Source organism: Micromonospora echinospora (genome assembly GCF_900091495.1).
GTDB classification, from domain to species: Bacteria; Actinomycetota; Actinomycetes; order Mycobacteriales; family Micromonosporaceae; genus Micromonospora; species Micromonospora echinospora.
This window is the reverse complement of record NZ_LT607413.1, coordinates 1,996,584-2,109,240: the sequence shown is the minus strand read 5'-3', so window position 1 is coordinate 2,109,240 and position 112,657 is coordinate 1,996,584. Positions and strand designations below refer to the sequence as shown.

The 112,657-nt window shown below is 71.7% G+C and carries 102 protein-coding genes, 2 tRNA genes, 3 pseudogenes and 1 riboswitch (2 of these 108 only partly in view); of the genes and pseudogenes, 65 read left to right on the top strand and 42 right to left on the bottom strand.

All coding sequences use genetic code 11. The features are described 5' to 3' along the window. A protein-coding gene (locus GA0070618_RS09635; protein ID WP_088981340.1) for a hypothetical protein crosses the window boundary here: on the bottom strand, window positions 1-673 show its 5' portion. It extends 272 nt beyond the left edge of the window; the window shows 673 of its 945 coding nt (coding positions 1-673); it begins with the start codon at window positions 671-673; its stop codon lies off the left edge, out of view. Window positions 674-1,614: 941 nt separating this feature from the next. On the opposite strand from GA0070618_RS09635, the gene GA0070618_RS09625 reads away from it, so the two are divergent. From GA0070618_RS09625 to GA0070618_RS09610, 4 genes are all read left to right on the top strand, one after another. Then, complete coding sequence (locus tag GA0070618_RS09625; RefSeq protein ID WP_088981338.1) at window positions 1,615-2,529, top strand: hydroxymethylglutaryl-CoA lyase; 915 nt, start codon at window positions 1,615-1,617, stop codon at window positions 2,527-2,529. A gap of 217 nt (window positions 2,530-2,746) precedes the next feature. Beyond that, window positions 2,747-4,279, top strand: a complete 1,533-nt coding sequence (locus tag GA0070618_RS09620) for an acyl-CoA carboxylase subunit beta (RefSeq protein ID WP_088981337.1) — start codon at window positions 2,747-2,749, stop codon at window positions 4,277-4,279. A 74-nt stretch (window positions 4,280-4,353) separates the two neighbouring features. Beyond that, entirely contained in the window at window positions 4,354-5,508 is a 1,155-nt protein-coding gene (locus GA0070618_RS09615; RefSeq protein ID WP_088981336.1) for an acyl-CoA dehydrogenase family protein, read from the top strand. Between the two features lie 203 nt (window positions 5,509-5,711). Beyond that, window positions 5,712-8,291, top strand: a complete 2,580-nt coding sequence (locus GA0070618_RS09610) for an ATP-binding protein (protein ID WP_088981335.1) — start codon at window positions 5,712-5,714, stop codon at window positions 8,289-8,291. A 289-nt stretch (window positions 8,292-8,580) separates the two neighbouring features. Here GA0070618_RS09610 and GA0070618_RS09605 read toward each other — a convergent pair whose 3' ends face one another. Then, window positions 8,581-9,120, bottom strand: coding sequence for a MarR family winged helix-turn-helix transcriptional regulator (locus GA0070618_RS09605; protein ID WP_088981334.1), 540 nt, complete (start codon window positions 9,118-9,120; stop codon window positions 8,581-8,583). A gap of 524 nt (window positions 9,121-9,644) precedes the next feature. Between GA0070618_RS09605 and GA0070618_RS09600 the strand changes: the two genes are divergently transcribed. Further along, window positions 9,645-11,123, top strand: a complete 1,479-nt coding sequence (locus GA0070618_RS09600; protein ID WP_088981333.1) for a glutamate--cysteine ligase — start codon at window positions 9,645-9,647, stop codon at window positions 11,121-11,123. 10 nt (window positions 11,124-11,133) lie between these two features. On the opposite strand, the gene GA0070618_RS09595 is transcribed toward GA0070618_RS09600, so the two are convergent. Then, complete coding sequence (locus GA0070618_RS09595; protein WP_197701738.1) at window positions 11,134-12,579, bottom strand: hypothetical protein; 1,446 nt, start codon at window positions 12,577-12,579, stop codon at window positions 11,134-11,136. A 422-nt stretch (window positions 12,580-13,001) separates the two neighbouring features. Here GA0070618_RS09595 and GA0070618_RS34600 point away from each other — a divergent pair, with 422 nt between their 5' ends. Further along, on the top strand, window positions 13,002-13,505 hold the full coding sequence (locus tag GA0070618_RS34600; protein WP_231931677.1) for a PASTA domain-containing protein: 504 nt from the start codon (window positions 13,002-13,004) through the stop codon (window positions 13,503-13,505). Here GA0070618_RS34600 and GA0070618_RS09585 read toward each other — a convergent pair. Together GA0070618_RS09585 and GA0070618_RS09580 are read right to left on the bottom strand one after the other, a co-directional pair. Then, window positions 13,474-13,935, bottom strand: a complete 462-nt coding sequence (locus GA0070618_RS09585; protein WP_088981331.1) for a hypothetical protein — start codon at window positions 13,933-13,935, stop codon at window positions 13,474-13,476. The genes GA0070618_RS34600 and GA0070618_RS09585 overlap by 32 nt on opposite strands. Window positions 13,936-14,033: 98 nt before the next feature. Further along, complete coding sequence (locus GA0070618_RS09580; protein ID WP_088981330.1) at window positions 14,034-14,321, bottom strand: hypothetical protein; 288 nt, start codon at window positions 14,319-14,321, stop codon at window positions 14,034-14,036. A gap of 699 nt (window positions 14,322-15,020) precedes the next feature. Here GA0070618_RS09580 and GA0070618_RS09575 point away from each other — a divergent pair. From GA0070618_RS09575 to GA0070618_RS09565, 3 genes are all read left to right on the top strand, one after another. Beyond that, a complete protein-coding gene (locus GA0070618_RS09575) occupies window positions 15,021-15,902 on the top strand; it encodes a helix-turn-helix domain-containing protein (protein WP_088985408.1) in 882 nt (293 codons plus the stop codon). Further along, window positions 15,872-16,093: a DUF397 domain-containing protein gene (locus GA0070618_RS09570; RefSeq protein ID WP_088981329.1), complete on the top strand. Its 222-nt coding sequence runs from the start codon at window positions 15,872-15,874 to the stop codon at window positions 16,091-16,093. The genes GA0070618_RS09575 and GA0070618_RS09570 overlap by 31 nt, the downstream gene beginning before the upstream one ends. A gap of 263 nt (window positions 16,094-16,356) precedes the next feature. Then, window positions 16,357-16,767 carry a hypothetical protein gene (locus GA0070618_RS09565; protein ID WP_088981328.1) on the top strand — a complete coding sequence of 137 codons (411 nt, stop codon included), beginning with the start codon at window positions 16,357-16,359 and terminating at the stop codon, window positions 16,765-16,767. Here the strand turns inward: GA0070618_RS09565 and GA0070618_RS09560 are convergent. After that, entirely contained in the window at window positions 16,732-17,358 is a 627-nt protein-coding gene (locus GA0070618_RS09560) for a hypothetical protein (RefSeq protein ID WP_088981327.1), read from the bottom strand. The genes GA0070618_RS09565 and GA0070618_RS09560 overlap by 36 nt on opposite strands. A 212-nt stretch (window positions 17,359-17,570) precedes the next feature. Between GA0070618_RS09560 and GA0070618_RS09555 the strand changes: the two genes are divergently transcribed. Continuing rightward, window positions 17,571-19,124, top strand: coding sequence for a S8 family peptidase (locus GA0070618_RS09555; protein ID WP_088981326.1), 1,554 nt, complete (start codon window positions 17,571-17,573; stop codon window positions 19,122-19,124). Window positions 19,125-19,179: 55 nt separating this feature from the next. Here the strand turns inward: GA0070618_RS09555 and GA0070618_RS09550 are convergent, their stop codons facing one another. The 3 genes from GA0070618_RS09550 to GA0070618_RS09540 form a co-directional block, all read right to left on the bottom strand. Beyond that, window positions 19,180-19,983, bottom strand: a complete 804-nt coding sequence (locus GA0070618_RS09550) for a WecB/TagA/CpsF family glycosyltransferase (RefSeq protein ID WP_088981325.1) — start codon at window positions 19,981-19,983, stop codon at window positions 19,180-19,182. After that, window positions 19,980-21,053 (bottom strand): NAD-dependent epimerase/dehydratase family protein, encoded by a 1,074-nt coding sequence (locus GA0070618_RS09545; protein ID WP_088981324.1) that lies wholly within the window; start codon window positions 21,051-21,053, stop codon window positions 19,980-19,982. Before GA0070618_RS09545 ends, GA0070618_RS09550 begins: the two co-directional genes overlap by 4 nt. A 115-nt stretch (window positions 21,054-21,168) precedes the next feature. Further along, window positions 21,169-21,251: transfer RNA gene (locus GA0070618_RS09540), tRNA-Leu, on the bottom strand. Between the two features lie 211 nt (window positions 21,252-21,462). Here GA0070618_RS09540 and GA0070618_RS09535 point away from each other — a divergent pair. Genes GA0070618_RS09535 through pknB form a run of 7 tightly spaced genes read left to right on the top strand, consistent with a single transcriptional unit; the run spans window position 21,463 to window position 30,472 of the window. Continuing rightward, the gene (locus tag GA0070618_RS09535) at window positions 21,463-22,251 is read left to right on the top strand and encodes an FhaA domain-containing protein (protein ID WP_088981323.1); all 789 of its coding nucleotides are present in this window, start codon (window positions 21,463-21,465) and stop codon (window positions 22,249-22,251) included. Between the two features lie 6 nt (window positions 22,252-22,257). Further along, window positions 22,258-22,746, top strand: a complete 489-nt coding sequence (locus tag GA0070618_RS09530) for an FHA domain-containing protein FhaB/FipA (RefSeq protein WP_088981322.1) — start codon at window positions 22,258-22,260, stop codon at window positions 22,744-22,746. Next, the gene (locus GA0070618_RS09525) at window positions 22,743-24,173 is read left to right on the top strand and encodes a BofC C-terminal domain-containing protein (protein WP_088981321.1); all 1,431 of its coding nucleotides are present in this window, start codon (window positions 22,743-22,745) and stop codon (window positions 24,171-24,173) included. The genes GA0070618_RS09530 and GA0070618_RS09525 overlap by 4 nt, the downstream gene beginning before the upstream one ends. A 28-nt stretch (window positions 24,174-24,201) precedes the next feature. Beyond that, window positions 24,202-25,692, top strand: coding sequence for an FtsW/RodA/SpoVE family cell cycle protein (locus tag GA0070618_RS09520; RefSeq protein ID WP_088981320.1), 1,491 nt, complete (start codon window positions 24,202-24,204; stop codon window positions 25,690-25,692). Beyond that, a complete protein-coding gene (locus GA0070618_RS09515) occupies window positions 25,689-27,200 on the top strand; it encodes a peptidoglycan D,D-transpeptidase FtsI family protein (RefSeq protein ID WP_088981319.1) in 1,512 nt (503 codons plus the stop codon). Before GA0070618_RS09520 ends, GA0070618_RS09515 begins: the two co-directional genes overlap by 4 nt. Window positions 27,201-27,203: 3 nt before the next feature. Then, window positions 27,204-28,652 (top strand): serine/threonine-protein kinase, encoded by a 1,449-nt coding sequence (locus GA0070618_RS09510; RefSeq protein WP_088981318.1) that lies wholly within the window; start codon window positions 27,204-27,206, stop codon window positions 28,650-28,652. Continuing rightward, window positions 28,649-30,472 (top strand): Stk1 family PASTA domain-containing Ser/Thr kinase, encoded by a 1,824-nt coding sequence (gene pknB / locus GA0070618_RS09505; protein ID WP_088981317.1) that lies wholly within the window; start codon window positions 28,649-28,651, stop codon window positions 30,470-30,472. Before GA0070618_RS09510 ends, pknB begins: the two co-directional genes overlap by 4 nt. A 114-nt stretch (window positions 30,473-30,586) precedes the next feature. Here the strand turns inward: pknB and GA0070618_RS09500 are convergent, their stop codons facing one another. From GA0070618_RS09500 to GA0070618_RS09485, 4 genes are all read right to left on the bottom strand, one after another. Next, window positions 30,587-31,237 carry an aminodeoxychorismate/anthranilate synthase component II gene (locus tag GA0070618_RS09500; RefSeq protein ID WP_088981316.1) on the bottom strand — a complete coding sequence of 217 codons (651 nt, stop codon included), beginning with the start codon at window positions 31,235-31,237 and terminating at the stop codon, window positions 30,587-30,589. A 4-nt stretch (window positions 31,238-31,241) separates the two neighbouring features. After that, on the bottom strand, window positions 31,242-31,532 hold the full coding sequence (locus GA0070618_RS09495; protein WP_088981315.1) for a hypothetical protein: 291 nt from the start codon (window positions 31,530-31,532) through the stop codon (window positions 31,242-31,244). Window positions 31,533-31,536: 4 nt separating this feature from the next. Then, window positions 31,537-32,601, bottom strand: a complete 1,065-nt coding sequence (locus GA0070618_RS09490) for a class E sortase (protein ID WP_414467569.1) — start codon at window positions 32,599-32,601, stop codon at window positions 31,537-31,539. Between the two features lie 299 nt (window positions 32,602-32,900). After that, window positions 32,901-33,701 carry a DUF881 domain-containing protein gene (locus tag GA0070618_RS09485; protein WP_088981314.1) on the bottom strand — a complete coding sequence of 267 codons (801 nt, stop codon included), beginning with the start codon at window positions 33,699-33,701 and terminating at the stop codon, window positions 32,901-32,903. 216 nt (window positions 33,702-33,917) lie between these two features. Here GA0070618_RS09485 and GA0070618_RS09480 point away from each other — a divergent pair, with 216 nt between their 5' ends. The 5 genes from GA0070618_RS09480 (at window position 33,918) to GA0070618_RS09465 (ending at window position 39,647) form a co-directional block, all read left to right on the top strand. After that, the gene (locus GA0070618_RS09480) at window positions 33,918-34,181 is read left to right on the top strand and encodes a cell division protein CrgA (protein ID WP_088985406.1); all 264 of its coding nucleotides are present in this window, start codon (window positions 33,918-33,920) and stop codon (window positions 34,179-34,181) included. A 368-nt stretch (window positions 34,182-34,549) separates the two neighbouring features. After that, window positions 34,550-36,745 (top strand): (Fe-S)-binding protein, encoded by a 2,196-nt coding sequence (locus GA0070618_RS09475; RefSeq protein ID WP_088981313.1) that lies wholly within the window; start codon window positions 34,550-34,552, stop codon window positions 36,743-36,745. A gap of 170 nt (window positions 36,746-36,915) precedes the next feature. After that, window positions 36,916-37,065 carry a hypothetical protein gene (locus tag GA0070618_RS33390; RefSeq protein ID WP_157748925.1) on the top strand — a complete coding sequence of 50 codons (150 nt, stop codon included), beginning with the start codon at window positions 36,916-36,918 and terminating at the stop codon, window positions 37,063-37,065. A 108-nt stretch (window positions 37,066-37,173) separates the two neighbouring features. Beyond that, window positions 37,174-38,190: a C40 family peptidase gene (locus GA0070618_RS09470; protein WP_231931676.1), complete on the top strand. Its 1,017-nt coding sequence runs from the start codon at window positions 37,174-37,176 to the stop codon at window positions 38,188-38,190. Window positions 38,191-38,460: 270 nt separating this feature from the next. After that, window positions 38,461-38,593: riboswitch (cyclic di-AMP (ydaO/yuaA leader) on the top strand. Between the two features lie 142 nt (window positions 38,594-38,735). Then, complete coding sequence (locus GA0070618_RS09465; RefSeq protein WP_231931675.1) at window positions 38,736-39,647, top strand: C40 family peptidase; 912 nt, start codon at window positions 38,736-38,738, stop codon at window positions 39,645-39,647. 118 nt (window positions 39,648-39,765) lie between these two features. Here the strand turns inward: GA0070618_RS09465 and dcd are convergent, their stop codons facing one another. Further along, entirely contained in the window at window positions 39,766-40,344 is a 579-nt protein-coding gene (dcd, locus tag GA0070618_RS09460; protein WP_088981310.1) for a dCTP deaminase, read from the bottom strand. Window positions 40,345-40,439: 95 nt separating this feature from the next. Between dcd and GA0070618_RS09455 the strand changes: the two genes are divergently transcribed. Then, window positions 40,440-40,994: a pyridoxamine 5'-phosphate oxidase family protein gene (locus GA0070618_RS09455; protein ID WP_088981309.1), complete on the top strand. Its 555-nt coding sequence runs from the start codon at window positions 40,440-40,442 to the stop codon at window positions 40,992-40,994. Between the two features lie 63 nt (window positions 40,995-41,057). Here GA0070618_RS09455 and GA0070618_RS09450 read toward each other — a convergent pair whose 3' ends face one another. Then, window positions 41,058-42,041 carry a zinc metalloprotease gene (locus GA0070618_RS09450; RefSeq protein ID WP_088981308.1) on the bottom strand — a complete coding sequence of 328 codons (984 nt, stop codon included), beginning with the start codon at window positions 42,039-42,041 and terminating at the stop codon, window positions 41,058-41,060. A gap of 279 nt (window positions 42,042-42,320) precedes the next feature. On the opposite strand from GA0070618_RS09450, the gene GA0070618_RS09445 reads away from it, so the two are divergent. Continuing rightward, window positions 42,321-42,394: transfer RNA gene (locus GA0070618_RS09445), tRNA-Gly, on the top strand. 64 nt (window positions 42,395-42,458) lie between these two features. Here the strand turns inward: GA0070618_RS09445 and GA0070618_RS09440 are convergent. Then, the gene (locus tag GA0070618_RS09440; RefSeq protein ID WP_231931674.1) at window positions 42,459-42,944 is read right to left on the bottom strand and encodes a site-specific integrase; all 486 of its coding nucleotides are present in this window, start codon (window positions 42,942-42,944) and stop codon (window positions 42,459-42,461) included. Between the two features lie 97 nt (window positions 42,945-43,041). Here GA0070618_RS09440 and GA0070618_RS33385 point away from each other — a divergent pair, with 97 nt between their 5' ends. The 4 genes and pseudogenes from GA0070618_RS33385 to GA0070618_RS09430 all read left to right on the top strand — a co-directional run bounded on the left by GA0070618_RS33385 (window position 43,042) and on the right by GA0070618_RS09430 (window position 45,809). Next, entirely contained in the window at window positions 43,042-43,422 is a 381-nt protein-coding gene (locus GA0070618_RS33385) for a mCpol domain-containing protein (protein ID WP_143740323.1), read from the top strand. Next, on the top strand, window positions 43,419-44,165 hold the full coding sequence (locus GA0070618_RS33380; protein WP_143740324.1) for a hypothetical protein: 747 nt from the start codon (window positions 43,419-43,421) through the stop codon (window positions 44,163-44,165). Before GA0070618_RS33385 ends, GA0070618_RS33380 begins: the two co-directional genes overlap by 4 nt. 144 nt (window positions 44,166-44,309) lie before the next feature. Continuing rightward, a pseudogene (locus GA0070618_RS09435) lies at window positions 44,310-44,563 on the top strand (hypothetical protein); the annotation flags it as partial. Between the two features lie 361 nt (window positions 44,564-44,924). Further along, a complete protein-coding gene (locus GA0070618_RS09430) occupies window positions 44,925-45,809 on the top strand; it encodes an LLM class flavin-dependent oxidoreductase (protein WP_231931672.1) in 885 nt (294 codons plus the stop codon). Between the two features lie 84 nt (window positions 45,810-45,893). On the opposite strand, the gene GA0070618_RS09425 is transcribed toward GA0070618_RS09430, so the two are convergent. Next, entirely contained in the window at window positions 45,894-46,325 is a 432-nt protein-coding gene (locus tag GA0070618_RS09425) for an ASCH domain-containing protein (protein WP_088981306.1), read from the bottom strand. A 97-nt stretch (window positions 46,326-46,422) separates the two neighbouring features. Next, window positions 46,423-46,974, bottom strand: a complete 552-nt coding sequence (locus tag GA0070618_RS09420; protein ID WP_088981305.1) for a phosphoribosyltransferase family protein — start codon at window positions 46,972-46,974, stop codon at window positions 46,423-46,425. 171 nt (window positions 46,975-47,145) lie between these two features. On the opposite strand from GA0070618_RS09420, the gene GA0070618_RS09415 reads away from it, so the two are divergent. The 4 genes from GA0070618_RS09415 (at window position 47,146) to GA0070618_RS09400 (ending at window position 51,499) form a co-directional block, all read left to right on the top strand. Next, window positions 47,146-47,799, top strand: a complete 654-nt coding sequence (locus GA0070618_RS09415) for a septal ring lytic transglycosylase RlpA family protein (protein ID WP_088981304.1) — start codon at window positions 47,146-47,148, stop codon at window positions 47,797-47,799. A 95-nt stretch (window positions 47,800-47,894) separates the two neighbouring features. Continuing rightward, entirely contained in the window at window positions 47,895-49,022 is a 1,128-nt protein-coding gene (locus GA0070618_RS09410) for a PP2C family protein-serine/threonine phosphatase (protein ID WP_088981303.1), read from the top strand. A 115-nt stretch (window positions 49,023-49,137) separates the two neighbouring features. After that, window positions 49,138-50,994: an acyl-CoA dehydrogenase gene (locus GA0070618_RS09405; protein ID WP_088985404.1), complete on the top strand. Its 1,857-nt coding sequence runs from the start codon at window positions 49,138-49,140 to the stop codon at window positions 50,992-50,994. Window positions 50,995-51,229: 235 nt separating this feature from the next. Next, the gene (locus tag GA0070618_RS09400; protein ID WP_088981302.1) at window positions 51,230-51,499 is read left to right on the top strand and encodes a DUF6458 family protein; all 270 of its coding nucleotides are present in this window, start codon (window positions 51,230-51,232) and stop codon (window positions 51,497-51,499) included. Window positions 51,500-52,025: 526 nt separating this feature from the next. Here GA0070618_RS09400 and GA0070618_RS35470 read toward each other — a convergent pair. Next, window positions 52,026-52,289: pseudogene (locus tag GA0070618_RS35470) on the bottom strand (SixA phosphatase family protein); the annotation flags it as partial. Window positions 52,290-52,407: 118 nt separating this feature from the next. Here GA0070618_RS35470 and GA0070618_RS09390 point away from each other — a divergent pair. Further along, window positions 52,408-52,689 (top strand): DUF6458 family protein, encoded by a 282-nt coding sequence (locus tag GA0070618_RS09390; protein WP_088985403.1) that lies wholly within the window; start codon window positions 52,408-52,410, stop codon window positions 52,687-52,689. A gap of 145 nt (window positions 52,690-52,834) precedes the next feature. Here the strand turns inward: GA0070618_RS09390 and trhA are convergent, their stop codons facing one another. Beyond that, window positions 52,835-53,458 carry a PAQR family membrane homeostasis protein TrhA gene (trhA, locus tag GA0070618_RS09385; RefSeq protein WP_088985402.1) on the bottom strand — a complete coding sequence of 208 codons (624 nt, stop codon included), beginning with the start codon at window positions 53,456-53,458 and terminating at the stop codon, window positions 52,835-52,837. A 194-nt stretch (window positions 53,459-53,652) separates the two neighbouring features. Here trhA and GA0070618_RS09380 point away from each other — a divergent pair, with 194 nt between their 5' ends. The 3 genes from GA0070618_RS09380 to GA0070618_RS09370 are packed head-to-tail and all read left to right on the top strand — an operon-like array spanning window position 53,653 to window position 55,977. Continuing rightward, on the top strand, window positions 53,653-54,393 hold the full coding sequence (locus GA0070618_RS09380) for a 5-oxoprolinase subunit B family protein (RefSeq protein ID WP_088981300.1): 741 nt from the start codon (window positions 53,653-53,655) through the stop codon (window positions 54,391-54,393). Next, window positions 54,390-55,238: a 5-oxoprolinase subunit C family protein gene (locus GA0070618_RS09375; protein ID WP_088981299.1), complete on the top strand. Its 849-nt coding sequence runs from the start codon at window positions 54,390-54,392 to the stop codon at window positions 55,236-55,238. The genes GA0070618_RS09380 and GA0070618_RS09375 overlap by 4 nt, the downstream gene beginning before the upstream one ends. Next, window positions 55,222-55,977 carry a LamB/YcsF family protein gene (locus GA0070618_RS09370; protein WP_088981298.1) on the top strand — a complete coding sequence of 252 codons (756 nt, stop codon included), beginning with the start codon at window positions 55,222-55,224 and terminating at the stop codon, window positions 55,975-55,977. The genes GA0070618_RS09375 and GA0070618_RS09370 overlap by 17 nt, the downstream gene beginning before the upstream one ends. Before the next feature lie 59 nt (window positions 55,978-56,036). Here the strand turns inward: GA0070618_RS09370 and GA0070618_RS09365 are convergent, their stop codons facing one another. After that, complete coding sequence (locus GA0070618_RS09365; RefSeq protein WP_088981297.1) at window positions 56,037-56,474, bottom strand: VOC family protein; 438 nt, start codon at window positions 56,472-56,474, stop codon at window positions 56,037-56,039. Between the two features lies 1 nt (window position 56,475). Beyond that, window positions 56,476-57,060 (bottom strand): DinB family protein, encoded by a 585-nt coding sequence (locus tag GA0070618_RS09360; RefSeq protein ID WP_088981296.1) that lies wholly within the window; start codon window positions 57,058-57,060, stop codon window positions 56,476-56,478. Window positions 57,061-57,121: 61 nt separating this feature from the next. On the opposite strand from GA0070618_RS09360, the gene GA0070618_RS09355 reads away from it, so the two are divergent. The 3 genes from GA0070618_RS09355 (at window position 57,122) to GA0070618_RS09345 (ending at window position 61,388) form a co-directional block, all read left to right on the top strand. After that, the gene (locus tag GA0070618_RS09355; RefSeq protein WP_088981295.1) at window positions 57,122-58,081 is read left to right on the top strand and encodes a helix-turn-helix transcriptional regulator; all 960 of its coding nucleotides are present in this window, start codon (window positions 57,122-57,124) and stop codon (window positions 58,079-58,081) included. A 326-nt stretch (window positions 58,082-58,407) separates the two neighbouring features. Then, on the top strand, window positions 58,408-59,865 hold the full coding sequence (locus tag GA0070618_RS09350) for a pectinesterase family protein (protein WP_088981294.1): 1,458 nt from the start codon (window positions 58,408-58,410) through the stop codon (window positions 59,863-59,865). Beyond that, a complete protein-coding gene (locus GA0070618_RS09345; protein WP_231931671.1) occupies window positions 59,862-61,388 on the top strand; it encodes an RICIN domain-containing protein in 1,527 nt (508 codons plus the stop codon). Before GA0070618_RS09350 ends, GA0070618_RS09345 begins: the two co-directional genes overlap by 4 nt. A 168-nt stretch (window positions 61,389-61,556) precedes the next feature. On the opposite strand, the gene GA0070618_RS09340 is transcribed toward GA0070618_RS09345, so the two are convergent. From GA0070618_RS09340 to GA0070618_RS09330, 3 genes are all read right to left on the bottom strand, one after another. Continuing rightward, window positions 61,557-62,819, bottom strand: a complete 1,263-nt coding sequence (locus GA0070618_RS09340) for a DUF6357 family protein (protein WP_088981293.1) — start codon at window positions 62,817-62,819, stop codon at window positions 61,557-61,559. Between the two features lie 96 nt (window positions 62,820-62,915). Continuing rightward, complete coding sequence (locus tag GA0070618_RS09335) at window positions 62,916-63,569, bottom strand: hypothetical protein (RefSeq protein WP_088981292.1); 654 nt, start codon at window positions 63,567-63,569, stop codon at window positions 62,916-62,918. An 82-nt stretch (window positions 63,570-63,651) separates the two neighbouring features. Beyond that, window positions 63,652-65,490: an NHL domain-containing thioredoxin family protein gene (locus GA0070618_RS09330; protein WP_088981291.1), complete on the bottom strand. Its 1,839-nt coding sequence runs from the start codon at window positions 65,488-65,490 to the stop codon at window positions 63,652-63,654. Window positions 65,491-65,739: 249 nt separating this feature from the next. On the opposite strand from GA0070618_RS09330, the gene GA0070618_RS09325 reads away from it, so the two are divergent. Together GA0070618_RS09325 and GA0070618_RS09320 are read left to right on the top strand one after the other, a co-directional pair. Then, window positions 65,740-67,368 (top strand): esterase/lipase family protein, encoded by a 1,629-nt coding sequence (locus GA0070618_RS09325; RefSeq protein ID WP_088985400.1) that lies wholly within the window; start codon window positions 65,740-65,742, stop codon window positions 67,366-67,368. 417 nt (window positions 67,369-67,785) lie between these two features. Next, window positions 67,786-69,402, top strand: a complete 1,617-nt coding sequence (locus GA0070618_RS09320) for an RICIN domain-containing protein (protein WP_088981290.1) — start codon at window positions 67,786-67,788, stop codon at window positions 69,400-69,402. Window positions 69,403-69,492: 90 nt separating this feature from the next. Here the strand turns inward: GA0070618_RS09320 and GA0070618_RS09315 are convergent, their stop codons facing one another. From GA0070618_RS09315 to GA0070618_RS33370, 6 genes are all read right to left on the bottom strand, one after another. After that, window positions 69,493-72,162, bottom strand: a complete 2,670-nt coding sequence (locus GA0070618_RS09315) for an LppU/SCO3897 family protein (protein ID WP_088981289.1) — start codon at window positions 72,160-72,162, stop codon at window positions 69,493-69,495. A gap of 343 nt (window positions 72,163-72,505) precedes the next feature. After that, the gene (locus GA0070618_RS33975; RefSeq protein ID WP_170107854.1) at window positions 72,506-72,649 is read right to left on the bottom strand and encodes a hypothetical protein; all 144 of its coding nucleotides are present in this window, start codon (window positions 72,647-72,649) and stop codon (window positions 72,506-72,508) included. A 217-nt stretch (window positions 72,650-72,866) separates the two neighbouring features. Next, complete coding sequence (locus tag GA0070618_RS09310) at window positions 72,867-74,330, bottom strand: dihydrolipoamide acetyltransferase family protein (protein WP_088981288.1); 1,464 nt, start codon at window positions 74,328-74,330, stop codon at window positions 72,867-72,869. Window positions 74,331-74,335: 5 nt separating this feature from the next. After that, window positions 74,336-75,325 (bottom strand): alpha-ketoacid dehydrogenase subunit beta, encoded by a 990-nt coding sequence (locus tag GA0070618_RS09305; RefSeq protein WP_088981287.1) that lies wholly within the window; start codon window positions 75,323-75,325, stop codon window positions 74,336-74,338. Further along, window positions 75,325-76,506, bottom strand: coding sequence for a pyruvate dehydrogenase (acetyl-transferring) E1 component subunit alpha (gene pdhA, locus GA0070618_RS09300; protein WP_088981286.1), 1,182 nt, complete (start codon window positions 76,504-76,506; stop codon window positions 75,325-75,327). The genes GA0070618_RS09305 and pdhA overlap by 1 nt, the downstream gene beginning before the upstream one ends. Before the next feature lie 598 nt (window positions 76,507-77,104). Further along, on the bottom strand, window positions 77,105-77,320 hold the full coding sequence (locus GA0070618_RS33370; protein WP_143740325.1) for a hypothetical protein: 216 nt from the start codon (window positions 77,318-77,320) through the stop codon (window positions 77,105-77,107). A gap of 416 nt (window positions 77,321-77,736) precedes the next feature. Between GA0070618_RS33370 and GA0070618_RS09290 the strand changes: the two genes are divergently transcribed. After that, complete coding sequence (locus GA0070618_RS09290; RefSeq protein ID WP_231931669.1) at window positions 77,737-78,267, top strand: phosphatase PAP2 family protein; 531 nt, start codon at window positions 77,737-77,739, stop codon at window positions 78,265-78,267. Between the two features lie 15 nt (window positions 78,268-78,282). On the opposite strand, the gene GA0070618_RS09285 is transcribed toward GA0070618_RS09290, so the two are convergent. Continuing rightward, window positions 78,283-78,969 carry an NUDIX hydrolase gene (locus GA0070618_RS09285; protein ID WP_231931668.1) on the bottom strand — a complete coding sequence of 229 codons (687 nt, stop codon included), beginning with the start codon at window positions 78,967-78,969 and terminating at the stop codon, window positions 78,283-78,285. 73 nt (window positions 78,970-79,042) lie between these two features. Between GA0070618_RS09285 and GA0070618_RS09280 the strand changes: the two genes are divergently transcribed. Together GA0070618_RS09280 and GA0070618_RS09275 are read left to right on the top strand one after the other, a co-directional pair. After that, window positions 79,043-80,107: an SPFH domain-containing protein gene (locus tag GA0070618_RS09280; protein WP_088981282.1), complete on the top strand. Its 1,065-nt coding sequence runs from the start codon at window positions 79,043-79,045 to the stop codon at window positions 80,105-80,107. Next, window positions 80,104-81,021: an NAD(+)/NADH kinase gene (locus tag GA0070618_RS09275; protein ID WP_088981281.1), complete on the top strand. Its 918-nt coding sequence runs from the start codon at window positions 80,104-80,106 to the stop codon at window positions 81,019-81,021. The genes GA0070618_RS09280 and GA0070618_RS09275 overlap by 4 nt, the downstream gene beginning before the upstream one ends. 38 nt (window positions 81,022-81,059) lie before the next feature. Here GA0070618_RS09275 and GA0070618_RS09270 read toward each other — a convergent pair whose 3' ends face one another. The 3 genes from GA0070618_RS09270 to GA0070618_RS09260 are packed head-to-tail and all read right to left on the bottom strand — an operon-like array spanning window position 81,060 to window position 85,817. Next, a complete protein-coding gene (locus GA0070618_RS09270) occupies window positions 81,060-82,271 on the bottom strand; it encodes a hypothetical protein (protein ID WP_088981280.1) in 1,212 nt (403 codons plus the stop codon). A 46-nt stretch (window positions 82,272-82,317) separates the two neighbouring features. Continuing rightward, a complete protein-coding gene (locus GA0070618_RS09265; protein ID WP_088985399.1) occupies window positions 82,318-83,994 on the bottom strand; it encodes a GTPase in 1,677 nt (558 codons plus the stop codon). A 17-nt stretch (window positions 83,995-84,011) separates the two neighbouring features. After that, window positions 84,012-85,817 carry a GTPase domain-containing protein gene (locus tag GA0070618_RS09260; protein ID WP_088981279.1) on the bottom strand — a complete coding sequence of 602 codons (1,806 nt, stop codon included), beginning with the start codon at window positions 85,815-85,817 and terminating at the stop codon, window positions 84,012-84,014. Between the two features lie 196 nt (window positions 85,818-86,013). Here GA0070618_RS09260 and dnaK point away from each other — a divergent pair, with 196 nt between their 5' ends. The 5 genes from dnaK to GA0070618_RS09235 all read left to right on the top strand — a co-directional run bounded on the left by dnaK (window position 86,014) and on the right by GA0070618_RS09235 (window position 90,915). Then, window positions 86,014-87,870 carry a molecular chaperone DnaK gene (dnaK, locus tag GA0070618_RS09255; RefSeq protein ID WP_088981278.1) on the top strand — a complete coding sequence of 619 codons (1,857 nt, stop codon included), beginning with the start codon at window positions 86,014-86,016 and terminating at the stop codon, window positions 87,868-87,870. Between the two features lie 47 nt (window positions 87,871-87,917). Beyond that, entirely contained in the window at window positions 87,918-88,589 is a 672-nt protein-coding gene (gene grpE / locus GA0070618_RS09250) for a nucleotide exchange factor GrpE (RefSeq protein WP_088981277.1), read from the top strand. Between the two features lie 85 nt (window positions 88,590-88,674). Further along, window positions 88,675-89,853 (top strand): molecular chaperone DnaJ, encoded by a 1,179-nt coding sequence (dnaJ, locus tag GA0070618_RS09245; RefSeq protein ID WP_088981276.1) that lies wholly within the window; start codon window positions 88,675-88,677, stop codon window positions 89,851-89,853. Between the two features lie 86 nt (window positions 89,854-89,939). Beyond that, window positions 89,940-90,380 carry a heat shock protein transcriptional repressor HspR gene (locus GA0070618_RS09240; RefSeq protein WP_088981275.1) on the top strand — a complete coding sequence of 147 codons (441 nt, stop codon included), beginning with the start codon at window positions 89,940-89,942 and terminating at the stop codon, window positions 90,378-90,380. A gap of 304 nt (window positions 90,381-90,684) precedes the next feature. Then, window positions 90,685-90,915: a hypothetical protein gene (locus GA0070618_RS09235; protein ID WP_088981274.1), complete on the top strand. Its 231-nt coding sequence runs from the start codon at window positions 90,685-90,687 to the stop codon at window positions 90,913-90,915. A 95-nt stretch (window positions 90,916-91,010) separates the two neighbouring features. On the opposite strand, the gene GA0070618_RS09230 is transcribed toward GA0070618_RS09235, so the two are convergent. The 3 genes from GA0070618_RS09230 to GA0070618_RS09220 form a co-directional block, all read right to left on the bottom strand. Next, window positions 91,011-91,436 (bottom strand): hypothetical protein, encoded by a 426-nt coding sequence (locus GA0070618_RS09230; protein WP_088981273.1) that lies wholly within the window; start codon window positions 91,434-91,436, stop codon window positions 91,011-91,013. Window positions 91,437-91,616: 180 nt separating this feature from the next. Beyond that, entirely contained in the window at window positions 91,617-92,822 is a 1,206-nt protein-coding gene (locus GA0070618_RS09225; RefSeq protein ID WP_088981272.1) for a cation:proton antiporter, read from the bottom strand. Between the two features lie 7 nt (window positions 92,823-92,829). Beyond that, window positions 92,830-93,330 carry a cation:proton antiporter regulatory subunit gene (locus GA0070618_RS09220; protein ID WP_088985398.1) on the bottom strand — a complete coding sequence of 167 codons (501 nt, stop codon included), beginning with the start codon at window positions 93,328-93,330 and terminating at the stop codon, window positions 92,830-92,832. 36 nt (window positions 93,331-93,366) lie between these two features. On the opposite strand from GA0070618_RS09220, the gene GA0070618_RS09215 reads away from it, so the two are divergent. The 14 genes from GA0070618_RS09215 to GA0070618_RS09150 all read left to right on the top strand — a co-directional run bounded on the left by GA0070618_RS09215 (window position 93,367) and on the right by GA0070618_RS09150 (window position 106,282). Then, complete coding sequence (locus GA0070618_RS09215; RefSeq protein ID WP_088981271.1) at window positions 93,367-94,473, top strand: beta propeller repeat protein; 1,107 nt, start codon at window positions 93,367-93,369, stop codon at window positions 94,471-94,473. Window positions 94,474-94,572: 99 nt separating this feature from the next. Further along, entirely contained in the window at window positions 94,573-97,167 is a 2,595-nt protein-coding gene (clpB, locus tag GA0070618_RS09210) for an ATP-dependent chaperone ClpB (protein WP_088981270.1), read from the top strand. A 44-nt stretch (window positions 97,168-97,211) separates the two neighbouring features. Beyond that, window positions 97,212-98,087 carry a hypothetical protein gene (locus tag GA0070618_RS09205; RefSeq protein ID WP_088981269.1) on the top strand — a complete coding sequence of 292 codons (876 nt, stop codon included), beginning with the start codon at window positions 97,212-97,214 and terminating at the stop codon, window positions 98,085-98,087. A gap of 85 nt (window positions 98,088-98,172) precedes the next feature. Continuing rightward, window positions 98,173-98,802 carry a DUF4178 domain-containing protein gene (locus tag GA0070618_RS09200; RefSeq protein WP_088981268.1) on the top strand — a complete coding sequence of 210 codons (630 nt, stop codon included), beginning with the start codon at window positions 98,173-98,175 and terminating at the stop codon, window positions 98,800-98,802. A gap of 2 nt (window positions 98,803-98,804) precedes the next feature. Continuing rightward, window positions 98,805-99,329, top strand: a complete 525-nt coding sequence (locus tag GA0070618_RS09195; RefSeq protein ID WP_088981267.1) for a DUF2617 family protein — start codon at window positions 98,805-98,807, stop codon at window positions 99,327-99,329. Then, window positions 99,326-99,751, top strand: a complete 426-nt coding sequence (locus GA0070618_RS09190; RefSeq protein WP_088981266.1) for a DUF4247 domain-containing protein — start codon at window positions 99,326-99,328, stop codon at window positions 99,749-99,751. The genes GA0070618_RS09195 and GA0070618_RS09190 overlap by 4 nt, the downstream gene beginning before the upstream one ends. 132 nt (window positions 99,752-99,883) lie before the next feature. Then, a complete protein-coding gene (locus GA0070618_RS09185) occupies window positions 99,884-100,306 on the top strand; it encodes a DUF350 domain-containing protein (RefSeq protein ID WP_088981265.1) in 423 nt (140 codons plus the stop codon). Next, window positions 100,306-101,070 (top strand): hypothetical protein, encoded by a 765-nt coding sequence (locus GA0070618_RS09180; protein ID WP_088981264.1) that lies wholly within the window; start codon window positions 100,306-100,308, stop codon window positions 101,068-101,070. The genes GA0070618_RS09185 and GA0070618_RS09180 overlap by 1 nt, the downstream gene beginning before the upstream one ends. Continuing rightward, window positions 101,067-102,635: a polyamine aminopropyltransferase gene (locus GA0070618_RS09175; RefSeq protein WP_088981263.1), complete on the top strand. Its 1,569-nt coding sequence runs from the start codon at window positions 101,067-101,069 to the stop codon at window positions 102,633-102,635. The genes GA0070618_RS09180 and GA0070618_RS09175 overlap by 4 nt, the downstream gene beginning before the upstream one ends. A gap of 126 nt (window positions 102,636-102,761) precedes the next feature. Further along, window positions 102,762-103,625, top strand: a complete 864-nt coding sequence (locus GA0070618_RS09170) for a hypothetical protein (RefSeq protein ID WP_088981262.1) — start codon at window positions 102,762-102,764, stop codon at window positions 103,623-103,625. A gap of 74 nt (window positions 103,626-103,699) precedes the next feature. Continuing rightward, a complete protein-coding gene (locus tag GA0070618_RS09165; RefSeq protein WP_088981261.1) occupies window positions 103,700-104,308 on the top strand; it encodes a hypothetical protein in 609 nt (202 codons plus the stop codon). Between the two features lie 10 nt (window positions 104,309-104,318). Next, complete coding sequence (locus tag GA0070618_RS09160; protein WP_088981260.1) at window positions 104,319-105,143, top strand: SDR family NAD(P)-dependent oxidoreductase; 825 nt, start codon at window positions 104,319-104,321, stop codon at window positions 105,141-105,143. A 165-nt stretch (window positions 105,144-105,308) separates the two neighbouring features. After that, a complete protein-coding gene (gene pyrE, locus GA0070618_RS09155; RefSeq protein ID WP_088981259.1) occupies window positions 105,309-105,848 on the top strand; it encodes an orotate phosphoribosyltransferase in 540 nt (179 codons plus the stop codon). A 56-nt stretch (window positions 105,849-105,904) separates the two neighbouring features. Beyond that, window positions 105,905-106,282, top strand: a complete 378-nt coding sequence (locus GA0070618_RS09150; protein WP_076468717.1) for an ArsR/SmtB family transcription factor — start codon at window positions 105,905-105,907, stop codon at window positions 106,280-106,282. Window positions 106,283-107,494: 1,212 nt separating this feature from the next. Here GA0070618_RS09150 and GA0070618_RS09145 read toward each other — a convergent pair. The 3 genes and pseudogenes from GA0070618_RS09145 to GA0070618_RS09135 form a co-directional block, all read right to left on the bottom strand. Beyond that, window positions 107,495-108,196 (bottom strand): annotated as a pseudogene (locus GA0070618_RS09145) (DedA family protein); the annotation flags it as partial. A 197-nt stretch (window positions 108,197-108,393) separates the two neighbouring features. Continuing rightward, window positions 108,394-109,956 (bottom strand): LPXTG cell wall anchor domain-containing protein, encoded by a 1,563-nt coding sequence (locus GA0070618_RS09140; protein WP_088981258.1) that lies wholly within the window; start codon window positions 109,954-109,956, stop codon window positions 108,394-108,396. 166 nt (window positions 109,957-110,122) lie between these two features. Next, the gene (locus tag GA0070618_RS09135; protein ID WP_088981257.1) at window positions 110,123-110,335 is read right to left on the bottom strand and encodes a hypothetical protein; all 213 of its coding nucleotides are present in this window, start codon (window positions 110,333-110,335) and stop codon (window positions 110,123-110,125) included. Window positions 110,336-110,512: 177 nt separating this feature from the next. Between GA0070618_RS09135 and GA0070618_RS09130 the strand changes: the two genes are divergently transcribed. Then, window positions 110,513-110,884, top strand: coding sequence for a phage holin family protein (locus GA0070618_RS09130; RefSeq protein ID WP_088981256.1), 372 nt, complete (start codon window positions 110,513-110,515; stop codon window positions 110,882-110,884). 189 nt (window positions 110,885-111,073) lie between these two features. Next, window positions 111,074-112,099: a class II fructose-bisphosphate aldolase gene (fbaA, locus tag GA0070618_RS09125; RefSeq protein WP_088981255.1), complete on the top strand. Its 1,026-nt coding sequence runs from the start codon at window positions 111,074-111,076 to the stop codon at window positions 112,097-112,099. 84 nt (window positions 112,100-112,183) lie between these two features. On the opposite strand, the gene GA0070618_RS09120 is transcribed toward fbaA, so the two are convergent. Further along, window positions 112,184-112,657 carry the 3' portion of an LOG family protein gene (locus GA0070618_RS09120; RefSeq protein ID WP_088981254.1) on the bottom strand. 744 nt of this gene lie beyond the right edge of the window, so only the last 474 of its 1,218 coding nucleotides appear in the window; its start codon lies beyond the right edge, outside the window; its stop codon occupies window positions 112,184-112,186.

Here is a 112,657-nt window from a genome sequence, read left to right as displayed (position 1 = left end):
GGCTGCTCCGCAACGACGGCGGCGAGCTGCGGCCCACCTCGTCCGACGGCGGCTCGACCTGCCACAGGCGGTCGGTCAGGTGCGCGAGATCGGCCCGGAGCCGCAGGTTCTCCGCCTGACTGGCGTCCAGCCGATCCCTGAGTTCGGCCTTCTGCCGTTCGAGCAGTTCGACCAGGACGGCCTCGCCGGATTCTGCGGCCGGCACCTCGACCGGGCCGAGGACGTCCGGGCGGAAACCCTTCGGGTAACGGCCCCGGGCCGCCCGGTGCAGGTCGGCCAGCCGGATCCGGGTCTCCCGCTGCTCCTCGGCCGGAACCAGGTGCCGGACCAGCAGTTCCACCAGGGGCCAGCGTGGACCCCGGCTGCGTACGCCGAAGTTCCACGACAGCTTCTTGCGCAGCCGTCGTAGGTTGCTCTCGTCCTTTCCGGCTCGCTGGACCGCCTGCTCGCCGTGTGGCCGGGCCTGGGCGCAGGCGAGTTCGACGGCGGCCCGCCGCCAGGTGTCGACCGGCCCGATCCGGACGTGCTGTTCCACCAGGTCCCGTACCGCCAGCGCGTAGGCCGCCACCTCGCTGTCGCCCCAGTGCCGGGTGAGCTGCTCGGCGAGCCGGTCACGGTCGGTCAGCCGGTGCCGTCGCCGGCGCCCGGGCGGCACGCCGTTGTCGTTCGTCATGTCGGTCCTTCCAAGAGCACATGACTCGGACCGTATTTGTACCTCCTCGCAGCAATGACTGCGGCCGATGGTGCCCGTCGTCGGGAAATGGCCGCCGAGAAGCCGTCCGGATAGGACACGTGGCGTTCCCCCGGTAGGCGGATCAGCTTTGCCGGCAACGGATCCGGCCAGAAAAGCCGGCCAGAAAAGTCCTCGTCATCCGGCTATCCGACGGGCACCGGCCGGCCCGTTGATCGTTGGAGAAGCGGGCAGGGGACGGCGCGGCCGAGTGGTTCTCCGGGCCGCCGGAAATGCGCCCGCCTACCGGCCCGGCAACGAAGGACCAACGAAAGGACGGTGGATGGACGACGACGCGGGACGTCGCCCGACGACCCGGGACCGAACGGTCCGGAGGTTGCGGGTGGCCTCCCTGTGGGCGGACGCCGCAGTGGTGGTCGCCACGGTGTCGGGCCGAGAGGACATCAGCGCCAGCGCCGGTGCCCTCTCGACCACATTCCGGTGCGCTGCTGAGCTCTTGGAAGGACCGTCGCAGCGCTGATCCCGGAGGCGTACGGATGGTCGGTGCCGGACTCCGGCGCCGGCCATCACGCCGTGACCCAACCTATCGACCATCACCGAGACGATCCATCACGCCGACTCGGCTTGGCCGTTGCGGTGGACCGATCCGGCGCAGCAGCGGAGAAGACGCGACGGACGGGCTAACCCGATCGGGTGAGGGACGCACGTGTGGTGCGAGCCGGCTCCGACGACCTCGGCTATGCGTGCGGCCGGGGCGGCTGGCACCGGCCGCCCGGCTCTGCTTCCCTGGGAGGGACGTCGTCCCGGTGCCGGGCGGAGTCTCGTCCCGCGAGGGACGGTGACCGGCGCCCGGCGGTGTCGCCACCACCCGGTCGGTGCGGGCACCGGACGGACCAGAGACCCACGTCACAGTGAGGTGACCGATGAGCCAACTGCCAGACTCCGTGTCGATCCGCGAGGTCGGGCCGCGCGACGGGCTCCAGAACGAGGAACCGATCCCGACCGACGCCAAGGTACGGCTGCTCGACGCACTCTCCGGCACCGGCGTACGGCGGATCGAGGCGGTGTCCTTCGTGCACCCGAAGGCGATCCCGCAGATGGCGGACGCCGACGAGGTGTGGCAGCGGGCGTCGCGGGCGCCGGGGGTGCGTTACTCGGCGCTGGTGCCGAACACCCGGGGCGCGCAGCGTGCCCTCGCCGCCGGTTTCGACGAGATCGAGGTGGTGGTCTCGGCGAGCGACACGCACAACCGGCGCAACGTGAACCGCTCCACGGACGAGTCGCTGGACGACATCGCCGAGCTGATCGACCTGCTGCACGGCGCGGGCGCGCAGGCCGAGGTGATCGTGGCGACGAGCTTCGGCTGCCCGTACGAGGGGGACACCGACCCCCGCCGGGTGGCCGGCATCGTCGACCGGGTGGTCCGCGACGGCGCGGACCGGGTGGCCTTCGGTGACACCACCGGCATGGCGACCCCGCGCCGGGTCCGGGAACTGCTGACCGAGGTGCGCGACCGCAACGCGCACATCCCGGTGCTGCTGCACTTCCACAACACCCGGGGCACCGCGTTGGCGAACATGCTGACCGCGCTGGAACTCGGGGTGACCGAGTTCGACGCCAGCGTCGGCGGTCTCGGTGGCTGCCCGTACGCGCCGGGGGCGAGCGGCAACCTGGCCACCGAGGAGGCCGTGCACATGCTGCACGACATGGGTGTGGACACGGGCATCGACCTGGACGCCCTGATCGAGGTGGCGGAGCTGGCCGAGCGACTCGTCGGACGACAGCTCCCCTCCGGTGTCCTCCGCGCCGGCCCCCGGTCCCGCCTGACCACTCCCTGAACGACCCCCTGGATGATCCACTCCATTTCGCCGATGATGCGCCATCCCGTACCACCGGAGGCCACCGGTTCGACGGAATGGAGTGGATCGTGGCGACCGGTCGCTGGACTCGCCCGTGTCGCCGTAGCAGATTCGCCGGAAGGGGCGAGGATCGGATAGCCTAACGATCGTTCAGGTCGGTGGGGCCAGGGGCCCGCAACGCGGCGAGGGAGTCGGCGTGACGCTCGACGGTGAGGCACTGGAGCAGCTCCGCAAGCGGGCCCGGGCCGGCGGCGCGGACAAGTACCATGCGGCCAACGCGGCCAAGGGCAAGCTCTTCGCCCGGGAGCGGGTCGCGCTCCTGGTGGACGAGGGGTCCTTCGTCGAGGACGGCCTCTACGCCAACGCGATGGCCGAGGGCCTGCCGGCGGACGGCGTGGTCACCGGCACCGCCACCATCGACGGGCGGCAGGTCTGCCTGATGGCGAACGACTCCACGGTCAAGGCCGGGAGTTGGGGCGCGCGGACCGTCGAGAAGATCATCCGAATCATCGAGCGGGCGTACGACACCGGTGTGCCCATGGTGTACCTGGTCGACTCGGCCGGCGCGCGCATCACCGACCAGGTCGAACTTTTCCCCGGCCGGCGGGGCGCCGGCAAGATCTTCTGGAACCAGGTCCGCGCCTCCGGCTCGATCCCGCAGGTCTGCGCGCTGTTCGGGCCGAGCGCCGCCGGTGGCGCGTACATCCCGGCGTTCTGCGACGTGGTCGCGATGGTCGAGGGCAACGCCAGCATGTACCTCGGCTCCGACCGCATGGTCGAGATGGTCACCGGGGAGAAGACCACGCTGGAGGCGATGGGCGGGGCCAAGGTGCACTGCGCCGAGTCCGGCGTCGGCCACTTCCTCTGCAAGAGCGAGGCCGAGGCGCTCGACGTGGTCAAGCGCTACCTGTCGTACCTGCCGGCGAACTGGACGCAGGCGCCGCCGGCCGCGCCGGCCGTCGAGGCACCGGCCAAGGCCGACCTGGCCGCGCTGGTGCCGGCGAGCGAGCGGCAGGCGTTCGACATGCGCCGGTACGTCAAGGGACTGCTCGACGACGGCTCCTTCTTCGAGATCCAGGCGCTCTGGGCCAGGGAACTGACCATCGGCTTCGGCCGGCTGAACGGCGAGGTCGTCGGGGTCGTCGGCAACAACTCGATGTTCAAGGGTGGCGTGCTCTTCGTCGACTCGGCCGACAAGGCGACCCGGTTCGTGCAGCTCTGCGACGCGTTCAACGTGCCGCTGCTCTTCCTCTCCGACGTGCCCGGGTTCATGGTCGGCAGCGCGGTGGAGAAGCAGGGCATCATCCGGCACGGGGCCAAGATGATCACGGCGATCTCCGAGGCGACCGTACCGAAGATCTGCGTGGTGGTCCGCAAGGCGTACGGCGCGGGCCTCTACGCGATGGCCGGCCCCGGCTTCGAGCCGGACGCGACGATCGCCCTGCCCACCGCGAAGATCGCGGTGATGGGCGCGGAGGCCGCGGTCAACGCGGTCTACGCCAACAAGATCGCCGCCATCGAGGACGAGGCCGAGCGGGCCGCCTTCGTCGCCGCGAAGCGCGCGGAGTACGAGCGGGACATCGACATCGTCCGGCTCGCCAGTGAGCTCGTGGTCGACACGATCGTCGAGCCGCACGAACTGCGGGCCGAGCTGGTCCGCCGGTTCACCGCCGCGCGGAGCAAGGAGCGGCACTTCTCCCGGCGCCGGCACGGCGTCACCCCGGTCTGAGCCACGGCGTCGGCACGACCCCGCTGCATCCGGCGTCACGAGCGCCCGGCAGCCCGTCCACTCAGGAGGAACCCATGGACTTCCGGCTCACCGATGAGCAAGAGGCGCTGCGGGAGAGCGTCCGGGACTTCGCCCGGGACGTGGTCGCGCCGGTCATCGCCGAACACTACGAGCGGCACACCTTCCCGTACGAGGTGATCCGCCAGATGGGCAAGATGGGGCTGTTCGGGCTCCCCTTCCCGGAGGAGCACGGCGGCATGGGCGGCGACTACTTCGCGCTCTGCCTCGCCCTGGAGGAGTTGGCCCGGGTCGACTCCAGCGTGGCGATCACCTTGGAGGCGGCGGTCTCGCTCGGCGCGATGCCGATCTTTCGGTTCGGCACCGACGAGCAGAAGCGCAGGTGGCTGCCGAAGCTGCTCAGCGGCGAGGCGCTGGCCGGCTTCGGGCTGACCGAGCCGGGCTTCGGCTCGGACGCCGGTGGCACCCAGACCCGGGCGGTGCTGGACGAGTCGACCGACGAGTGGGTGATCAACGGCTCGAAGGCGTTCATCACCAACTCGGGCACCGACATCACCGCGCTGGTCACCGTCACCGCGGTCACCGGCACCCGACCGGACGGCGCGAAGGAGCTGTCGACGATCATCGTCCCGTCCGGCACGCCCGGGTTCACCGTCGCACCCGGGTACTCCAAGGTCGGTTGGAACGCCTCGGACACCCACGAGCTGACGTTCGACGACTGCCGGGTGCCGGCGGAGAACCTGCTCGGCGCGCGGGGCCGGGGCTTCGCCCAGTTCCTGCGGATCCTCGACGAGGGGCGGATCGCCATCGCCGCGCTCGCCGTCGGCCTCGCCCAGGGCTGCGTCGACGAGTCGGTCAAGTACGCGAAGGAACGACACGCGTTCGGCCAGCCGATCGGCAACTACCAGGCGATCCAGTTCAAGATCGCCGACATGGAGATGAAGGCGCACACCGCCCGCCTGGCGTACTACGACGCGGCGGCGCGGATGCTCGCTGGTGAGCCGTTCAAGCGCCACGCGGCCATCGCGAAGCTGCACGCCAGCACCGTCGCGGTGGACAACGCCCGGGAGGCCACCCAGATCCACGGCGGATACGGCTTCATGAACGAGTACCCGGTCGCCCGGTTCTGGCGGGACAGCAAGATCCTGGAGATCGGCGAGGGCACCAGCGAAGTCCAGCGCATGATCATTGCCCGCGACCTGGGCATGTGAGCGAACGGCCCGCTACCGGCTCGGCCGCCGCTGTCGGCTGCGTACCAGCGCCGCAGGGCGGCCGGGTCCCGGTGCGTCGCCGCGAGTCGTTCCGGGACCTCCGCTGATCAGATCAGTGCCACTGTCGGATATCCGGTGACCCTCGGTCGGCAGCACGACGGTCGGCTGTCGAACGTCGCACCCTGTCCGTACTCTTCCTGCCCATGACTCCCGATCATGGTCGTTCGCGGAGTTCGGCCGGGGACGCCGTCCTGCCGGCACTGCTGCGCGGGCACCGGCTCGCCGCCGGCCTCACCCAGGCCGAGCTGGCGACCCGGGCCGGAATCGGCGTACGCACCGTTCGTGACCTGGAGCGAGGCCGGTCGTCGCGACCCCAGCGGACCACCGTCGACCTGCTCGCCGAGGCCCTGGCGCTGAGCGGTCCGGATCGGGCCGCCTTCCGCGCCGCCGCCCGTGGCCGCGTGCCGGCCGAACCGTCCGAGGAGGCCGCCCCGCCGGCGGCCGTGCTGTCGCCGGCCGGGATCGCTCCGGCCGCAGTCGCCCCGACGCCCTCCGTGCCGGTGGCCCGTTCCGGGTCCGAGGAGACCGACCCGTTCTGCGGACTGTCCGTGGACCTGCCGCCCCCGGTCGACCTGATCGGTCGGGCCCACGACCTCACCGAGCTGACCCGGCTGCTGTGCCGTGACCGGACATCCCTGGTGAGTCTGGTGGGGCTGGCCGGGGTCGGGAAGTCCGCGCTCGCCCTGGCGGTCACCCGGCAGGTGGCCGACCGGTATCCCGGCGGGATCGCCGGGGTGCTGGTCGGTGAGGGTTCCGACGCCGGTTGCGTGCTCTCGGCGGCGGCGGCGGTCTTCGGCGTCACCGGCCCGGCCGACCTCGTCGCCCGGCTCACCGGCGTTCCGGCGCTGCTCCTGGTGGACGCGGTGGAACGGGCGCCGGAGGCGGTGGCCGAGGCCCTGGACCAGCTCACCCGGGCCCTGCCCGAGCTGCGGGTGCTCGCCACCGGCCGGCACCCGGTCGGCCTGCCCGGTGAGCGGGTCTGGCCGGTGCCCCCGCTCGACGTGCCCCCGGACGACAAGACCGGGTCGGACCCCGAGGTCCTGGCCGGCTATCCGGCGGTACGGCTCTTCACCGCCCGCCTGGCGCAGGTGCGCCGGGAGCCACCCGCCCCGGAGGAGTTGCCCGCCCTCGCCGCACTGGTCCGTCGCCTGGGCGGCCTGCCGCTGGCCATCGAGCTGATGGCGGCCCGGGGCCGGATCCTCGACCTGAACGAACTGCTCGACCGGTACGGCGACCGGGTCCTCGACCTGGCTCCACCCCCGCACCCCGGAGAGGCGGTCGCGGTGACCCTGCGGGAGGCGGTCGCCACCAGCTACCGCCTGCTGGCACCGGACGAGCGGGCGGCGCTGCGCCGCCTCGCCGCGTTCCGCAACCGGTGGTCCGTCGGCCTGGCCGAGGAGATGCTCGCCGGGGACGGCCCGGCGCCGTCCACCGACCCGGTGCCGTTGCTCGACCGCCTCCTCGAACTCGGCCTGCTGAGCGTCCGGGGCACCGGGTCGCTCCGGTTCCGGCTGCTCGACGCGGTGCGGGACTTTGCCAGCGAGCAGCTGGTGGCGGCCGGCGAGGAGACCGACGTGCGCCGCCGGCATGCGCAGATCGTCCTGCGGCTGGTGGCTCGTGCCGAGCCGGAGCTGACCGGCCCCACGATGATCGGTGCGCTGCACCGGCTCGACGAGTTGACCAGTGACATCGTGGCCGCCCTCAGCCACGCCTCCGGCGACGACCCGCACACCGCCCTTCGCCTGGCCGCGGGTCTGTCCCGCTGGCTGCGACTGCGCGGGCGGGACGGGGCGGGGCGGCAGTGGCTCCGCCGGCTGCTGGCCGATCCGCGCACCGCCGACGCGGAACCGGCGGTACGGGCGTCGGCGGCACTCGCGCTGGCCCGGCTCACCGCGGTGCACGGTGTCGACCCGGTGGACGTCCCGGCGGCCCGGGACGCGCTCGCGGTCTTCCGACGTCTCGGGGACGTGGCCGGGGAGCTGGACGCGCGGGGCGTCCTCTGCACGCTCCTGATCTGCGTCGGCGCACACGACGAGGCCCGCGAAGAGGCGGAAGCCACGCTGACGATGGCCCGGCGACACGACCGGCCACGTGACATGGCCGTCGCCCAGCGCAGCCTGGCCTGGCACGACGTCCGGGCCGGTGACCTGACCGGGGCACGGCGACGGCTGGCTGCCGTCGACCGGTTGGCGGGCCAGTGCGGAGAGCAGCGGATCCGGGTGCTGGCCCGGACGGACCTGGCCGAGGTGGCCCGACTGGAGGGCCGGTACGCCGACGCGGTCGAGCACGGGCGGCGGGCCCTCGCGGCACTCGTGGAACTCGGCGAGCCGGGGCACCGCCGCCGGGCGCTGGGCACGGTGGGGCTCGCGCTCGCGCAGGACGGGCGGTTCGCCGAGGCGGGTGAGGTGCTGGCGGAACTCCGGGCGACCGTGCCGGCGCAGTGGGGCCCCGACCGCGTCGAGGACGGCTTCTCCGCGCTCCTGGAGGCGACCATCGCGCTGCACCGGGGCGACCGGGAAGTGGCGGCGGAGTGGTTCGCGGCAGCGGCGGAGGCGGTCGGCCGGGGCCGGCGCGGTGCCGTGGAGGCGCTGGTCGGGCTGGCTGCGAGCACCGGCGACGGCACACTGCTCGACCGGCTCGACACGGTCTGCCGGGAGAACGGGATCCGGCTGCTGCCGCAGGAGGAGGCGTTGCTCTACGCCCTGACGGTGGCCCGCTACTGAGGCGGGGTGCGCCGCCGGCCGGTCCGGTGTCCGGTCGTCGTGCGGTTTCGGCTGGTCGGTGGTGGTCGTCCGGGAAGGCGCGAGCGAAGAAGCCCCCTTTGTGGTGCTACCCCTCGCTCATCGCTCGCGCCGTCACCCCCCGGTATCCCCGCTGAAGGAAGGTTAGCCGGGACCCTTCGACGCGGTTGTCCATTTCCTCCGGGAAAATGGTGGGCGTCGGTCAATTCTGCCGGTCGTTCTGCCGGTGCGCGCCCCCGCTGCCACCGACCGTGCGACCGCCGCAGTTCCGCTAGCGCCGCCGTCCGGAACGGACAACGGAATGCTCCGAATCCGCCGTTTCCTCGTCGCCGGTATCGGCGGCCTGGCTGCCTGCGATGGCACCCGGGTGCACCGCGTCGCGGACCTTGCGGAGGGCGTGCAGCAGCGCCTCCAGTTCCTGCGGTTCGAGCTGACCGGTGAACCACTGCTCGATGATCTTCAAATGGCCGGGCAGGGTCTCGTTGAGCCGGTCCAGGCCCGACCGGGTCACCACGGCGTACGAGCTGCGACGATCGGAGGGGCAGGCCCGGCGGCAGAGCAGACCGTCCCGTTCCATGCGGTCCACCACCCGGGTCACACCGCTGGTCGACAGCGAGGTCTGTGCGGCCAGATCGGTCATCCTCAGTTGGTTTCCCGGGGACCGGGCGAGTCGGGTGAGCACTTCGAATTCGACAGCGGAAAGGCCGTTTTCCTCGTATTGCGTGGCGAATCGGGTCGACAGCCCGGCATGTGCCTCGACGAGAAGGCCGACGGCGGTGATCCGGGGGTCGTCGAAGACGTTCTTGGTCACTCGGGCATCCTATCAGTCATTGACTAGGAGAATTCTGCGTAGCGGATAGCTGTTAATGCAATTAACTGGCCGGGTGGCCCGGGTTGGCGATCCGGGCGCCGGCACCCACTGGACGCCTGGAGGCGGCCATTTCGTCGCGCGACACCACCATGCTGGACCAAGGTCACAAGTGGATCGTGTTTCGCTGGTCGGACGCGGTCGGGCGGAACGTCTCGGGCGACTCCAAGGCATCAATGCCTGTGGATAGAAGGTAGGGTGACCGTACCGGAGGGCCGGGTCGGGTGCGGCGGGGCGGGTGCGATTTGTCACGGGTTGCTCGTTGATCGTCCTGTGCCGTACCGACCGGAACCGGGTAGGGATACGGCGGACGCCTTCCCGCCGGGCCAGGGCAGCGACCCGTGTCGAGCACGGGTCGCAACCGCTGGTGCCGGCGTGGGCGGCGCTCCTAACGTGGAACTTCACAACGCGCCGTCGCCGGCCGTCCCCTCGGACCGGGTCGACTGCGCCTCGCGCCGGGAGGACAGATGGGCAGAGACGTCGCGCAGGGCGCCTTCTCCCGAGAGGACCGGGTCCGCTACCGGCAGAAGGTCCGACGATGTCTGGACGTGTTCGCGCTGATGCTCGACGACTTCGGCTTCGACGCGGACCGTCCGATGACCGGACTGGAGATCGAACTCAACCTGGTCGACTCGGCGGCGGAGCCGGCGATGCGGAACGACCAGATCCTCGCCGACATCGCCGATCCGCTGTTCCAGACCGAGCTGGGCCGCTTCAACCTGGAACTCAACGCCAACCCCCGGCTGATCGGCGGGCAGGGCTTCACCGACTACGAGAAGGACCTGCGGAGCAGCCTGGACCGGGCCGGTGAACGGGCGGCGAGGTCCGACGCCACCATCGTCATGGTCGGGATCCTGCCGACCCTGACCGAGCGGCACCTGGTGGCCGACAACCTCTCCACCGACGAGCGCTACCGGGTGCTCAACGCCCAGATCGTGGGGGCCCGGGGCGAGGACATCGAACTCGACATCCGGGGTGTGGAGCGGTTGCAGACGCACACCGACTCGATCGCCCCGGAGGCCGCCTGCACGAGCCTCCAGTTCCACCTCCAGGTCGCCCCGGACAGCTTCGCCGACTACTGGAACGCCTCCCAGGCCATCGCCGGGGTCCAGGTCGCGGTCGGGGCGAACTCGCCCTACCTGTACGGCCGCCAACTCTGGGCGGAGACCCGGATCGCCCTCTTCGAGCAGGCCACCGACACCCGGCCGGACGAACTGAAGGCCCAGGGGGTACGCCCCCGGGTATGGTTCGGGGAACGGTGGGTGACCTCCATCTTCGACCTGTTCGAGGAGAACGTCCGGTACTTTCCGCCGCTGCTGCCGATCTGCGACGACGAGGACCCGGTCGACGTGCTGCACACCGGTGGGGTTCCCGAGTTGAGCGAGCTGCGCCTGCACAACGGCACCGTCTACCGCTGGAACCGGCCGGTCTACGACATCATGGACGGCCGCCCGCACCTGCGGGTCGAGAACCGGGTGCTGCCCGCCGGTCCCACGGTGGTGGACATGCTGGCCAACGCCGCCTTCTACTTCGGGCTCGCCCGCGGCCTAGCCGAGTCCGACCGTCCCATCTGGAGTCAGCTCACGTTCAGCTCGGCCGAGGAGAACTTCCACGCCGCCGCCCGGCGCGGCATGGGCGCGGTGCTGCACTGGCCACGCCTGGGTGAGGTGCCGGTGAGCCAGCTGGTGCTCGACGTGCTGTTGCCCAAGGCGGCGACCGGCCTGGACCGGTTCGGTGTCGACCCGGCGGAGCGCGACCGGCTGCTCGGCATCATCGAGCAGCGCTGCCGGACCGGCCGTAATGGTGCGGTCTGGCAGACCGAGACGGTCTGGGCGGCGGAGCGGCACCGGGGCATGGACCGCGACGCGGCGCTGCACCACATGGTCCGGCGCTACGCCGAACTGCAACGCACCAACGAGCCGGTGCACACCTGGCCGGTCGACTGAGTCGCGCCGGTCAGTCGTGGGGCCGCCGGGTCGCGGCGCGGCCCCGCGCCCGGGGCTCCGTAGCCGTTCCGGCGGCGGGGGACGTGCGGGAGTCGTCGTCCGGTCCGGCCGGACCGGGTTCGACGAGGGACTCGCCGGGGGCTTCGGTCGACCCGGCCGCCCCGGTGCCGGACTCCGCGCCGGTGGTCGACTCCTCCCGGCGCTGCCGGGGCACTCTCGACGTCGACCGGTTGGCACGACGGCGCGGCGTGCCGGCGTCGGCGGCAGGGGCCGCCGCCGGGTCGGCGGGGGAGTCCGCTCCGACCCCGGTGGCACCGGTCCCGACCTCGGCGGCATCTGGAGCAGGGTCGCCCGGGGCCGGGCCGTCGGCGGGGAGCGCGGTGCCGGCGACCGGGGTGGTCCCGGTGTCATCCGCCGCTGTGGTGCGTACCTCGGCACCGGTCACGTCGATGGTGGCCGCGGCATCGGTCGCTGCGACGTCGGCAGCCGTGGCACCGGTCGCATCGGCGTCGGCGTCCGCTGCGGCATCGCCTGCGGGGCCGGTCGCCGTGGCGGCGGTCGCCGCGTCCCGTCGCTGGGCCAGGGCGGCGACCAGGACCGAGCCGGCGATCCCGGTGACCACCGCGTACGCGGCGACGAACTGCGCGGTGAGCTGCTCGGCGCGGAGTTCGGGCAGCCGGGGAACGGTCAGCAGGTAGGCGACGGCGACCAGGAGCGGCCCCGCCGCCCCGGAGGCCGCCGCCCCGACGCGTCGGTACGTCGACCGGGCGGCTCGCCGCGCCGCCAGTGCGCCGATGACCAGGGCCGAGCCGAGCGGCAGCGCCACCGCCAGCCAGGAGAGGTAATCATCGGCCCGGATCCCTGGACGGTCGGTGACGAGCTGCCAGAACCCGAGTTGGGCGCTGACCATCCCGCGACCCGCGAGCACCCCGTCGACGACCGCGACCACCGCGAGCGTCCAGAGCCAGCCGATGCTGGCAAAGATGTTGGCCGCAACCGGGGGCGAGCGTTGGGCCCAGATCGCGACGAGGAACCCGACCAGCAGGCCCGCCCCGGTGTACGCGGCGGCCATGGTCTGCGGCGCGGTCGTGTCGGTCGGGACGGCCGCGCGGGCCGGCACCGCCACGAGCAGCACGGTCACCAGCGCGCCGAGAGCGGCGGCCAGGGCGGACGGGACACCGCCCGGACGGCGGTTCCGGGCATGGGCGCCGACGGTCGGCCGCCGGGCCAGGCGACGTGCCCCCACCGCTCCGGCGATGGTCGAGGTGGCCGCGATCCAGGTGGCCCAGCCCAGGCTCGCCGCCCAGAGTGTCCCGGCCGACCCGTCGACTCCCGGGTCCGGGGGCGTCCAGCTGACGATGCCCAGCCCGTACCCGAAGCCGAGTTGAGCGGCACCCGTACCGGCGGCGATACCGAACGCGGTCGCCGGCGTTCCTCCCCAGCCCCGTACGGCCATGCCGGGCAGCGTAACGTCCCGCGGCCCGTCCGGCGACCTGTCGTACCCCCACCTTTCGCGACTTGTCGGCGTTAAGCAGTTAGTTCGGGGTGTTGCGGGCCGGATGTCCGCCCGGCCGGGAGGGACGTGCCATGGGCGACGACCGTCAGGAGCCGTGGACCGGAAAGGTCCCCGAGAATGGTTCACGACCGTCGGAGGGCCGTCCACCGCCAGGGCGTCCTCGGAACGGCGTGGAGGGGGCACCGGTCGGGCACCGGGAACCGATGGCGGGACCGTCGACGCCCGCCGGGGGGCCCAACCGGGCGCGACCGCCGACCGCCGCCTGGTCCGGTCGGGCCGAGGTTCCGCCGCCGAGGTCGGCCCGGCACCCGGAGGCCCCGGGCGAGTGGTACGTCGAGGAGACGGGCGACCGACGATGGTGGATGCCGATCCTGGTGGCCTCGGTGGCGCTGGCCGTCCTCGCCATGCTGGGTGTCGGCCTGTGGCTGATCGTCCGGAGCGGAACGCCGCCGGCGCCGCTGCCCTCACCCAGCGCGGTGCCGACGACGACCGGACCGCCCACCCCGCCGGGCACCGGGGCGGCGACCAGTCCCGCCCGGGTTCCCATGCCGGACCTGGTGGGGCTGCCCCGGTCGGTGGCCGAGGCCACGCTGGACCGGTTGGGACTGGGTTACCGGTCGGAGTTGCGCCGGTCGGACCGGCCGTCCGGGACGGTGATCGGGACCGAGCCGCAGGCGGGTGAGGGCGTGCCGGTCGGCACCGACGTCACCCTGGTCGTCTCCGAGGACGGCGGGGCGTCCCGTCCGTCGGGTGCCTCTCCGACGCCGGCCCGCACCCCGAGTGCCACGCCGAGGGCCAGCCGCACTCCGACCGCCGGCGCGACCGGACGAGCGGTCACCACATCCGGCGGCGCGACCCCACCATGACCAGGCCGGTCAGCGAGATGGTCAGCCCGAGCAGGCCGGAGAGGACCAGGGACCGGTGGAGGGTCTCCGTCGGGTCGCCCGGTGTGCCCGGTCCGGCACCCGGTGCCCGGGCCAGGGGGCGGGCCTCGGTGGCCGGGCCGTCCGGCGGCTCCGACCCGGTGGACGGGGAGAACCCGTCGGCCTGTTGCCCCCCACCCGTCCCGGGCCGCTTGCCCGTCGGTTCCAGGTGTCCGCCGTCGACCGCCGGGGGCTCGCCGTACGCGGACGGGACCGGCGGAGGCGGCGCAGCCGGTCGGGTGGTGGAGTGGGCCGGAACCCGGACCACGACGACGAGCGCCGTCACGGTGCCGATCAGGACGAGCAGACCGACGGTGTAGCTGACACGGGACAGGGAACGCCGACGGACAGCGGTGCGGTTCAGCATGGTCATCCCAGGGTCAGGGTCCGGGACGTGCGGGGTCTCACCTGCCGGGGTGGGCCCGTCCAGTCTATCGGCGCCGCCCACCCCGTACCCCGCAAACGCGCAGCTCAGCCCACGCGGACCGGGGTCCGGGTCGCGGGCCGTCGGGCGGTCCGGACGGTGTGCGGCCGGGGGTCGGGCGCGGCCTGCACCCGCACCAGACCGGCGCGTTGCACGAAGATCGACCTTCGGCTGACCGCGTCCCCCGCGGCGTTCAGCTCGTAGCCGTCGAGCCAGAGCCAGCCGTCGAAGGCGGGCCAGTCCAACACACGGATCACGCGGAACAGAATCGACCGGCGAAACTGCACACTCGCCGCACGAGTCACGTGCAGTACGTCACCAGAGCGGGGAAGCACATCGGCTCCTGTGAGGGATCGGCCGGCGAACGGGCCGGCGGGAGGCATGAACGGGAGGCCGGCCCGGACGCGGTGGTGCCGCTGGGGCGGACCGGCATGGTGAGGTGGGCTGGTCGGGCCGATTCGCGGTGGCGACTCGCGCCCGACCAACACCTGGGTGCTTCCGGTTACCGCTCCCGCCGCCGAAGCCGACAGGCGTCCAGCGGCGAGGTCCTAACCCCGGAGGCGGTTCTGTTTGTCCTGGTCGGGTGGGATCCGTCTCGTCCGTCCGCGACGCGCCGACCGCGCTGCGGAGCCAGATCGAAACGGTGCGTAACCCGAGCCATGCGGACAGACTGCACCAGTGGCCGGAGACATGCAAGTTGCACGTCGACTTTTGCCAATACCTGAACGCTCGGCCCGCCGGGCGCCCTCGATCGTCGACGCTTGATGCCGTGGTCAGGGAACCGGCACACTGGACGCCGGTTTTTTGCCGCCGCGGCCGGCTGATGACCGCAACCATCCCCCGCCGCGAACGATCGCCCGCCGGTCGACGGTCGCGCCCTCGGCGGGCGAGCCAGTACGGGCGCGATCGACCGGAGGTACCCCGGTGAGCGCGAGAAGTGCTTGCGAGCCCCGACGCCGTACGACGCGGACCGGGACACCGCGCCGACGGAGCGAGTCGGCGGGGCGTACGGCAGTGGGGAAGGGGGCGACCCGGTGAGTGAGCGCCGGAGTCCGACGATCCGGCGTCGGCGGCTCGGCGCGGAACTGCGCCGGTTGCGGGAGGGCGCGGGGATCACCATCGAGGCGGTGGCCGACCGGTTGGAGTGCTCGGCGTCGAAGGTCTCGCGCATCGAGACCGGCCACACCTCGGTCACCCCGCGCGACGTGCGGGACATGCTTGCGATCTACGAGGTGTCGGAGGCCGAGAGCGAGGAGCTGGTGCAGATCGCCCGGGAGGCGCGCCAGCGGGGCTGGTGGCACCCGTTCAGTTCGGTGCTCTCCGGGGCGTACGTCGGACTGGAGGACGCCGCCGGGTCCATGCGGGCGTACGAGCAGCAGGTGGTGCCGGGACTGCTCCAGACCGCCGACTACGCCAAAGCCATGATCGAGTTGGCCCGTCCGGACATGCCCGCCGACGAGGTGGAGCGACGGGTGCGTGTCCGTTCCAACCGCCACTCGTTACTGACCCGGGACGTTCCGATCGATCTTTGGGTGGTGCTCGATGAGGCGGTGGTGAGCCGGCCGGTGGGCAGTGACGAGGTGATGCGTGCGCAGATGGCCCGGCTGGTGGAACTGGCCGAGCTGCCGAACGTCACCATCCAGGTGCTGCCCTTCCACGTCGGGGCTCATGCGGCCATGGACGGCTCGTTCACGATCCTCGACTTCCCCGAGCCCGGTGATCCGGATGTGGTGTACGCGGAGAATGCCATGGGCGGGCTCTTCCTCGAGAAGAGCGACGAACTCCAGCGCTACAACTACATCTTCGACCAGATTCGAACCCAGGCCATGCGACCGGAGGCGTCCATCGCACACATCGCAGAACTGGCAGAGGAGCCGTTGTGGAAATGGCGACCAAGAGGGTCCCCGCGGACCTGACGCACGCATCGTGGTTCAAGAGCTCGCGCAGCGGGCCGAACTGCGACAACTGCGTGGAGGTGGCGTTCGTGACCGGGGCGGTCGGGGTCCGTGACTCGAAGGACCCGACCGGGCCTGCCCTGGTGTTCGCCCCCGGTGACTGGCTCGCCTTCGTCGGCGGCACCAGGCGTGAGGCGTTCGGCCGCGGCTGAACCGCCTGGCGTGGCGGCGGTGGAGGACCGGCTCCGGTCGAGCCTGCACCGTCGCTCGGTGTGACAGTGCGGCGCGGTTCCCCGCCCCGGCGACAGGCCGGGACGGGGAGCCGCGCCCTCGTCGTGTCCGCAGTGGATCCGGGTCCCGCGACGGTGTCCCGGAACCCGTCGCCACTTCCGTCCCACCTCGTTGTACCTCTCGTCATCGGCCGGCCGAGCGGTCGGCCAGGGCGGATCCGCAACCGAGCGAGGCAGGTGGACGGATGACGACGATCGGATCAGAGAACCTCACCAACGGGCCGGGCAAGCCGGAACGGTTCGGCGGCAAGTACCGCGGTGCCCGCCGGGACACCGTCCTGACCGAGGTGGTCTCCACCGACCCCGACCTGGGGGGCCGGGAAAGCGGCAGCGCCGTCCCGCCCGACCAGGCCGGGCCGCTGTCCCTGCCGTCGTTGGACACCAACCCGCTCACCGAGCCGTCGTTCCCACCGACCGGTTGGCCGGTCGAGCCCAGCGAGGCGCTGGCGGACCATCCGCTCCTGCGCGGCCTGCTGCTGGAGCTGCCGCCCCGGGGCAGCGTGCCGCCGCCCGGCTGGTTGGACCGCTGGTTCGAGGCGACCCGGGCGATCCTGGAGCTGCTATACGTGCAGGGTGGTGGCGGTCGCGGGCGCTGAACCCGTCGCGGCCTCCCTGCCGGCCGGTCCGCCGGTGCCGGCCAACGCCCGGGTGGCGAGCCGGCTGTGCCGCAGCGCGTGCCGTACCCCGATCACCGCGATGCCGAGCAGGCCCAGGGTGAGGGCCGGACCGGCGAGGGTGCCGGCCTCCGGGCCGGGGCCGCCGGTGGCGACCACGGCCGGCACCGTCGCCAGGCCGGTGACCTGGATAGGGAGCCCGACCAGCGGATGGGCCGCGTAAGCCCGCAGGCCGGGTGGCACGGGTACCCGGGGTGCGGTGGCGAACGCTCCGGCACCGGCCCGGAGCCGGTGCAGCCGGCGTACGGTGCTGCCGGCGACGACCAGCGCGGGGAGCACCGCCAGCGTGAGCCCGGCGGTGGCCCGGTCGGCCCGGGTGGGTCCGGCGGTGCCCAGGCCGGCGAGCGCGACCGACGCCATCAGGCCGAGGCCGGACAGGCTCAGGACGATCAGCCACCCGGTACGCCGACGGAGGGCGCGGACCCGGTCCAGCCGGGGCAACCCGTCGGCGACCAGACCGGCGGCGACCCAGACCGCCGCGATGGGCAGGAGGGCGACGAGGTGGCTGTCCATACCGGACAGCCTTTCCCGTTCCGCGATCCGCCGAATCCGGTCCACCCCCGGTTTCGTCCGGCGGATTCCCCGTAGGGGCCATCCGGTCGCGTTATAGATACTTCGATATGTTTCGTTGAACGTGGGTTGCGGCCTAGCCTTCAGCTTGATCGGCGATCTTCTATCTCCCTCGAATGGGGGGACGGTGTGCCGGTCGGAGGGGAGGTAGGGAGATGCGTCTCCCACGCAGGTCGATTCTGGTCGGGGTGGCTGCCGTTTCGATGGCGGCGACCGCAACGCCGGCCCTGGCAGCCGAGCCGGTCGGCAACATCCTGAAGGCCGGCGGAGCCACCGCCGTGGCCGACAGCTACATCGTCGTGTTCAAGGACGCCATGGTCGCGCAGACCACGGTGCGCGACACCGCCAAGCGGCTGGTCGGCAAGCACGGCGGTCAGGTCGCCCGGACCTACAGCGCCGCGCTGCGCGGCTTCGAGGTGCGGGTCGACGCGAAGACCGCGGCGCGGATCGCGGCGGACCCCGCCGTCGCGTACGTCGAGCAGAACCACACGGTCAGCATCGCCGCCACCCAGGCCCCCACGCCGTCCTGGGGCCTGGACCGGTCCGACCAGCGGGCGCTGCCGCTGGACAACTCGTACACGTACCCGGGCACGGCGGACAACGTCACCGCCTACATCATCGACACCGGCATCCGGACCACGCACACGGACTTCGGTGGCCGGGCGACCTGGGGCACCAACACGGTCGACAGCAACAACACCGACTGCAACGGGCACGGCACGCACGTCGCCGGCACCGTCGGCGGCACGGCGTACGGCATCGCCAAGGGTGTCGACCTGGTCGCCGTCAAGGTGCTCAACTGCCAGGGCAGCGGCACCAACGCCGGTGTCATCGGCGGCGTGGACTGGGTGACCGCGAACGCGCAGAAGCCGGCCGTGGCCAACATGAGCCTCGGCGGTGGCGCCAACGCGACGCTCGACACCGCGGTCCGCAACTCGATCGCCTCGGGTGTGACCTACGGTCTGGCCGCCGGCAACAGCAACAACGACGCCTGCACCGGCTCGCCGGGCCGTACCGCCGAGGGCATCACGGTCGGCTCGACGACCAACACCGACGCCCGGTCGTCCTTCTCCAGCTTCGGGACCTGCCTGGACATCTTCGCGCCGGGCTCGTCGATCGTCTCGGCCTGGAACACCAGCGACACCGCCACCAACAACATCAGCGGCACCTCGATGGCGACCCCGCACGTGGTCGGCGCGGCGGCCCTGGTGGTCGGGGCCAACCCGACCTGGACCCCGCAGCAGGTCCGGGACAAGCTGGTCAACGACGCCACCAACGGCGTGGTGACCAACCCCGGCGCCGGCTCGCCGAACAAGCTGCTCTACGTCGGTGAGGGTGGCGGCGGCCCCGTCGACCCGCCCACCGGCTGCACCGTCACCAACGACACCGACGTGGCCATCCCGGACCCGGGCACGGCGACCAGCTCGATCACCATCGCCGGCTGCGACCGGGCCGCCTCGGCCAGCTCGACCGTCGCGGTGAACATCGCGCACACCTTCCGGGGTGACCTGATCATCGACCTGATCGCTCCGGACGGCACCGCGTACCGGCTGAAGAACAGCAGCTTCCTCGACGGTGCGGACAACGTGGTCGCCACCTACACCACGAACCTGTCGAGCGAGGCGGCGAACGGCACCTGGAAGCTCCAGGTGCGGGACGCCTTCCGCAACGACAGCGGCACCATCAACACCTGGACGCTGACCGTCTAGGCGTCACCACCGCAGGGGCCCCTCCGACCGGAGGGGCCCCTCGCGTGTGCGTCGGTCAGACCGCGAAGCTCGACGGGCGCTCGGTGGACGGCGCCGGTGGGCGGGCCTTCCACAGGCCGGTCTTCTGGGCCGCGAGCCGACCCAGGTAGGCGGGATTGAGGATCACGTACCGCTTCCAGAGCCGCTTCGGCTCCAGCCCCAGCCGCCAGAACCACTCCAGCCCGGCCCGCTGCATCCACGGCGGCGGCGTACGCAGCAGCCCGGCGTGGTAGTCGAAGGCCGCGCCGACCGCCATCATCGGCATGTCCAGCAGCGGACGCATGGCGTACGTGAAGATCTCCTGACGCGGGCAGCCCAGCCCGACCAGGACGAGCCGGGCCCCGCTGGCCCGGATGCGGTCGGCGATCTCGACGTCCTCGCCCGGCTGCACCTGGCGGAACTTCGACGGCTCCACCCCGGCGAGCTTCAGGTCGGGGAACATCCGCTCCAGCGCGGGGATGAGCCGGCCGAGGGTCTCCTCGGTCGAGCCGTAGAGGTAGACCGGCAGCCCCTCGGCCGCGAACCGGGCGAGCACGTGCAGGGTGAGCTGCGGACCGTAGACCCGGTCGGTCAGACCGGCCGAGTGCAGCAGGTTGAGCGCCCAGCGCACCGGCTGGCCGTCCGGGGTGACCACGTCGAAGGAGTTCAGCCGGGCGTTGTGCGCCGGGTCGAGGACGCCGGTCATCACGCCGTGCACGGCCAGCGCGGTGAGCGCCAGTGGCCGCCGCTCGTGGGCGGCCCGGACCACCTCCTCGGTGGCGGCGGCGTAGTCGGTGGCGTCCACCAGGACGCCGAGCACGTTGCGCTTGCGCGAGGTCATGACTGCGGCACCCACTTCTCGACGTTGGCCTCGTGGATCTCGCGGAGGATCATCGGTACGTCGTAGACCTGCTTCCAGTCCGGGTAGTCCCGCTGGAACGCCTCGTTCGACCCGATCCACCACTTGTGGTCGCCGACCCGGTTCGCCTCGACGTACTCGGTGATCATCTCCTGGCCGGTGATCTGCTCGGCCAGCGCGAACGCCTCCCGGTGGGAGGTGTTCGAGTGCCGGCCGCCGCCGAGGTTGTACACCGCCGCCGAGCGCGGGTTGCGGAAGAACGCCTCGAACGCCGAGACCACGTCCGAGCTGTGGATCGCGTCCCGGACCATCTTGCCCTGGTACCCGAAGATCTTGTACGTCCGGCGCTCCATGTTGCAGCGCATCACGTAGCCCAGGAAGCCGTGCAGCTCGGTGGCCGAGTGGGCCGGGCCGGTCAGCGTGCCGCCCCGGAAGCAGGCGGTCCGCATGCCGAAGTAGCGACCGTACTCCTGGACCATCACGTCGGCGGCGACCTTGGAGGCCCCGAAGACCGAGTGCAGGCACGCGTCGATCGACATGTCCTCCCGGATGCCCTGCTCGTACGGGTGGCCCGGCTCGATCTCCCAGCGCGTCTCCCGCTCCACCAGGGGCAGGCTGTTCGGCCGGTCGCCGTAGACCTTGTTGGTCGAGCAGTGGATCACCGGGGCGTCGATGCAGTGCTCCCGCACGTTCTGCAGCACGTTGAGCGTGCCCGCCGCATTGACGTCGAAGTCGGTGAAGGGATCCCGCACCGCCCAGTCGTGCGAGGGCTGCGCGGCGGTGTGGATCACCACGGCCACGTCGCGGCCGTACCGGCGGAACAGCGCCGCCAGCGCGTCCCGGTCCCGGATGTCGATGCCGTGGTGCGAGTACGCCGCGCCCAGCTCGTCGGCAAGCCGGCGTACGTTCCACGCGGTGGACGCCTCCGCGCCGAAGAACTCCTGCCGCATGTCGTTGTCGATGCCGACCACGTCGAGGCCGAGACCGGCGAAGTGCCGAACCGCCTCCGAGCCGATCAGACCGCCCGAACCGGTCACCACCGCGACACTCACACGCCACTCCACGGGTCGAAAGGGGGCAGACAAACCACCGGAGCATAACGTGACAGTCTGTGCCGCCCCGTAGACGCGGCGAGGGCCCCGCTGCTGCGGAGCCCTCGACTTATCGTGGGGAAGGAGGGAGTTGAACCCTCACGCCCTTTCGGGCACACGGACCTGAACCGTGCGCGTCTGCCATTCCGCCACTTCCCCGTGGCATGACCCGGATCACTCTAATGCGTGCCGCCCTCGGTGTTGCCAGTGGGGGTGGCGCGAACATCGTACGTGCTCCCGGCCGTTGCCGCGATCGGTTACCGTTCGTGGCGGGGAGAAGAGTAGCACGACGATCAGGGCCCGTCCGAACGGGCCGACAGCAGACGGCCGAGCGGCGTGTGAGCTGCGCGAGCGACGGCCGGATACCATCATGTCCTCGGGACCCGAGGAGGAGCCGGTGAGCGTGCTGCAACGCTTCGAGAAGCGTCTGGAAGGCCTGGTCGAGGGAGCCTTTGCCAAGGTCTTCAAGGGTGTAGTCCACCCCGTGGAGATCCTCAACGCCATGCAGCGGGAAGCTGAGGCGCACAAGGCGATCCTGGCTGGTGGGCGCACCCTCGTGCCCAACCGCTACGTGATCGATCTCTCGCCGTACGACCACAGCCGGCTGGCGCCGTACGCCGCCGCGCTCGCCCAGGAGCTGGCCCAGTCGCAGGCCGAGTTCATCGGCGAGCAGGCGTGGACGGTCTACGGCGACGTCATCGTCGAGATCGAGCGCGGCGAGGGGCTGGACACGGGGATGTTCCGGGTCACGGCCGAGGTGTACACCGGCGGCGAGGTGGCCCCGGTGTCGGCGCCCGGCTACGACGCCGGTCCGCCCGGATACCCGGCGTACGACCAGGGCGGCGGCTACGGCCCGCCCCCCGGCCACGGTGGCGCGCGCAACGTCCGGCTGGTCTCCGGCGACGGCCGCACCTACCCGCTCCAGATGGGCTCGACGGTCATCGGCCGGGGCGACCAGGCCAACCTGCGCCTGCCCGACGTCGGGATCTCCCGCCGGCACGCCCGGCTGGACTTCGACGGCGGTCAGGTCGTGCTCACCGACCTCGGCTCGACGAACGGCACGATGGTCAACGGCCAGCGGGTCTCCGCCGTCGCGCTGAACCCGGGCGACATGATCCAGCTCGGCACCACCACCCTGACCTTCCGCGTGGACGGCTGACCCGCCTTGCCCGAGCTTGTCATCACCGTCGCCCGGTTCGGGTTCCTCATCCTCCTGTGGATCTTCGTGTTCACGGTCGTGGGGGTGATCCGGCGGGACCTCTTCGCGGGGGCCCGCTCCGGCCGGCTGGTGGCCGCGCCCCGTGCGGTCGGCGCCGCCACCAACCAGGCGGCGGCGAAACCGGCGAAGGTCAAGCGGGGGCGGGCCGCCCACCAGCTCGTGGTCACCGCCGGTCAGCTCGCCGGCACCCGGATCACCCTGGGCGAAGCGCCGATCACCATCGGCCGGGCGGAGGACTCCACCCTGGTCATCACCGACGACTACGCTTCCGCACGCCACGCGCGGCTGCTGCCCCGTGACGGGCAGTGGTTCGTGGAGGACCTCGGCTCGACTAACGGCACCTACCTGGATCGCGCTAAGGTCACCGGACCAACCCCCGTCCCCCTCGGCGTGCCGATCCGGATCGGCCGCACTTCTCTCGAATTACGGCCATGACTCTGACCCTGCGCTATGCGGCCCACAGTGACCGCGGTCTGATCCGAGACGGTAACCAGGATTCCGTCTACGCCGGACCGCGGCTTCTCGCCGTCGCCGACGGCATGGGCGGCATGGCCGCCGGTGACGTCGCCAGCAACATCGTCATCGGTGCCATGGCGCCGCTCGACGAGGACGTCCCCGGGGACGCGCTCGTCGACGCGCTGCGACAGGCCGTGGACACCGCCAACCAGCAGCTCCGCGACACCGTGGACGCCAATCCCCAGCTCGAGGGGATGGGCACGACACTCACCGCCATCCTCTTCTCCGGCACCAAGCTCGGCATGGTGCACATCGGTGACTCCCGGGCCTACCTCCTTCGTAACAACGAGTTCGCCCAGGTCACCAAGGACGACACCTACGTCCAGATGCTCGTCGACGAGGGTCGGATCAGCGCGGAGGAGGCGAGCAGCCACCCCCAGCGCTCGCTGCTCACCCGGGCTCTGGACGGCCGGGACATCGACCCGGAGTACAGCGTCCGACAGGTCCTTCCCGGCGACCGGTACCTCATCTGCAGCGACGGCCTCTCCGGCGTGGTCAGCGCGGAGACCATCGCGGACACCATGCGCGAGTACACCGACCCGCAGCAGTGTGTCGAGCGGTTGGTGCAGTTGGCGCTCCGCGGCGGCGGGCCGGACAACATCACCGTGATCATCGCCGACGCGACCGACCACGACATCGTCGAGGCCAGCCCGATCGTCGGCGGCGCGGCGGCCCGTGACCGGGGCATGGCGACCTCGGCGGACGTCTCCACCCCGGCGGCCCGTGCCTCGGCCCTGAACGCGCCCCGGCCGTCGGCTCCCGAGGAGCCCCCGGCGAACCGCGACGACGAGCCGGAGCGTCGCCGACACCGGCCGGTACGCACCGCCCTGCTGCTGGTCGTCCTGCTCGCCATCCTCGGTGGTGGCCTCTTCGCCAGTTGGAGCTACACCCAGCGGCAGTACTACGTCGGCGCCACGGACGACGGGCAGCTCGCCGTCTTCCAGGGCGTGCCCGGGCAGATCGCCGGCCTGGACCTCTCCAACGTCCACCGCACCAGTGCCGCCGACCTGGAGGATCTCACCCCCGCCGCCCAGGAGCGGGTCAAGCAGGGCATCCAGGCCAAGAGCGAGTCGGACGCCACCCGGCGGTTGGCCGAGCTGACCGACGACGACCCGGCCAACCCGAACCTGAAGCCCATCTGTCCGCCGAGCCCCACCGCCACCCCCGGCCCGACCACGCCGGCACCCACGCCGACCCAGGCCAGCCCGGCGGCCGGTGCCCAGGTCACCCCGACGCCCTCGGCCGTGCCGAGTGCCACCCCGACTCCGACCCCGACCCCGGACGCCCTGCCCACCGATACGGTTCCGTCGGTCCCCGAACCGGCGGGATGTCGGTCGCCCGAGTGAGCGCCGGCCCGACCCCGAGGATCCGACCGTGACCGCCCAGGCCACCCCGGCAGTCTCGCCCGGCACGACGGGCGAGCAGCCCGGCGTACGCCTGGCCCGTGCCCGGCGTAACGCTGAGCTGTCCCTGCTTGCGGTGGCCATGGTGCTGGTCGCCGCGTACGGGGCCATGGTCGAGGCGAACGTGCTCGACGAGGTCACCGGCGACTTCTGGATCCCGGCGGTCGCGCTCAGCGCGGTCTTCCTCGGCCTGCACGTGGTCATCCGCTACCTCGCGCCCTTCGCCGACCCGGCCCTGCTGCCCGCCGTAGCCCTGCTCAACGGCCTCGGCGTGGGCTTCCTGCGCCGGCTGGACCTGGCCGACGCGCCGGCCGCCGAGCGGGCCGACCTGGCGATCTTCGCCGGCACCGGGGGGCGGCAGCTGGCCTGGACGCTCGTCTCGGTGATCCTCGCGGCGGCGCTGCTGGCGCTCATGCGCGACCACCGTTCGGTCTCCCGGTACGCGTACACGCTGGGGCTCGCCGGCATCGTGCTGGTGATGATCCCGGCCCTGCTGCCCGGCCGGTTCTCCGAGATCAACGGCGCCAAGCTCTGGATCCGGATCGGCAGCTTCTCCATCCAGCCCGGTGAGTTCGCCAAGCTCGCCCTGCTGGTCTTCTTCGCCTACTACCTGGTGCGCAAGCGGGAGGTCCTCTCGCTGGCCAGCCGGCGGTTCCTCGGCATCGACTTCCCCCGGGGGCGGGATCTCGGGCCGGTGGTCGTGGTCTGGCTGATCAGCCTCCTCGTGCTCATCTTCGAGAAGGACCTGGGCACCTCGCTGCTCTACTTCGGCATGTTCGTGGTGACGCTCTACATCGCCACCGAGCGGGTGAGCTGGCTGCTCATCGGCCTGCTGCTCTTCTTCGGCGGGGCGTACCTCGCCTACTTCCTGGGCAGCACGGTCGGTGGGCCGTTCGCCAACTTCTACCTCCGGGCCGAGATCTGGCTGGACCCGTTCGCCGACCCGCTCAACGACGGTTACCAACTGGTGCAGGGACTGCTCGCCCTCGGCACCGGCGGCCTGTTCGGGGCCGGGCCGGGCGGCGGTGCCCCGGACGTGCTGCCCGAGGTGCAGAACGACTTCATCTTCGCCGGCATCGGTGAGGAGATCGGCCTCTTCGGCCTCTCCGCCCTGCTGGTCGTCTACCTGCTGATCGTCCAGCGCGGGCTGCGGGCCGCGCTCACCGTCCGGGACTCGTTCGGCAAGCTGCTCGCCGGCGGTCTCGCCTTCACCCTCGGCCTCCAGGTCTTCGTGATCCTCGGTGGGATCAGCGGGCTCATCCCGCTCACCGGCCAGACCACGCCGTTCCTCTCCGCCGGTGGTTCCTCGCTGATGGCGAACTGGCTTCTGATCGCCACCCTGTTGCGGATCTCGGATGCCGGCCGGCGTCCGGTCTCCGGTGGAGGGCCGGCCGCCCGACCGGGCAGCGGCAATCCGCCCGAGCAGCTCCACGGTGCCCCTACGGAGGTGATCCGCCCGTGAACGCACCACTCCGTCGGGTCGGCGTGGTCGTCATGATCCTGTTCGGTCTGCTCTTCCTGAACCTGAACTGGATCCAGGCGTACAAGGCCGACGAGTACCGCACCAGCGACTACAACGGCCGGGTCCAGGTCGCCGAGTACGACCGTAAGCGGGGCAACATCGAGGCCGGTGGCACCCCGGTGGCCACCAGCAAGGAGACCAACGGCAGCCTGAAGTACCTGCGGACCTACCCGGGCGGGGAGAAGTACGCGCACGTGCTCGGCTACAAGCCGGTCAACCTCGGGGACACCGGCATCGAGCGGGCCGAGGACGACTTCCTCGCCGGCACGAGCGACCAGCTCTTCGCCGACCGGTTCCGGGACATGCTCCGGATCACCGGTGAACCGTCCGGCGGCGGCAACGTGCTGCTCTCCGTCTCCAAGCGGGCGCAGGACACGGCGTTCACCCAACTGGCCGACAACCGGGTGGGCGCGACCAGGGGAGCGGCGATCGCGCTGGACCCGCGTACCGGTGCCGTCCAGGCCCTGGTCTCCATGCCCAGCTTCGACCCGAACCCGCTGGCCAGCCACAACGGCGGCGAGGCGTCGGCGGCGTACAACAAACTGGAGGGCGACCCGAACGGGCCGCTGAAGAACCGGGCGCTGGGCGAGACGTTGCCACCCGGGTCGACCTTCAAGATCGTGGTGGCCGCCGCCGCGCTGGAGAACGGCGTCACCAAGGAGACCGCCATCCCGGCCGGCCCCAGCTACACCGCCCCGACCTCCGGTACGCCGATCCGCAACGCCGCCCCGTCGATCTGCCCCGAGGACGAGGTGACCCTGATGAGCGCGGTCACCGAGTCGTGCAACACCGGCTTCGCCAAGCTCGGCGTCCGGCTCGGGGCCGACACGATCAAGGAGAAGGCCCGGCAGTTCGGGTTCGAGCAGGAGGACCTGACCGTCGGCCACCTCGACGAGGCCGGCCTGCCGGTCGCCGCCAGCCGTACCGGGGACATGAAGAACCCGGACGGCGGCGACGACCCGGCCGGGCTGGCGCAGTCGTCGATCGGTCAGTTCGACGTCCGGATGACCCCGTTGCAGGGTGCCCTGATCGCCGCCACGGTGGCGAACAACGGCAGCCAGATGCGGCCGTACCTGGTCCAGCAGCTGCTCGGCCCGGACCGGACGACCAACTACTACACTGCCGACCCGAAGCAGCTCCGGCAGCCGATCACGGGTCAGGTCGCCAGCGACCTGCGGGACATGATGGTCAACGTGGTGCGCGAGGGCACCGGCCGCAACGCCCGGATCGACGGGTACACCGTCGGTGGCAAGACCGGCACCGCGCAGGCCGGGGAGAACACCGACGACCACGGTTGGTTCATCGGCTTCGCCCTGGACAAGGACGGCAAGCCGGTGTCCGCCGTATGCGTCATGCTGGAGTCGGCGGGCGACGGGGGCAGTGCCGAGGCGGCCCGGATCGCCGGCCAGATCATGCGGTCGGCCATCGCGGACCCCGGAGGGCGGTGACACATGCTCAGCCCCGGCGTCCAGCTCGGCAACCGCTACCGTCTCGACGAGCGGATCGCCAGCGGTGGCATGGGTGACGTCTGGCGCGGCACCGACCAGGTGCTCGGCCGGGTCGTCGCGGTCAAGAGCCTGCTTCCGGCGTTGCTGGACGAGCCGGGGTTCGCCGAGCGGTTCCGTGGTGAGGCGCGCACCATGGCGACCATCAACCACCCCGGCGTGGTCGACATCTACGACTTCGGCAGCGACCAGCAGATCGCCTTCCTGATCATGGAGTACGTCGAGGGGGACGCCCTCTCGGCGACCCTCAACCGGGTCGGCCGGCTCACCCCGGCCCGGACGATGGCGCTGGTGGCCCAGGCGGCGGACGCCCTGCACGCCGCACACGGCAAGGGCATCGTGCACCGGGACGTGAAGCCCGGCAACCTGCTGGTCCGGCCGAACGGCACGCTGGTGCTGACCGACTTCGGCATCGCCCGTTCCGAACTGGTCGGCCAGCTCACCGCCGCCGGGTCGGTGCTCGGCACCGCCTCGTACATCTCCCCGGAGCAGGCGGCGGGCGCGGTGGCCACCCCGGCCTCCGACGTCTACGCACTCGGGGTGGTCGCCTACCAGTGCCTCGCCGGTCGTCGGCCGTTCGAGGGGGACAACCCCCTGGAGATCGCGATGCGGCACGTCCGGGAGACCCCGCGTCCGCTCCCGGGAGACATTCCCCCGCCGGTCCGCGCGCTCGTCGACCGGGCCATGGCCAAGGACCCGGCGGCCCGCTGGCCGAGCGCCGCCGCCCTGGCCGGGGCGGCCCGGCAGGTCAAGGCCGCCCTCGCCCACCAGAACCGACCGGGTGGTCGGGCCCGGCCGGTCTCCGTGGCCCCCTCCTCGCCGGCCATGCCGCCGGCCACCCCGCCGGCCCGGGCCCAGGTCCCGCCGCCACAGCGGCAGCACCCCCGCCCGCCGGTCGCGCCGCCGCCGCAGGCCCGGCCGCCGGCAGCGGCGCGTCCGGCCGCCTCGGTGCCGGTGTCCCCGCCCCGCCCCGCGCCGCCGGTGGTGCACCGCCCGGTCGCCCCGCCGCCGGCCACCCCGTCGCGTCCGTCGATGGCGCCGCCCGGCTATCCCCGGGGCGCGGCTCCCGTCCCGTCGGCTCCGCCGCGACCGGTCGGGTACGCCTACCAGTCCGGCCCACCTGCGCCGGACAGCGGGCCGCGTGCCCGGACCGTCCTGGTCGTCATCGCGCTCGCCGTGCTGGTGCTGATCTGTTCCGGCGTGATCTCCTACCGGTTGCAGGCCGACGATTCGACGGCCAGCTCGGCCGGCCTGCTCCGGTCACCGAGCGTGATGTCCGAGGTGCCGACGGCCAGCGGAGATGACGACGGTGCCCCGTCGTCGTACCGTCGGATGGGACTGCCCGTGCCGGGTGGCGACGGGACGACGACGAGCGAAGGACGACAGACGCGATGACTGCGCAGGCCCGCCTGCTGGGTGGCAGGTACCAGGTCGGCGAGCTCCTCGGCTACGGCGGTATGGCCGAGGTGCACCGCGGTCGCGACCTGCGGCTCGGCCGGGACGTCGCGATCAAGATGCTCCGGGCCGACCTGGCCCGCGACGCGACCTTCCAGATGCGGTTCCGCCGGGAGGCACAGAACGCCGCCTCGCTCAACCACCCCGCCATCGTCGCCGTCTACGACACCGGCGAGGAGACCGCCCCGACCGGCGAGACCCTGCCCTTCATCGTCATGGAGTTCGTCAACGGGCGCACCCTGAAGGAGGTGCTGGGCGCGGAGGGCCGCCTCCAGCCCCGCCGGGCCCTGGAGATCACCGCCGACATGTGCGCGGCGCTGGAGTTCAGCCACCGGCACGGGATCATCCACCGGGACATCAAGCCCGGCAACGTGATGCTCACCCTGACCGGCCAGGTCAAGGTGATGGACTTCGGCATCGCCCGGGCGCTGGCCAGCGGCGCGACCACGATGACGCAGACCAGCGCCGTGATCGGCACCGCCCAGTACCTCTCCCCCGAGCAGGCGCGGGGCGAGGCGGTGGACGCCCGGTCGGACGTCTACGCCGCCGGCTGTGTGCTGTTCGAGCTGGTCTGCGGCCACCCGCCGTTCGTCGGGGACAGCCCGGTCAGCGTCGCGTACCAGCACGTCCGGGAAGCGCCGCCGACGCCGAGCGACATCAACCCGGACGTCACCCCGCCGATCGACGCGATCGTGCTGAAGGCGCTGTCGAAGAACCCGCTCAACCGGTACCAGAGCGCCGGGGAGATGCGGGCGGACCTCCTCCGGGCCGCCGCCGGGCGTCCGGTGGCCGCCACGCCGGTGCTCCGCGAGGACGAGACGGCGGCGATGGGACCGGCACCGGCGGCGGCTGCCTTCCCGGCTGCGGCGACCGCCGCGCAGACCCGGCAGATCCCCGCCCGGGTGGGCGACCCGCGTCGACGCCGTGCCTCGTCCTGGGTGATCGCCACGCTCGCCGGCCTCGGCGTGCTCGCGGTGATCGCCTTGGTCGCCGGCCTGCTCCTGCTCCAGAACCGGGAAACCACCGTTCCGGTGCCCGACCTGGCCGGCAAGACCCGGGAGGTGGCGACCGCCGAGCTGACCAACGCGAAGCTGCGGGCCCAGGTGGGCGATCCGGTGCTCAGCAGCGACTGCAAGAAGGACACCGTCTTCCGGCAGGAGCCGCCGGCCGGCGAGGAGGTCGGCGAGAACCAGACGGTCACGCTGCACCTCTGCGGCGGCAAGCCGGTGGTGACCATCCCGGGCAACCTCATCGGCTCCAAGTTCGAGAACGTCGAGGCGCAGCTCAAGGCGCTGAAGCTCACCGTGGAGCGCAAGAACGTCAACAGCGACGAGCCCGAGGGCCTGGTCGTCAACCTGACCCCGGGGTCCGGTAAGACCATCGAGGAGAACGGCAAGGTCGTCGTCGAGGTCTCCCGAGGCAACGTCCGCGAGGTGCCGAACGTGTTCGGCGAGAGCGAGGAGGACGCCCGGGAGGAACTGGAGGACGCCGGCTACCGGGTCAGCGTCCGCAACGGCCCGGAGGTGCCGAAGGACGAGGCGGGCAAGGTCACCGGCCAGAACCCGCGTGGCGGGACCTCGCTGGCCCGGGGACAGACGGTGACCATCACGGTCAGCCGGCCGGCCCCCGAGCCGGACCCGAGTGGCACGCCCCCGGCGACGCCCGACCCGACGCCGACGCCGACCGACGGTGGCGGCGGTGGTGGTGGCCTGCCGTTCCCGACCATGCCGCCCCGCGAAGAGGCCTCCCGCCGGAACTGACGCCGCGACGCCTCCCGCCGAAGCTGGTGTCGACGGATGCCGGGAGGCGGTCGCTCCACCACGATCGCGGCCCATCACGCCGCTTCGCGCAGCCGACCGGCGGCGGGGTGCCCGTCAGGCGGTGGCGAAGGCGGCCAGGCGGCGGGCGTCGACCTCGGCGGCCAGCTCGGGGGCCCGCTCCCGGGCCGCCGCGAAGCCGCAGGTGGCGAGCCAGTTGGCCAGCATCAGGTGGCCGCCCTCGGTGAGCACGGACTCCGGGTGGAACTGGACCCCCTCGACCGGCAGGGTGCGGTGACGCATCGCCATCACGACCCCGGAGCCGGTCCAGCCGGTCACCTCCAGTTCGTCGGGCAGGGTCTCGGGCAGCACCGCCAGCGAGTGGTAACGGGTCGCGGTGAACGGGTCGGGCAGCCCGGCCAGGACCCCGGTCGAGGAGTGCCGCACCAGCGAGGTCTTGCCGTGCAGCAGCTCCGGGGCACGTGCCACGGTGGCCCCGAACGCCTCCCCGATCGCCTGGTGGCCGAGGCAGACGCCGAAGATCGGCAGCTCGCCGGCGTACCGGTGGACGACGTCGAGGCAGATACCGGCCCGGTCCGGGCTGCCCGGACCGGGAGAGAGCAGGATCCCGGCGGCGCCGACCCGGCCCACCTCGTCGACGTCGATCTCGTCGTTGCGGCGGACCTCGCAGTCCACGCCGAGCTGGCCGAGGTACTGCACGAGGTTGAAGACGAACGAGTCGTAGTTGTCGATCACCAGTACACGCATCGACTCACCTGTCCGGAGAGGGGGGCGGGGTGTTGTTCTGCTCCGTGTCGTACGGCAGGTCGTGGTCGTCGTCGCCGGGCGGCTCGTCGCCGGTCACCCCGGAGTCCCCGCCGGCCGGGCCACCGGGCACCTCGGCATCCTGGGTGACCTGCACGTCGTCGAAGGGGAGCAGCGGCTCGGCCCAGGGGAAGACGACGTACCAGAGCAGCGCGACCGTCGCCGAGGCGAGCAGCACCGAGCCGATCAGCTTGCCGGCGAGCCCGAACGGCAGCTTCCGCCAGATCCACCCGTACACGGCCTCAGCCCCCCAGCTCGGCCGGGCGGCCCGCCGACTTGTCCTGTGAGCGTTCCATCTTCGCGTGGATGATCAGCCGCTCGTAGTTGTCGAACTTCGGGTTGCACGTGGTGAGGGTCAGCATCCGCTCGGTCGGCTTGGCCCCGGGACGGCCGGGAACCGGTGCGACCACCTCGACCTGCGAGGGCTTGACGATCCGCGACTGGGAGACGCGGTAGACGTACCACCTCTCCTTGGTCTCGACCACGATCGCGTCACCGTCGTCCAGCTCGTCGAGCCGCCAGAAGGTGGCGCGGTTGCGGTGCCCGGCGACGGAGAAGTTGCCCAGCTCACCGGGCATGGCGCTCTTCGGGTAGTGGCCCGGGGCGTACCGGATGTCCTTCTGGGTGACGCCCTCGACCACGACCCAGTTCTTGTCGAGGCTGGGGATGTAGAGCCCGGCGATCGGCTTGCCGTTCACCGGCGGGGACGGCGTGGTGCGGGGAGCCGGGGTCGCCGACGGCGCGACGGTCGGGTCGCCCTGCGGGCCCCACGACTGTTCCAGTTGCTGGCTGAGGTCGCTCTGGTGGGCGCCGACGATGGCGGACTTGCCCCACACCTCGTACCCGGCGAAGAGGAGCACCACCAGGCCGAAGGTGATGAGGAGCTCACCGCTGACCCGGACGCCGGTCCGCAGCCGGGACCAGACGGTGGGACGGGTCAGCTCCGAGTAGACGCTGCGGTAGCCCTCGTCGGTCTGTTCCGGGCGTAGCTGCACCACCCGCTCGCCCCGGCGGGGTTGGCGTGGTGGACCAGCGGCGGGCCCGGCGGCGGTCGGTTCGTCGTCACGGGCCGGAAGGCGGGGGACGGCACCCATCAGGGCCGTCGTGTCGAGGGCCGGAGTGGGCGCGTTCGGCCGGGCGGCCCGCGGCCCAGCGGCCCCCGGTCCCCGGTCGGGTCGCCGCACCGGGTTCCGGTCGTCGATCTGCCGGGTGGGACCCCGCTCGGCGTCGTGCCGTGTCGTCGCCGGTACGGCCGGGATCTGCGCGGTGGGCTCCTCACCACGCGGGCCGAGTGCCGCGACGACCACCGTCGGCCTCTCGGTCTCGCGACCTGCCACCTGGTCGGCGACCGGTCCGGCGGGGCGGGTCGGCGGTGCCCACGGCGGGGGCACCGGCGCGGGTGCGGACCGGGGCGGGCCGGTCGGCGGAGCGCCGGCCGGAGGTGGCGGGCTGGGACGTGGCGGAACCGGGTCCGGCCAGCGCCGGGCGGCGGACTGTCGCGGCTCGCCCGAGCGGTCCACCCGGGGGATGACGGCGGTGGGTTCCTCCGGGGGGCCGGCGTGGTGCCACCCCGGACCGTTCCCTCGGCGGTCGTCGGGCGTCCCGGTCACCGAGGGACCTTCGCCGAGCGGAGCGCTGTCGACCCCTCGAACGCCGGCACGCCGACCGTGGAGACGGTCTCGCGGTAGCCGAGCTGGTAGTGGTCGACCGCGTCCTTGAACAACCGGACTCCCTCGGAGGCGGCGAGGGCCCGCTGGAGGGCAGCGGGGTCGCCGATCGCTACGATCTTGAACGGAGGGGAGTACACCCGGCCGTGCAGCAGCAGGGTGTTACCCACGCAGCGTACCGCGCTGGTGCTCAGGACGCGGACATTCATGATTGACATGGCCTCCGCTCCCCCTGCCCAGAGCGCGTTCACGACCGCTTGGACGTCGCCCTGGTGAACGACCAGGTCGTCGTTGCTGGCCCCTTCGGGCAGGCTCTCGAGCCGCCGGGCGTCGTCGAGCTCGACGGTGACCCCCGAGCCGGTGAGCGCGGTGAACCCGGCGGACTGCCGGCTGGCTGCCGCCCGGCCACGTTCTGCGGCGATCGGCTGGTCCGTGTCGGCGAGCGCCTCGGTCTGCTGCTCCACGTCCGCCCGGAGCCTCGCCGCCTCCGCCTCACGCTCCGCCACCCGCTGCCGGGTGTCGTCGATGAGCTGGGTGAGCTGCGGCCGGCGGTCCTCGCGGAGGGCGGTGCCCCCGGCGGTGGTGGCGGTCGTGGTGAAGAGCAGCCCGGCCGCGGCGGCGATAAGTGGCACGCCGAGCGACCACCCCGGGCGTCGCTGACGCGGTCGTCGGGGCAGCAGTCCGGCTACTGCCCGCCGGAGCACCTTCTGCCAGGACGCCGCGCCGGATGTGTACTCCACCGAGCGCTCCTTTCCCTGGTGTCACCCGTCAGAACGGGCTCGGCACCCGATCAGTTCCGCTCTTTTCGGTCACTACCCGCATTCGATTGACCCCGTTCATGGCCTGAACGGGTCTCTCGGACTACGCTAGCTGTCGGAACATTATTGGCCATGGACCGTCGCCCTCGCGCCCGGTTGTCAGGCCGGACGAGGTCGTATCCCCTCTTGGAGAGCGTCGTGCCCAAGTCACAGGTCCGCAAGAAGAAGGTGTACACCCCGCCCACGGACGTGCGTCCGACGGCGACGGCGTCGACGCGTAAGCCCAGCCCGGTCTGGCTGCCGGTCCTGGCCGTGTCGCTGATCGTCTTCGGGATCGGCTGGCTGGTGGTCTACTACCTCTCCGAGCAGGCCTACCCGGTCGCCGCGTGGGGCTACTGGAACCTCGCCGTCGGCTTCGGTGCCATGGTCGCCTCGCTGGTCGTGCTCTCCCGCTGGCGCTGAGCGCCGGCAGCTGTCGTCCCGGTCCGGCCACGCCGTGCAGGCGTGGCCGGACTCCGGCATGCGCCGGCTCGGCAGTCGCCGCGGTGACCCGGCCGGCGGGCGTGTCGTGCCTGGGCGTCACCCGGCGGAACCCCTGATCGGCGCAGGTCGGCCCATCCTTCTAAGGTGTGCGCAGGGCGGCGTGGCCCGATGCGAGGTTCCTCACGTTACTACTGGGTAACCTTGCGCGTAGGCTGCACTGCATGACGGAGCGGAGCGACGTCATCGGCCGGTCAAGGTCAGGGCTCGCGGTGGTCAGCCGGCGACGCGGCCCCCCGACGCCGGTCGCCGAACCGCTCGCCAGGCAGTAGACCGGGGAGGCCAACGCTATGGGCAGCGTCCAGCTCGTCACGACGATCCTCGCCGCCGCCATCACCACACTGGCGGTGTGGCTGGCCGTGCAGGCGGTGCTGCGGATCGTCGCAGTCGTCCGGCTCGGACAGCCGGATCCGGCGCGGTTCGGCGACACGCTGACCCGGACCAGGACGATGCTGGCCGAGACGGCCGGACACACCCGCATGCTGCGCTGGAGCGTGGTGGGTGCGGCCCACTGGTTCGTCATGGTCGCCTTCGTGGTGCTCTCGCTGCTGGTCCTCGAGGCGTACTTCGAGGTGGTCTCACCCACCGGTGGCCTGCCGCTGATCGGGGGTTGGGCGGCCTACGGTCTGGTCACCGAGCTGATCGGCATCCTCGGTGTGGTCGGCATCGTGGTGCTGATCGCCATCCGGATCCGCAACCGGCCCGGCCGGACGGGCGGACGCTCCCGGTTCACCGGCTCGACCATGTGGCAGGGCTACTTCGTCGAGGCGGTGGTCCTCGCCGTTCTGATCATGGGCTTCCTGATCCGGGGCTTCAAGGTCGCCACCGACCACTTCGAGTACCCGACCTGGGCTACGCCGGTCAGCCACGCGGTCGGCGCGGTGCTGCCGGACTGGGAGGCCGGGGTCAGCGTCGCCGCCCTCATCAAGATCATGATTTCGATGACCTGGCTCATCGTCATCGCGCTGAACGTGACCATGGGCGTGGCCTGGCACCGCTTCCTGGCCTTCTTCAACATCTTCTTCAAGCGTGACCCGGGCCGGGCCGGCTCCGGCCTCGGCGCGCTCCGGCCCATGACGAGCAACGGCAAGCCGCTGGACTTCGAGGAGGCCGACCCGGAGTCCGACCAGTTCGGGGTGGCCCAGGTCGAGCAGTTCACCTGGAAGGGCCTGCTGGACTTCAGCACCTGCACCGAGTGCGGTCGCTGCCAGTCGCAGTGCCCGGCCTGGAACACCGGCAAGCCCCTCTCCCCGAAGCTGCTCGTGCTCAGCCTGCGCGACCACGCGTACGCCAAGGCGCCGTACCTGCTGGCCGGGGGCGGCAAGGACCTCACCGGCGAGGAGAAGGCCACTGCGGCCCAACTCGCCCACGTGGACGTGCTCGCGCTCGCCGAGGCGGAGAAGCCGCTGATCGGTGGGGCCGAGGAAGGTGGGGTCATCGACCCGGACGTGCTCTGGTCCTGCACCACCTGCGGCGCCTGCGTCGAGCAGTGCCCGGTCGACATCGAACACGTCGACCACATCGTCGACATGCGGCGCTACCAGGTGCTGATCGAGTCGAGCTTCCCCTCCGAGGCCGGCGTGATGCTGCGCAACCTGGAGAACAAGGGCAACCCGTGGGGCGCACCGCAGAACACCCGGGAGGACTGGACCAAGGGCCTCGACTTCCAGGTGCCCCGGGTCGGCGAGGTGGAGGACTTCGAGTACCTCTTCTGGGTGGGCTGCGCCGGCGCGTTCGAGGACCGGGCCAAGAAGACCACCCGGGCCGTCGCCACGCTGCTGCACGAGGCCGGCGTGAGCTTCGCCATCCTCGGCGAGGGGGAGACCTGCACCGGTGACCCGGCCCGACGGATCGGCAACGAGTTCGTCTTCCAGATGCTCGCCCAGCAGAACGTGGAGACCCTGAACGAGGCGTTCGAAGGCCGGGAGAAGGCCAAGCGGAAGATCGTCGCGACCTGCCCGCACTGCTTCAACACTCTGGGCAACGAGTACGGCCAGCTCGGCGGCGAGTTCGAGGTGGTGCACCACACGCAGCTCCTGGCCCACCTGGTCGCCACCGGGAAGCTCACCCCGGTCCAGCCCGTCGACGGCGGGGTCACCTACCACGACCCCTGCTACTTGGGCCGGCACAACCGGGTCTTCGCCCCGCCGCGCGAGGTGCTCGGCTCCTCCGTGCAGGAGCCCGTCACCGAGATGCCCCGCAACAGCGAGCGCTCCTTCTGCTGTGGTGCCGGTGGCGCCCGGATGTGGATGGAGGAGCGGATCGGCAAGCGGATCAACGTGGACCGCGTCGAGGAGGCCATGGCCACCGGCGCGAAGACCATCGCGGTCGGCTGCCCGTTCTGCTCGACGATGCTCAACGACGGGGTCAACGGCAAGGGCGCCGGCGAGCAGGTCGAGGTCGTCGACGTCGCCAGCGTGCTGCTCCGCTCGGTGAAGCCGGCGCAGGACCGCGACGGCCAGCAGGTCGAGCCGGTCACGGGCTGAGCCGAGCCGCTCGGACTCGCGCCCGTCGGGCCGGCCTGGGCCCGCGCCGGGAGACCCACCCCTACCGACGCTGTGGAGCTGCCCCGTCTGCGCTACCCGTGACCGCGGCTAGCACAGACGGGGCAGCTCCACAGCTACGTCGTGGTGACCCCAGGGCCTGCGGCGAGGCCGTGGTGTTCCTGCACGGCGTGGTCGGCGAGATGGTGCCGAAGAACATCACCCTGGCCCTCGACGATGTCCTGACCGCCATCGTTGGCGGCGCCTGCACGGTGGGTGTCCGCATGATGTCCGGAGCGTCATACGAGGCCCCCTCGCCTTGATATCGGCCCGTTGCTTCCCTAATGTGGGGCACCGGCCGCTGTGGATCGTCTGCCCCGCCATCCTCTCCCTCGCGGGGCGCCCGGTGGTCTGGTCGCCAAAGGAGTTCGGTGCCGGTGGCAACCCTGCCCCCTCAGCGTCACGCACCGGATCGGCTCCCCACTCGTCCGGGTGGGTTGCGCCGGTTCGTTCGCACCCTCGTCACCCTGTCCGCCGCCGCCGTGGTCGGTGCCGGCCTGCTCGCTGCCCCCGCGTACGCCGCGCCCACCCCCGAGGAAATCGAGGCGCAGATCGACAAGCAGTGGGAGCAGTTGGAGCCCACGATCGAGAAGTACAACGAGGTCCGCAGCCAGCTCAAGGTCAACCAGAAGAAGTCGGCCGACCTCGAGAAGAAGATCGAGCCGCTCGCGTTGCAGAGCGACATGGCGATGAACCGGATCGGGGCCCTGGCCTCCCGGCACTACATGACCGGCCCGTCCCAGGAGATCGGCGCGCTGCTGGTCAGCGCCAAGCCGGGCACCCTGGCCGAGCAGATGGGCATGCTCGACCGACTCGCCGCCCACCAGCGCAAGGAACTCCAGGGCGTGGTGGAGATCCGGACCAAGTACGAGGTCGAGAAGCAGAAGCTGGACACCATCATCACCAGCCAGACCCAGCAGGAGAAGGACCTGGCGGCGAAGAAGACCAAGATCGATGCGGAGATCAAGCGGCTGCGGGCGTCCATGCCGAAGACCGCAGTCAGCGCCCCCGGCTGCCCGCTCATCAAGGGCGTGATCAGCAGCGCCGCCAACACCGCCATCAGGACGGCCTGCGCCCAGGTCGGTGACCCGTACGTCTGGGGCGCCACCGGGCCGAACTCCTTCGACTGCTCCGGGCTGACCCAGTACGCCTACAAGGCCGCAGGCATCCACCTGACCCACTTCACCGGTGCGCAGTGGCGCGAGACGAAGGTGATCAGCCGCGCCGAGGCACGCCCCGGTGACCTGGTCTTCTTCTTCAGCGACCTGCACCACGTCGGGCTCTACCTGGGCAACGGCATCATGGTGCACGCCCCGCGAGCCGGCAAGCCGGTGCAGGTGGCCAGCATCAACCACATGCCGGTCGCAGGCTTCCGCCGCCCCTACTGACCGAGTCTCCCGAAGGGGTCCCCGGCCGACGGCCGGGGACCCCTTCGCATCGGGCGAACGACCGACGCCCACAGTGGTTACTGTCGGAAATTAGCAGATAGCACTCCCGCGAACCGTGTTGCGGATCGACGACGGTCGTCTCTAACCTCGGCACTTGCCGAGCCGGTGACAGGTCCGCCAGTCCGAGGCGGCAACGGCTCGACACCGCCGAGTCGCACGACGGCGGCCGTCTGCTGGAGAAGGAGCCGGCCGACCGGCACGTCGCCACAACGAGAAACGTCGCCACAGCACGAGCGAGCCGGGGAACCACCAGCACCATCGGGGTGAATCCGTACCCAAGGTAGGGCGCTCCCTTCCCGCCCGAACCCGTCAGCTAACCCGGTAGGCGGTCAACGGAAGAAGGAGTCAGGAGCCCGGTGGCACACCATGCCCCGCGGCGATCGTCCGTCCGGACGGCCCCGGCTGCCCGGACGACGGCTGCGCCGCGTCCATGCTGGTCCCGCTTCACCACCGTCGTCACCGTCCTCGTCGGAGCCACCGTCCTCGTGACGGGCGGCGCCGGCGTGGCCCACGCCGAACCCTCGGTCGCCGAGATCGAACGCCAGATCGACCGGGAGTGGAACGCCCTCGAACCGGTCATCGAACAGCACAACGCCACCCGCCAGGCGCTCACCGTCAAACGACGGGAGGCGGGTGCGCTCGCCGCCCGGATCGGGCCGCTGAGCCGTCAGGTCGACCAGGCCATGAGCAAGGTCGGCGGGCTCGCGGTACGGGCGTACAAGGGGGAGAACGCCTCCGCCCTCAACGCCATGCTGGCGAACCCGACACCGGCCACCGTCGTCCACCAACTCGAACTGCTCGACCAGTTCGCCCGTCGGCAGCAGGCCGACATCCGCCACGTGGTCGAACTGCGGGACCAGCTCAGCGCCCGCAAGGCTCCGCTGGACCGGCTGGTCACGCAGCTCAGCCAGGCCGAACGCCAGTTGGACGCGAAGCGACGGCAGATCGACGCCGACATCGCCCGCCTCCAGAAGATGCGCCTGGAGGCGTACGGCAGCGGCGCTGGCACCAGCCTGCGTCCCGCCCCCTGCCCGGCCGCCTACCCGGGTGGCGCCGCCGGAAAGGCTGTCACGTTCGCGTGTGCGCAGATCGGCAAGCCCTACGTCTGGGGTGCCGAGGGGCCGAACGCGTACGACTGCTCCGGGCTCACGCTCGCCGCCTGGGCCCGGGCCGGGGTCGCCCTGCCACACAACGCGGCCCAGCAGCGACGGGTGACCGCCCGGGTGGGCCGGAGCGAACTACGTCCCGGTGACCTCGTCTTCTACTACTCCGACCTGCACCACGTCGGCATGTACGTCGGCAACGGCTGGCTGGTGCACGCCTCGCGGGCCGGCGCGCCGGTGAAGATGAAGCGGGTCGACGACGGCCCGGTGCACAGTTACGGCCGCCCCGGCTGAGGTGGTAGCAGGGGTCCCCTGTTACCGCTTTCTGCGTAGCAGGGGACCCCTGCAGGCACCCGGCGAAGCGACGCGCGCCCCACCGGCAGAACGACGGGTGGCGGGAAGGCGGGTGGAGTCAGCGAGTGGGCCAGGTGCGCCAGTTCCGCCAGGCCCGACTCGGGGTGGGACCGCGCTGCCCCTGGTAGCGGGAGCCGTAGACGGCGGAGCCGTACGGGTGCTCGGCCGGGGAGGAGAGTCGGAAGATGCAGAGCTGTCCGATCTTCATACCGGGCCAGAGCGTGATCGGCAGGTTGGCCACGTTGGAGAGTTCGAGCGTCACGTGGCCGGAGAAACCCGGGTCGATGAAACCGGCGGTCGAGTGGGTGAGCAGGCCGAGCCGGCCCAGACTCGACTTGCCCTCCAGCCGGCCGGCGAGCTGGTCGCCCAGCGAGATGACTTCGAGGGTGGAGGCGAGCACGAACTCGCCGGGGTGCAGCACGAAGGGTTCGCCTTCGGGCACCTCCACCAGGGATGTGAGATCGTCCTGCTGCATCGCCGGGTCGATGTGCGTGTAGAGGTGGTTGTTGAAGACCCGGAAGAGCCGGTCCAGGCGTACGTCGATGCTGGAGGGCTGCACCAGACTCGCGTCGAACGGTTCCAGCGCCAGCGTGCCAGCCTTGATCTCGCTGACGAGGTCCCGGTCGGAGAGCAGCATCGCACCACCATATCTAGTGCCGCAGTCGCCCCGATCCGGTGGGTGACCAGCGCGTCGGGCTGCTCTCTCGTACGTGTGTTCGATAGAATGTCGGTATGGCTTCCTGGTCCGAGTTCGCCACCGACGAGCCCCGCCTCGCCGACGCGATCCGCCTTCTCCTGCAGCAGTACGGCCCCGGTTTCGGCTACCTGGCCACGGTCCGGGCCGACGGTGGCCCCCGGGTCCACCCGGTCTCCCCGGTCATCACCGACGAGGGGCTCTTCTGCTTCGTCATCGACTCCCCGAAGCGCCGCGATCTGGAGCGCGACGGGCGGTACGCGCTGCACTCGTTCCCTCCGGAGGAGAGCGACGACGAGGCGTACGTGGCCGGGCACGCCCGGCCGGTCACCGACCAGGCCCGGGTGGCCCGGCTGGCGGAGTGCTTCCGGGCCGAGCCGCGGGCGGACTGGCGGTTGTTCGAGTTCACCGTCGACGTGGCGATGCTCGCCCGACGCGATCACGTCGGGCCGGAGGCTCCCGGTGCGGGGCAGGGCGGTCCGGCGGTCCAGGTCTGGCTGGACCCTCGGGCACGTGACTCGCCGGTCGGTCAGCCGTCCGCACCAGGACCACGGGTCGGGCGGCGGCGGGCCGCGCACCGGGCCGCGGCCTGAGCCCGGAAACGCCGGTGCCGGCTCCGTGGGACGGAGCCGGCACCGGACGGTACGTCAGGAGCGTCAGGCAGCGCGGTAGGCGTTCCATGCGGTCAGCATGCGGCTGGCCTGGCCCGCGGTGAACTGGTACATGCACGAGTCGTAGGTGTAGTCCATGAAGTTGGTGATCGGGTCCACACCGGCGGTGGTGCAGGTGTCCCGGCCGGTCGGGCACTCGAACGCCGGCGACGCCTCCGCCGGGGTGTCCGAGACGCTGTCGCCGGAGCCGGAGCAGCCGCCCTGGAAGGTGTGGTACAGGTTCAGCCAGTGGCCGACCTCGTGGGTGCCGGTGTCGCCCTGGTTGTAGTTGGTGGCGGTGCCGCCCGGCAGCGACTCGCTCAGCACGACGACGCCGTCCATGCTGCTGAGCCGGCGGGTCGGGAAGGTCGCCCAGCCGAGCAGGTCGTCGCTCAGCTCGCCGAGGTAGATGTTGAGGGTGCCCTTGCCGCCCTCACGCAGCGAGGTCTTCATCGAGCGCTCGGCCGAAGAGCCCTGCACGATCGGGTACCACGCCGGGTTGGTGACCCGGTTGATCTTCTGCAGCTGGAAGGCGAACGCGGTGGCCGTGCCGCCGGTCGCACCGCTGAAGGACTGGTTCAGCACGCTGATCTGCGAATTGACCATCGAGTCCGGGATATTGCCCCCAGCCCGGGTGCTGTCCCGCTGGATCACGTGCACCACGACCGGGATCGTGATCGAGGCGTTCGCCACCGGACCCTGCTTCAGGTCGGTCCGCTTGGCCCGGGCGGCCAGCACGGCGGCAAGGTCCGCCTCGCGCTCACGGACCTGCTGCGGGCTCAGCTCGTTCGGCTCGTGCTTGGCGATGCCACCGAGCTTGATCTTCGAGTGGGCATGGGTGTCGGCCGGCTCGACGCAGGCCTCGTCCGCGTGGTCCGCATGGGCCGCCGCAGGAGCGACACCGATTGCCGCCGTGCTGAGCAGCAGGGCGAGGGTCGTGGTGGCGACGCCGGCCACACGCCGGGTCAACAGGTTAGGACGAAGGCCCATGTGTCCACCTCTTTCTGCCGGCGTGACCAGAGGCGTGTCACACCGAGGCTGAGAATCTTGGGCAGAGGTTACAGCCGATCGACACATTTGAGAATGGGCATGTGTTGCTGCGTTGTAACGTCTGGCCACGTCCGGGTCGGTGAAGCTCGGGTGCTGTCGCCGAGGTCGCACGTCCTGGCCGGTCGAGGGGCGGAGCCCGGGTCTCCCCGGCGACGCGGGTCGCCGCAAAGGGGTACCTTGGTGCGGACGGCGAGCCGCTCAGGTACAGTGGTGCCGCCTGCGGGTGTAGTTCAATGGCAGAACATCAGCTTCCCAAGCTGACAGTGCGGGTTCGATTCCCGTCACCCGCTCCACCACGAAGGCCCTGGTCAGGACGCAAGTCCCCACCAGGGCCTTCGATGTTTCCGGTGCCCGTGATCATGCGTCGGGCCATCCACGGGCCACTAGCCGCGCCGGGCCACTCCGCCGGCCATCCCGTCGGCCGGGTCGCCGGGCTTCCGCTTGCCCGGCTTCTTCGACCTTCCCGCCGGCCGCCTTCCTGGCCTTCTTCCGCTCGGCCTTCACCGCGTCGCTCACCGCCTGGGCGATGGCCCGGTCCGCCTCGGCCGTCGCGTGCTGGTAGATCAGCGCTGCCTCGGAGGAGTCGTGCCCCATCCGGGCCATCAGTTCGCGGGTGCTCGCCCCGGTGCGTGCGGCGAAGGTGTTCCCGCTGTGCCGCAGGTCGTGGAAGTGCAGCCCCGGTACGCCGAGCTTGTTGACCGCCGCCGGCCAGCCGATGACCTTGTTCAGGTTGCCGCGCCAGATGGGCTTACCGCTCGGCGTGGTGAAGACCAGCGCCTCAGGGTTGTCGTCGACGAAGCCGGCCAGGTGGTCACGCAGCGCGGGCAGGATCGCCGCCGGCACCGAGACGGTACGCAGACCGGCCCGCGGGCCTAGCGGTTGACACGCTTGCGGCAGCTTGACGATGGCTTAACTGAGAGAACTGCGGCAGAATGCATCGATGGCAGAAAGATGCTTCCTGGCCCTTGATGGAGATGACATAGGGAGCCGTCTGGAAGTTTGCATGATCAATGAAGACGTAAGTGGTCTTGAAGACTTTGCGTTCGCCTTCAACCATGCTCTCGAACGGTTTTCGGAGGAAATTGCTAAAATTTCCTCAGTGGATGTTTTGCTTCTGGGTGGAGACAGTATTCTACTTACTCTCCCGGAAGGTGAGATTCCTCGCGTCAACCAACTTCTGCACGATCAGATGGCGAAGGTGGGAGTGACTTTCTCCGGCGGGTATGGAAAAGGTTTGCGCCAAGCGTATCTAGGGCTGAAGCTGGCGAAGGCAACCGGAAAGAACCGGCTAGTGCGCCTAGGGGTGGAGGGGTCTCAGTGAGTGCGGCCCTCGTTTTCATCTGCTCCGATCACGTCGGCCCATACGTCAACGCCGTATCGTATCTCCGAGATAAGCGCGGGGTGGCCAGCTTTACTTTCATTTTCATTACAGGTGCCCTTGTGGAAGGCCCCCGTACGGACTTCGTTGAATCGATTACCGCAGCCTTCGAGAGTCTAGGGGAAGGGCGCTATCTCGGCCGCCCTGCTCATGTCGATGAGAAATCCCAGGCGCGATACAGGGAAACTGCCGAATTCCTTGATTGCCGATCGTCGGTGAAGGTGGTTCCTTTGGAGGATCTGGCCGGCTACATATCGCGAGAGGCGAAGAGTGTCAAGTTGGGCCAGTTGGCGATAGATGTTACTGGCTTGCCAAAGGTTCTGGCTGCCCATGTGATGTTGATCTGCTTAGCAGTTGGTCGTCAGGTTCACACGTTTGAGTTGCGGCAGAGAACGAATCCCAAAGCACCTGAGTTGTCGCTCTACCATGCTCTGAGTGCTGGCGACTTCGATTACCCTTCGCTCGCTCGCGATCCGGCTGTCCTGGCCAGCGTGCGCCAACTTGTACACGTCAAGCGGGCGACGTGGGCTATCGTGGTCGTTTCTCTTATTGGTATGGCGAGTTTGGCGGTGCTTATTGCTGTGGACGCAAAGAACCCTGCGTTGGCCATTGTGGGGCTAGCTGCAAATGTTATTGGCATCGCGGGTGGCACTCTCCAGGCTATAACAATCTATAAGGGTAAGTAAGTTTTACCCTATCCGTTGTGGTGTCGGCCAGCTCGGCGGCAAGGAAAAATTTATCGAATATGATGGCGCGAATCATGTGAGCGTACTTCCTGTATGTCCGAAGGGCTTAGGTTCTGAATGCGGTCTATTGGGTACCGGTGGGCCATGGTGAACCGAAGTCAGGCCGCAGTTGACGAACAACATTCAAGACCATGTGGCGTTGACGACGAAACAGTTGAAGCGTTGGGTGAGCTGAGCAAGGCCTGGAGACCATCCATCGGGTACGGGTCACCTGTACTCGGCTCACCAACTCGTCGGCGGAGCGGACCTGACCCTTGACCGGGTGGTGAAGCTCCTACTGGAGGCAGGACTCGACGAGGTCGCCGACCGGGTGGAACACGAGCTGTTGGGGTTCGAGCCGTTACGCCCGCTCTTCACCGCGTGGAACGCCGCCGTCGACGCGGAGGACGACGAGGCCATGGAACGGGCCTACGACGCCGTACGGGCTGCGGTCACGATGAGTCGCCCGGACGGCCGCCGGGTGGCCGAGTTCCTGTTGAGCATCGAGGACGACGAGGCCGGATTCCGGTGGCATGACGAGCCTTTCGAGACGTCCTAGCACCGCCCGACGAGCGGTCTGGCCCAGAAGCCGACCCCGGGACGGGGCGACGCTCGTCGACAGGATCCTCGACGGTGGTTACCTCCACGGGCGGGTCGACGGCCGTCGTACTTTCGGAGGTGCCGGGCGGCGGATCGGCCGGAAATCCCAGGCCGTAGGGTGTGATCATGCGCATCGGCATCGTCATCCTCCCGGACCAGCGTTGGTCCGAGGCGCAGCGACGCTGGCGGCAGGCCGAGGAGTGGGGTTTCGACCACGCCTGGACCTATGACCACCTGGGCTGGCGCGACCTGGTCGACGGTCCCTGGTTCGACTCGATGTCCACGCTGACCGCCGCCGCATTGGTGACCTCCCGGATCCGGCTCGGCACCCTGGTCGCCTCGCCCAACTTCCGGCACCCGGCGGCCTTCGCCCGACAGGTGACCACGCTGGACGACATCTCCGGTGGGCGACTGCTGCTCGGCATCGGTGCGGGGGGCATCGGCTTCGACGCCACCGTGCTCGGCGGGGACACCCTGCCCCCGCGCCGCCGTGCGGACCGGTTCGGCGAGTTCACCGAACTGCTCGACCTGGTGCTCCGGCAGGACGGCGTGACCTGGCGTGGTGAGTGGTTCTCCGCTGTGGATGCCCGGAACAACCCGGGCTGCGTCCAGATGCCGAGGGTGCCGTTCGTGGTCGCCGCGAACGGTCCCCGCTCGATGCGGCTGGCGGCCCGCTTCGGCCAGGGCTGGGTCACCACCGGCACCGGCGGGGACGACCTGGAGGGCTGGTGGAAGTCGGTGGCGACGCTTGCCACCCGGCTCGACGCCACTCTCGACGAGGCCGGACGTGATCCGGGCACCCTCGACCGCTACCTGTTGCTGGACGCCGCCCCGGTCTTCTCGCTGACCAGCGCGGACTTCTTCGCCGACGCGGTCGCGCGTGCCGCGCGGCTCGGGTTCACCGACGTGGTGACCCACTGGCCGCGGCTGAGCAGTTGGTATGCCGGGGACGAGAACGTGCTCTCCGAGGTCGCGGAGAACCTGCCCGAGCTGCGCCGCGTCTGAGCCGGTCGGCCGGAAGGACGGAAGGCCGTCCGGTCCCTGGCCGTGCCGGTTCGGCCCTGCCGTGCCGCTTCGGTCGGGGACCGCTCAGGTGCCCAGGTTGCCCGTGGTGGTGCCGCCCGCCCCGGCCGACTCGAGCCGCAGGCGGACACAGACGACGAGCGTGTCGTCGGTGACCGCGCTCCCCTCGGTGGCCCAGAAGTTGCGGTGGCCGGTACGCCACTCGTCGAGGTCTTGGTGACCCTCTCCCTCGGATCGGGCGAAGTCCCAGGTCACGTCCGCGAAGCGGACCACCTCGACGGCGGTGACCTCGACGACGCCGATCAGCGCGTCGTGGTCGTCGACCAGTGCCAGCCGTTCGCCGACGTGCTCCAGCTCCTCGCCCTCCGTGGCGTACTCGCTGAGCAGTCCAGTCGTCGCGGTCTTCATCCCGGACAGTACGAGCGAGTTCAGCCGGTCCCGCATCTGGCCGGGCGTGCCGAGAGCGAGGGTGCGCAGGTCACCGATCCGTGGCCACATTCCGCCGAGGCTAACTGACCTGCTGCCCGGCCGCCGCCGGATTTCGGGCCGGCTGTGCGGGGGGCGGGCCGTACGGCCACCAGGGGCAGCGTTCCGGTCAGGGTTCGAGACGGTCGGCCTGGAGTAGGGCGCGGACGCGCAGTTCGGCGCTTACCTGCGGTGGGCAGTCGGCGACCACCACGCTGGTCCCGACCGGCTCCGCGCCCCGAGCCGCGCAGAGCTGGTAGAGCGCCCGGACCTGCGCGCCGGTGGCGAGCCAGTCGTCGACCACCAGCACCCGGTCGCCCGGCCGGAGGTGCCGGTCCCGGACGCCGAGGGTGACCCGGCGGCCCCGGAAGTCGGGTGTGCTCTGCGCCCAGGTGGTCGGTCCGGGTGGCTGCCGTCCGTCTTCGGGTTTCTGCGCCGGGACGAAACCCACCCCGAGTGCGGTCGCGGCGAGCGGACCGAGGAGCAGGCCCGTGACGGCGGGTGAGATCACGACGGTGGGGGCGGCGGCGCGGAACGGGGCCACCAGCGCCGGCCCGATCTCGGCGAGCACGTACGGGTCGCGCCACCAGCCGGAGACGTCACTGACCAGGTGGCTGCTCTCTGGACCGGGGTCCGACCAGCGGAACAACTCGACGAGGCGCTGACTCAGCTCGGTGGGCACCGGTCCATCCTGCCCGTCCGTCGCCAGGGCCCGGCGGTGTGACCCCGCCTCGGATGATCGGCTACACGTATGCCTGCAAATCACAACATATAACCATGATCAGGTTGACTTACGAAGTGCTTCTCTCGTTACGGTCCGATCCGATTTGCAGGTAACTGGAAGGACTGGTCGATGGCCGGCAGGCACGCTCGGAATCGAATGTTCTCCTCGCCCGCCGGGATCGCGGCCTCCGCTGCCGTCGCCGTCGCGGTGGCCGTCGGTGGCACGGTCGGTGCGGTGCACCTGACCTCGGCGGAACCGGAGGCCGTCCGGCCGGCGCCGGTGGTCCCGACGTCGGCTCCGCCCTCGCCGGAGAGTCCGGTCCCGTCCCCGTCGACGGTCAGCCCCTCGCCGGAGGGCACCGGGTCGCCGAGCGCCAGCCCGGCGCCCGCCCGTTCGACGGCCGCCTCCCGGGGCAAGCCGCGGGCCCAGGTGACCTCGACGCCGTCGAAGCGGGCGACCACGAAGCCCGCCGCGCCGAAGCGGCCCGCCCCGACGGTGGTCGCGAGCGGCACCTGCGGTGCGTCGTTCTACGCCGAGGGGCAGATGACCGCCAACGGCGAGACCTTCGACCCGTCGGCGATGACCGCCGCGCACAGGACGCTGCCGTTCGGCACCCGGGTACGGGTGACCAACCCCGCCACCGGAGCCTCGGTGACCGTACGGATCAACGATCGCGGGCCGTTCATCGACGGTCGTTGCATCGATCTGTCCCGGGCGGCGTTCGGCGCGATCGCCTCGCTCGACCTCGGCCACCTCACCGTCTCGTACGAGGTGCTCGGCTGAGCCGGGTCGCGCATCGGCTGTTCAGGGAGGTCCGCCCGGTCAGAACCGGCTCGGACGACGGGTCAACGTCATGCGCTGATCAACCTCCATAGGGCATGCTGTGCTGCGTACGCACGCATCCCTTGCAGCGGTTCCGTAGTCCGCTGAGCCCCGGATCCCGCGCCGGTCTCGGCGCGGCCCTCGTCCTGCTCGGTTTCATCTCCGCGGTCGAGGCGGCCGACGGCAGTGGAGCCCACTACCTGGGCCTGATGGCTGCCGCGCCGGTGCTCGCCGCGGTGTTCGCCACCTGGCGGGTGGTGCTCGGGGCCGGTGCGGCGGCCACCTGCGCGGCGGTGGCGTTCGCGTTCTCCGAGCCGGGCGTCTCGCTGGACACCGCGGCCAGTGTCGCCGCGATCGTGGTGGTGACCGTACTCGCCACGGTGGTGGCCGGGGTCCGGCAGCGGCAGACCGAGCACATCGCCGAGTTGTCGAAACTGGCGTCGGTCGCGCAGCAGGCGGTGCTGCGTCCGCTCGGCCCGCAGGTCGGGACGTTGGCGGTGGCGGCCCGCTACATCTCCTCCACGGCCACCGCCGAGATCGGTGGCGACCTGTACGAGGCGATCGACACCCCGTACGGCGTACGAATGATCATCGGGGACGTGCGGGGCAAGGGCCTGGACGCGGTCCGGCTGGCCAGCATCGTGCTCGGCTCGTACCGGCACGTGGCCCACGAGCGGGCCGACCTGCGTGCCGTCGTGTCCGACCTGGACCGGGCGGTGGCGCGCAGCGTGGGCGACGAGGACTTCGTGACCGCTGCGGTGGTCGAGGAGCGGGGCGGGACGCTCACCATCGTCAACTGCGGACACCCGCCGCCGCTGCTGCTGCGCCGGGGTTGCGTGATCCCGCTCGAACCGCCCGCCCCCGCGCCCCCGCTCGGCTTCATGCCCGTGGTGCAGCCCCGGGTGGAACGGCTGGAACCGGGAGACCGGCTACTGCTCTTCACCGACGGTCTGGGCGAGGCCCGCCGGGACGGCGAGTTCTTTCCCACCGCCGACCGGGCCTGGCGGCTGCTCGGTCACGGGACGGTGGCCGACGGCCTGGCCTCGCTGGAGACCGCCCTGGTCGAGTGGGTGTACGGCCGGCTCGACGACGACATCGCCCTGGTCCTGATGGAGTACGCGGGCCCGCGCAGCGACGCGACGGCGGCCGTACCGAGTTGGGAGGTCGGCGCCACCGAGGGCTGAATGCCCGGTGTGTGTCCGCTGTCACTTTCGTCAGTGGCTTGTCGCTGCCTACCCGCGAGTAATACAGTCGGGGTTACTGATCGGTAACACCTGTCCGGAAGCGGGGCCAGTGATCATGACCCACTACAAGAGCAACCTGCGGGACCTCGAGTTCAACCTGTTCGAGGTCTTCGGGGCGGACCAGGCGTTCAGCCAGGAGCCGTTCTCGGAACTGGACGTCGACACGGCGCGTGACATTCTCGCCGAGGTCGACCGTCTCGCCCGCGAGGATCTGGCCGCCAGCTACACCGACAGTGACCGCAACCCGCCGGTCTTCGACCCGGCCACCCACACCGCGCCGCTGCCCGAGTCGTTCAAGAAGTCGTACCAAGCGTTCATGGACTCCGAGTTCTGGCGGCTGGAGCTTCCGGCGGAGCTGGACGGCAGCAACGCGCCCCGGGCGCTCGTGTGGTCCCTCGCCGAGCTGGTTCTCGGTGCCAACGCCGCCGTCTGGATGTACGCCTCCGGGCCGTCCTTCGCGCACGTCCTGCACGTCGAGGGCACCGAGCGGCAGAAGAAGTGGGCCAAGCTCTTCGCCGACAAGCGGTGGGGCTCGACGATGGTGCTCACCGAGCCGGACGCCGGCTCGGACGTGGGCGCCGGTCGCGCCCGCGCCGTCCCGCAGCCGGACGGCTCCTGGCACATCGAGGGCGTCAAGCGCTTCATCACCTCGGCCGAACACGACCTGAGCGACAACATCATCCACTACGTGCTGGCCCGACCGGTCGGCGTCGAGGGCGTCGGCGGCCCGGGCACCAAGGGCCTCTCCCTCTTCGTGGTGCCCAACTACCACTTCGACGAGGAGACCGGCGAGCTGGGCGAGCGCAACGGCGTCTTCGCCACCAACGTCGAGCACAAGATGGGTCTGAAGGTCTCCAACACCTGCGAGGTGACCTTCGGCGAGCACGGCCTCCCGGCCAAGGGATGGCTGCTGGGTGAGAAGCACGACGGCATCCGGCAGATGTTCATGATCATCGAGAACGCCCGGATGATGGTCGGCACCAAGGCCATCGCCACGCTCTCCACCGGTTACCTGAACGCCCTGGAGTACGCCAAGAGCCGGGTGCAGGGTGCCGACCTGCTCCAGATGGCCGACAAGACCGCCCCCCGGGTCACCATCACCCGGCACCCGGACGTCCGCCGTTCGCTGATGCTCCAGAAGGCGTACGCCGAGGGTCTGCGCGCCCTGGTCTGCTACACCGCCTCCTGGCAGGACAAGGTCGCGATCGGCGAGGCGGCCGGTGACGAGGCGGCGACGGAGACCGCGAAGCGGGTCAACGACCTGCTCCTGCCGCTGGTCAAGGGGGTCGGCTCGGAGCGGGCGTACGAACTGCTCGGGCACGAGTCGTTGCAGACCTTCGGCGGCTCCGGCTTCCTCCAGGACTACCCCCTGGAGCAGTACGTCCGGGATTCCAAGATCGACACTTTGTACGAGGGCACCACCGCCATCCAGAGCCTCGACCTCTTCTTCCGGAAGATCGTCCGGGACAACGGCAAGGCGCTGCTGACCGTCTCGGGCGAGATCCAGGAGTTCATCGCCAGCGAGGGCGGCAACGGCCAGCTCAAGGAGGAGCGTCTGGCGCTCGGCAAGGCGCTCGCCGAGGTGCAGAACATCCTCGGGGTGATGACCGGATGGCTGGGCGAGGCGCAGGCCGGTGAGCCCCGCGCCCTGTACAAGGTGGGTCTGAGCAGCCGTCGGCTGCTGCTGGCGCTCGGCGACGTGGTGGTCGGCTGGCTGCTCCAGCGGCAGGCGGACGTGGCACTGCGCGCCCTGGGCGGCGAGGTCTCCGCCACCGACCGGGCGTTCTACACCGGCAAGGTGGCCGCGGCGAAGTTCTTCGCCCGTGAGGTGCTGCCCCGCATCGGGGCCGACCGGCGGATCATCGAGAACACCGACCTCGACCTCATGGACCTCCCGGAGGAGGCCTTCTGATCCCGATGTCCTGATTCCTCCTCGACGGCCGGCGCGTCCCCCGCGCCGGCCGTCGTCGTCTCCGCTCCGTCACGTCCTGCCGGGAGGTGACTTCCGTGGGAGCCGGTCAGCCACCACGGCCGCGCCCCGGTGGGGTAGGGGCCGTCACGGTGGGTATGCGTGCCGGACCATCGTCGGAGGTACACGACGGTGTCCGGCAAGGCCCAGAGCCACCGCACGGGGGAGTGCAGCGCACATGGGCATTGGTAGCGGCATCTTTCTGATCACACTGGGAGCGATCCTGACGTTCGCCGTACGCGCCAACGTCTGGTGGGTCGACCTGCGTGCCGTCGGCTGGGTGTTCATCCTCGCCGGCCTCGCCGTCCTGCTCACCACGCTCTGGTTCTGGCAGGACCGGCGGAAGCGGGCCCGGACCCTCATCGTGGAGGAGAACCGGCTGTCCCATCCGACCGCGATGATGCCCCCGCCTCCCGACCCACCGCCGCCGACGGCCCCACCGTCATGAGGTGACCGCCGGTCCGGGGCTCAGAACCAGACCGGAGGGGCCGGCAGCAGGTCCCTCACCGCAGGGCGATTCCCGGCGGGACGCATGCCGCCCGCGCTCAGGCGCGGGCGGTGTGTCGTGCGGTGACCGGTGCGGGCACGGTGCCGAGGTCGGCCCAGTCCCCGGTCACCCGGTGCACCACGACACCGCTGGTCCGCAGTCCCTCCCGGTCGGCGCCGGCCCGGTCGAGGACGATCGACACCAGGGAGATGCCCGGATTGTGGGCGACCAGCAGGACCGTGCGGGCGTCCGGCTCGGTGGCCCGGAGCAGGTCCAGCAGGTCGGCGGTCTCCGCCGCGTACACGGTTGGCTCGTAGCGGACCCGGGGCTTTGGTCCGGTCCCTGCCGGCCCGCCGGCCGTCCCGCTTTCCGCCGTCCCGTTCCGCGCCGTCCCGCTTTCCGCCGTCCCGTTCCGCGCCGTCCCGCTTTCCGCCGTCCCGTTCCGCGCCGTCCCGCTTTCCGTCGTCCCGTTCCATGCCGTTCCGCCTCCGGCCTGCCCGCTCGTCGTCGGTCCGCTCCCGGCCATGCCGCTTTCCGCCGCCTGCCAGGTCTGCCGGGTACGCCGCGCGGGTGAGCAGACCACCACGTCGGGCCGGAAGCCGTGCCGGGCCAGCCACGCGCCGGCTGCGACGGCGTCGGCGTGTCCGCGTTCCGTCAACGCCCGTTCCCAGTCGGCGATGCCCTCCGGGCGTTCCGCCTTCCCGTGCCGGAGCAGCACGAGTGTGCGTGCGCTGGCCCTGCCGTCCGTCATGGTGTCAGCTTGCCTGATTGGCGATCTTCGCGCTCGGGTAAGTCGTTGTGTGCCGCAACCTCATCCAGTGGCCGCGGCGGTAACGGAACGCCAGCTGAACGCCAAGGAGGGCGACACGATGGGCATCGGCAGCAGTATCTTCCTCATCGCGCTGGGCGCGATCCTCGCATTCGCGGTCGACGCCAACCTGGGTTGGCTCAGCCTGAACACCGTCGGCTGGGTGCTGATGCTCGCCGGCCTGGTCGGTCTGATCATGACCGCCTACTTCTGGAACACCCGCCGTCGTACGGTCGTGGCCGCGCCGCGCGAGCGCGTCGTCGAGGAGCGGGTGGTGCCGGTGCGGGACGACCGCGTCGTCCAGGAGTACCGCGAGGTGCGCCACCCCGGTCGCCAGGTCTGACCCCCGCTCGATCGCCCGGGGCTCCGCGCCGCGCCGCGCGGGGCCCCGGAAGCACCTCCGCCGGGGTGGCTGCGAGGTGGTTGCAGGTGGTTGCAGGGGACCCCTGCTCGGCAGAAAGTGGTAACAGGGGTCCCCTGCTACCACCTCAGGCGAACAGGGCGAAGTAGATCGCCACGTGGTGGCAGATCGCCGCGACGAGCGTGCAGGCGTGGAAGAACTCGTGGTGCCCGAAGACCGTCGGCCACGGGTTGGGTCGGCGCAGCGCGTAGAAGACCGCACCGACGCTGTAGATCGCGCCGCCGACGGCCAGCAGCACCAGGGCGGCGACTCCGCCACGGTGCAGGATGTCCGGCAGGATGGCCAGCGAGACCCAGCCGAGCGCCAGGTAGAGCGGGGCGGAGACCCAGCGCGGCGCGTGCGGCCAGACCAGCTTCACCGCCACTCCGCCCAGGGCACCACCCCAGACCAGGGCGAGCATGGTCGTCGCCGTGCGGTCGTCGAGCAGCAGCAGACAGAACGGCGTGTACGTGCCGGCGATGAACATGAAGATCATCGAGTGGTCCATCCGGCGCATGACCTGGAAGCCGCGCTCCGACCAGACCCGCCGGTGGTAGAGCGCGCTGGTGCCGAAGAGCCCGCACACGGTGAGGCTGTAGACCAGGCAGCTGACCAGCGGTTCCCATCCCGGCCGGGTGGCCGCGATCGAGCAGAGCACGATGCCGCAGACCAGTGCGACGAAGAAGGCGTACGTGTGCAACCAGCCGCGCATCCGCGGCTTGCCGATGTCGACCGGCCTGATCCGTACCTTGGTCGGGGTGGTCACGCCATCAGGTTACGGCACCGTAAGTTACTTGTAGGTAGTGGAATGCGTCACCTCTGCGAGGACATTCCACAGGCACAGGCACAGGCGGCGGCGCGCGTCGGCCCGTGCGCGGCCTGCCCTGCGTCCGCGAGGATGGCGGCATGCGGATCCGTCCCGTCGGCGCGCACGCGCTGCTGATCGACTGCGCCGAAGCCGAAGCCGAAGCCGAAGCCGAAGCCGGAGCCGGAGCCGGAGCCGGAGCTGAGGCCGAAGCTGAGGCCGAGGCCGGCTTCGACCCGGGCTCCGGTTCCACGGGTGCGGCGCGGCCGGGGATGGATTCGGCCGGGCAGGTCGAGGCCTGGCGGGCCGAACTCTGGCGCCGCCGGGAGGCCGGCGAGCTGACCGCCGTCGAGATCGTCCCGGCCGCCACCACCGTGTTGCTCGACGGGGTGCCGGACCCGACGGCCACCGCCGCCCGGATCGCCACCTGGACCCCACGGGCGGCCGTCCGCAGCGGCAGCGTCCGCACCGTCCGGGTCCCCGTCAGCTACGACGGGGAGGACCTGCCCCGTGTCGCCGACCACTGGGGCGTGGACGTGCCCGAGGTGGTCCGCCGGCTCACCGGCACCGAGTTCCGGGTCGCCTTCTGTGGTTTCGCGCCCGGGTTCGCGTACCTCACCGGGCTTCCGGCGGAGTGGACCGTGCCCCGCCGGGACACCCCCCGTCCCCGGGTGCCCGCCGGATCGGTCGCCCTGGCCGGGCCGTACGCCGGGATCTACCCGACCGCCTCGCCCGGCGGGTGGCAACTGGTCGGCCGCACCGACCTTCCGCTGTTCGACGTGCGCGCCGACCCGCCCGCCACCCTGGTGCCCGGTAGCCGGGTCCGCCTGGAGGCGGCGTGATCGAGATCCTCCGGGCCGGGGTGTTCACCACCGTCCAGGACCAGGGCCGACCCGGCTGGGCGCACCTCGGCGTACCCCGGTCGGGAGCCCTCGACGCGGCGGCGCTGCGCCTGGCCAACCGGTTGGTCGGGAATCCGGAGTCCGCCGCCGGCCTGGAGATCACCCTCACCGGCTGTACGGTGCGGTTGCACCGCGCCGCCACGGTCGCGGTCACCGGCGCGGAGGCCGACGTACGGGTCGACCGGCGACCGGCGGACCCGGGACGCCCGCTGTCGCTGCCCGCCTCGGCGGTGCTGACCATCGGCTCCGCCCGCCACGGGCTGCGCAGTTACCTCGCCGTCTCCGGCGGGATCGCGGTCGAACCGGTGCTCGGCAGCCGTGCCACCGACACCCTCTCCGGCCTCGGCCCGCCCCGGGTCCGGGACGGCGACCGGCTTCCCCTCGCCCCGGATTCCGGCCCGCCCGCACCGGTGGACTTCACCCCCGCCCCGGCCCCGGCCACCGAACTACGGCTGACCCTGCGCCCCGGCCCCCGGCACGACTGGTTCACCCCCGCCGCCCGAGACCGGCTGCTGCACACCCCGTACCAGATCAGCCCGGTGAGCGACCGGATCGGCGCGCGACTGGTCGGCGCAGCCCTGCCCCGCGCGGTGGCCGGCGAACTGCCCAGCGAGCCGATCGTGCTCGGGGCGGTACAGGTGCCGGCCGACGGCCAGCCGTTGATCTTCCTCGCCGACCATCCCACCACCGGCGGATACCCCGTCATCGGGGTGGTGGACGACGTCACCCCGCTCGCGCAGGCCCGTCCGGGGACTACCGTCAGGTTCCATGGACCTCAACGCTGACCTCGGAGAAGGCTTCGGCATCTGGCGGCTCGGCGACGACGAGGCGCTGCTGGAAGTGGTCACCTCCGCCAACGTGGCCTGCGGCTTCCACGGCGGCGACCCCTCCACCATGCGCCGCGTCTGCGCCGCCGCAGCCGAGCGCGGGGTCGCCGTCGGCGCGCAGGTCGGCTACCGGGACCTCGCCGGCTTCGGTCGCCGGCACATCGAGTACGCCTTCGACGAACTGCGCGACGACATCACGTACCAGCTCGGCGCGCTGGAGGCGTTCTGCCGGCCGTACCGGACCCGGGTCCGGTACCTCAAGCCGCACGGCGCGCTCTACCACGCCGCCGCCTGCCAGGAGTCGCAGGCCGCCGCCGTGGTCGCCGCGATCGTCGACCACGACCCGGACCTGCCGGTCCTCTGCCCGCCCGGTTCGGTGCTCGCCCAACTCGCCACCGGGGCCGGTCTCCGGGTGGTCGCCGAGGGCTTCGCCGACCGGGGCTACCTCGCCAACGGGGCCCTGGTGCCCCGTTCCGCCCCCGGCGCCCTGGTCACCGACCCGCAGGAGATCGCCGAGCGGGCCGTCCGGATGGCCACCGAACGAACCGTGACCACCGTGGACGGCAGCGTCGTCCCCTGCCCGGTCGAGTCGATCTGCCTGCACGGCGACACCCCCGGCGCGGTGCAGGCGGCGGCCCTGGTGCGCGCCGCCCTCATCGACGCCGGAGTGCCGCTGCGCCCGTTCAGCGCGGCGTGACCGGCCGGTGAGCCGAAGGGGTCCGGTGAGCCGGACGGACCGTCGGCACGCGCTGCCCGTCAGTCGAGGCAGAACTCGTTGCCCTCGGGGTCGGCCATCACGATGTGACCGGTGCCGAGCGGCGGAGCGGGCTCGTGGCGGCGGAGCCGGGTGGCGCCACGGGAGACGAGCCGCTCGGCCTCCGCCTCCAGGGCCGCCATCCGCGCGTCGTCCGTCAGCCCGGGGGCGGCGCGTACGTCGAGGTGCACGCGGTTCTTGGCCTGCTTGCCCTCCGGCACCCGCTGGAAGAACAGGCGTGGCCCGGAGCCCTCGGGGTCGACCAGCGCCGAGGCGTCGTTGCGTCCTTCGGGCGGCACGCCCATGGCGGCCAGGGCCTGGTCCCATGTCTCGAAGCCCCCGGGTGGGGCCTGCAACCGGTAGCCGAGGAGGTCGGCCCAAAACGCCGCCAACCCGGCCGGGTCGGCGCAGTCGAAAGTGATCTGGACGTCGCGGCTCATCTCAGCTCGCCTCCCGTCGGGTCTTCTGACCAGTGTGCAGGTAGAGGTCGCGGAGCAGGCACACCTCGGCCAGATGGTGGATCAGTTCGCGGTTGATGTGCAGCACCAGCGCTGCCATCGGATGCTCGGCGTACGGCCCCTCCGCCTCCCCACACGGACGGGCGAGGCCGGTCTCGCCGAGCGACTCGACCCCGGCCAGCCAGGTGGCGTACTCCGCGTCGAGCTGGGCCAGCGCCTCGGCCGCGGTCGCGGCGTACTCGAACGACTGGTAGTCGGTGGGCACGCGACCGAAGTGCGCGGTGTTGCGCACCGCGAGCACGCCGACGATCACGTGCCCGAGTCGCCAGGCGATCGTGGTGAACGGTGTCGGATCGGGTTCCGGCATCGCGAAGTCGATGGTCATCGCGCCGGACCCGGCGAGTACCGGTGCGGTGCCGGTGCCGCGTGGGCGCACGTTCCAGCAGTCGGGCGTCGGCTCCCAGAGGTACTCGTCGTCGGTGAGTCCGTCGAGGCGTGGGCGCAGATGGTTGGTCCAGTGCCAGGCGATCTGGTGCTGGAGCAGAGCGTTCCAGTTCTGGTCGGTCATGCTGCCACCCTCCCGCGAATAGCGGACAGGATCGTTCCGTGATTCGTGCGACGATCGGCGCATGAGCGTCGAGGCGACGACCGAGCGGGTGCTGCGGCTGCTGGCGCTGCTGCAACGGCGACCGTCCTGGACCGCCGCCGAACTCGCCACCGAGCTGCGGGTCACCGACCGGTCGATACGCCGCGACGTGGAGCGACTGCGCGCGCTCGGGTACCCCGTGCACGCGACGGCGGGTGTCGGCGGCGGCTACCAGCTCGGCGCGGGCACCCGACTGCCGCCGCTGCTCCTCGACGACGAGGAGGCCATCGCCACGGCGGTCTCCCTGCGGCTTGCGGCGGGGGGCACGGTCGCCGGGGCGGGCGAGGCGGCGCTGCGGGCGCTCGCGAAGCTCGACCAGGTGATGCCGTCCCGGCTGCGCGCCGAGGTGCGGGCGGTGCACGGCGCGACCGAGACCCTGGTCGGCCCGGCGGTGGAGATCGACGCAGAGGTGCTGGTGACGCTCGCGCGGGCCTGCCGCGACGCCGTGCGGGTGCGGTTCCGGTACGCCGGCCGCGACGGCGAGGAACGTGAGCGCACGGTCGAGCCGGTGCGAATGGTCACCACCGGCCGACGCTGGTACCTGATGGCCCGGGACGTCGACCGCGACGACTGGCGCACCTTCCGGCTGGACCGGATGCGCGAGGTGGTGGCGACGACCTGGCGCTTCCGGGCGAGCGAACACCCGGACCCGGTCGCCTACGTGCAGCGCTCCGTGACCGGGGCGCCGTACCGGTATCTCGCCCGGGTGCGGGTGCACGCCCGGCCCGAGCAGGTGCGGGAGCTGGTGCCACCCCAGGTGGGGTGGGTCGAGGACGACCGCGACGGGTGGTGCGTGCTCGTCGTCGGCGGGGACGACCTGGACTGGCTCGCCGCGCACGTGGCCCGGCTGGGCTTCGAGTCGCAGGTGCTGGAGCCCCCGGAGCTGCGGGAGGCCGCCGCCCTGCTCGCCCGCCGCCTCGCGGCGATGGCCGGGGCCGACTGACCGACCCGGTCCTGCCGTACCGATCAGGAGGGTCGACGGCGTGGCCAGCCGGATGCGGGCGGCCCGAGAAATTTTCCGCTGATTTTGTGTTGTCGGTCGGCCCGCGACGCGTCTGCCATACGACGGCCACGCGATTCGTCATCTCGCCGGTACGCCCGAGCGGCGACACCGGTAACGGTCCGTGCGGTGGGTGCTGCCTGGGCAGCGGCACCCGCAGCACGGCACCACCTCTCCTGTGCGGTGGGTGCTGCCGGGGCAGCGCACCCATGCCACAGCCAGACAGCAGTCATCCGAAGAGGGCTGCACACAGACAGGAGATCGGCCATATGCGGCAAAGATCCAGATGGCTCCGGCTGGCCGCGCTCGGCGCGGTGCCGGTCGTCGTCGCGGGCATCGTGAACCTTCCGGCGTCGCCGTCGTCGGCGGCGGCACCGGTCAGCAACGGTGTCTACACGCTGGCGAGTGCGTCCAGCGGCAAGTGCGTCAACGTCACCGGCGCGTCGACCGGCAACGCCGGGCTGCTGGCCCAGCTCGCCTGCGACACCGCTGCGGGGTCCCAGCAGTTCCGGGTCGTCGCGCAGGGCGGCGGCTTCGGCCTGGTCAACACGAACAGCGGGCGGTGCGTGGACGTCCCGTACTCGTCCACCGCGTCGGGTGAGCAGCTCTGGCAGTGGGGTTGCCACGCGGAGCCCAACCAGACGTGGACGTTCACCGCCTCGACCGCCTCCACCGACCGGTACCTGATCCGGAGCGCGTCCAGTGGCCTGTGCGTCAGCAACAAGGACGGGTCCACGGCTGGTGGCAACCCGATCGTGCAGGAGCCCTGCGCGGACATCGCCCGGATGCAGTGGCGGTTCAACCCGACCGGCTCCACCCCACCCACCACCCCGCCGCCGAGCGGCACCCCGACGGTGGCGGCGGACGGCAGCGGCCAGTACCGCACGGTGCAGGCCGCGATCGACGCCGTACCGGCCAACAACACCCAGCGGGTCACCATCACCATCAAGCCGGGCACCTACCGGCAGGTCGTCCGGGTGCCGGCGAACAAGCCGCACATCACCCTGCGGGGTCTGGGATCCGGCCCGTCGAACACCGTGCTGGTCTTCAACAACTCCGCCAACAGCCACGGCACCTCGGGCAGCGCGAGCATGTTCGTCGACGGCGCCAACTTCGTCGCCGAGAACCTGACCATCTCCAACGACTTCGACGAGAACTCGACCAGCAGCGGTCACCAGGCGGTCGCGCTGCACCTCAACGCGGACCGGGCGGTGCTGCGGAACGTCCGACTCCTCGGTGACCAGGACACGTTCCTGGTCAACGACCGGACCCGGGCGTACATGGTCAACTCGTACGTCGAGGGCACGGTCGACTTCATCTTCGGCGGCGGCACCATCGTCATCGACCGCACCACGCTGCACGAGAAGCGGTCCAGCGGCGGCACCATCACCGCGGCCAGCACGCCCGCCGAGAAGGCGTACGGCTTTCTGTTCTACCGGTCAACGATCACCGGCACCGGAAGCAACAACACCAACCTCGGCCGGCCGTGGCGGCAGGGTGCCCAGGTCCTGTACCGCGAGTCGAACTTGAGCGGGACGATCAGGAACTCCCAGCCGTGGACCAACATGGGCGACTCCACCTGGCAGAACGCCCGCTTCCTGGAGTACCGGAACACCGGGAGCGGAGCGACGGTCAACGGCAACCGGCCCCAGCTCAGCGACTCGCAGGCCGCCAACTACACCCCGCAGCGGTACCTGGCCGGCACCGACGGCTGGAACCCGATGTGACCACCTCCACCCACCACACCACCACCTCTCCCGGAGCCATGATGAGCATCAAGCAGAGTCCCAAACGTTCCCGGCTGGCCGCCGCCGGCGCGGTCCTGACGGCGGTTCCCGCCGCCCTCGTCGGTGTCGTCGTCATCGGCGCGTCGGCGTCGTCGGCGGCAGCGCCGGTCAGCAACGGTGTCTACACGTTGGCCAGCGCGTCCAGTGGCAAGTGCGTGAACGTCGTCGGCGCGTCGACCGGCAACGCCGGGTTGCTGGCCCAGCTCGCCTGCGACACCTCGGCCGGCGCGCAGCAGTTCCGGGTCACCTCGCAGAACGGTGCGTTCGGTCTGGTCAACGTCAACAGCGGCAGGTGCGTCGACGTGCCGTACTCGTCGACCACGTCGGGTGAGCAGCTCTGGCAGTGGGGTTGTCACGCGGAGCCCAACCAGACGTGGACGTTCACCGCGTCCGGTGCCACGACGGACCGGTACCTGATCCGGAGCGCGTCCAGTGGCCTGTGCGTCAGCAACAGGGACGGTTCCACGGCCGGTGGCAACCCGATCGTGCAGGAGCCCTGCGCGGACATCGCCCGGATGCAGTGGCGGTTCAACCCGACCGGCTCCACCCCGCCGCCCACCACCCCGCCGGCGCTGCCGTACCCGAACATCCCGGACGGCTTCGCCGGTGCTGCCGGCACCACCGGTGGGGCGGGCGGCACGACCGTCACCGTGACCACCCAGGCCGACCTGGAGCGGTACGCCTCCGCGAGCACCCCGCACATCATCCGGGTCAACGGCACGATCACCGTGACGCCGTACGGCAAGGAGATCCCGATCAGGTCGAACAAGACGGTCGTCGGAGTCGGGAAGAACGGTCAGATCGTCGGCGGCGGCTTCTTCCTGGGTGCCGGCACCAGCAACGTGATCATCCGGAACCTGACCATCCGGGACACCCGGGTGGCGTCCGACGACCCGGACGACAAGGACTTCGACTACGACGGCATCCAGATGGACACCGCCGACCGGATCTGGATCGACCACAACCACATCACCCGGATGAACGACGGCCTCATCGACAGCCGCAAGGACACCACGAACCTCACCGTGTCGTGGAACATCCTCGCCGAGAACAACAAGACCTTCGGCATCGGCTGGACCGAGAACGTCACCGCCCGGATGACGATCCACCACAACTGGATCCGGGACAACCGGGTCCGGATGCCCAGCACCGACAACGTGGCCTACGCCCACCTCTACAACAACTACATGCAGAACACCGGGCAGGGTAACTACTCCCGGGGCGCGACCAGGATGGTCCTGGAGAACACCTACTTCGACCGGGTGATCGACCCGTACTACAAGGACTCGGCCGCCCAGCTGCGGCAGAGCGGCAGCATCGTGGTCAACAGCAGCGGCAAGCAGCAGACCGGCGGGTCGGCGTTCACCCCGTCGAGCTTCTACTCGTACCGGCTCGACCCGGCCTCGGAGGTGCCGAACCTGGTCCGCACCCACGCCGGACCGCAGGCCAACATCGGCGTCTGACCAGCGCCAGGGGTGCCCGCCGGGACTGCGTAGATTTCCGCGTTTGACCTGGGTGTGGTCCGTTGGACAGGACGTCGATCCGGTCCAACGGACCACGCCATGGCAGACGAGAGGGCCTCCGCAGCCGACAGCGGCGCAGAACGGCGCGGGCGTGGGTTCCCTCTGGGGCTACCGGGCGTCGCGCCGACGACGCGCGCGCTCGAACTCGGCGACATCCGACATCCAGGGACCGTGCTGTTCGAGTGCGGCGCAGCCGCCGCGGACGAAGGCGCTCACCAGTTTCCGGTACCCGCCGATCCCGTCGACCAGGCTGTACTCGACCTGGTACTGCGGATCCGACCCGGCTTCCCCGTGTCGCACGGTCGTGATCCGGGCGATGGAGTCCGCGTAGAAGTGCAACTGGATCCCCTCGCCCATCTCCTCGTCCTCGATGGTGAACACTTCGTTGTCCGCGGCAGAGCGATCGGCGACGAACTCCCAGAACTCGGCGGAGGCAGTGCGCGGACCGTCCCGTAGCCACTTCTTCTCGCCGCCCTTGTCATCGGTGAACGACAGGGCCGTCTTTTTCGCACTGGCACCGAGGTCGGCGTGGTCGTCGGCAGCCTCCTCGTCGTCTTCCACCGGTGTGCTCCTGGATCGGTCCACAGCCTCCGAGCACATCAGAAAGCTCACCGTACGCACCGCGTCGTCGACAAGTTCGGGGTATGCGCGGCGCACAGCCGCGTCGACCGTCGCCGCCATCCGATTCCAGTCGCGCTTGTCCGTGGCCCGGTTTCCCCGCCGCGGGTCGAGGCCGATCCGCATCCCGGCGCACGCCTGCTCTGCGGTGGCGATCACACGCATGACCTGGGGCAGCAGCGCGGGGTCGACAGCATCGGGCATCCGCCTTGGAACCGTCGCGCCATGCAGATACTGGCCCGTGTACCTCAGAATCTCAGCGTCGAGTGGCCCGAGGACTGCTCCGCGCTCGGCGCGACGGCGGTCCGCGTGATACTCCTGAGCACGTTTCTCGTTCGACCCCTCCGTCGCCGCGCGCATCGCCTCGCAGACCTGGCCGTGCTCAAGTAGATCGATGTCGGCGCCATGGGCCACGAGCCGGCTCCTGTCCCACCGGATGCGCCGAAAGAGCGCGTCGACGTCCGCAGGAGAGGAGAGCAGGACCGGGTCCAGGAGCGCGACGGCAGCGTTCTCGTCGAGCCGGCCCCGGGTTCCGGCGGCGTCGCACAGCGGAAGGACCGCACTCCACAGCAGCAGGTGTCTAGCCAGGTCCTCCCGGATCACCGCAAGATGGGCCTCCCCGATCGGGAACGTGAACGTGCGAGGCTCATGGTTGGCGTCGGCCCCGGCGGCGAGCATCAGCTTCAGCTCGCCGTCCTCGCGGATCACGTTCGGGATCCAGCCGCTGCTACGTGTGAAAACGATGTCTTTCATAGCTCCGGCTTCCCCGGAACGGCACCGGCTGGAAATGGTCGCTTCGGGTCCACGGCGAGTATCACGGCGATGTCGCGACCACCCTGCACCATCCGTTCACGACCACCGTGCACATTCGACGTCGAGGCGTGGGTCGGTGCGCACCCAGACTTCGCCTCCGGCGGCCCCGGCCGGGGCGTCGACTCGTTCGAGACCGAGGAATTCGATCAACTGGAGCAGTTCGGCTCGTTCGGCTCGGTCATCGCCGACATCATGCGAGTCGAAGAAGACGTAGTACCGGTCGCTCGGGTCGACGCTGCCGGAATCTGCCCAGATCCGGCCGACTTCTTCGATTGCCGCTGCTTCCGTCGTGATCGTGGCGGCGCGGGCGGCACCGCGGGTCTCCGGTGACGCGTCGAGGTCGGCGAGCTCGGAGAACCACTGGCCGAAGTAGTCGAGGCCGGCATATCCGTTCTCGAAGAACAGCATTGCGCTCGGAAGGTAGCGGTTGCCCCGGTCGACCTGGAGGTGTTCCGACCGAGGTTGGTCCGCATCCTTGATCCGGGAGATCACCCCCAGACGGGGCATGAGTACCAAACTCTGCCTCGCCGATTCATCCTTGATGGTGTAGGTGTCAGACTCTCGACCCCGGAAGAACGCAGAGAACGCCACGTAGGCCTCCTGAGGGTCGCCCACCGAGACTTGTTGATCGTTGCCATCGCCGACAGCGAAGACGAACTGCTTTGGTCCGGGCTTGTATGGGCGGGCCATATGCGTCCTTCGTTCACGTGTGATGGCTCCGCCAGCCTAGTTGATCAGGGCAGACATGCCTGCGGCCCTGGTCACTGCAGTACTAGGCGTCCAGCCCGCGCAGCACCAGCGGAAGTCGGGCCGGAGCGTCGTCGACCACCCGCACCGGCACCCCCCAGTCCTGCCGGGTCAGGTGGCACGCCCCGTGCTCGTCGGCCACGTCACAGGTGGCCGCCTGGGCGGTCACCTGGAGCACACCGGCCCGGACGGTCGGGTCCACCACCAGCCGCCGGGACAGGTCGGTGCCGGCGCCGGCCCCCTCGCTCAGCAGCTCCGGCGGGGAGGCCGAGACCACCAGCCGGGTCGACGGGCCGAAGCTCTCGTCCATCTTCTGACCGGGCGGGGGCGTGAAGATCACGTCCAGGGTCACCTCACCGGCGGCGATCTCGGTGGGCGGACGTTCGGTCCGGTGCCGGGGGCCGTCCACCGTGCTCGCCCCGACCGCAGAGAGCGCACCCGGGGCGAGCCGGGTCAGCCGGTGCGCGGCCGACTCGACCACCAGGACGTCACCGGCCGGGGTCAACACCACGTCGCTCGGCTCGGCCAGACCGTCGGCGACCGTCGACACCATCCGGGTCGCCGGGTCGAAACGCCGCACCGCCCCGTTGTACGTGTCGGCGACCAGCACCGAGCCGTCGGGCAGCGCACACACGCCGAGCGGATGCTGGAGCAACGCCTGGTCGGCCGGACCGTCGACGTGCCCGAAGTCGAAGAGTCCCTGACCGACCGCCGTGCCCAGGACGTCGTTCTCGACGTAGCGGAGGGCGCTGGTCTCACTGTCGGCCACCCAGAGCCGCCGGCCGTCGGCCGAGACGGAGAGCCCGGAGGGCTGGGCCATCCACGCCTCGGCCAGCAGGCCGTCCCGCAGCGCCTCGACCGTGGTGCCCGCGTACATGCCGGCGGTCCGCTTGACCGGCTCGAACCACCAGAGCTGGTGGATGCCGGCCATCGCGATCACGGTCCGGTCCTCGTACCAGGCGAGATCCCAGGGGGAGGAGAGGTCGATCGAACGGGCGTCGTGCGCGTGGTCGTCGACCGTCGAACGCCACTGTCGGCCGGTGCCGGCGACGGTGGTCACCTCGCCGGTGTCGAGCCGTACGCCGCGCAGCAGGTGGTTGACGGTGTCGGCGACCACCACGTCGTACCCGGAGACCTCGGCGACGTGCGTGGGCAGCAGGCAGAGGCCCTGCGGCTCGGAGAAGGTGGCGCTGCCCGCCGGGCCGTCGGCGCTGCCCCGCTCGCCGGTGCCGATCCGGCGGACCACCGTCTCGCCGTCGGGGGCCAGCTCCACCAGCGAGTGCCGGGCCGAGTCCGAGACCAGCAGGTTCCCGCCGTCGAGCACCACGGCCTTGCCGGGAAAGCGCAGCGTGGTCTCCGGTTCCGCCGGCGGCACGTACGGCCCGTCGCCCCGGTGCAGCGTCCCCTTGGCCTCGTGTACGGCGATCAACTCGTCGATCAGCCGGGCCAGCCCCTCGGCGTGACCCTCGCCGGCCATGGTGGCGACCACGTAACCCTCGGGGTCGACGACCGACAGGGTCGGCCACGCCTTCGCCGCGTACTGCTGCCACATGTCCAGCTCGGGGTCGTCCAGGACGGGGTGGTGCACGCCGTACCGCTCGACCGCCGCCGCCAGGGCGTCCGGGTCCTTCTCGTGCTCGAACTTCGGGGAGTGCACGCCGACGACGACCAGCACGTCGCCGTACTTCTCCTCCAGCGGGCGCAACTCGTCCAGGACGTGGAGGCAGTTGACGCAGCAGAAGGTCCAGAAATCCAGCAGAAGAATGCGGCCCCGGAGGTCCCGCAGGGTCAGGTTCCGGCCGCCGGTGTTCAACCACTGGCGGCCCCGTAGCTCGGGTGCGCGGACCCGGGGCGACGTCGACATACCGCAACCCTGCCACGCCGGCACCGGGAACGACCGCAGGGGCCGGGAATGGTAACGACGGCAACGGACGTGAACGGCGGCTGCCCGGGACGGCCGTACCCGCTCCGGCGTGTCCGGGGCACGCGGCCGGAGCGGGCACCCGCCCCCGGTCAGTCGTCCCGGTGTCGAGGCTGACCAAAGCGTCCTCATCGAGATCGGGAACGCGGAAGAATTGGTGCGAAGCCTCGCCTGCGTGAAGGAGGAGGGGTGCTGAGCCGTCGGCGCTTGCTCGCACTGCTCGGGGTCGCCGCCGCCGTCCCGCTGACCGAGTCTCTCGTGTTGGTGCTGATCGGGTTCCGGCAGGCGGAGGGATTGATCGGGCAGAGTTCGGCGGTCTGGCCGTACGACTCCTACCACGACATGCGTTGGCTGTTCGTCTACCACCAGTCCTGGTGGGCTTTCGGGCTCGGGCTGGTGGGGGCGATCGTGGTGCGCGGAGCGCTGTCCGCAGCGTTGGTCGGCCTGTCCTGGCCGGCCGGGAGGCCCCGGCCAGCATGGCGGGACCTGCTGCTGCGCAATCTCGGCGTGGCGGCGTTGACGGCTGTCATCGTCGCGCCGTTCGCTGCGCTTGCGGTGGCCGCGTCGGTGGTGTCGCTTTCCTGGGTGCTGTTCGCCTCGCTGATCCCCATGGTGATACTGGCTCCGTTCCTACAGCGGATGGCGGTGGGTGCGGGCTGGTGGCGTGGCCTGCCAACGGCAGAGCTGGCCGGTTGGTCGTTGCTCAACTTCGTGGTCATCACCGTCGCCGGGGGCCTGGTGTGGAGCGCGGATGAGGCGTGGACGCCGGTCGTCGCCGTGGCCGTCGGGATGATCAACGGCCTGATGTGGAACCGAACCGTGCGGGCGGCCGTGCTCCCCTCCCACGTGCGGTTGCGGCGGGTGCCGGTGGTACCGATCGTCGTGGTGCTGACCCTGGCCATCCCGCTGGTGGCGCAGGCGCTCACCCAGCGCGGCGGCGCGACGAGCACCTTCTCGCCACCGATCTTCACCCAGCCGCTACCCCAGCGGGTGCCCTATGCGGTGATCCTGCTGGCTGGACACAATTCCGCGTACGATGGCCGGCCCTCGGCGGATCCGAACGTGGAGCGATTCTCGTACAACGGCCTGGATTCGGGTGGTCGTCCGCTGCCGTACCGGGCGAGCGCCACCCACCAGTCCCTGGAGTCCAGCGCGCAGATGCTCGCCGCGCAGGTCGAGGCCGTACACCGGCGGACCGGCCGGCCGGTCGCCCTGATCGGGGAGAGCGAGGGGGCGATGGTGGCCCGCACCTACCTGCGAAGCCCGAAGTCACCGGTGACAGCGCTGCTGATGCTCAGCCCGCTGGTCCGCACCGGCCGGGCGTACTATCCGCCACCGACCGCCGACTCCGGCTACGGAGTAGCCACCGGCTGGCTGTTACGCGCCCTGTACACCCTCGCGAACCTGGGTTCCGAAACCGACGACCGCCCAGACGAGCCATTCGTCCGCTCGCTATTAGAAGGCGCGCCGTTCTATCGCTTTCAGACCATGTGTCCGATTCCAGGCGTGCGAGTGGTCGCCTTCCTGCCGACTGTCACCGCGGCGGAGTCCACACCAGGTCCGTTCACCCAGATCCCCGTGGTCGAGGTGCCGTCCCTCCACGTCGAGTTACTTGACCAGCGGATGGTCCACGACAAGGTGATCGATTTTCTCGCCGGAGCGAATCTCAGGAACGTCAGGAGCGAGTACGGCCTGATACAGCGGCTCGGGGCAGCCTGGCACGCACCCCTTCTGACGGTCAACGTGAACCCGGTGTGGCGCTCCGAAGCACCATCCGGGCCGGCGTTCTCAGCGGCCCGGATCTGTCGTACGGTCCGGTGACGACCTCAAATTGCGGCATGTTGGGGCGTTGACGCTCGGCGATACGCCGAGATTCCGCAATCCGGGTCGATCAAGGGGCGTTACGGAGTTCTCGGCCGGGTTGCCGAGTTGGCTGGCCGGTTCTGGATGGCGGGAAACCCGTTGCGGCCTGCCGATACCGGTAACTGCCAGCGGCGACGACGGCGATCTCGCCGCGCGGAGCGTGTCGAGTGGAACGCCAGCGCTCGCATCCGAGGTGTCGTTGTGGGGCATGTCTCGAAGCGGAAGTGTCGTCGATATATATCGACTAGCATCGACGTGCTGACAATCCTGCGGAGGTGAATCCGCAAGATTTTTCGTGACGACTCCGATCGCTGCCGGTCCTCATTGTGGAGGAACCGCCGGCGCCTGTCGGAGGCCACGGGGAGAGGACGCCGGATGAGACAGGCAAGACGGTACGGACACCTGGCGGGGGTGCTTGCGGCGGCGATGACGGTGGCTGTCGGGCTGGCGGTCGCACCGACCGCGCCCGCCGCCGCCATCCCCGGGGGAACGGCGGCGGCACCGCCTCTCCAGTGCGTCGACAATGGCACCAGCGGCCATCGGGTGCAGGTGCTCTACGCGTACGAACCGGGCAGCAGCCGGTTCGCCGAGCGCGAGCCGGCGATCCGGGCGGCGGCCTGGGTGGCGCAGCAGAACGTCAACGACAGCGCCAAGCGTGACGGCGCGCAGCGGTGGATCCGGTTCCTGACCGGCAGCACCGGGTGCCACCTCACCATCGACCAGGTGCAGGTGCCGGCGGGCACCGACGCCGCCGACAACCTGGTCCCCCACCTCCGGTCGTTGGGGTACGACGCCGACGACCGGAACTACCTGATCCTGTTCGAGAACCACCGGGTGAACTGCGCCGGCGCGAGTTCGGAGCCGATCACGAGCCCGAGCGCCCCGGGCACCGGCAACCAGCGCAACAGTGTGACGTCCTGGGTCGCCTTCCAGCCGTCCTGTTTCACCGGGCACACGTTCACCCACGAGCTGACCCACGCCCTCGGTGGCGTCCAGGCGGACGCTCCGCACTTCGACGGCGGCGGGCACTGCACCGACGGCAACGAGACGCTCTGCCAGAGCGACAGCCCGACTGTCTGCACCGACCCGCTCGCCGTGCGGCTGCTCGACTGCGGCCGGGACGACTACTTCGCGGTCAGTCCGCAGGGCAGCTACCTGCCGACGCACTGGAACGCCGCGACCGACAGCCGGTACCTCCAGGCGGGCACCTCGGTGTCGCCGATGACCACGATCCCGGCCCTGCCTCCGCAGGTGCTGCGGGCCACGGACGTGGAGGGCACCTCGCTGGTGCTCAGCTACCTGCCGAGCATGAAGCCGGTCGGCTCCGGTCACACCGTCGACCACCAGGTGCTGCGCAACGGCACGGTGGTGGCCACGGTCCCCGGCTGGCGCACGTCCGTACGGCTCACCGGCCTCGCCACGAACACCACGGCCACCTACACCGTCCGGCAGCGCGTCACCCACGGTGGCGTCACCCGTACGTCGGTTGACTCGCAGCCGCTCAGCGTGACCACCAACAGCAGTACGGCGGCGGCCGGAGCGGCCGAGAACGGCGCAACAATGATCTTCGCCAACGACGTGGTGGACGGCTCGGGCACCAACCTCGCCCTCGACGTGCTCGGCTTCAGCGAGGCCGAGAACGCCACCGTCATCCAGTGGCCGCAGAACGGCGAGGCCAACCAGCAGTGGAAGATGACCTCGGCCACCGGCGGCACCTACACCCTGACCAACAACCACAGCTTGAAGTGCCTCACCCCGTTGGGCGGCGCGACCACCGTCGGCACCCCGGTCGTGCAGGCGAGCTGTTCCGGTGCCGCCGCGCAGCGGTGGACCTTCACCGCGCTGACCGGGCTGACCTACCACATCAAGGCGTCGTCCGGTCTCTGCGTCCAGGCGGCGGGGGCGTCCACCGGCGCGCTCGTGGCGCTCGAACTGGCCACCTGCTCCACGACCGAGCCGACCCAGCGCTGGACCACCAACCGGACCGCCTGACGGCCGGATCCACCGTCCGGAGTCGCATCGGCGGGTGAAACGGAACGTGCGGCGGACCCCAGGGGGCCGCCGCACGTCGTCGTCGGGTCGTCAGGTGGCCGGTCCCAGGCAGAGCACCCGGGTGGGAGAGTTGCCGGGCAGTTCCACGCGCGGCTGGGTCGCGTCGGTGCACTTGGCCTTGTCGTCGACCCTCGACACGATCTTGAACGCGCCCTGGTCGCCGCAGTCGGCGGCCACCGCACCCTCGCCGGCCTGCTTCACGCAGGAACCGACGGCCGGGTTGAAGGCGGGTTCGTCCGAGCCGCCGAGCTTGCCGAGCGCCCAGAGCGCGCCGAGCGGCACGACCAGGATGAGCACGGCCGCAGTGAGCACCGCCAGCAGCACGCGTCCGTTGCGGACCTTCGGGGTCGGCGGTTCGGCCGGCTTGCTCTCGGCCGCCTCCGGCTTGAAGGCGTCGAACCGACCCTGGTCGCCCTGGGGCGAGTCCCCCAGGTCCCAGAGCGGACGGTCCGGCTGGTCGCCCGGGGCCGGGAAAGCCGCCGGGAAGCCCCGGGTGGCGTCCGCCGAGCCATGACCCGGGTCGTGGCCCATGGCGCCGGGGCTGACCGGTGCCGCCGCCCCGCCGTACCGGTCACCGGAACGGGCCGGCTCGCCGTGCGGCTTCGTGCCGTTGACCGGGCGCTGGTTGCTCATCGGGTCGTTGAACGTGGGCACACCGGGCGGGAAGGGCGGCAGCGCCGGCTGCGGGACCGGCGCGGACGCGGCGGAGGCCGACGCGTCCCCGAAGCCGGGCCGGTCGTGCCGCTGGTCGTGCTCGTCGAACCGGGGACCCGGTCCGGTGTCGAACCGCCCCGGACCGTCGAAGCGGTCCCCGGGGCCGCCGTCGAAACGGTCCGCCGGCCCGCCGTCGAAACGGTTGCCCGCTCCACCGTCGAACCGCTCGCCATGGCCGGCGTCGAAGCGGTCCCCGGGGCCGGCGTCGAAGCGGGAGTTCTGCCCGCCGTCGAAACGGGGATCGGCAGCGCCGTCGAAGCGACCGGGGGCGGCGTCGAACCGGGACTCGGGCTCACCGTCGAACCGGCCGCCGGTGTCGCCGTCCGGGCCGAAGCGGTGGGGCTCCGGCTGGCCGCCGTGTTCGGCCTGGTCCGGACCGTCGGCGGACCGGGCCGGGCGGCCGTAGACCCGCGGCTGCGGGGCCGGCATGGAGGGCTGTTGCAGGGCCTGGTCGGCCGGAGGCGCCACCCGGTTGGAAACCGGTACGGAGGCGCTGGCCGAGACGCTGCCACCGGCGTCGCCCCCGATGGACTCGGGTGAGGTACGCGGGTGCGGAATGCCCTGCGCTCCGGCCTGGGCGGCCTCGGCCCCCCACCCGTCGACCGGCTGCGCGTCGTACCCGCTCTCGCGTCCGGCCGGCTCGCCGTACGGCGGCTGGTCGGCGGGCGGGGCGAACGGCGCCGGCGGGGCGTAGTCGGCCGGCGGCGACGCGGCCAGGCTGGCACCGGGAACCCGCGCCTCCTGGGGAGGCAGCGGTACGGCGTTGGCGGGCGAGATGCCCGGCCCCGGGGCCGGCTGGTAGGCCGGCGGGTTCTCGGCGCGGGACGGCTCCCAGCCCGGCCCGGCGGGCTCGGCCGGGGCCGGATCCGATCCGGCCTTGCCCCACACCTCGTCGGCCGACCACGGCTCCCCATCCGGAACGACCGGACGGGCGGGGACGGCGTCGTCACCGGGGCGGGCGACTCCGGCGCCCCAGGCCGGGACGTCGGCGCGGCCCACCGAGGCGGTGGCGCGGGCCGGCGGCGCGGGCGGCTCGGCCGGCGGCCACGCCTCGGTCGGCCGGGGCTGGTCGCCGGGCGAGTCCCACCCGGACTGCTGCGGTTCCGCCTGCTGCGGCACGGACGCGGCACCCCAGGCGGCCGTCGGCGGCTGCTCGTCGGCGGGGCTCCAGGGCTGGGGCTGCTGGCCGCCCGGATGCGGGGCGGGGGCCGCACCCCAGGCAGGCTGAGGGTCCGCCGGTGGGCGGACCGACGCCGCGCCCCGGGCCGCCGGAGCCTGCTCGCCCTGCTGCGGGCCGGGGGCCCGGCCGCCCCAGTCGTCCTGCTGCGGCTGGTCGCCCGGCGCGCCCCAGCCGGCCGGCTGCTCGTTCTGCGGGCCCCAGTTCGCTGGCGGCGGGGTGCCCTGCGGGCTCCAGGCGGTCGGCGGCTGGTCGCCGGCCGGCCCCCAGGGCGCGGGCTGCTGCGGGCTCCTGGCCGGCGGCTGCTCGTCAGGTGCCGGCCAGGACTGCTGCGGGGCACCCGGTCCCGGCCAGTTCTGCGGGGCGGACTCGCCCTGCGCACCCCAGCCGGGCTGGGCTCCACCCTGCTGCGGGGACTCGCCCCGGGGCGGCGTCTGCGGCACGGCGGCCCACGCGGTGGTCGGCTGCTGTTGGTCGGCCTGGGGGTTCCAGGTGCCCGGCTGCGGCTGCCCGGCCGGGCCACCCCACGGCTGGCCCGATCCGGCCGGCGGCCCCCACGGGCCGGGCTGGGCTTCGCCGGGTGCCTTCCAACCCACGGTCGGGGGCGCCTCGCCGGGCGCGCTCCACGCCGGGGCGGGGGAGTTCGGTCGCGCGGCCGGCGGTGGCGGTGCCCAGCCCAGGTCGGGGGCGGCTGTGCCGTACCCGTTCTCCTGCTGCGCTGACCGGTCGCCGTACGGCGCCGATCCACCGGCGCCCGGCGACACCTGGTCCGGCTCCTGGCCGGGGTGGTGCGGGCCCTCGGACGTCATGGCTGCGCCTCCTCCATCACATGTCGGCCGCCGACGCCGATCGGGTGCCGTCGGCTTGCTCGCCGGCATAGCCGGCTGGCCGGCCCTGCCGCGCTCCCCCGCACCGTATCCGGTGGCCGCCCGTGGCACTCGGGGAGCACCGGCCGTCACTCCGCGTCGCCGGATGGTGTCGAGCGGTTTCTATCCGCCTGACGTCCTCCGGCAGGGGCGGGAACGACCGTGCCCCACCGTACCGGGCGCTCGTACGAGGGCGGAATCCCGGTGCCGAAGGGTCTGAAAGCCGACGACCCGCCCGGGGCCCGGGCGGGTCGTCGATGGGGAGGAGGTGAGAAAGTCGTAGCCGTCAGCGCATGGTCATGTGACGCTGGGCGATGGCGAGGATCTCGTCGCGGACCGCAGGCGAGTTGGCCGAACGCAGCGCGTGCTCGATGGCACGGGCGCGGCGGTTGGCGTCGCGGCGGTTGCGGATTCGCTCGATCATGCTCATGGGTCTCTCCTCGCTGGCTATTCGGTTGTCAGCCCGTCGTGCCTCCATTGAAGCGCATATCCGCGTCGAACTCCAACGATTCCAAGGTGAGCTGGGACACCAGCCGAACGATCGAAGGTTGACGGCGGGTTGAGCCGAGGTTTCGTATGGTCATACGGTGACGGCCGGTGTGCCGGGAGTAACCCCGGCGCACCGGCCGTCGTAGCCGTGGAACGTGTCAGGTCCAGGCGAGCAGCGCCGCCTCCGGATCGGTCAGGAAGTCACCGATGTCCCGCAGGAACTTCGACCCGAGCTCGCCGTCGATGATCCGGTGGTCGAAGGAGAGCCCCAACGTCGTCACCTGACGCGGCTTGACCTTGCCCTTGTGCACCCAGGGCATCTCGCGGACCGCGCCGAACGCCAGGATCGCCGACTCGCCCGGGGGCAGGATCGGCGTACCGGTGTCCACCCCGAACACACCGACGTTGGTGATGGTCAGCGTGCCACCGGACATGTCGGCCGGGGAGGTCTTCCCGGCCTTCGCCGTCTGCACCAGGGCGGTCATCGCGTCGGCCAGCTCCCGCAGCGAGAGCTGTCCGGCGTCCTTGATGTTCGGCACGATCAGGCCGCGCTCGGTGGCCGCCGCGATGCCCAGGTTGACGTACTCCTTGACCACGATCTCGTCGCCGGCCCAGGTCGAGTTGACCATCGGGTGCCGCTGGACCGCCAGCAGCACCGCCTTGGCGACCAGCAGCAGCGGCGAGACCCGGACGTCCCGCCACTCCCGCCGGGCGCGGAGCCGGTCCAGTGCCTTCATCGCCCGGGTCACGTCCACGGTCAGGAACTCCGTGACGTGCGGGGCGGTGAACGCCGAGGCGGACATGTTCTCGGCGGTGAGCTTCCGCACGCCCTTGACCGGGATCCGCCGCTCGCGGTCCGCGCCGAAGGCCGCCGCCGTGGTCGCCTGAGTCGCCACCACGGTCGACGTCGCCGTCGCGGCCCCGTCCGCCGCCCGGTGGACGTCCTCCCGGGTGATCGAGCCGAGCGGACCCGACCCGGTCAGCGTGGTGAGGTCGACTCCGAGATCCCGGGCGAGCTTGCGTACCGGCGGCTTGGCCAGCACCAGCGCACCGGTGCCGTTTCCGTTGGCCGCCGGGGCGGTTCGGGGCGTGACCGGGGCGGTGCGGGCGACCGGCACCGCCGGCGCGGCGGGCACGGGCTGGGCCGCCGGTGCCGGCGTGGTCTGCGCCGGCACCGGACCGGTCGCCTTGCGCGGGCGGCGCTTGGCGGCCGTGCTGCGCGGCCCGTAGCCGACCAGTACGGCCGTCCGACCGCCCGGGGCGGGGCCACCGATCAGGCCGGGCTCGACCGCGCCCTCGCTCGGGGCCACGTCCACCGCCGCCAGCGCCGCAGCCGACGGGGTGGGAGTGGCCTCCTCCTCCACCGGCCCGGCGCCCGGGTCGGTGTCGATCGCGATGATCGGCGTACCGACCTCGACCGTGGAGCCCTCCGGGTGGAAGATCGACCTCACCTGGCCGGCCCACTTGGCCGGGATCTCCACCGCCGCCTTGGCCGTCTCGACCTCGACGATCGGCTGGTTCAGCTCGATGACGTCCCCGACCTTGACCAGCCAGGCCAGGATCTCGCCCTCGGTCAGCCCCTCACCCAGGTCGGGCAGGTTGAACTCCTTGATCCGCGACATGCCGCTCACCAGCCGAAGGTGCGGTCGACGCCGTCGAGCACCCGGTCGAGGTCGGGCAGGTACTCCTCCTCGACCCGGGCCGCCGGGTAGGGGGTGTCGTAGCCGGTCACCCGCAGCACCGGGGACTCCAGGGAGTAGAAGCACTCCTCGGTGACCCGGGCTGCGATCTCCGCGCCCAGACCCAGGTTGCCCGGGGCCTCGTGCACGACCACGCAGCGGCCGGTGCGGCGCACCGACTCGTACACCGGGGCCAGGTCCAGCGGGGAGAGCGTGCGCAGGTCGACGACCTCCAGCTCCCGGCCGTCCTCGGCGGCGGCCGTCGCCGCGTCCAGGCAGGTCCGCACCATCGGGCCGTACGCCAGCACGGTGACGTCCGTGCCGGGCCGCACCACCCGGGCCGCGTGCAGCGGGTACGCCTCCGACAGCGGGGCGTCCAGCTCCACCGGACCCTTCTCCCAGTAGCGCCGCTTCGGCTCCAGGAAGACGATCGGGTCGTCCGAGGCGATGGCCTGCTGGATCATCACGTACGCGTCCTGCGGGCTGGCGCAGGAGACAACCTTGAGGCCGGCGGTGTGCGAGAAGTACGCCTCCGGCGACTCGGAGTGGTGCTCCACCGCGCCGATGCCCCCACCGAACGGGATGCGGATCACCATCGGGATGTTCAGCTTGCCGCGCGAGCGGTAGTGCATCTTCGCCACCTGCGACACGATCTGGTCGTACGCGGGGTAGACGAAGCCGTCGAACTGGATCTCGCAGACCGGACGGTAGCCCCGGATGGCCAGGCCGACCGCGGTGCCGATGATCCCGGACTCGGCCAGCGGGGTGTCGATCACCCGCTGGTCGCCGAAGTCCTTCTGGAGCCCGTCGGTGATCCGGAAGACGCCGCCGAGCTTGCCGACGTCCTCGCCCATGACGACGACCTTGGAGTCCTGCTCCAGGGCCCGGCGCAGACCGGTGTTGAGGGCCTTGCCGATGGAGAGCGTCTCCGTGGCCATCAGTGGGCACCCCCCTCGAACGAGGCCTCGTACTTGGTGAACTGCGCCCGCTGCTCGTCGAGCTCGGGGGACCCGTTCGGGTAGACGTGGTCGAACATCGTCACCGGTTCCGGGTCCGGCATGGCGAGCACCCGTTCCCGCAGGTCGACCGACTCGCGGCGGGCCTGCTCGTCGACCTCGGCGAAGAAGTCGGCGTCGACGATCTTCTGCTTCTCCAGGAACGCCTTCATCCGGGCGATCGGGTCCTTGGCCTGCCAGGCCTCGACCTCGCTGGCGATCCGGTACCGGGTCGGGTCGTCGGAGGTGGTGTGCGCGCCCATCCGGTAGGTGTACGCCTCGATCAGGCTCGGGCCCTGCCCGTTGCGGGCGTTGTCCAGCGCGTGCCGGGTCACCGCGTACGAGGCGAGCACGTCGTTGCCGTCCACCCGTACGCCGGGGAAGCCGAAGCCGGCGGCGCGGCGGTAGAGCGGCACGCGGGTCTGCCGCTCCAGCGGCTCGGAGATCGCGTACTGGTTGTTCTGGCAGAAGAAGACCAGCGGCGCGTTGAACACGCTGGCCCAGACGAACGCCTCGTTGACGTCGCCCTGGCTGGTCGCCCCGTCGCCGAAGTAGGCGATCACCGCCTCGCCGTCGTCGCCGCCGGTCTTGCCGTCCATGGCGACGCCCATGGCGTACCCGGTCGCGTGCAGGGTCTGCGCCCCGATCACGATCGTGTACATGTTGAACTTGAACTCGTTCGGGTCCCAGCCGCCCTGGTCGACACCACGGAAGAGACCGAGCGGCATGATCGGGTCGATGCCCCGGCAGTAGAGGACGCCGTGCTCCCGGTAGGTGGGGAAGGCCATGTCCTGCGAGCGCAGCGCCCGCCCGGAGCCGACCTGGGCCGCCTCCTGGCCGAGCAGGCTGGCCCAGAGGCCCAGCTCGCCCTGCCGTTGCAGGGCGGTCGCCTCGGCGTCCAGCTTCCGCACGAGCACCAGGTCCCGGTAGAGGCCGCGGTACTCCTCGTCGGTGAAGTCGACGCGGTACTCGACACCGTCCGGACCGGTGACGCTCTCGATCCGCTCACCCTCGGGGGTGAGTAACTGCACCAGCTCCGGGTCGGCGCCCTTCGCCGCGGCCCGCTTGGATCTGGGTGCCGCCCGTCTGCTGCGGGTGGTGACCCCGGGGTCGCCCTTTGCCATCCGTCTCTCCCTGTCGTGTCTGCGCCGGCACCGGGGATTGCCCGACCGCGCAACTCGTGCGCCCGCCCGGCAGGTGCCGGGGGGTCTCCTGGCAGCCGCCCCTGGCCCCTTTGTGGGGGTTGCCGTGCGGCGTGAGCCGGATTCTGGCCGAACCCGGTTCGGGAGCGACGGCAGCCGGCCGAGCCTCCGCGGGTGTGCGAGGGCCACGGCTGCGTCGCCGTCGTGTGGGTCCATATTCGCAGAATGAGGTGAGCGGGCCCACACTACGCCTGCCTTGATCGACGACGGGCTGTCCGATCGCCCGGTCCGCGAGGCTCCGGCGCGGGGCGGCACGGCGTCGGACGAAAGGGTGTGTCGACACGCTGTGCAGGGTGGCGGACGGAGGGTGACTGGTCCAGGCTGGTCCGGGAGAGAGATGACCGCCGGAGAGCGGCTCGTCCCGTTTTCCCTGCGACCTGACCAGGAGGAGGGCCCCGGTGTTCGAGAACGACGGTCCCGGTCCTCCGTTGCTGGGTCGGCACCGCGCCGCCGGGGCGGCCGGCTACCGGCGGGTCGTCGGTGCGCACCGGGCCCCGGGTTCTCCCGGCCCGACGCGCGGCTACCTGTTCACCGTCGCCCTGCTCGCCGGCACCGCCTCCATGCCGATCCTCGCCGCGATCAGCGCCGGCTCGGCCACCGTGGGGGGCACCGCACTGCCGAAAGCCGACACTCCGTTCATCCCGACGCCCTCGCGGGGGCCGGTGGTGGTCGGGCCGCCCCGCCCGGCGTCCCCGGGCTTCGCCGCCCCGATCCACTCGCCGGCCGGTGGCGCCACGTCCGCCGTTCCGGTCGGAGGCCCGTCACCGTCGGCGCACCCGCGAACGGCGCCCCCGGCCCGGCCGCCGGCTCCGTCGAAGCCCGTACCGAGCCGGACGCCCCGCCCCACGGCGGCCCCCACGCCGACGACGCCCGCCCCGACCGGCTCCCCGGATCCGGGTCAGGAACCCACGCCGCCCCCGGAGCCCACTCCGACACCCAGTGGCACGTGCGCCGAGTCGACCGGTGTGACCTGCGTTCCCTCGCCGGCCGTCCCGTCGCCGTCCCCCGTTCCACCGCCGTCGTCCGCCCCGGGCGCGGTCCGGTGACCGGACCCTGAGCGCGTCAGAGGACCGGACCGCGACGCCGGACGGTACGCGCCCCGGCGCGGGCGGGCGGCTGGCGCGGGTCGTCACCGAGGCCACCGCCCCGGCGGTGCTGGTCAGCGTCCTGCTCGTCGCGGTCGGCTGGCACAGCGCCCGCAGTGGTGTGGGTGGCCTGGGTTGGGGTCTGCTCGCCACCGTCTTCGCCAGCGGCATCCCGATCGCCTACATCCTCGGCGGGGTACGCCGGGGCCGGCTCACCGACCACCACGTGCGGATCCGCGAGCAGCGCCGGATCCCCCTGCTGGTCGGGATCACGTCGGCGGCCGGCGGGCTCGTCCTGCTCGCCGCCCTCGGCGCGCCCCGGCCGGTGCTCGCCCTGGTCGCCGCCGGGGTGGTGGGGCTGGTGGTGGCGGTGTCGGTGAGCCACTGGTGGAAGATGTCGATCCACACGGCGGTGGCCGCAGGAGCGCTGGTCGTCCTGGCGTCGACCTTGGGAGCAGGGCTGCTGGCCGGTTCGCCCCTGCTCGTCCTGGTGGGGTGGTCGCGGGTGCGCCTGGGCGACCACACGGTCGGCCAGGTGCTGGCCGGCGCCGCGCTCGGTGCCCTTGTCGCGGTCACCGTCTACACGCCGCTGCGCTGAGGACCGGGCGAGGCTCTAGGCGGACGGGCGGAGCATCGGCGGGTGCAACAGGGTGGCGGGGCCGCGCCGGAAGAGTTGGGCCGGACGCCCCCGCTCACCCTCGGTGCTCCGTCCCGTCGATTCGACGAACCCCGGGGTGCCGGTGACCTTGCGATGGAAGTTGCGCGGGTCGAGCGTGGTGTCCCAGACCGTCTCGTAGACCGCGCGCAGCTGGGCGACGGTGAACTCGGGCGGGCAGAACGCCGCCGCCAGCGGGGTGTACTCCAGCTTGGCCCGGGCCCGTTCCAGCCCGTCGGTCAGGATCCGCCCGTGGTCGAAGGCGAGCCGTGCCCGGTCGAGCCGGTTGACCGGCACCCAGTCGGCGGCGGCCGCGTCCGACCCCGCGACCGGGGCCGGCAGGTCGGGCAGGAGGGCGAGCCAGGCGACGGTCACCACCCGGGCGCGCGGATCCCGGGTCGGGTGGCCGTACGTGCCGAGCTGCTCCAGGTGCCCGGCCGGCTCGGGCAGGCCGGTCTCCTCGGTCAGCTCGCGAACGGCCGCGTCGGGCAGGTCCTCGTCGATGCCGACGAACCCGCCGGGCAGCGCCCAGCAGCCCTCGTACGGTGCCACCCCCCGCCGGACCAGCAGCACGTGCAGCTCGTCGGTGCGGACGGTCAGCACCACCAGGTCGGCGGTCACCGCGAACGGCGGGTACTCGGTCACGTGTTTATCACCACCTTGACGATAATCTACCAGACGTTTTATCGTCGGTGGGACGAAAAAGGGGAGGACGATCATGGCTGACGTCTCGCGACGACTCTTCCTGCGGCACCTGCGCGGCACCCCGACGAGCTGGGTACGACACTCGACCGGTGGCCGGGTCCGTCGGGAGGGCACCGGGCTGTCCTTCTGGTACCGGCCGCTGCACGCCGTGCTCAGCGAGGTGCCGGTCGACGACCGGGAACTGCCCCTGCTCTTCCACGCCCGTACCGGCGACTTCGCGGACGTCACCGTGCAGGCCACCGTGACCTACCGGGTGGCCGACCCGGCGCTCGCCGCCACCCGGCTCGACTTCTCCGTCGACCCGCGCACCGGCGTGGCGCGGGCCCGACCGCTGGACCAGGTCGCCACGCTCCTCGCCGAACTGGCCCAGCAACCGGCCCTCGACCTGCTCGCCCGGGTCCCGCTGGCCGAGGCGCTCACCACCATCGCCCCGGTGCGGGAGGCGGTCTCGGCCGCCCTCGGCACCGAACCCCGGCTCGCCGACGTCGGGGTCGCCGTGGTCAGCGCCCGGGTGGTCGCCATCCGTCCCGAACCGGAACTGGAACGGGCACTCCAGACCCCCACCCGCGAGGCGGTGCAGGTCGAGGCCGATCGGGCCACGTACGCCCGCCGGGCCCAGGCCGTCGAGCAGGAGCGCTCGATCGCCGAGAACGAGCTCCAGAACAAGATCGAGCTGGCCCGTCGGGAACAGCAGCTCGTGGAACAGCACGGCGCGAACACCCGCCGTCGGGCCGAACTGGACGCCGCCGCCGAACTCGCCGCCGCCCAGGGCAAGGCGGAACGCGAGAAGGTCGCCGACGCGGCCGCCGCCGAACGTGCCCGGGTGCTCTCCACCGCCGAGGCCGAGAAGGAGCGTGTCCTCGCCGCCGCGAAGGCCGACGGGGTACGCGTGCTCGGCCAGGCCGAGGCCGAGTCCGAGACGGCCAGGCTGGCGGCGTACGCCCAGCTCCCGGTCGAGGTGCTGCACGCCCTCGCGCTGCGCGAGCTGGCCGGTCAGCTGCCGCAGATCGGTCAGCTCACCGTCACCCCGGACCTGCTCGCCGACCTGCTGACCCGGCTCGGCGGGAGCGACCGGTGAGCGCCACCCTGGCCCCCCGGGTCGTGGTCGTCAGCCGGCGCAGCGAGCTGGACGACCTGCTCGCGCGGCACGGCACCCGCGCCGCGGCGGCGTGGTACCTGAAGGCCCGGGGCGGTGACCTGGCCGAGGTGATCCACCGGCACGAACTGCTCCAGACCGCGCTGACCACGGTCGGCGCGGCCGTACCGGCCGACTGGCGACGCGGCTCGGTCGACCGGGACGACCTGCCCCGCTTCCTCTTCGCCCCGGAGGACGTCGTGGTCGCGGTCGGCCCGGACGGGCTGGTCGCCAACGTCGCCAAGTACCTCGACCGGCAGCCGGTCGTCGGGGTCGACCCCGATCCCGGCCGCAACGCCGGGATCCTGGTCCGCTCCACGCCCGACCAGGTGGCCGACCTGCTCCGGGCGGTCGTCGCCGGGCGGGCCACCACCGAGCGGCGGACCATGGCGCGCGCCGTCCTCGACGACGGACAGGAACTGGTCGGCCTCAACGAGGTGTACGTCGGTCACGTGTCCCACCAGTCCGCCCGGTACCTGCTCGCCGAGAACGCCGGCGGGCGGACCCGACGGGAGCGGCAGTCCTCCTCCGGCCTGGTGGTGAGCAGCGGCACCGGGGCGACCGGCTGGTGCGCCTCGATCGCCCGGGACCGTCCGGACCCGCCCCGGCTGCCCACCCCGGACGAACCGGCGCTCTGCTGGTTCGTCCGGGAGGCCTGGCCGTCGCCGGTCACCGGGGCCAGCCTCACCGCCGGTCGGCTGGGCACGGACGGCACCCTGGAGCTGACCGCCGAGTCCGACGGTCTGGTCGCCTTCGCCGACGGCCTGGAGTCGGACCGGCTCACCCTGGCCTGGGGCCAGCGGATCACCCTCTCCGTCGCCGCCCGGCACCTGGCACTGGTGACCGGAGCCCACTAGCCGCAGGGCACCTCAGGGCCCGGCGGAGGCGGAGTGGGTCAGTCGTCGGTGAGGTGGTGGCGGTTGGCCTCGATCCAGGCGTGCAGGGCCTCCGGGTCGTCGGGATCGACGCCGTCGGCCATCAGCTGGGCCACCGCTGCCGTGGCGGGACTGCGCCGCTCGCCGGTGCTGTAGAGGCGGGCGAACTCCGGCACCATCTCCTCGATCGCGCTGTCCGTCTGGCTGGCCGCGGACTCGGGCAGGCCGCGCCGGCGTGCGGCGTACCCGGCCCAGGCACGCAGCACCCGGGGAAGCAGGGCGGCGTCGTCCATGTCCAGCACGGCCCGCCGGTGCACCCAGTCGAGCAGGAACAGCTCGGCCACCGTCGGGCTCCACCGCAGCGGGTCGGCGTCCGGGAAGCTCGCCGCGTGGTCCAGCAGCAGGCTCAGGCAGAAGTGCAGGGACGCCAGCTCCGGGCCGTCCATGGTGTCGAGGCCGAACCGGGCGGCCTCCGGCGAGGCGAGGAACTGGCGTACCAGCGCGGTGCGCTCGGCCGGGGTGAGCGGTTCCGGGTCCACCGGGGTCCGGACCGGGCGGGGCAGCAGGGCCAGCCGGGCCCCGGCGATCGTCCGGTCGGTGGCGAGGGAACCCTCGCCGGGCAGGTCGCCGAGGTCGTCGGTGATCGCCAGGTGGCGGGACACCTCGCTGTGCAGCCGGGCCGGGTCCTCCGTCCGGAACCAGGTCAGCTCGTCGGTGGCACACATCTGCCGGACCTGCTCCAGGATCCGTTCGGCCGGTCCGCCGACGAAGATGTCCTTGGTGATGCCGATGTTGTGGTCGACCAGGGCGACCATGGCGTGCTCCGGCCCGCCGGCCGCCTCGTCGTAGGCGAAGGTGGCGAGGTAGGAGGTCTGGTCGCCGTACACGTCGCCGTAGGCCCAGCAGCCGGTGAGGTGCACCCGGCCGAGCTGGTCGGACCAGGACGGGGCCTGCGCGCCGGGCTTGACCCGGTCGGCGCCCTCGGCGTCCGGCACGAGTCGGGCGAACACCCGCCGGATGGTGGTGGCCGAGGCGGTCCGCCGACGGGACGTGGCGGCGAGGAAGCCGCTCACGAACTCCCGTACGGCCGTGCTGCGGTCGGACTCCGCGACCGCGTAGACGCTGCCGAGCAGTGCCGTGCCGAGCATCTCGGCGTCGAGGGCGCAGTCGAGCCGGCTCACGTCGCGGGCTGCGTGCAGTACCGCGTCGTAGGGGGTGTGAGTCGTGGCCATGGATCGACCCTACGCCGCCGGAACCCCGGTGGGAGGAAGGCCGGGATCACTTCTTTCCGGCCGCCACCCGCAGCGCGTCCCGGGCGTCGGCGTACGAGGTGAGCACCGCGCGGACCGGGGTCAGCACGTGCTCCGCACCGACCCCTGCCACGGCGGCGGTGAGCCGTCGCTCCGCGCGGAGCCGGGTGCGCCGGGCGGCCCAACGGACGACCGGGCGGGTCACCGCCGTGACCAGTAGTCCGGCGAGCAGCCCGCCGAGCAGCAGCAGCGTCGGCAGCGGCACCTCGCCGACCATCGGCTCGTCCGGATCGGGCAGGCCGAGGGCGCGCAACGCGTACCCGAGCACCAGCCAGGCCAGCCCGGCGACGGCGGTGAGGGTCACCAGCCACTGGAGCGCGCCGACCAGCCGCCACCACAGGGGCCGTTCGGGCACGTCGAGGTCGGTGCCGGCGACCGCCCGGTCCAGTGCGTCCGGCACGTCGCCGAGGCGGGACCGGGCCGCGCCGGTGACCGCCGCCGGCCACGGCCCCGGCAGGTCGCCGCCGGCCCGCTCGGCCACCGCCCGGACGGCCAGCCCCAGCGCCGAGCGCTGGGCGGCGGTCGGGTCGGGTACGGAGGTCGCGGCGACCGGCTTCGCGCTCAACTCGTCGGCCGACCCGCCGGCCCCGCCCGGGCCGGGCAGGTGCAGCCGCCGCAGCGGGTCCGGCCGAAGACGACGCCAGCCCCGGACCAGCGGCCAGCCGGTGGCGCTCGCCGCCCGGTGCCGGTACGCCGCCTCGACCGCCGTGGTCACCGCCGGCACCCCGGCCGCTCCGGCCAGCGCGTCGGTCAGGACACGGCTGCCGGCGGTGTCCGGCCCGGCACCGGCGGGTTCCGGGCCGACCAGGTCGGCGAGGCGCTCCACGACGGTGTCGACGTCGCCGGCCAGCCGCCGCAGGGACGCCTGCCGCTCGGCGACCGTCGACTCCAGGCTGGCCCGCAGTTCGGTGGTGCCGGAGGGGTCGACGGCGGTGGTGGCGAGCAGCGGCACCCCGGTCAGGCCGTCGGCGTCGAGCAGCCGGCGCAGGTCGTCGAGGACCCGGGGCACCTCGGCCGGGGGCAGCCGGTCGGCCTGGTTGAGCACGACCAGGGTGACGTCCCGGTGGCGGTGGAACTCGCGCAGGTAGGCGGTGTGCACCAGCCGGTCGGCGTACTTCTGCGGGTCGACCACCCAGATGACCAGGTCGACCAGGCCGAGCAGCCGGTCCACCTCCAGCCGGTGGGCATGCTGCACCGAGTCGAAGTCGGGCAGGTCGAGCAGGACCAGTCCGTGCAGGGCGGACTCGTCGTCGCCGTCCAGGGCGCTCTCCCGGATGAACCGGTGCCGGGGCAGCACGCCGATCCAGTCGAGCAGCCGGGTCGCGCCGTCGAGTGGTCCCCACACGCAGGCGTGCGCCACGCCGGTGGTGGGCCGGCGTACCCCGACCGGGGAGAGGTCCAGCCGGGCGAGCGCGTTGAACAGGCTGGACTTGCCGCTGCCGGTCGCCCCGGCCAGGGCGACCACGGTGTGGTCGCGGGAGAGGGCGAGTCGGGTGCCGGCCCGTTCGACCAGGGTGTGCGCCGGGACGAGCCGTTCGTCGGGGAGGTGGCCGTCGACGGCGGTGAGGAACCGGCGGACCGCGTCGAGGCGGGTGATCAGGTCGTCCGGGTCGACCCGCTGCCCGCCGCGGAGCGCGTCCCGCATCCGGCCGACGATTCCGGTCACCGGGTCACGTCCAGGTCGGCGCGCTCCCGGGCGTCGGCCACCCGCGCGGCGGCGGCCCGCAGGTCGGCGGCGGTGTCCGCCTCCGGCCGGGCGCTCGCGGTACGGGCGAGGAACCGCGCCGCCTCCTCGTCGAGCAGCGTGTCGACCCGTTCCAGCAGGTCGCCCCGGGCCCGGCGGGCGAGGTTGCGGACCGCCTGGTCGCCGAAGATCGCCTGGAGGACGGCCTGCGCGGCGACCGTGGTGCCCGCCCCGGTGGCCACCTCCAGCCCGGTCGGCACGAAGGCGGTCGAGGCGAACACCGCGATCATCACGGCGAGGCCGGTGGCGTTGACCGCGTACGCCGCCGTCCGGGCGACGAAGCGTTTGTCGCCGCCCTCGGTGCGGACCAGGTCCAGCACGCCCCGCTGCCAGTCGCGGACCAGCCGCTCGGCGCGTTCCGGCAGGTCGGCGGAGGGATGCGCCAGGTCCGGTTCGAGCAGCGCCGCGCCGGCCGGGTGGGCCCGCCACCCGGTGTACGCGTTCTCGGCCGCCTCGGCGGCCACCCCGCGCAGCAGGGTGACCAGCTGGGACTCGATGGCGTCACGCAGCTCGTTGGCGGGGGCCGGTCGCCCGGTGACGGCCGCGACGACGCGGTCGCGGAGCCGTCCGATCCGCGCCTCCAGGGTGCGGAAGAACTCGCCGGTGCCGACGAACTCCTGCCAGCGGGCCAGCACCTCGCCCCGGAGCAGTCGACCGTCGGAGAGGCCCTGCTCGACGGTGCGCTGGGCGCCGCGGTACGCGCCGCGTACCCGGTCGTCGAGCGCGTCGGCGGCGGTGGCCTGCTCGTCGGCGGCCCCGGCGAGGGTTTCGGTGATCGGGCCGAGCGCGGCGAGCGCGCCGTCGAGGGTCTGCCGGACCACGGCGGCGCGGGCCTCCGCGTCGGCGGCGAGCCGGGCGAACCACTCACCCAGTGGCGCCGTCGCCCGTTCCGGCAGCAGCCCCTGCCCGTCGACCTGTGTCTCCGGCAGGACGAAGAGCGGGGCCGCGCCCAGGTCGTGGGTGGCGAGCATCTCGGCGAGGTGGGCGGAGACCTCCTCGGTGGCCTCCGGCGGAACCCGGTCCAGGACGAGGGCGATGGCCGCTCCCCGGGCCCGGGCGTTGTGCAGCAGCTCCCAGGGGACCGCGTCGGCGTACCGGGCGGCGGTGGTGACGAAGAGCCAGAGGTCGGCGGCGGCGAGGAGCTGCCCGGCCAACGCCCGGTTGGCGTCGACCACCGAGTCGATGTCCGGCGCGTCGAGGAAGGCCAGTCCGGCCGGGAGCGCGGGTGCGGTGACCAGTTGCAGGGTGCGCGGATCCTCGCTGGGCTCGCTGGTGCGGGTCAGCCCGGGCAGCAGCTCGCCCTGACGGAACCAGACCGAGTCGGCCGGGTTGCAGACCAGCACCGGCGACCGGGTGGTGGGCCGGAGCACCCCGGCGGCGCTGACCCGGGCCTGGACCAGGCTGTTGACCAGGGTCGACTTGCCCGCGCCGGTGGAGCCGCCGACCACCACCAGCAGCGGGGCGTCGAGCCGGGCGAGCCGGGGCAGGAGGTAGTCGTCGAGCTGGTCGGTGAGGGCGGCGGCGTTACGCCGGGCCGGCTCGGCGGAGGGCAGGTCGAGCGGGAAGCGGGCGGCCGTGGTTGCGGCGCGCAGGCCGGCGAGGGCGGCGGACAGGTCGTCCCCGGGTGTCCCGCTCGGGTCCTCCGCGGCGGTGGCTGCTCCGCTGTGGGGGGAGGCGACGGCGGGCGCGCCGGAGTGGGTGGCGGATTCCCCGTGCGTCGTCACCGCTAAAGCGTGCCCGACCGGGGCAAGGGAAGACAACAGCGGGGTCCGGTGTTAAGGGTTGCGTCGGGTCGACTCAACCTCGACTTGACGATCGCGACAGGCGTGGCACTATTGAGTCAAGTCCACTCAACTTGCGGTGGGTGTTCTTCGGGCGGTGCCCGTCACCTGCTCAACGTTACGAAGCGAGGAAGCGAAGATGGCACGTGCGGTCGGTATCGACCTCGGCACGACGAACTCCTGCGTCAGCGTTCTCGAGGGCGGTGAGCCCACCGTCATCGCCAACGCTGAGGGCTCGCGTACGACCCCGTCGATCGTCGCGTTCGCCCGCAACGGCGAGGTGCTCGTCGGTGAGGTCGCCAAGCGTCAGGCGGTGACCAACCCGGACCGGACCATCCGGTCGGTCAAGCGGGAGATCGGCACCAACTGGACCGTCGACATCGACGGCAAGAAGTACACCCCGCAGGAGATCTCGGCCCGGACGCTGATGAAGCTCAAGCGGGACGCCGAGGCGTACCTGGGCGAGCAGATCACCGACGCGGTGATCACCGTCCCGGCGTACTTCAACGACGGCCAGCGCCAGGCCACCAAGGAGGCCGGTGAGATCGCCGGCTTCAACGTGCTGCGGATCGTGAACGAGCCGACCGCCGCCGCCCTGGCGTACGGGCTGGACAAGGGCTCCAAGGAGCAGACCGTCCTGGTCTTCGACCTCGGTGGTGGCACCTTCGACGTCTCCCTGCTGGAGCTGGCCGAGGGCGTCGTCGAGGTCAAGTCCACCAGCGGTGACAACCAGCTCGGTGGCGACGACTGGGACCAGCGGATCATCGACCACCTGGTGAAGACCTTCCGGGGCGAGCACGGCATCGACCTCTCCCAGGACAAGATGGCCCTCCAGCGGCTCCGCGAGGCCGCCGAGAAGGCCAAGATCGAGCTGTCCGCCGCCACCAACACCAACATCAACCTGCCGTACATCACCGCCGGTTCGGCCGGCCCGCTGCACCTGGACGTGACGCTCAGCCGCGCCGAGTTCCAGCGGATGACGCAGGACCTGCTGGACCGCTGCAAGGGTCCGTTCGAGCAGGCCGTCAAGGACGCCGGGATCAAGGTCGCCGACGTCGACCACGTCATCCTGGTCGGCGGCTCGACCCGGATGCCGGCGGTGACCGACCTGGTCAAGCAGCTCACCGGCCGCGAGCCCAACAAGGGCGTCAACCCGGACGAGGTCGTCGCGGTCGGCGCGGCGCTCCAGGCCGGCGTGCTCAAGGGCGAGGTCAAGGACGTCCTGCTGCTCGACGTGACCCCGCTGAGCCTGGGCATCGAGACCAAGGGCGGCATCTTCACCAAGCTGATCGAGCGGAACACCACCATCCCGACCAAGCGGTCCGAGGTGTTCACCACCGCCGACGACAACCAGCCGTCCGTGCTGATCCAGGTCTTCCAGGGCGAGCGGGAGATCGCCGCCTACAACAAGAAGCTCGGCACCTTCGAGCTGACCGGCCTCCCGCCCGCGCCGCGTGGCGTGCCGCAGATCGAGGTCACCTTCGACATCGACGCCAACGGCATCGTCAACGTGCACGCCAAGGACCTGGGCACCGGCAAGGAACAGAAGATGACGATCACCGGCGGCTCCTCGCTGCCGAAGGACGACATCGAGCGGATGCGCCGGGACGCCGAGGACCACGCGGAGGAGGACAAGCGTCGCCGCGAGGAGGCCGAGACCCGCAACGTGGCCGAGGCGCTCCAGTGGCAGACCGAGAAGTTCCTCGCCGAGAGCGGCGACAAGCTGCCGGGCGAGAACCGCGACCAGATCAACGAGGCGCTCGGCGAGCTGCGTGGCGCGCTCGGTGGCCAGGACATCGAGAAGATCAAGTCGGCCCACGAGCGGCTCGCGCAGGTCTCCCAGCAGGCCGGTTCGCTGCTCTACGCCCAGCAGCAGGGTGAGCAGGGCGAGCAGCCGGGCGCGGCCGGGGCCGCCGGTGGCGCGCCGGGCGGCGCCAAGGGCGGTGCCGACGACGTGGTCGACGCCGAGATCGTCGACGAGGACGGGAAGAAGTGACGTCCCACCCCGTCACGAACCCACGGCAGAGGGATTGAGGTAGCCGCATGACGGACAAGCCACGCGCCACCGACCCGGAGGAGACCCCCGGTTCGGTGCGGGGTGACTCCGCGACGCCGACCGGTTCCACCGGGGACGAAGCCGAATCCGCGACGGGACTGGTCGAGGAGGCCGAGGTGGTGGTCGACGAGGTCTCCTCGACCGTCGACGAGACGGCCTCGGACGGCGCGCCGGTGGTCGACGCCCCGGCGCCGCCGGCCGACGGCGCTCCGACCGCCCCGCTCGGGGCCGAGTTGGAGGCGCTCCGGGCGGAGCTGGAGGAACGTACCCGGGACCTGCAACGGGTCTCGGCCGAGTACGCCAACTACCGCAAGCGGGTCGAGCGGGACCGGGCCCTGGTCGGCGAACAGGCGACCGGCGCGGTGCTCACCGCGCTGCTGCCGATCCTCGACGACCTCGACCGGGCACGTGAGCACGGCGATCTGGTGGGCCCGTTCGGCACGGTGGCCGAGCAGCTCACCACGGCACTGGGCAAGTTCGGCCTCACCGTCTTCGGTGAGCAGGGCGACCCCTTCGACCCGACCCGGCACGAGGCGGTCGCGCACCAGACCTCGGCCGAGGTCAGCGAGCCGACCTGCGTGCAGGTGATGCGCCGGGGCTACCAGCTCGGCGAGCGCCTGCTGCGGCCCGCGATGGTCGCGGTAGCCGATCCGGAGTAGTACGAGACCGTGACCGGGTCCTCCCGTCCACCGACACCGGGTGGACGGGAGGCCCGGTGCACGTCGGGTGGAAGGGGGTGGACCGGTGAGTTCCAAGGACTGGCTGGAGAAGGACTTCTACGCCGTGCTCGGCGTGGACAAGTCCGCCTCCTCGGACGACATCAAGAAGGCGTACCGGAAACTGGCCCGGGAGTCCCACCCGGACCACAACCCGGACGACCCGGTGGCCGAGGAGCGGTTCAAGGCCGCCTCCGAGGCGTACAACGTGCTCTCCGACGACAAGCGGCGTCGCGAGTACGACGAGATGCGTACGCTCTTCGGCTCGGGCGCGTTCCGGCGCAACGCCCGGGGCGCGGGCGGTGGCGTACCGTTCGACGTCTCCGACCTGTTCGGCGGCGGTGCGGGCGGCGGTGACCGCCGGTTCGGTGGTTTCAACCCGTCCGACCTGTTCGGTTCGATGTTCTCCGGCGGGGGTGGGGGCGGCCCGGCGCGGCCGCGTGGTCCGGCCCGGGGCCGGGACGTCGAGGCCGAGGTCGCGTTGGACTTCCCCGACGCGGTACGCGGGGTGACCCTCCCGCTGACGCTGCGCGCGCCGGGGGTCTGCGACACCTGCCACGGGGACGGGGCCAAGCCCGGCACCCGACCGGTGACCTGTGCCCAGTGCCACGGCTCCGGGATGGTGACCCGCAACCAGGGGTCGTTCAGCTTCGCCGAGCCCTGCCGCAACTGCCAGGGTGTCGGCACGATCGTCGAGGAGAAGTGCCCCGAGTGCCGGGGCACCGGCGGGGTCACCAAGACCCGCACCCTCAACGTCCGGTTCCCCGCCGGAGTGGCCGACGGGCAGAAGATCCGGCTGGCCGGCCGGGGCGAGCCGGGCGAGCGCGGCGGCCCGGCGGGTGACCTCTTCGTGCACGTGAAGGTGCGTCCCGACGACCTGTTCGGGCGGAGCGGGGACGATCTGACCCTGACCGTGCCGATCACCTTCGCGGAGGCGACGCTCGGCACCGACCTGCGGGTGCCCACGCTGGACGGGGCGGTGACCCTGCGGGTGCCGCCGGGCACACCCGGCGGCCGGGTCCTGCGGGCCCGGGGCAAGGGTGTGGTCCGCCGCGACGGACAGGCCGGTGACCTGCTGGTCACCCTGGACGTGGTGGTCCCGGCCCGACTCTCCGACGAGGCGCGTGCCGCGTTGGAGGAGTTCGCCGCAAACACGCCGCCGGCGGCCCGGGAACATCTCGACGCGCGGGTGCGTCGCATCAGTTAGCAACACGTTGCTCAGGCAACGCGTCGGTTCGGTGGGCAACGCGTCGGTTCGGTCGGCACGGTGGAGCACACGCGGAGGTGAGCGGGATGGCGGACGGGTTCGTCGGCTCGGGTGACCCTGCCTACGACGCCAAGGTACTCATGATCTCGGTCGCGGCACGGATGGCGGGCATGCATCCGCAGACGCTGCGGCAGTACGACCGGCTCGGGTTGGTGCAGGCCGGGCGGGCGGCCGGTGGCGGTCGCCGCTACAGCGTCCGGGACGTGGTGCTGCTGCGTGAGGTGCAGCGGCTCAGCCAGGACGACGGGGTCAACCTGGCCGGCATCAAGCGGATCATCGGCCTGGAGCAGCTCCTGGAGCAGGCCCAGGCCCGGCTCGCCGAGATGGAGGCGGAGCTGAACGCCGCGTACCGGCGGATCGCCGAGCTGGAGGCGATGGCCCGCTTCCCCGGCCGGGAGATCGTTCCCACCACCCGCACCTCCACCGCACTGGTGGTCTGGCGCCCCCGCCGCTCCACCGACCGCTGACTCCGCGCGTTTCGTGGTAGCAGGGGTCCCCTGTTACCGCTTTTTGATGGGCAGGGGTCCCCTGCTACCACCCCTCACCGCATGCTCACCACCCCTCACCGCATGCTCACCACCGCTCGCCGCATGCTCACCACCGCCCGCCACCCCTCGCCGCCCTGCTGCCGGCTGGTGCCGTGTTCCGGGGAACCGCCGTTCCGGCCGGCTCCGCCCGACTAGCCTCTGAACCAGGTCGAGTCCGCACCAGCCGGGCCCACCGTCGCGGCCGAGCGGAGCCAGGGGCGGGTGGACGGCGAGGGGGAGGCGCATGACGGAGCCGGCGAAGAAGGTGGCGCAGCAGGCCGAGGAGCGCCTGGACCGGGTCGCCGAGACGGTGCGGGAGAAGTTCGACGCCATCACCGGGAGTCGGTTCGCCGGCAAGCCCGGCCGGGCCGTCGAGCGTCGGAGCGCCGCCGAGGGCGACGGGACCGGGCCGGACCGGACGGCACCGCAGCCGGGGCCGGGCGAGAAGGGTCGGAAGCACGGGGGACGCACCTGAGCCACGGGCCGGGATCCACGGGGGGTCCCGGCCCGTCCCGTCCGCACCGGGTCTGCTCCCGGCTGGCCGGCCACCGGTCGCCGCCCGTTCCCGGCTCAGCCGATCCGGCGGTTCTCCCGGACCAACCCGCCCTCGCACCAGTCGTGGTAGTCGAAGAGGTCGGGTCGTTCCATGAGCACCCGGGCGTTGTAGGCCCAGGTGCGGACCAGGTGGTCGCCGGTCAGTTCGGCCTGTTCTACCAGCTTGCGCAGGCGACGCTTCGGGTGGGCGCGGAACTGGGTGCGGATGCCGTCGGCGGCGTAGATGTAGAGGCAGTGCAGGGCGAACCGCCGGGCAGGGCAGGCCGGGTCCATGGCGAGCTCGAAGAGGGTCGGGACCAGGTGGTCACCGGCGACGAGCAGGTCCCAGTCCGGCGGCATCGATGCCAGCGGCACCGAGTCCGGCTGGTACGCCCACGTCCGCAGCTCCGTCGGAGACGGGTCGACGGGATTGGCGAAGCCGGGGAACGTCGACTCGGGCACGTACCGGCAGCCTTCCGCTCGTGCCCGCGGGGCGTACCGGGTGTCCGCGGGAACCTGGTGTGCTGGGGCGAAACGGTAGCGCGGCCCGGCGCGACGGCGGAAGACCTCGGCGGGACGGATTCAGCGACCGTCGGCCGGGCCGGTTCCCCCTTCCGGGCGACCCGGCCGGCCGACGTCGCATCAGTCCGGGGTCGGGACCGGTTCCACCGGTCGGGCCGCCGCCCGACGCCGCAACCACTGCTTGAACCAGGCGAAATCCGGCAGACGGGCGAGCATCGGGCCGGTCACCACGGTGATCAGCACGTACGCGGTGGCGAGCGCGGCCAGCCCTGCGGGGACCTCGCCGCTGGCCACCGCCAGTCCGGCGATGACGATGGAGAACTCCCCCCGGGGCACCAGGGCGAGCCCGGCTCGCCATCGTCCGGGTTCGGCGATGCCGGCCCGGCGGGCGGCCAGGTATCCGGTGATCGTCTTCGTCCCCATCGTCACCAGGGCCAGGGCGAGCGCCGGCAGCAGCACGGGCGGGATGTCCCTGGGGTCGGTGACCAGGCCGAAGAAGACGAAGAAGACCGCGGCGAAGAGGTCCCGCAGCGGGGTGAGCAGCTCGGTCGCGTGGTGCGCCACCGGACCGGAGAGCGCGATGCCGACCAGGAACGCGCCGACCGCGGCCGACACCTGGAGCTTCGCCGCGATGCCGGCGACCAGCAGGGTCATCCCGAGCACCCCGAGCAGCAGCGCCTCCGGGTCCTTCGCGGACATCGCGGTGGAGATGAGGTGGCCGTACCGGATTGCCACGACCAGCACCAGCAGCACCGTCCCGACCGCGATGGTCAGGGCGATCCCGCCGCCGAGCAGCCCGACCCCGGCCAGCAGCGCGGTGACCAGCGGCAGGTAGAGCGCCATGGCCAGGTCCTCGATGACCAGCACCGAGAGGACCACCGGTGTCTCCCGGTTACCGACCCGGCCCAGGTCGGCGAGGACCTTGGCGATCACCCCGGACGAGGAGACCCAGGTGATGCCGGCGAGCACCACGGCGGCGATCCAGTCCCAGCCGAGCAGCAGCGCGAAGGCCGCGCCGGGGAGGGCGTTGAGGAGGGCGTCGATCAGGCCCGCCGGGGCGGCCGAGCGCAGGTTGCCGACGAGTTCGTTGGCCGAGTACTCCAGACCGAGCATGACCAGCAGGAGGATGACACCGATCTCCGCGCCGACGGCGAAGAACTCCTCGCTGGCGTGCATCTCCAGGATGCCGCCGTGCCCGACCGCGAGGCCGGCGAGCAGGTAGAGCGGGATGGGGGAGAGACCGATCCGGCGGCTGAGCCGGCCGAGGAGGCCGAGCAGGAACAGCAGCGCGCCAACCTCGATGAGCAGTGTCGTGAAGTCGTGCATCCGCGCCTCAGCCGTCCGGGTCGCTGTCGGCCAGGATGGCTGTGACGCCGTCGAGTCCCTTGCGCGTGCCGACCACGACCACCACGTCACCGGCAGAGAAGCGGAAGGTGGGACCGGGCGAGGCGAACACCTCGCCGCCGCGCAGGACGGCGACGATGGAGGCGCTGGTGCGGGTCCTCGTCTTGGTGTCCCCGAGCCGGCGGTTGACGTACTTCGACCCGGCGGGGATGGCGATCTGCTCGGTGAGCAGCCCGGCGGCCTGCTCCCGCAGCCCGGTGAGCTGACCGAGCATCAGCGACGCGCCGAGGATGTCGGCCAGCGCCTCCGCTTCGTCGTCGGTCAGCGGTATGTCGTGCTGGCATGAATCGGGATCATCAGGGTCATAGAGGACAAGGTCGCGTCGGCCGTTGCGGTGGGACACCACGCCGAGCCGGCGTCCGGACTCCGTCAACAGGTCGTGACGTACACCGATTCCCGGTAGGGCAGTCTGTTCGACACGTACTCGCACGGCGGTCACGGTACGGTACCGGCGCGAAGGAGGGCCATGACCGAGCGGCGTTATCGGTGGCTGGTCACACTGCTGCTCGTGCCAGCTCTCGCGGGCTGCTCGATCGGGGACGTCCGGCGTCGGCCGCCGGCCCCGTCGACCCCACCTGCTCCGTCGACACCGGCGACACCGGCGACGACGCTGCCGCCGGCCTCCTTCGACGAGGTACGCCAGGTGCGGGTCGCCGTGCCGGAACGGTACGACCGGCCGTACGTCGAGTTCGCCGACGTACGGCACGGTTACGCCCTCTTCGCCACCTGCGCCGGGACGCCGCCCGCGCCCACCTGCCCGGCTCTGCTCTACGGCACCGCCGACGGCGGCCTGTCCTGGCGGAAGCTGCGGCATCCCCGCCCCGCCGCCGAGAACCAGCAGCTCTACACCGCCCCCGGTCTGCTCGTGCTGCTCAGCGAGCCGCACGGCTGGTACACCTCGACCGACGGCGGCACCACGTTCACGCACTCCCGCTCCGCGCCCCCGGTCTGGGTGGGGGCGCAGGGGCGGTTCCAGGTCGTCGAGGCCACCGGGAAGGTCGCCGAGTGGGACGGCCGTCGGCTGCGTCCGCTGGCCACCCAGCCGGACGTACCCGGGATCAACACCGTCGCCTCGCGGGACGACCGGATCGTCGTGGCCGGGATGCACGACGGCCGGCCGGCCGCCGCGATCTCGCCCGACGGCGGCCGGAGATGGTGGCGGCTGGCGGTGTCCCCGCCCGACGGCGAGGTTTCCGTGCTCCGGGCGGTGATCGACGGGACGGACACGGCGTGGCTGGTCGGGGAGCGCCCGGACCGGACGTCCTTCCCGGCGCTGTGGCGGCAGGGCGGCCCGGGCTGGGAACTGGTGTCCCCCGAGGACCGGCCGGAGCGGATCCGGTCGATGGTTCCGGTCGGCGGTGGGATGGTCGTGGTGACCGGGCCGGACGGGGCCGGGATGGTGACCAACGACCGGTACCACCGGATGGCCTGGCCGCTCACCCCGGAGCATCACCTCACGGTGCTCGCCGACGGCACGCTCTGCGCCCGTGGGCCGGGCGACGTCGTCCTGACCAGCGGCAGCCTGTACTTCGGCGGAGCGCGCTGGACCAGGGTCGTCCTCGATCACGGCTGACCGGCTTGTGTGACTCGGCTCACACCGCTGAAGTTGAGTGGAATAGGCTCAACTCTGGTTGTGTCTCTCTCAGTGGACACGCCGATTCCGGGGGAGCCCATGAACACGGAACGCCTCACCACCAAGAGCCGCGAGGTCATCACCGGTGCCGTCGCCCTCGCCAACCAGCGCGGGCACGCCACCGTCGAACCCTGGCACCTGCTGCTGTCGCTGCTGGACACCGCCGGCTCCACCGCCGCTGGCCTGCTGCGCGCCGCCGGGTCCGACCCGGTCGAGCTGCGCCGGGCCACCGTACGCGCGATCGACGCGCTGCCCGCCGCGCGCGGCTCCAGCATCGCCGAGCCGAGCCTGTCCCGGGAGTTCGTCAACGCCATCGGGGCCGCCGAGCAGATCGCCCGGCCGCTCGGCGACGAGTACACCTCCACCGAGCACCTCCTCGCCGGCCTCGCCCGGGTCGGCGGCGCGGTCGCGGGTGCGCTCCGGACCGCCGGGGCCACCGAGGAGAACCTGGTCGCCGCCTTCCCGACGATCCGGGGTGGAGACCGCCGGGTCACCACCGCCGACCCCGAGCAGACCTACCAGGCCCTGGAGAAGTACGGCGTCGATCTGACCGCCAGCGCCCGCGACGGCAAGATCGACCCGGTCATCGGCCGGGACTCCGAGATCCGCCGGGTCATCCAGGTGCTCTCCCGGCGTACCAAGAACAACCCGGTGCTGATCGGCGAGCCCGGCGTCGGCAAGACCGCCATCGTCGAGGGCCTGGCCCAGCGGATCGTCGCCGGGGACGTGCCCGAGTCGCTGCGGGACAAGAAGCTCGTCTCGCTCGACCTCGGCGCGATGGTCGCCGGCGCGCAGTACCGGGGCCAGTTCGAGGAACGGCTCAAGTCCGTCCTGGAGGAGATCAAGAACTCCAACGGCCAGATCATCACCTTCCTCGACGAACTGCACACCGTGGTCGGGGCGGGCAAGGGCGAGGGCTCGATGGATGCCGGCAACATGCTCAAGCCGATGCTGGCCCGGGGCGAACTGCGGATGGTCGGCGCGACCACCCTCGACGAGTACCGCGAGCACATCGAGAAGGACCCGGCCCTGGAGCGCCGATTCCAGCCGGTGCTGGTCGGCGAGCCGACCATCGAGGACACCATCGGCATCCTGCGCGGCCTCAAGGAGCGCTACGAGGTGCACCACGGCGTCCGGATCACCGACGCCGCCCTGGTCGCCGCCGCCTCCCTGTCGGACCGCTACATCACCGACCGGTTCCTGCCGGACAAGGCCATCGACCTGGTCGACGAGTCCGCCTCCCGGCTGCGCATGGAGATCGACTCCCGGCCGGTCGAGGTGGACGAGATCGAGCGGGCGGTCCGCCGGCTGGAGATCGAGGAGATGGCGCTGGCCAAGGAGCCCGACGCCGCCTCCGCCGAGCGCCTCGACCGGCTGCGCAAGGAACTGGCCGACAAGCGGGAGCAGCTCACCGCGCTCTCCGACCGCTGGCAACTGGAGAAGAGCCACATCACCAAGCTCTCCACCGCCAAGGAGGAGCTGGAACGGCTCGGCGGCGAGGCCGAGCGGGCCGAGCGGGACGGCGAGCTGGAACGTGCCGCCGAGCTGCGGTACGGCCGCATCCCCGCGCTCCAGGCCGACCTGGCGAAGGCGGAGGAGGAACTGGCCCGGCTCCAGGCCGACGGCGCGATGCTCAAGGAGGAGGTCGGCGCGGACGACATCGCCGCCGTGGTCGCCTCCTGGACCGGCATTCCCGCCGGCCGTCTCCTCGAAGGCGAGACCGCCAAGCTGCTCCGGATGGAGGAGTCGCTGGGTGAGCGGGTGGTCGGCCAGTCCGAGGCGGTCGCGGCCGTCTCCGACGCGGTCCGGCGGGCCCGCGCCGGGGTCGCCGACCCGGACCGTCCGACCGGCAGCTTCCTCTTCCTCGGCCCGACCGGGGTCGGCAAGACCGAGCTGGCCAAGGCGCTCGCCGAGTTCCTCTTCGACGACGAGCGGGCCATGGTCCGCATCGACATGAGCGAGTACGGCGAGAAGCACTCCGTCGCCCGGCTGGTCGGTGCCCCACCCGGCTACGTCGGATACGAGGAGGGTGGGCAGCTCACCGAGGCGGTGCGCCGCCGGCCGTACTCGGTGATCCTGCTGGACGAGGTGGAGAAGGCCCACCCGGACGTCTTCGACATCCTGCTCCAGGTGCTCGACGACGGCCGGCTCACCGACGGTCAGGGGCGCACCGTCGACTTCCGCAACGCCATCCTGATCCTCACCTCCAACCTCGGCTCGTCGGTGATCAGCGACCTGACGCTCGCCGAGGAGCAGCGCCGGGAGGGCGTGCTCGCGGTGGTCCGGTCGCACTTCAAGCCGGAGTTCCTCAACCGACTGGACGACATCGTGGTCTTCGCCGCCCTGCACGGCGACGACCTGCGGGCCATCGTGGACATCCAGCTCGGCCGGATGCGGAAGCGGCTCGCCGACCGTCGTCTCGGCCTGGAGATCACCGAACCGGCGCGCGTCTGGCTCGCCGAGCACGGCTACGACCCGATCTACGGCGCCCGTCCGCTGCGTCGTCTGGTCCAGTCCGCCATCGGCGACCAGCTCGCCCGAGCCCTGCTGGCCGGCCAGATCCGCGACGGCGACACGGTCCGGGTCGACCTGGCCGACAGCAAGGAGTCCCTCACCGTCACCTCCGCCGGCTGAATGGTGGTGCCCGGGGAGGGAGGAAACCCGTACCCTCCCCGGGCATGACCCCCTCTTCGGCCGAGCCGGTCCGCGCGGCCCGGCCCACCGCCGTCACCGTCGCCTTCTGGCTCCAACTGGCCACCGTGGTCGTCCTGCTCGTGGCGGTCGGTCTGACAGTGGCCGGAGCAGTGCAGTTCGACGGCCAGATCGACCGGGCGGCGGCGAGGGTGCCCGACGCCGACCCGGACGAGGTGAGCGGCGAACGATTCGGCAACGTCTTCATGACGGTGCTCTTCTGCCTGCCGGCTCTGGTGCTGGCGGGATGGCTCGCCGCCACCGCCCGACCGGTGCTGCGGGGTGGTGGCACGGCCCGGGTCCTGGTCTTCGTGGCCGGTGGGGCGCAACTGCTGTGCTGCTTCGGCCAGGGGTGCCTCGGCTTCGCCTTCCTGCCGTTCTTCCTGGCCGGCGAGGAGTGGGCGGAGCCGACCACCGGCCCGGACGGGGAGCCCGTGTGGGAGGAGTCCGAGTTCCTCGACGTGCTCTACGGCGGCGCCGGCGTCAGCGGCGACCTGCTCAACCTCGCCGGTGGCGTCGGCGCGGCGGTCGCCCTGCTGCTCACCCTGACGGTGGTGCTGCTGCTGGCGCTGCCGCCCGGCAGCCGGTACTTCCAGCCCGACGCGGGGGAGCCGTCCCCGACGCCAGCCGGCTCGTGGCCCTGGCCGCCCGTCCCGGTCGCGCCGTCGGCGTACGCCGGTCCGCCGTCCGGGCCGGCGGGCCCGGTGGGGCCGCACGTCGTGCCGGTCGTGCCGCCGGGATACCCGGCGTACTACACCGTGCCGCCGGGGTACCTGATCTGCCCGGACCCGTCCCGGCACCTGCCCCCGCCGCCGGAACCCGAGGGGTCGCCGGAGACTCCCCCGGCCACTCCCGGTAGCTGACCCATCGCTCAACAGCGCTGCGGTTTGCGCAGGTGCGTGTGGTTGTTACCGTCAGGCGCCGACGCGGACGAAAGGCGGGGCGAGGGTGAACGGGACGGTGGCGTACCTGGTGACGGCGGTTGGCTGCCTGGTCGGGGTGGCCGGGGTGGTCGTCGCCCTCGTCGCACTGCGCCGGACGAAGCAGCGTCCCTCCGCTCCGACCGCCACCGATCCGTTCCGCGACCACGACGCCGACGCCCTGCGTGGCGACCCGCGCCGGCTGCGTCCCGGCGACCTCGTCGAGATCCGGCAGGTGACCTACGCGGTGCGCGGCTCGCTGCACCTCACCGAGGGCGGCTGGAGCTGGGCCGAGCACCTGCTGGACACCGCGGACGGCACCAAGCGCTGGCTCTCGGTCGAGGAGGATCCGGATCTGGAGCTGGTGCTCTGGACCGCCGAGCCGGCCGCCACGGTCACCCCCGGCCCGGCCACCGTCGACTTCGACGGTCGCCGGTACCGCAGCGACGAGTCGGGTCAGGCCCGCTGGACCGCCACCGGCACCACCGGTCTCGCCCCCACCGGCAGCGTCCGGTACCACGACTACACGGCCTCCGGTGAGGCCCGGCTCTCCTTCGAGAAGTACGGCGACGCCGACTGGGAGGTCGCCCGGGGCGAGCTGCTGCGCCGGCCCGAGGTGATGGTCTACCCGCAGGCCGGCCCGGAGAAGATGGGCTGAACATGCTGGTCAGCCTGGACGCGCCGTACGTCGACACCAGCGCCGCCGATCTCAGCCTGGCACTCGGCGGCCCGGAACTGCCCGCCCTGTACGTGCTCGACCTCGACCTGTCCGGCGGGCGGCGGATCCGGCTGCGCCTGCTCGGCGCGTCCCACCAGGTGCTCCTGGGCGGGTCCGCGCCGGACGGCGCGCCCGGTCCGGTGGTGCTGGCCGAGACGGTCGCCTGCCTGCCGGGGCGGCGACCGGACCTGCCGAGCGCGGTGCACCAACCCGCAGACGGCTACTCGTTCACCGCGACCGTGCTCCGGCCGGAGCCGGGCGGACTGAGCAGCCGGGTCGCCCGTCTCCGCGCCGACCTGGCCGACGACCCACGCGCCCTGGTCGGTGTCTTCCCCGGCGACCCGGACGCGGTGACCGCCCTGGCGGTCGCCCCCGACCCGGCGTCGGACACCGTCCGCTGGCGCACCTGGCACGCGTACCCCCAGACCAATGAGCTGGTCCTGACCAAAACGGTGGTGACACTGTGACGTATCGACGGTGGTTCGTGGTCGGCGCGGCGTTCGCCGTGATCGGCGCGCTGGTCGCCGCCTTCGCGATCTTCTACGGCAACTTCTCCCCCCGGGGCTACGTGGAGGACCGGTACACCCGGGCCACCGGCCAGGACATCGGCCGGGACGCGATCGCGTACACCTCCACCAAACGGCCGAGCCAGGTGGCGGACGAGGTGACCGACGCCTGGAAGCCGGCCGACCAGTACGTCGACGGCAGCGGCGTCTACCTGCGCTACGACGACGACTCGGTGGTCATCCTGCCGGTGGCGGCCGGGTCGGTGATCCTGCTCGAACGCCTCTCCACCGCCTACCCCCGCTACCACTCGACGGTGGGCAACAGCTGGGGCTGGGGTCGCGGCAGCACCGTCCGTGGCGGCGGCCCGGGCAGCGGCAAGTGACCCCGGCCCCGGGCCACGCGCCGCCCGGGTGACCATGACGCCGCCGGTGTGCTGGCGGCCCGCGATCCCACCGTCGTCGCCCCGGCAGCGGCGGTGACCGACGACAGAACCCCTCATCCTCGGAGTCCCACCGTGCAGACCCTCGTCACCGATCTGCTGGTCACCCTCGCCTACGGGGTGGTCGGCGTCGTCCTCATGGGCATCGGCTACGTCCTCGTCGACGTGGCCACCCCCGGCCGGCTCAACGAACTGATCTGGACACAGCGCAACCGGAACGCCGCGCTGCTGCTCGCCTCCAACCTGGCCGGCGTCGGCATCACCGTGGTCGCCGCCATCGTGGCCAGCGAGGACGACTTCGTCCTCGGCATCGTCGGCGCCGCCTCGTACGGGATCCTCGGCCTGGTCATCATGGCCGCCGCGTTCGTCCTGCTGGACGTGGCGACGCCCGGCAAGCTCGGCGAGATCCTGGTCGACCCGCAGCCGCACCCCGCCGTCTGGGTCAGCTCCGTCATCCACCTCGCCACCGGCGCGATCATCGCCGCCGCGATCAGCTGATGGCCGCTGCGACGCCCGCGAAGAAGGGGACCTCCACCGCGGCGGTCGTCTGGATCGTGGTGATCACCGTGGTGGCGGTCGGCGCCTGCGTGCTGCCGGCCGTCGTCAACGGGAACTCCGGCAGCGTCGTCCCTCCCCCCACCGCCACCGAGCGCACCGAGACCGTGGCGGTGCTCCAGCGTTCCGCCGAGGCACAGGACGTCTGCTACGGCTGGGTGCTGGAGGAGGGCAGCCGCACGATCAGCGTGGGATCCAACCTCGGCGAGGGCACCCCGGTCGACGACCCCCGGTGCCCCCGCTGGGTCCGGGTCGTGGCGAACGTGAACTGGACGCCGGAGAGCAGTGAGTCCAACGACTACGCCTTGATCGACGTCGAGGGGTCCGGGGACTTCGACCGCACCGACCTCTTCCTGGTCGAGAGTGGCCTGGAGCGGTTCGGCCTGGACGACAAGACCTTCATCGACGAACCCGGCTGGGCGACCACCCGGGCCGCGGTCGCCCTGCCGCTGCTGCTGGCCGAGCGGGGCCTGACCGATCCGGCCCCGGTCACCACCGCCGCCCCGGGGGCGGCCCCGTCGCCGTTGCCGGACACCAGCTTCGACCTGTGGCGGGACCGCTGGGGCTACTTCGCCGCCGTCGCCGGCCTGCTGCTGATCACCGCGCTCCTGTTCACCGTCGGCTTCGTGCAGCGCCGCAAGGAGCGGCGGACGGCTGCGGAGGCCATGGCGGCCACGGGCGCCCGGCACCACCGGAAGAGGCCGTGAGCACCGAGGCACCGGAACGGCCGCGCTGGCGACTGGCCCGCGCGGCCGTCCTGGTCGCGGTCTTCGTCTGCGCGGCCTGCGGTCTGGTGTACGAGCTGGCCCTGGTCGCGCTGGGCAGTTACCTGATCGGCGACACCGTCGGTCAGGCGTCCATCGTGCTCGGCGTGATGGTGTTCGCGATGGGCGTGGGCGCGCTCGCCGCGAAGCCGCTCCAGTCCCGGGCTGCCGCCGCGTTCGCCCTGGTCGAGCTGGTCCTGGCGCTGCTCGGCGGGCTCTCGGTGCTCGGCCTCTACGCGGCCTTCGCCTGGCTGGACCTGTACGGTCCGGCCCTGGTCGGCACCGCGTTCGTGCTCGGGCTGCTGATCGGCGCGGAGATCCCGCTACTGATGGTGCTGCTGCAACGGATCCGGGAGCAGTCCGCCGGCAGCGCGGTGGCCGACCTGTTCGCCGCCGACTACGTCGGCGCGCTACTCGGCGGGCTCGCCTTCCCGTTCCTGTTGATCCCGGTCTTCGGGCAGCTCAAGGGGGCGCTCGTGGTCGGCGCGGTGAACGCCGTCGCCGGGGTGGCCCTGGTGGTCACCGTCTTCCGGCGGGAGTTGAGCCGCCGGGCGTACGTCGCGGTCACCGCCGGGTCGGTCGTGGTCGCGCTCTGCCTCTCCTACGCCTGGATCACCGCCCGGGACTTCGAACTGACCGCCCGGCAGCAGCTCTACCGGGACCCGGTGGTGCACGCCGAGCGCAGCCGCTACCAGGAGATCGTGCTGACCCGGTCGGTGACCGAGGTCGGCCGCGAGAGCACTGACCTGCGCTTGTACCTGAACGGCGACCTCCAGTTCAGCTCCGTCGACGAGCACCGCTACCACGAGGCGCTGGTGCATCCCGCGCTGGACGGTCCACGCGGCGAGGTCCTGGTGCTCGGCGCCGGGGACGGGCTGGCCGTCCGGGAACTGCTGCGCTACCCGGACGTACGTCGGGTGACCGTGGTCGACCTGGACCCGGCCGTGGTGGCGCTGGCCCGTACCGAGCCGCAGCTGCGCCGGCTCAACGACGACGCCTTCACGGACCCCCGGGTACGCGTGGTGCACGCCGACGCGTTCGGCTGGCTGCGGACCGCCGGGGACCGCTTCGACGTGGTGGTGGCGGACCTGCCCGACCCGGACGAGACGGCCACCGCGAAGCTCTACACCGTCGAGTTCTACTCGCTGGTGCGCTCGGTGCTCGTCGACACGGGTCGGCTGGTGGTGCAGTCCGGCTCGCCGTACTTCGCGCCCCGGTCGTACTGGTCGATCGAGGCGTCGGTACGGGCGGCCGGCTTCGCCACCCGGCCGTACCACGTGGACGTGCCGTCGTTCGGTGACTGGGGTTTCGTGCTGGCCGCCCCCGGCCCGAACCCGCCCCCGCTGGAGTTGCCCGACGACGCGCCGTCGCTGCGCTTCCTGGACGCCGGCACGCTCGCCGCGGCCGGGAACTTCCCCGCTGACCGACGCCGGGTCGACGTGCCCGCCTCGACCCTGCTCGATCCGAAGGTGCTGGAGTACGCCCGCGTGGAGTGGCGCGGCTACTGACCGGATTGGCGGCGTGCGCGACTGGGTACGGCACGTCGAGCGTCGCCCGGCGGGTCCGTCCCGTCCGTCCCGTACGGCTGGCGGAATGCCGTTACGGTGTGGTGGCGATCCAAGGGAAGGAGAGTCGTGGCCGAAACCCACAGCACCCCGGCCCGGGTGCGCCCGGGCAGCGTGACGATATCCAGCTACCTGCTGATCCTGGTGGCCGTCATCCAGGTGATCAACCTGATCCTCACCCTCGCCACCCTCGGCGACACCCGCCGGGTGCTGGAGGACGCGTACCGCGACAGCTCGGTCAACGGGATGGACGCGGTCGCCGACTTCGCCACGGTGGTCGCCGTCGGCGCGGGCATCGTCACCCTGCTCCTGGCGGTGGGGCTGGTGGTGCTGGCCGTGCTCAACAACCGGGGGAAGAACGGCGCCCGGATCACCACCTGGGTGGTCGGCGGGATCCTGCTCTGCTGCAGCGGCGGCACCCTGCTCAGCGGCGCGGCCGGCTCGGTCAGCGGTCCGGTCGGCGGTTCCAGCGCCGACATGCCGAGCCAGGAGGAGATCGCGCGCCGGCTGGAGGACGCCCTGCCGTCCTGGTACTACCCGGTCAGCAACCTGGTCAACGTGGTCGCGGTGCTCGCGCTGATCGCAGCCCTGGTGCTGCTGGCCCTGCCCGCGTCGAACCAGTTCTTCCGCAAGCAGCAGCCGGCCTGGGAGCCCCCGGTCCCCGGCGCCTACCCCGGCTACCCGTCGTCGGGGACGCCGGGCTACCCGCCTGCCCCGGGTTACCCGGGTCAGACCCCCTCGGGCCAGCCGGGCTACCCGTCGACCCCGGGCCACCCCGGTCAGACCCCGTCCGGCGAGCCGGGTTATCCGCCCGCCCCGGGCTACTCTCCGCCCTCCGGCACCGGCCAGCCGGAGCAGCCGCCGGCCGGCGGATCCGATGGCCCCTCCGGCGACCACAACCCACCGGGTGAACGGCCGCCGTCGGCGAGCTGACCGCCGATAAGCGGGACGTACGACGATCCCTCCGAGTAGGTTGCAACGCGACGCCTACCCGGAGGGATCGTCTCGTGTCGGAACAGCCACCTCGACGACCGCCCGTGGTCGGGTTCGCCGCCGGGCTGCTCGTCACCATGGCGACCGTCGGGCTCGCGTACGCGGTCGCCGGTCTGTTGACCGTGGACGGCACCGTCGCGCGGTTCCGTTCCGCCACCATGGACGCCCCCGACCGGGGTGCGGTCGACGGTGTGGTGACGCTGGTGCGGACGACCACGGTGCTGACCGCGGTGCTCGCGGTGGCGGTCGGGGCGCTGCTCGTCGCGCTCGCCCTCGGCCTGCTCGCCGGGCGTGCCGGGACGCGGGTGGCGACCTGGGTCGTCTGCGGGCTCGGCCTGCTCGCTGGCGGCGGTGCGCTGGCCCTCGTGGTCGCGCAGCGGTTCACCCCGTTCCGGCTGGACGCTGACGAACGCACCGCCGCCGTGCTGCTGAACGCTCTCACCGAGGCCTATCCGAACGGCTGGGTCCCGCTCAACGCGGGGCTTTCGATCGGTCAGGTGCTCGGTTACCTTGTGGTAGCCATGCTGCTGGCCCTGCCGTCGGTGAACGCCTACCACCGGCAACGGCCGGCTTCCCGGCCCGCGCCACGACAGTCTGCCGCCCACCCCGTCCCGCCCAGGTGAGGATCCGCCCGTGCCCGCGACGCCCGACCCGGTTGCCCCCGGCCGCACCGACCCCCTCGCGGTGGTCACCGGGGCGACAGCCGGCATCGGTGCGGCGTTCGCCCGGCGGCTGGCCCGGGACGGGTACGACCTCGTCCTGGTCGCTCGGGACGCGACCCGACTCAGCGGGTTCGCCACCGAGCTGACCGAGCGACACGGCCGGTCGGTGGAGACCCTGCCGGCCGATCTCTCCACCGAGGACGGCTGTGTCGCCGTGGAGCGGCGACTCACCGAGGGCCGCCCGGTCGACCTGCTGGTCAACAATGCCGGGATCGCGCTCACCCGGTCCTTCCTGCGGACCACCGTCGAGGACGAGGCCCGACTGCTGCGGCTGAACGTCTCCTCGGTGATGCGGCTGACCCACGCGGTGCTGCCGACCATGACCGAGCGACGCGCGGGCGCAGTGATTAATGTCTCTTCCGTCGCGGGGTTCGGTGCGCTCGAGGCCGGCTCGACCTACTCCGCCACGAAGGCGTGGGTGACCAACTTCAGCGAGTCGGTGGGGCAGGCCGCGCGGCCCTACGGCGTACGGGTGATGGCCCTCTGTCCGGGTTTCACCCGCACCGAGTTCCACCAGCGGGCCGGCATCAACACCTCGTCGATGCCCGGCTGGATCTGGCTCGACGCCGACGCGGTCATCGACGAAGGCCTACGCGACCTGCGAAAAGGTCGACTGGTGAGCGTGCCCGACTGGAAGTACAAGCTCGCGGTGGTGGCGTTGCGACACACCCCGCAGCGACTGCTGCACCGGCTCACCCGGAGCACCAAGGTCCTCGTCGGACGCGGCGGTCGCTGACCGGAGGCGACCCGGGCGGACCAGGCGCGATCCCCCGGCGGTCACCCGGAACCGCAAGGCCGTCGCACAGAGTAAGTGAACATCGCCACTCGTCGTCGCCCGCAGGGCTGACCGAGGGTGGACCCGAGCCACGGCTCCCAGACTTGAGCAGTACCCTTGTGCGCCATGGGGGACCGCGACGACCTGCGTAAATTCATCTCCGACCTGGCCGTGGTCCATGGGCGGGTGGTGCTCTCCTCGGGACGCGAGGCGGATTGGTACGTCGATCTGCGTCGCGTCACGCTCCATCACCAGGCCGCTCCGCTGGTGGGGCGCGTCCTGCTGGATCTCACCGCCGACTGGGAGTTCGACGCGGTTGGTGGCCTGACCCTGGGCGCCGACCCGGTCGCTCTGTCGATGCTGCACGCCGCAGCGGCGAGGGAACGACCGCTCGACGCCTTCGTCGTGCGCAAGGAAGGTAAGGCGCACGGGCTGCAACGCCGCATCGAAGGGCCTGAAGTATCCGGGCGTCGGGTATTGGCGGTGGAAGATACCTCAACGACCGGTGGGAGTGTACTCACCGCAGTTGAAGCGTTACGTGAGGCGGGGGCTGAGGTCGTCGGAGTAGCGGTTATTGTTGATCGAGGCGCCGGTGACGCCGTGCAAGCAGCCGGACTGGCCTACCGGGCGGCCTATACGTTGGCTGACCTCGGCCTTGTGGCCTAAAAGTTTGCCGATTCGGATTGCGGATATGCAGGCGTTTCGATGCTGCTGGTGGAAGGATGGAAAACGTGGGAACTGCGTTGGCTGAAATGACTATGCCTCAGATCTCGCCGCTTGCCGGCGAGCCGATCGAACGTGCCGATGCCGAGCGGCTGGCGGGGGTCCTCAAGGCCCTCGCCGACCCCGCGCGGCTGCGGCTGCTCAGCCTGATCCAGTCGGCTCCCGAGGGCGAGGCGTGCGTCTGCGACCTGACCGCGCCCCTCGGCCTCTCGCAGCCGACGGTCAGCCACCACCTGCGTATCCTCACCGAGGCCGGCTTGCTGGAGCGGGAGAAGCGCGGCGTGTGGGCGTACTACCGGCTGGTGCCGACCGCGATCGCCACGATCGCCGACCTGCTGACCCCGCCCCGTAAGCGCGCCACCAAGAAGGCTCGCTGACCCGTCCCGGTCGTCTGGTGTCGCTCCTGAGGGGGAGGCACCAGGCAGCTGGGAGGGTTCGACCGGTGCGGTACCGACCGGCCGTCGGAACCCGGCGGCCGTTGTCGGAATGCCCGCCGCCGGTCGGGACGGTCCCCGGCCACCTGTGACGAACGGGTGTGCCCGACGGGCCGATGTCCCGACCGGCTCGCGGTCTGATTCCGTGCGCCGTCGCGGATGATCCCCGAGCGGCGTCCGTGCGCCGTGCGCGGTGTCCCCGTGCGCGGCGCACGATGTTTTTGTGCGCAGTGTGCGGTGTTCCCGTGTGCGGTGCGGTGTTTTCGTGCGCAGTGCGCGGTGTTCCTGCGGCGGTGCGGTGTTCCCGTGCGCGGTGCGCACCGACCGGCGGCAACGGGTCCGGAGTTCAGGGCGTCGTCCAGGCAGGTGGTGCGGACCCACTTCGACCGTGACCCGGCAGCCACCGGAGAGGGCCCGGCGGACCGGGCCCCGCACCGGTGGCCGCTCCCGGTGCCGGCCCACCGGTGCGGCCCGACTCCGGGAACGGCCGGTACGGCGCGCTCAGTGGCGACCGTACTGCTGACCGCCGTGGTGAGGCTGGCCGCCGTAGGGCGGCGGTGCCGGCCGCTCCTCGTAGGGCTGCCCGTGGCCCTGGTGCTGCTCGTCGCGGTAGGGCTGTTCGCCACCGTAGGGCTGACCGGTCCACCGGGCCTGCTCGCCGCCGTAGGGCTGGCGGGTCTGCTCGTCGCCGTAGGGCTGGCGGGTCTGCTCGTCGGCGTAGGACCGGGCGGCGTCGTACGCCTGCGGACTCCCGCCGTATCCCGGCTGCCCGCCCCCGTACGGTTGCTGCGCGCCGTAACCGGGTCGGGGGTTGTCGTATCCGGACTGCGGGCCACCGTGGTACTGCCCCGGTCCGCCGTGCGGCGTGTCGCCGTAGGACTGCTCACCGCCACCCTGGTACGGCTGCTCGCTCTGGTACTGCCCGCCCCGGTACGGCTCGCCGCCCGGGTGCGGCTGGCCCCCGTAGGGCTGCGGGTCCTCCCGGTACGGCTGCCCGCTGTACTGCTGCTGGCCGCCTCCGTAGACCTGGCCGCCCCGGTGCTGCTGCGTGCCGCCGTAGACCTGACCGCCACCCGGCTGGGACCGGTCACCGTACGGCTGCCCGCCCTCGGCCGGGTACGACTGTCCGCCGTACGGCGACTGCTGCTGGTCCGCGTAGTGCTCGCGGGTCTCCTGGATGGCCTCCTCGGCGGCGGCCTTCTCCTCCGGGGTGGTGCCCCGCTTCGCCGCCATCCGCGCGCGGAGCAACTCGATGACGATCGGGACCACCGAGAGCACCACGATGCCGATCAGGATCATCTCGATGTTCGCCTTGACGAACGGGATCTGCCCGAGGAAGTAGCCGAGCACGGTGACCCCGGTGCCCCAGAGGATGCCGCCGACCACGTTGTAGATCACGAAGGTGCGGTAGTCCATCCGGCTGACCCCGGCCACGATCGGGGTGAAGGTCCGCACGATCGGCACGAACCGGGCCAGCACGATCGAGCGGGCGCCGTACTTCTCGAAGAACTCGTGTGCCTTGAGGACGTTCTCCTGCTTGAACAGCTTGGAGTTGGGCCGACGGAACAGCGCCGGTCCGACCTTGCGCCCGAAGGCGTAGCCGACCTGGTCACCGGCGATCGCCGAGAGGGTGATCAACAGGCAGACCAGCCACAGTGGGTAGGTGATGTACTTGCCGTCGGCGGTGAGCAGGCCGGCGGTGAACAGCAGCGAGTCGCCCGGCAGGAAGAACCCGATCAACAGGCCGGACTCGGCGAAGACGATGGCCAGGATGCCGAGCAACCCGAACGTCGAAATCAACCACTCCGGGTCGAGCCATTCCGGCCCCAGGGCCAGGGTGGTGGTGGGCGTCGGCACGAGGTGACCTCCGGGATCTGCCAGTCGGGGGTGGCGACACGCCACCGGCTACGGCCCCGTCAGTCTAGGTCTCCCCCGGCCGCCCCCGGTGCTTGACGTCACAGCGCCCGGAGTGTGGTCCGGTTCGGACCCGGGACGACGGTGCCCCGCCGACCCGGTCGGGGTCGGCGGGGCACCGGTGGTCGGCCGCGCGGAGGTCAGGCCACGAAACGGGTCCGCCGCCGACGGGCCAGCACCAGGCCGACCACGCCAGCCACGAGCAGCAAACCGCTGGCGGCGAGGACCAGGCTGGTCCGGGCGCCGGTGATGGGCAGGCTGCCGTCGTCCTCCCCGCCACCCGCGCCGCCGCCGGCCGTGGTCGCGTTCACCAGGAGCGCGGCGATGTCGTTGGCAGGCTTCAGGTCGTCGTTGAAACCGCCGTCGCACTGGCACGAGACGTTGGCCTCGACGACGCCCTTGGCGTTCGCGACGACCTTGTCGATCCGCAGCGTGAACTCGACGAGCTCCTCCTCGCCGGCCTTGCTGAGCGACGTCGGGAAGCAGAGGTACTCGCGACCACCGGGCTCGCCGGGTTCACCCCGGTCGTCGCCCTTCACCGGTGCACAGAACTCCGACGCGGCGACCACCGTCGTGCCGGTCGGAACGACCACCTTGACGTAGGTCACCGACGACCCGGAGCGGGTGTAGTCCAGCGTCGCCGGGCCGTTGTTGCGGAAACCGACGGAAGCGCGGACCTCTTCCCCGGCCGCGCCGGTCACCTTGTCCCCGACCGCGGCCAGGTCGGTGCCGTTGGTGCCGGTGACCTTCACCTGGTAGCTGGCCCAGTTGTTGGTGGGGTCGGTGTCGGCCTGGGCGCCCCGGACCCGACCGGCCTCGCCGGCCAGGGGCAGGACGCCGCCGGTGCCCGGCTTGCCGGGGGAGACGCCGACGTTCTTGAGGTACCCGGCGAAGTCCTCGTACTCCGCGCTGGTCATCCAGACCGCGTCAGCGTAGCTGCGACCCGGGGCGTAGGTGTCCGCGCCGAGCACGAAACCGAGCGAGGCCCGGTAACGGGTGCCGGGGGTGAGCGCCTCGTCGAAGTGACAGGTGCGCAGTTCGTCGCCTTCGTAGGTGCAGTTGCTGTACTTCTCGGCGGCGCGGAACGCGTAGTCACCGTAGAAGACGGCGGTGCTGCCCTGCACGGTGGTCGTACCGGCGTTGCGGACGGCCAGCGGCAGGCTGAACTTCCCACCCGGGGCTACGGACACCTGGGTCTCGTCGCCGGCGGCGAGGTCGACCCCCTCGCCGACCCGGATCTTCGACTCCCGCTTCACCGGCTCCAGGCCCGCTGCGGTGAGCGTCATCCGCAGGGTGCCGGTGTCACCGGTCTCGGCCTCGTCGGTCGGCGCGACGACCACGGGGAAATTCCCGCCGATGCCCCAGTCCTCCAGTCCGATCTCGAACGGTGTGGTGCACAGCAGCACGGAGGGCTCGGGCTTCGTGCAGTAGCCGAAGTCGTCCTCCTCCTGGACCGTGACCTTGCCGGCCAGGTCGGAGAAGTCGTAGCGCATAGTGACCTCGTGCAGCACCACCGGCTCGGAGGCGAACATGGTGGGGCTCTCGACCTTGCCGGAGGTGCCGGCGGCGACGGTCAGGTCCGCGAAGTAGTAGTCGACCTCGATGTCGGTCGGGGCCGCCGAGGTGGGTACGGCGCTGGTCGCGACGAACGCGCCCACGACGCCGAGCCCGGCGAGCAGTCGCCGGGTGCTCGGGTTGAGCATGAAGGGTTTCCTCCCGTGAATGACCGGTGGAGCCTGTGGAGCGTAGATGGCCACCGGTCACGGGGAGGCGTCCCCGACGCAGATCGAACCGAACGGATGAAGGAGACCGCCGCAACGTTCGGGGGTCAGTCGGGCCCGGACGGACCCCGGGTCGTCGACCCGGTACTCAGCGGTAGTCGTCCTCGTCGACCGTGACGACCCGCGCCTGCTCCACCGCGTCCCAGTCGGCGACCTCGAGACCCCGGTGCGGTTCGGTGTCACCGTCGTCCGGGACGACCGTCGTCGCCTGCTCCACGGCGTCCGCAGGAGGGGCCTCGGGGTCCCGCTCGTCCGGGGTGAGGTGGTCGCCGGGGGCGAACTCCTCGTCGGGCTGACCCATCGTCCCTCCTTCACGTCGGCCGGCACTCCTTGAGGAACACCGTACGGGCTGACAGTCCTGCCCACCGGCGAGCTAAGTCAAACCGCCCGCCGGTGATCCGCGTCGCGGTCGCGCGCGGCCCCGGGCGAGTCGACGGATTGGTCCACTACGGGACCCTCCCGGTGTCAGGATGGGACCGTGGGCTTCCTGATCCGCCTCGTCACCAGCGCGGTGGCGCTCTGGGTCGCCACCCTGATCGTGCCCGGCGTCGAGGTGAGCGGCCGGTCCGGTCTGCACAGCGCGCTGACCCTGCTCGTGGTGGCGCTGATCTTCGGCGTGGTCAACGCGGTGCTCAAGCCGGTCATCCAGGTCGTCGGTTGCGTGTTCTACCTGCTGACGCTGGGTCTGTTCGCGCTGGTCGTCAACGCTCTGCTCTTCCTGTTGACGGACTGGATCGCCGCCGGGCTCGACCTGCCGTTCCGGGTGGACGGTTTCTGGCCGGCCTTCTGGGGGGCGATCGTGGTGGCGGTGGTGAGCTGGCTGATCAGCGTCGTCGTCCGGGATCCGTGACCCGCGCCCGGGTGCGGTGCGGCCCCGCCGACCCGGGGTCGTCGGGGCCGGCGATCCGGGCGCTCTCCGGGTCGGTTGTGTCCGCACCGGGCGACTACGGGATACTTCCTGCGGAGGACAGCGCGGTCTCGCAGCCATGGAAGACAGTCGGCCGGCACGGCCGAGAGCGGTAGTTAAGGAGCGTTTGACATGCCCATCGCTTCCCCTGAGGTCTACGCGGAGATGCTGGACCGTGCCAAGGCCGGCCGGTACGCGTACCCCGCCATCAACGTCACGTCCTCGCAGACCCTCAACGCCGCGCTGAAGGGCTTCGCCGACGCGGAGAGCGACGGCATCATCCAGGTCTCGACCGGAGGCGCCGAGTACCTCTCCGGCCCGACCGTCAAGGACATGGTCACCGGTGCCGCCGCGTTCGCCGCGTACGCCCGCGAGGTGGCCAAGAACTACCCGGTCAACATCGCCCTGCACACCGACCACTGCCCCCAGGAGAAGCTGGACAAGTTCGTCCGGCCGCTGATGGCCATCTCCAAGGAGCGGGTGGCCCGGGGCGAGGATCCGCTGTTCCAGTCGCACATGTGGGACGGTTCGGCCGTGCCGGTCGCGGAGAACCTGGAGATCGCCGAGCAGCTCCTCACCGAGGCCGCCCAGGGCAAGATCGTCCTGGAGATCGAGGTGGGCGTGGTCGGCGGCGAGGAGGACGGCGTCGAGAACGCCATCAACGACAAGCTCTACACCACCGTCGAGGACGGTCTGGCCATGGTCGAGGCGCTCGGCCTCGGCGAGAAGGGCCGCTACATGGCGGCGCTGACCTTCGGCAACGTGCACGGCGTCTACAAGCCGGGCAACGTCAAGCTCCGTCCCGAGGTGCTGAAGAACATCCAGGAGGCGGTCGGCGCCAAGTACGGCAAAGAGAAGCCGCTCAGCCTGGTGTTCCACGGTGGCTCCGGCTCGCTGCTCTCGGAGATCCGCGAGGCGCTCGACTACGGCGTGGTCAAGATGAACATCGACACCGACACGCAGTACACCTTCACCCGCCCGGTCGCCGACCACATGTTCCGCAACTACGACGGCGTCCTCAAGGTCGACGGCGAGGTCGGCAACAAGAAGCTGTACGACCCGCGGGTCTGGGGCAAGGCCGCCGAGGCCGGCATGGCCGCCCGGGTCGTCGAGGCCTGCGAGCACCTCCGCTCGACGGGCACCACGCTCGCCAAGTAGCCGCACCGGGCTCGCCCCGCGTCTGTTGGTAGCAGGGGTCCCTTGTTACTCGTTTTCGAGTAACAAGGGACCCCTGCTCGCACCTCAGGCGGGAGCGCCGATCAGGGCGCGGGCCGCCTCGGCGACGTCGTCGGTGAGGTGGATCGTGCCGGAGAGGTCCCCGAACGGCGACGCCGCCAGCAGCGGACGCAGCAACGACTCCACCGGCAGCTCCCGGGTCCAGTACTCCCGGTCCAGGAAGACGTACGCCCCGCTGGCCCCGTCGGTGCCGTAGAACGTCTTCGTCGCCGCCTGGAAGACCTCCTGCACGGTGCCGGCCCGCCCCGGCGCGAAGACGATCCCGCCCCGCGCGAGCCGCAGGATGGTGTCCTCCCGGATCGCGTTCGAGAAGTACTTCGCGATCTTCCCGGCGAAGAGGTTCGCCGGCTCGTGCCCGTAGAGCCAGGTGGGGATGGCCAACCCGCCGGTGCGGGCCCAGTCCAGGCTGGACAGTTCCCCCGGCGAGCAGGGCAGACCCTCGGTCGGGGCGTACCGCGCTCGCACGTCCAGGGCCACTGC

What these genes read in the sequence shown, in the direction of transcription:
- GA0070618_RS09625 (WP_088981338.1), top strand. Translation starts at nt 1,615, where the DNA reads ATGAGCCAACTGCCAGACTCCGTGTCGATCCGCGAGGTCGGGCCGCGC.
- GA0070618_RS09615 (WP_088981336.1), top strand. Translation starts at nt 4,354, where the DNA reads ATGGACTTCCGGCTCACCGATGAGCAAGAGGCGCTGCGGGAGAGCGTC.
- GA0070618_RS09610 (WP_088981335.1), top strand. Translation starts at nt 5,712, where the DNA reads ATGACTCCCGATCATGGTCGTTCGCGGAGTTCGGCCGGGGACGCCGTC.
- GA0070618_RS09600 (WP_088981333.1), top strand. Translation starts at nt 9,645, where the DNA reads ATGGGCAGAGACGTCGCGCAGGGCGCCTTCTCCCGAGAGGACCGGGTC.
- GA0070618_RS09595 (WP_197701738.1), bottom strand. Translation starts at nt 12,579, where the DNA reads ATGGCCGTACGGGGCTGGGGAGGAACGCCGGCGACCGCGTTCGGTATC.
- GA0070618_RS34600 (WP_231931677.1), top strand. Translation starts at nt 13,002, where the DNA reads ATGCCGATCCTGGTGGCCTCGGTGGCGCTGGCCGTCCTCGCCATGCTG.
- GA0070618_RS09585 (WP_088981331.1), bottom strand. Translation starts at nt 13,935, where the DNA reads ATGACCATGCTGAACCGCACCGCTGTCCGTCGGCGTTCCCTGTCCCGT.
- GA0070618_RS09570 (WP_088981329.1), top strand. Translation starts at nt 15,872, where the DNA reads ATGGCGACCAAGAGGGTCCCCGCGGACCTGACGCACGCATCGTGGTTC.
- GA0070618_RS09565 (WP_088981328.1), top strand. Translation starts at nt 16,357, where the DNA reads ATGACGACGATCGGATCAGAGAACCTCACCAACGGGCCGGGCAAGCCG.
- GA0070618_RS09560 (WP_088981327.1), bottom strand. Translation starts at nt 17,358, where the DNA reads ATGGACAGCCACCTCGTCGCCCTCCTGCCCATCGCGGCGGTCTGGGTC.
- GA0070618_RS09555 (WP_088981326.1), top strand. Translation starts at nt 17,571, where the DNA reads ATGCGTCTCCCACGCAGGTCGATTCTGGTCGGGGTGGCTGCCGTTTCG.
- GA0070618_RS09550 (WP_088981325.1), bottom strand. Translation starts at nt 19,983, where the DNA reads ATGACCTCGCGCAAGCGCAACGTGCTCGGCGTCCTGGTGGACGCCACC.
- GA0070618_RS09535 (WP_088981323.1), top strand. Translation starts at nt 21,463, where the DNA reads ATGTCCTCGGGACCCGAGGAGGAGCCGGTGAGCGTGCTGCAACGCTTC.
- GA0070618_RS09525 (WP_088981321.1), top strand. Translation starts at nt 22,743, where the DNA reads ATGACTCTGACCCTGCGCTATGCGGCCCACAGTGACCGCGGTCTGATC.
- GA0070618_RS09510 (WP_088981318.1), top strand. Translation starts at nt 27,204, where the DNA reads ATGCTCAGCCCCGGCGTCCAGCTCGGCAACCGCTACCGTCTCGACGAG.
- pknB (WP_088981317.1), top strand. Translation starts at nt 28,649, where the DNA reads ATGACTGCGCAGGCCCGCCTGCTGGGTGGCAGGTACCAGGTCGGCGAG.
- GA0070618_RS09500 (WP_088981316.1), bottom strand. Translation starts at nt 31,237, where the DNA reads ATGCGTGTACTGGTGATCGACAACTACGACTCGTTCGTCTTCAACCTC.
- GA0070618_RS09475 (WP_088981313.1), top strand. Translation starts at nt 34,550, where the DNA reads ATGGGCAGCGTCCAGCTCGTCACGACGATCCTCGCCGCCGCCATCACC.
- dcd (WP_088981310.1), bottom strand. Translation starts at nt 40,344, where the DNA reads ATGCTGCTCTCCGACCGGGACCTCGTCAGCGAGATCAAGGCTGGCACG.
- GA0070618_RS09455 (WP_088981309.1), top strand. Translation starts at nt 40,440, where the DNA reads ATGGCTTCCTGGTCCGAGTTCGCCACCGACGAGCCCCGCCTCGCCGAC.
- GA0070618_RS09450 (WP_088981308.1), bottom strand. Translation starts at nt 42,041, where the DNA reads ATGGGCCTTCGTCCTAACCTGTTGACCCGGCGTGTGGCCGGCGTCGCC.
- GA0070618_RS33385 (WP_143740323.1), top strand. Translation starts at nt 43,042, where the DNA reads ATGGCAGAAAGATGCTTCCTGGCCCTTGATGGAGATGACATAGGGAGC.
- GA0070618_RS09425 (WP_088981306.1), bottom strand. Translation starts at nt 46,325, where the DNA reads ATGTGGCCACGGATCGGTGACCTGCGCACCCTCGCTCTCGGCACGCCC.
- GA0070618_RS09415 (WP_088981304.1), top strand. Translation starts at nt 47,146, where the DNA reads ATGGCCGGCAGGCACGCTCGGAATCGAATGTTCTCCTCGCCCGCCGGG.
- GA0070618_RS09410 (WP_088981303.1), top strand. Translation starts at nt 47,895, where the DNA reads ATGCTGTGCTGCGTACGCACGCATCCCTTGCAGCGGTTCCGTAGTCCG.
- GA0070618_RS09405 (WP_088985404.1), top strand. Translation starts at nt 49,138, where the DNA reads ATGACCCACTACAAGAGCAACCTGCGGGACCTCGAGTTCAACCTGTTC.
- GA0070618_RS09400 (WP_088981302.1), top strand. Translation starts at nt 51,230, where the DNA reads ATGGGCATTGGTAGCGGCATCTTTCTGATCACACTGGGAGCGATCCTG.
- GA0070618_RS09390 (WP_088985403.1), top strand. Translation starts at nt 52,408, where the DNA reads ATGGGCATCGGCAGCAGTATCTTCCTCATCGCGCTGGGCGCGATCCTC.
- trhA (WP_088985402.1), bottom strand. Translation starts at nt 53,458, where the DNA reads ATGCGCGGCTGGTTGCACACGTACGCCTTCTTCGTCGCACTGGTCTGC.
- GA0070618_RS09380 (WP_088981300.1), top strand. Translation starts at nt 53,653, where the DNA reads ATGCGGATCCGTCCCGTCGGCGCGCACGCGCTGCTGATCGACTGCGCC.
- GA0070618_RS09370 (WP_088981298.1), top strand. Translation starts at nt 55,222, where the DNA reads ATGGACCTCAACGCTGACCTCGGAGAAGGCTTCGGCATCTGGCGGCTC.
- GA0070618_RS09365 (WP_088981297.1), bottom strand. Translation starts at nt 56,474, where the DNA reads ATGAGCCGCGACGTCCAGATCACTTTCGACTGCGCCGACCCGGCCGGG.
- GA0070618_RS09360 (WP_088981296.1), bottom strand. Translation starts at nt 57,060, where the DNA reads ATGACCGACCAGAACTGGAACGCTCTGCTCCAGCACCAGATCGCCTGG.
- GA0070618_RS09355 (WP_088981295.1), top strand. Translation starts at nt 57,122, where the DNA reads ATGAGCGTCGAGGCGACGACCGAGCGGGTGCTGCGGCTGCTGGCGCTG.
- GA0070618_RS09350 (WP_088981294.1), top strand. Translation starts at nt 58,408, where the DNA reads ATGCGGCAAAGATCCAGATGGCTCCGGCTGGCCGCGCTCGGCGCGGTG.
- GA0070618_RS09340 (WP_088981293.1), bottom strand. Translation starts at nt 62,819, where the DNA reads ATGAAAGACATCGTTTTCACACGTAGCAGCGGCTGGATCCCGAACGTG.
- GA0070618_RS09335 (WP_088981292.1), bottom strand. Translation starts at nt 63,569, where the DNA reads ATGGCCCGCCCATACAAGCCCGGACCAAAGCAGTTCGTCTTCGCTGTC.
- GA0070618_RS09330 (WP_088981291.1), bottom strand. Translation starts at nt 65,490, where the DNA reads ATGTCGACGTCGCCCCGGGTCCGCGCACCCGAGCTACGGGGCCGCCAG.
- GA0070618_RS09320 (WP_088981290.1), top strand. Translation starts at nt 67,786, where the DNA reads ATGAGACAGGCAAGACGGTACGGACACCTGGCGGGGGTGCTTGCGGCG.
- GA0070618_RS09315 (WP_088981289.1), bottom strand. Translation starts at nt 72,162, where the DNA reads ATGACGTCCGAGGGCCCGCACCACCCCGGCCAGGAGCCGGACCAGGTG.
- GA0070618_RS33975 (WP_170107854.1), bottom strand. Translation starts at nt 72,649, where the DNA reads ATGAGCATGATCGAGCGAATCCGCAACCGCCGCGACGCCAACCGCCGC.
- GA0070618_RS09310 (WP_088981288.1), bottom strand. Translation starts at nt 74,330, where the DNA reads ATGTCGCGGATCAAGGAGTTCAACCTGCCCGACCTGGGTGAGGGGCTG.
- GA0070618_RS09305 (WP_088981287.1), bottom strand. Translation starts at nt 75,325, where the DNA reads ATGGCCACGGAGACGCTCTCCATCGGCAAGGCCCTCAACACCGGTCTG.
- pdhA (WP_088981286.1), bottom strand. Translation starts at nt 76,506, where the DNA reads ATGGCAAAGGGCGACCCCGGGGTCACCACCCGCAGCAGACGGGCGGCA.
- GA0070618_RS09280 (WP_088981282.1), top strand. Translation starts at nt 79,043, where the DNA reads ATGGCTGACGTCTCGCGACGACTCTTCCTGCGGCACCTGCGCGGCACC.
- GA0070618_RS09270 (WP_088981280.1), bottom strand. Translation starts at nt 82,271, where the DNA reads ATGGCCACGACTCACACCCCCTACGACGCGGTACTGCACGCAGCCCGC.
- GA0070618_RS09265 (WP_088985399.1), bottom strand. Translation starts at nt 83,994, where the DNA reads ATGCGGGACGCGCTCCGCGGCGGGCAGCGGGTCGACCCGGACGACCTG.
- dnaK (WP_088981278.1), top strand. Translation starts at nt 86,014, where the DNA reads ATGGCACGTGCGGTCGGTATCGACCTCGGCACGACGAACTCCTGCGTC.
- grpE (WP_088981277.1), top strand. Translation starts at nt 87,918, where the DNA reads ATGACGGACAAGCCACGCGCCACCGACCCGGAGGAGACCCCCGGTTCG.
- GA0070618_RS09240 (WP_088981275.1), top strand. Translation starts at nt 89,940, where the DNA reads ATGGCGGACGGGTTCGTCGGCTCGGGTGACCCTGCCTACGACGCCAAG.
- GA0070618_RS09235 (WP_088981274.1), top strand. Translation starts at nt 90,685, where the DNA reads ATGACGGAGCCGGCGAAGAAGGTGGCGCAGCAGGCCGAGGAGCGCCTG.
- GA0070618_RS09225 (WP_088981272.1), bottom strand. Translation starts at nt 92,822, where the DNA reads ATGCACGACTTCACGACACTGCTCATCGAGGTTGGCGCGCTGCTGTTC.
- GA0070618_RS09215 (WP_088981271.1), top strand. Translation starts at nt 93,367, where the DNA reads ATGACCGAGCGGCGTTATCGGTGGCTGGTCACACTGCTGCTCGTGCCA.
- clpB (WP_088981270.1), top strand. Translation starts at nt 94,573, where the DNA reads ATGAACACGGAACGCCTCACCACCAAGAGCCGCGAGGTCATCACCGGT.
- GA0070618_RS09205 (WP_088981269.1), top strand. Translation starts at nt 97,212, where the DNA reads ATGACCCCCTCTTCGGCCGAGCCGGTCCGCGCGGCCCGGCCCACCGCC.
- GA0070618_RS09195 (WP_088981267.1), top strand. Translation starts at nt 98,805, where the DNA reads ATGCTGGTCAGCCTGGACGCGCCGTACGTCGACACCAGCGCCGCCGAT.
- GA0070618_RS09180 (WP_088981264.1), top strand. Translation starts at nt 100,306, where the DNA reads ATGGCCGCTGCGACGCCCGCGAAGAAGGGGACCTCCACCGCGGCGGTC.
- pyrE (WP_088981259.1), top strand. Translation starts at nt 105,309, where the DNA reads ATGGGGGACCGCGACGACCTGCGTAAATTCATCTCCGACCTGGCCGTG.
- GA0070618_RS09150 (WP_076468717.1), top strand. Translation starts at nt 105,905, where the DNA reads ATGGAAAACGTGGGAACTGCGTTGGCTGAAATGACTATGCCTCAGATC.
- GA0070618_RS09140 (WP_088981258.1), bottom strand. Translation starts at nt 109,956, where the DNA reads ATGCTCAACCCGAGCACCCGGCGACTGCTCGCCGGGCTCGGCGTCGTG.
- GA0070618_RS09135 (WP_088981257.1), bottom strand. Translation starts at nt 110,335, where the DNA reads ATGGGTCAGCCCGACGAGGAGTTCGCCCCCGGCGACCACCTCACCCCG.
- fbaA (WP_088981255.1), top strand. Translation starts at nt 111,074, where the DNA reads ATGCCCATCGCTTCCCCTGAGGTCTACGCGGAGATGCTGGACCGTGCC.